108 protein-coding genes and 4 tRNA genes (1 of these 112 only partly in view) are annotated in these 115343 nt (G+C 61.0%); 41 read left to right on the top strand and 71 right to left on the bottom strand.

The window, feature by feature from the left end:
• The 5 genes in view from bcsR to FGKAn22_RS06310 are tightly spaced (at most 19 nt apart) and all read left to right on the top strand, a layout consistent with a single transcriptional unit that may run on beyond the window.
• Positions 1-109, top strand: partial view of a BcsR/BcsP family cellulose biosynthesis protein gene (gene bcsR, locus FGKAn22_RS12615; RefSeq protein WP_425513842.1) — the 3' portion only. Its footprint begins 86 nt before the window's first position; only the last 109 of its 195 coding nucleotides appear in the window; its start codon lies beyond the left edge, outside the window; it ends in the stop codon at positions 107-109.
• Positions 106-870 carry a cellulose biosynthesis protein BcsQ gene (gene bcsQ, locus FGKAn22_RS06325; RefSeq protein WP_212784790.1) on the top strand — a complete coding sequence of 255 codons (765 nt, stop codon included), beginning with the start codon at positions 106-108 and terminating at the stop codon, positions 868-870. The genes bcsR and bcsQ overlap by 4 nt, the downstream gene beginning before the upstream one ends.
• Positions 867-3437: a UDP-forming cellulose synthase catalytic subunit gene (bcsA, locus tag FGKAn22_RS06320; protein ID WP_212784789.1), complete on the top strand. Its 2571-nt coding sequence runs from the start codon at positions 867-869 to the stop codon at positions 3435-3437. The genes bcsQ and bcsA overlap by 4 nt, the downstream gene beginning before the upstream one ends.
• Positions 3434-5677 carry a cellulose biosynthesis cyclic di-GMP-binding regulatory protein BcsB gene (gene bcsB / locus FGKAn22_RS06315; RefSeq protein ID WP_212784788.1) on the top strand — a complete coding sequence of 748 codons (2244 nt, stop codon included), beginning with the start codon at positions 3434-3436 and terminating at the stop codon, positions 5675-5677. Before bcsA ends, bcsB begins: the two co-directional genes overlap by 4 nt.
• Before the next feature lie 19 nt (positions 5678-5696).
• The gene (locus FGKAn22_RS06310; protein ID WP_212784787.1) at positions 5697-10148 is read left to right on the top strand and encodes a cellulose synthase subunit BcsC-related outer membrane protein; all 4452 of its coding nucleotides are present in this window, start codon (positions 5697-5699) and stop codon (positions 10146-10148) included.
• A gap of 284 nt (positions 10149-10432) precedes the next feature.
• On the opposite strand, the gene FGKAn22_RS06305 is transcribed toward FGKAn22_RS06310, so the two are convergent.
• From FGKAn22_RS06305 to ppsA, 18 genes are all read right to left on the bottom strand, one after another.
• Positions 10433-10509 (bottom strand) — tRNA-Pro (locus FGKAn22_RS06305).
• 43 nt (positions 10510-10552) lie between these two features.
• Positions 10553-10915: a MerR family transcriptional regulator gene (locus FGKAn22_RS06300; protein ID WP_212784786.1), complete on the bottom strand. Its 363-nt coding sequence runs from the start codon at positions 10913-10915 to the stop codon at positions 10553-10555.
• Positions 10896-11213, bottom strand: a complete 318-nt coding sequence (locus tag FGKAn22_RS06295) for an integration host factor subunit alpha (RefSeq protein ID WP_212784785.1) — start codon at positions 11211-11213, stop codon at positions 10896-10898. Before FGKAn22_RS06295 ends, FGKAn22_RS06300 begins: the two co-directional genes overlap by 20 nt.
• A 9-nt stretch (positions 11214-11222) precedes the next feature.
• Entirely contained in the window at positions 11223-13580 is a 2358-nt protein-coding gene (gene pheT / locus FGKAn22_RS06290; protein WP_212784784.1) for a phenylalanine--tRNA ligase subunit beta, read from the bottom strand.
• A gap of 30 nt (positions 13581-13610) precedes the next feature.
• Positions 13611-14594, bottom strand: coding sequence for a phenylalanine--tRNA ligase subunit alpha (gene pheS / locus FGKAn22_RS06285; RefSeq protein WP_212784783.1), 984 nt, complete (start codon positions 14592-14594; stop codon positions 13611-13613).
• A 71-nt stretch (positions 14595-14665) separates the two neighbouring features.
• Positions 14666-15025: a 50S ribosomal protein L20 gene (rplT, locus tag FGKAn22_RS06280; RefSeq protein WP_212784782.1), complete on the bottom strand. Its 360-nt coding sequence runs from the start codon at positions 15023-15025 to the stop codon at positions 14666-14668.
• 10 nt (positions 15026-15035) lie between these two features.
• Positions 15036-15233: a 50S ribosomal protein L35 gene (rpmI, locus tag FGKAn22_RS06275; RefSeq protein ID WP_212784781.1), complete on the bottom strand. Its 198-nt coding sequence runs from the start codon at positions 15231-15233 to the stop codon at positions 15036-15038.
• A 131-nt stretch (positions 15234-15364) separates the two neighbouring features.
• A complete protein-coding gene (gene infC, locus FGKAn22_RS06270) occupies positions 15365-15889 on the bottom strand; it encodes a translation initiation factor IF-3 (RefSeq protein WP_212787170.1) in 525 nt (174 codons plus the stop codon).
• Between the two features lie 21 nt (positions 15890-15910).
• Entirely contained in the window at positions 15911-17824 is a 1914-nt protein-coding gene (gene thrS / locus FGKAn22_RS06265) for a threonine--tRNA ligase (protein ID WP_212784780.1), read from the bottom strand.
• A gap of 51 nt (positions 17825-17875) precedes the next feature.
• Positions 17876-17952 (bottom strand) — tRNA-Val (locus FGKAn22_RS06260).
• A gap of 74 nt (positions 17953-18026) precedes the next feature.
• Positions 18027-19670 carry a methyl-accepting chemotaxis protein gene (locus FGKAn22_RS06255; protein ID WP_212784779.1) on the bottom strand — a complete coding sequence of 548 codons (1644 nt, stop codon included), beginning with the start codon at positions 19668-19670 and terminating at the stop codon, positions 18027-18029.
• 201 nt (positions 19671-19871) lie between these two features.
• Positions 19872-21269: a replicative DNA helicase gene (gene dnaB / locus FGKAn22_RS06250; protein WP_212784778.1), complete on the bottom strand. Its 1398-nt coding sequence runs from the start codon at positions 21267-21269 to the stop codon at positions 19872-19874.
• A 125-nt stretch (positions 21270-21394) separates the two neighbouring features.
• A tRNA-Asp gene (locus FGKAn22_RS06245) sits at positions 21395-21471 on the bottom strand.
• Positions 21472-21528: 57 nt separating this feature from the next.
• Positions 21529-21975: a 50S ribosomal protein L9 gene (gene rplI / locus FGKAn22_RS06240; RefSeq protein WP_212784777.1), complete on the bottom strand. Its 447-nt coding sequence runs from the start codon at positions 21973-21975 to the stop codon at positions 21529-21531.
• 10 nt (positions 21976-21985) lie between these two features.
• Positions 21986-22258 carry a 30S ribosomal protein S18 gene (gene rpsR / locus FGKAn22_RS06235; protein WP_212784776.1) on the bottom strand — a complete coding sequence of 91 codons (273 nt, stop codon included), beginning with the start codon at positions 22256-22258 and terminating at the stop codon, positions 21986-21988.
• Positions 22259-22267: 9 nt separating this feature from the next.
• A complete protein-coding gene (gene priB / locus FGKAn22_RS06230) occupies positions 22268-22561 on the bottom strand; it encodes a primosomal replication protein N (protein ID WP_212784775.1) in 294 nt (97 codons plus the stop codon).
• A gap of 6 nt (positions 22562-22567) precedes the next feature.
• A complete protein-coding gene (rpsF, locus tag FGKAn22_RS06225; protein ID WP_212784774.1) occupies positions 22568-22945 on the bottom strand; it encodes a 30S ribosomal protein S6 in 378 nt (125 codons plus the stop codon).
• A 158-nt stretch (positions 22946-23103) separates the two neighbouring features.
• Entirely contained in the window at positions 23104-25488 is a 2385-nt protein-coding gene (gene ppsA, locus FGKAn22_RS06220) for a phosphoenolpyruvate synthase (protein WP_212787096.1), read from the bottom strand.
• A gap of 63 nt (positions 25489-25551) precedes the next feature.
• Between ppsA and ppsR the strand changes: the two genes are divergently transcribed.
• Positions 25552-26361, top strand: a complete 810-nt coding sequence (ppsR, locus tag FGKAn22_RS06215) for a posphoenolpyruvate synthetase regulatory kinase/phosphorylase PpsR (protein WP_212787095.1) — start codon at positions 25552-25554, stop codon at positions 26359-26361.
• Here the strand turns inward: ppsR and FGKAn22_RS06210 are convergent.
• The 9 genes from FGKAn22_RS06210 to FGKAn22_RS06170 are packed head-to-tail and all read right to left on the bottom strand — an operon-like array spanning position 26358 to position 32839.
• Complete coding sequence (locus FGKAn22_RS06210; RefSeq protein ID WP_212787094.1) at positions 26358-27128, bottom strand: TrmH family RNA methyltransferase; 771 nt, start codon at positions 27126-27128, stop codon at positions 26358-26360. The two genes, ppsR and FGKAn22_RS06210, sit on opposite strands and share 4 nt — an antisense overlap.
• A gap of 48 nt (positions 27129-27176) precedes the next feature.
• Positions 27177-27947, bottom strand: coding sequence for an SMC-Scp complex subunit ScpB (gene scpB / locus FGKAn22_RS06205; RefSeq protein WP_212787093.1), 771 nt, complete (start codon positions 27945-27947; stop codon positions 27177-27179).
• Positions 27913-28725 (bottom strand): segregation and condensation protein A, encoded by an 813-nt coding sequence (locus tag FGKAn22_RS06200; RefSeq protein WP_212787092.1) that lies wholly within the window; start codon positions 28723-28725, stop codon positions 27913-27915. Before FGKAn22_RS06200 ends, scpB begins: the two co-directional genes overlap by 35 nt.
• A gap of 4 nt (positions 28726-28729) precedes the next feature.
• Positions 28730-29932 carry a tryptophan--tRNA ligase gene (locus tag FGKAn22_RS06195; protein WP_212787091.1) on the bottom strand — a complete coding sequence of 401 codons (1203 nt, stop codon included), beginning with the start codon at positions 29930-29932 and terminating at the stop codon, positions 28730-28732.
• Between the two features lie 6 nt (positions 29933-29938).
• Entirely contained in the window at positions 29939-30583 is a 645-nt protein-coding gene (locus tag FGKAn22_RS06190; protein ID WP_212787090.1) for a site-2 protease family protein, read from the bottom strand.
• Positions 30584-31213 (bottom strand): L-threonylcarbamoyladenylate synthase, encoded by a 630-nt coding sequence (locus tag FGKAn22_RS06185; RefSeq protein WP_212787089.1) that lies wholly within the window; start codon positions 31211-31213, stop codon positions 30584-30586.
• Positions 31213-32085 (bottom strand): 3',5'-nucleoside bisphosphate phosphatase, encoded by an 873-nt coding sequence (locus FGKAn22_RS06180; protein WP_212787088.1) that lies wholly within the window; start codon positions 32083-32085, stop codon positions 31213-31215. Before FGKAn22_RS06180 ends, FGKAn22_RS06185 begins: the two co-directional genes overlap by 1 nt.
• Positions 32085-32405, bottom strand: a complete 321-nt coding sequence (locus FGKAn22_RS06175) for an RnfH family protein (protein ID WP_212787087.1) — start codon at positions 32403-32405, stop codon at positions 32085-32087. The genes FGKAn22_RS06180 and FGKAn22_RS06175 overlap by 1 nt, the downstream gene beginning before the upstream one ends.
• Positions 32402-32839, bottom strand: a complete 438-nt coding sequence (locus FGKAn22_RS06170) for a type II toxin-antitoxin system RatA family toxin (RefSeq protein WP_212787086.1) — start codon at positions 32837-32839, stop codon at positions 32402-32404. Before FGKAn22_RS06170 ends, FGKAn22_RS06175 begins: the two co-directional genes overlap by 4 nt.
• Before the next feature lie 68 nt (positions 32840-32907).
• Between FGKAn22_RS06170 and smpB the strand changes: the two genes are divergently transcribed.
• The 3 genes from smpB to msrA all read left to right on the top strand — a co-directional run bounded on the left by smpB (position 32908) and on the right by msrA (position 35015).
• Entirely contained in the window at positions 32908-33357 is a 450-nt protein-coding gene (gene smpB, locus FGKAn22_RS06165) for an SsrA-binding protein SmpB (protein ID WP_212787085.1), read from the top strand.
• Between the two features lie 219 nt (positions 33358-33576).
• Positions 33577-34362 carry a hypothetical protein gene (locus tag FGKAn22_RS06160; protein ID WP_212787084.1) on the top strand — a complete coding sequence of 262 codons (786 nt, stop codon included), beginning with the start codon at positions 33577-33579 and terminating at the stop codon, positions 34360-34362.
• A 140-nt stretch (positions 34363-34502) separates the two neighbouring features.
• Positions 34503-35015, top strand: coding sequence for a peptide-methionine (S)-S-oxide reductase MsrA (msrA, locus tag FGKAn22_RS06155; protein WP_212787083.1), 513 nt, complete (start codon positions 34503-34505; stop codon positions 35013-35015).
• Between the two features lie 96 nt (positions 35016-35111).
• Here msrA and FGKAn22_RS06150 read toward each other — a convergent pair whose 3' ends face one another.
• The 19 genes from FGKAn22_RS06150 to FGKAn22_RS06060 all read right to left on the bottom strand — a co-directional run bounded on the left by FGKAn22_RS06150 (position 35112) and on the right by FGKAn22_RS06060 (position 53479).
• The gene (locus FGKAn22_RS06150; protein WP_212787082.1) at positions 35112-35564 is read right to left on the bottom strand and encodes a CopD family protein; all 453 of its coding nucleotides are present in this window, start codon (positions 35562-35564) and stop codon (positions 35112-35114) included.
• Positions 35565-35571: 7 nt separating this feature from the next.
• Complete coding sequence (gene rnhB / locus FGKAn22_RS06145) at positions 35572-36165, bottom strand: ribonuclease HII (protein ID WP_212787081.1); 594 nt, start codon at positions 36163-36165, stop codon at positions 35572-35574.
• Entirely contained in the window at positions 36162-37313 is a 1152-nt protein-coding gene (gene lpxB, locus FGKAn22_RS06140) for a lipid-A-disaccharide synthase (RefSeq protein ID WP_212787080.1), read from the bottom strand. The genes rnhB and lpxB overlap by 4 nt, the downstream gene beginning before the upstream one ends.
• Before the next feature lie 22 nt (positions 37314-37335).
• A complete protein-coding gene (gene lpxA / locus FGKAn22_RS06135; RefSeq protein ID WP_212787169.1) occupies positions 37336-38106 on the bottom strand; it encodes an acyl-ACP--UDP-N-acetylglucosamine O-acyltransferase in 771 nt (256 codons plus the stop codon).
• The gene (fabZ, locus tag FGKAn22_RS06130; RefSeq protein ID WP_246487473.1) at positions 38106-38555 is read right to left on the bottom strand and encodes a 3-hydroxyacyl-ACP dehydratase FabZ; all 450 of its coding nucleotides are present in this window, start codon (positions 38553-38555) and stop codon (positions 38106-38108) included. Before fabZ ends, lpxA begins: the two co-directional genes overlap by 1 nt.
• Entirely contained in the window at positions 38552-39592 is a 1041-nt protein-coding gene (gene lpxD / locus FGKAn22_RS06125; protein WP_212787079.1) for a UDP-3-O-(3-hydroxymyristoyl)glucosamine N-acyltransferase, read from the bottom strand. Before lpxD ends, fabZ begins: the two co-directional genes overlap by 4 nt.
• A 12-nt stretch (positions 39593-39604) precedes the next feature.
• Complete coding sequence (locus tag FGKAn22_RS06120; RefSeq protein ID WP_425513853.1) at positions 39605-40120, bottom strand: OmpH/Skp family outer membrane protein; 516 nt, start codon at positions 40118-40120, stop codon at positions 39605-39607.
• A gap of 17 nt (positions 40121-40137) precedes the next feature.
• The gene (bamA, locus tag FGKAn22_RS06115) at positions 40138-42411 is read right to left on the bottom strand and encodes an outer membrane protein assembly factor BamA (protein ID WP_212787078.1); all 2274 of its coding nucleotides are present in this window, start codon (positions 42409-42411) and stop codon (positions 40138-40140) included.
• 3 nt (positions 42412-42414) lie between these two features.
• Positions 42415-43770, bottom strand: coding sequence for an RIP metalloprotease RseP (gene rseP, locus FGKAn22_RS06110; protein ID WP_212787077.1), 1356 nt, complete (start codon positions 43768-43770; stop codon positions 42415-42417).
• On the bottom strand, positions 43767-44945 hold the full coding sequence (ispC, locus tag FGKAn22_RS06105) for a 1-deoxy-D-xylulose-5-phosphate reductoisomerase (protein WP_212787076.1): 1179 nt from the start codon (positions 44943-44945) through the stop codon (positions 43767-43769). The genes rseP and ispC overlap by 4 nt, the downstream gene beginning before the upstream one ends.
• The gene (locus tag FGKAn22_RS06100; RefSeq protein WP_212787075.1) at positions 44945-45775 is read right to left on the bottom strand and encodes a phosphatidate cytidylyltransferase; all 831 of its coding nucleotides are present in this window, start codon (positions 45773-45775) and stop codon (positions 44945-44947) included. The genes ispC and FGKAn22_RS06100 overlap by 1 nt, the downstream gene beginning before the upstream one ends.
• Complete coding sequence (uppS, locus tag FGKAn22_RS06095) at positions 45768-46544, bottom strand: undecaprenyl pyrophosphate synthase (protein ID WP_212787074.1); 777 nt, start codon at positions 46542-46544, stop codon at positions 45768-45770. The genes FGKAn22_RS06100 and uppS overlap by 8 nt, the downstream gene beginning before the upstream one ends.
• Before the next feature lie 80 nt (positions 46545-46624).
• A complete protein-coding gene (frr, locus tag FGKAn22_RS06090) occupies positions 46625-47146 on the bottom strand; it encodes a ribosome recycling factor (protein ID WP_212787166.1) in 522 nt (173 codons plus the stop codon).
• A 50-nt stretch (positions 47147-47196) separates the two neighbouring features.
• Complete coding sequence (gene pyrH, locus FGKAn22_RS06085; RefSeq protein WP_212787073.1) at positions 47197-47913, bottom strand: UMP kinase; 717 nt, start codon at positions 47911-47913, stop codon at positions 47197-47199.
• A gap of 4 nt (positions 47914-47917) precedes the next feature.
• The gene (gene tsf / locus FGKAn22_RS06080; RefSeq protein WP_212787072.1) at positions 47918-48817 is read right to left on the bottom strand and encodes a translation elongation factor Ts; all 900 of its coding nucleotides are present in this window, start codon (positions 48815-48817) and stop codon (positions 47918-47920) included.
• Positions 48818-48892: 75 nt separating this feature from the next.
• Positions 48893-49615, bottom strand: a complete 723-nt coding sequence (gene rpsB / locus FGKAn22_RS06075; RefSeq protein WP_212787071.1) for a 30S ribosomal protein S2 — start codon at positions 49613-49615, stop codon at positions 48893-48895.
• 157 nt (positions 49616-49772) lie between these two features.
• Complete coding sequence (locus FGKAn22_RS06070; RefSeq protein WP_212787070.1) at positions 49773-52244, bottom strand: ABC transporter permease; 2472 nt, start codon at positions 52242-52244, stop codon at positions 49773-49775.
• Positions 52245-52250: 6 nt separating this feature from the next.
• Positions 52251-52766, bottom strand: coding sequence for a hypothetical protein (locus tag FGKAn22_RS06065; protein WP_212787069.1), 516 nt, complete (start codon positions 52764-52766; stop codon positions 52251-52253).
• A 47-nt stretch (positions 52767-52813) separates the two neighbouring features.
• Complete coding sequence (locus tag FGKAn22_RS06060) at positions 52814-53479, bottom strand: ABC transporter ATP-binding protein (RefSeq protein ID WP_212787068.1); 666 nt, start codon at positions 53477-53479, stop codon at positions 52814-52816.
• Here FGKAn22_RS06060 and FGKAn22_RS06055 point away from each other — a divergent pair.
• A complete protein-coding gene (locus FGKAn22_RS06055) occupies positions 53478-54089 on the top strand; it encodes an arylesterase (protein ID WP_212787067.1) in 612 nt (203 codons plus the stop codon). The genes FGKAn22_RS06060 and FGKAn22_RS06055 overlap by 2 nt on opposite strands.
• Positions 54090-54245: 156 nt before the next feature.
• A complete protein-coding gene (locus FGKAn22_RS06050; RefSeq protein WP_212787066.1) occupies positions 54246-56276 on the top strand; it encodes a thioredoxin domain-containing protein in 2031 nt (676 codons plus the stop codon).
• 64 nt (positions 56277-56340) lie between these two features.
• Here FGKAn22_RS06050 and FGKAn22_RS06045 read toward each other — a convergent pair whose 3' ends face one another.
• Both FGKAn22_RS06045 and FGKAn22_RS06040 read right to left on the bottom strand, forming a co-directional pair.
• A complete protein-coding gene (locus FGKAn22_RS06045) occupies positions 56341-57291 on the bottom strand; it encodes a S49 family peptidase (protein WP_212787065.1) in 951 nt (316 codons plus the stop codon).
• A gap of 22 nt (positions 57292-57313) precedes the next feature.
• A complete protein-coding gene (locus tag FGKAn22_RS06040) occupies positions 57314-57970 on the bottom strand; it encodes an HAD-IA family hydrolase (protein WP_212787064.1) in 657 nt (218 codons plus the stop codon).
• Between the two features lie 117 nt (positions 57971-58087).
• Between FGKAn22_RS06040 and FGKAn22_RS06035 the strand changes: the two genes are divergently transcribed.
• Both FGKAn22_RS06035 and rlmM read left to right on the top strand, forming a co-directional pair.
• Positions 58088-58699, top strand: a complete 612-nt coding sequence (locus tag FGKAn22_RS06035; RefSeq protein ID WP_212787063.1) for a trimeric intracellular cation channel family protein — start codon at positions 58088-58090, stop codon at positions 58697-58699.
• A 20-nt stretch (positions 58700-58719) separates the two neighbouring features.
• Positions 58720-59796 carry a 23S rRNA (cytidine(2498)-2'-O)-methyltransferase RlmM gene (rlmM, locus tag FGKAn22_RS06030; protein WP_212787062.1) on the top strand — a complete coding sequence of 359 codons (1077 nt, stop codon included), beginning with the start codon at positions 58720-58722 and terminating at the stop codon, positions 59794-59796.
• A gap of 19 nt (positions 59797-59815) precedes the next feature.
• On the opposite strand, the gene FGKAn22_RS06025 is transcribed toward rlmM, so the two are convergent.
• The 8 genes from FGKAn22_RS06025 to msrB form a co-directional block, all read right to left on the bottom strand.
• On the bottom strand, positions 59816-61099 hold the full coding sequence (locus tag FGKAn22_RS06025; protein ID WP_212787061.1) for a serine/threonine-protein kinase: 1284 nt from the start codon (positions 61097-61099) through the stop codon (positions 59816-59818).
• A 75-nt stretch (positions 61100-61174) separates the two neighbouring features.
• The gene (locus FGKAn22_RS06020; protein WP_212787060.1) at positions 61175-61534 is read right to left on the bottom strand and encodes a cupin domain-containing protein; all 360 of its coding nucleotides are present in this window, start codon (positions 61532-61534) and stop codon (positions 61175-61177) included.
• Between the two features lie 125 nt (positions 61535-61659).
• Entirely contained in the window at positions 61660-62313 is a 654-nt protein-coding gene (locus tag FGKAn22_RS06015) for an ABC-type transport auxiliary lipoprotein family protein (RefSeq protein WP_212787059.1), read from the bottom strand.
• A 23-nt stretch (positions 62314-62336) separates the two neighbouring features.
• On the bottom strand, positions 62337-63173 hold the full coding sequence (locus tag FGKAn22_RS06010; RefSeq protein WP_212787058.1) for an MlaD family protein: 837 nt from the start codon (positions 63171-63173) through the stop codon (positions 62337-62339).
• Positions 63158-63982, bottom strand: a complete 825-nt coding sequence (locus FGKAn22_RS06005; protein ID WP_212787057.1) for an ABC transporter ATP-binding protein — start codon at positions 63980-63982, stop codon at positions 63158-63160. Before FGKAn22_RS06005 ends, FGKAn22_RS06010 begins: the two co-directional genes overlap by 16 nt.
• Entirely contained in the window at positions 63979-65130 is a 1152-nt protein-coding gene (locus FGKAn22_RS06000; RefSeq protein WP_212787056.1) for an ABC transporter permease, read from the bottom strand. Before FGKAn22_RS06000 ends, FGKAn22_RS06005 begins: the two co-directional genes overlap by 4 nt.
• Positions 65131-65299: 169 nt before the next feature.
• Positions 65300-66946 carry a cytochrome c biogenesis protein DipZ gene (locus FGKAn22_RS05995; protein ID WP_212787055.1) on the bottom strand — a complete coding sequence of 549 codons (1647 nt, stop codon included), beginning with the start codon at positions 66944-66946 and terminating at the stop codon, positions 65300-65302.
• A gap of 7 nt (positions 66947-66953) precedes the next feature.
• On the bottom strand, positions 66954-67442 hold the full coding sequence (gene msrB, locus FGKAn22_RS05990) for a peptide-methionine (R)-S-oxide reductase MsrB (RefSeq protein ID WP_212787054.1): 489 nt from the start codon (positions 67440-67442) through the stop codon (positions 66954-66956).
• A gap of 295 nt (positions 67443-67737) precedes the next feature.
• On the opposite strand from msrB, the gene FGKAn22_RS05985 reads away from it, so the two are divergent.
• Positions 67738-68757 carry an ABC transporter substrate-binding protein gene (locus FGKAn22_RS05985; protein WP_212787053.1) on the top strand — a complete coding sequence of 340 codons (1020 nt, stop codon included), beginning with the start codon at positions 67738-67740 and terminating at the stop codon, positions 68755-68757.
• Positions 68758-68777: 20 nt separating this feature from the next.
• Complete coding sequence (locus FGKAn22_RS05980) at positions 68778-70529, top strand: diguanylate cyclase (RefSeq protein ID WP_212787052.1); 1752 nt, start codon at positions 68778-68780, stop codon at positions 70527-70529.
• Positions 70530-70533: 4 nt separating this feature from the next.
• Here FGKAn22_RS05980 and FGKAn22_RS05975 read toward each other — a convergent pair whose 3' ends face one another.
• Together FGKAn22_RS05975 and FGKAn22_RS05970 are read right to left on the bottom strand one after the other, a co-directional pair.
• Entirely contained in the window at positions 70534-70842 is a 309-nt protein-coding gene (locus FGKAn22_RS05975) for a hypothetical protein (RefSeq protein WP_212787051.1), read from the bottom strand.
• Positions 70843-70929: 87 nt separating this feature from the next.
• Positions 70930-71871, bottom strand: a complete 942-nt coding sequence (locus FGKAn22_RS05970; protein ID WP_212787050.1) for an RluA family pseudouridine synthase — start codon at positions 71869-71871, stop codon at positions 70930-70932.
• A 358-nt stretch (positions 71872-72229) separates the two neighbouring features.
• Here FGKAn22_RS05970 and FGKAn22_RS05965 point away from each other — a divergent pair, with 358 nt between their 5' ends.
• The gene (locus FGKAn22_RS05965) at positions 72230-74737 is read left to right on the top strand and encodes an Rne/Rng family ribonuclease (protein WP_212787049.1); all 2508 of its coding nucleotides are present in this window, start codon (positions 72230-72232) and stop codon (positions 74735-74737) included.
• A gap of 113 nt (positions 74738-74850) precedes the next feature.
• Here FGKAn22_RS05965 and FGKAn22_RS05960 read toward each other — a convergent pair whose 3' ends face one another.
• The 4 genes from FGKAn22_RS05960 to uvrB all read right to left on the bottom strand — a co-directional run bounded on the left by FGKAn22_RS05960 (position 74851) and on the right by uvrB (position 78248).
• Entirely contained in the window at positions 74851-75303 is a 453-nt protein-coding gene (locus FGKAn22_RS05960) for a VOC family protein (RefSeq protein ID WP_246487472.1), read from the bottom strand.
• Between the two features lie 99 nt (positions 75304-75402).
• Positions 75403-75726, bottom strand: a complete 324-nt coding sequence (locus FGKAn22_RS05955; RefSeq protein ID WP_212787048.1) for a YkgJ family cysteine cluster protein — start codon at positions 75724-75726, stop codon at positions 75403-75405.
• A gap of 6 nt (positions 75727-75732) precedes the next feature.
• Positions 75733-76215: a low molecular weight protein-tyrosine-phosphatase gene (locus tag FGKAn22_RS05950; RefSeq protein WP_212787047.1), complete on the bottom strand. Its 483-nt coding sequence runs from the start codon at positions 76213-76215 to the stop codon at positions 75733-75735.
• A gap of 8 nt (positions 76216-76223) precedes the next feature.
• Complete coding sequence (gene uvrB, locus FGKAn22_RS05945) at positions 76224-78248, bottom strand: excinuclease ABC subunit UvrB (RefSeq protein WP_212787046.1); 2025 nt, start codon at positions 78246-78248, stop codon at positions 76224-76226.
• A gap of 104 nt (positions 78249-78352) precedes the next feature.
• Between uvrB and FGKAn22_RS05940 the strand changes: the two genes are divergently transcribed.
• The 6 genes from FGKAn22_RS05940 to FGKAn22_RS05915 all read left to right on the top strand — a co-directional run bounded on the left by FGKAn22_RS05940 (position 78353) and on the right by FGKAn22_RS05915 (position 84177).
• Positions 78353-79690 carry a DEAD/DEAH box helicase gene (locus tag FGKAn22_RS05940; RefSeq protein ID WP_212787045.1) on the top strand — a complete coding sequence of 446 codons (1338 nt, stop codon included), beginning with the start codon at positions 78353-78355 and terminating at the stop codon, positions 79688-79690.
• Positions 79691-79757: 67 nt separating this feature from the next.
• Positions 79758-80663, top strand: coding sequence for an AraC family transcriptional regulator (locus FGKAn22_RS05935; protein ID WP_212787044.1), 906 nt, complete (start codon positions 79758-79760; stop codon positions 80661-80663).
• Positions 80664-80711: 48 nt separating this feature from the next.
• A complete protein-coding gene (locus tag FGKAn22_RS05930) occupies positions 80712-81356 on the top strand; it encodes a carboxymuconolactone decarboxylase family protein (protein WP_212787043.1) in 645 nt (214 codons plus the stop codon).
• Between the two features lie 75 nt (positions 81357-81431).
• On the top strand, positions 81432-82298 hold the full coding sequence (locus FGKAn22_RS05925; RefSeq protein WP_212787042.1) for a peroxiredoxin family protein: 867 nt from the start codon (positions 81432-81434) through the stop codon (positions 82296-82298).
• A gap of 131 nt (positions 82299-82429) precedes the next feature.
• Complete coding sequence (locus FGKAn22_RS05920; protein ID WP_212787041.1) at positions 82430-82897, top strand: DUF4149 domain-containing protein; 468 nt, start codon at positions 82430-82432, stop codon at positions 82895-82897.
• Positions 82898-82983: 86 nt separating this feature from the next.
• Positions 82984-84177, top strand: coding sequence for a pyridoxal phosphate-dependent aminotransferase (locus tag FGKAn22_RS05915; RefSeq protein ID WP_212787040.1), 1194 nt, complete (start codon positions 82984-82986; stop codon positions 84175-84177).
• 244 nt (positions 84178-84421) lie between these two features.
• On the opposite strand, the gene FGKAn22_RS05910 is transcribed toward FGKAn22_RS05915, so the two are convergent.
• Positions 84422-88120, bottom strand: a complete 3699-nt coding sequence (locus FGKAn22_RS05910) for an adenylate/guanylate cyclase domain-containing protein (RefSeq protein ID WP_212787039.1) — start codon at positions 88118-88120, stop codon at positions 84422-84424.
• 41 nt (positions 88121-88161) lie between these two features.
• A complete protein-coding gene (locus FGKAn22_RS05905; protein WP_212787038.1) occupies positions 88162-89934 on the bottom strand; it encodes an AsmA family protein in 1773 nt (590 codons plus the stop codon).
• An 8-nt stretch (positions 89935-89942) separates the two neighbouring features.
• Here FGKAn22_RS05905 and FGKAn22_RS05900 point away from each other — a divergent pair.
• The 3 genes from FGKAn22_RS05900 to FGKAn22_RS05890 all read left to right on the top strand — a co-directional run bounded on the left by FGKAn22_RS05900 (position 89943) and on the right by FGKAn22_RS05890 (position 90959).
• Positions 89943-90018 (top strand) — tRNA-Asn (locus tag FGKAn22_RS05900).
• 216 nt (positions 90019-90234) lie between these two features.
• Positions 90235-90426 (top strand): DUF1653 domain-containing protein, encoded by a 192-nt coding sequence (locus tag FGKAn22_RS05895; RefSeq protein ID WP_212787037.1) that lies wholly within the window; start codon positions 90235-90237, stop codon positions 90424-90426.
• A 32-nt stretch (positions 90427-90458) separates the two neighbouring features.
• Positions 90459-90959, top strand: coding sequence for a DUF192 domain-containing protein (locus FGKAn22_RS05890; RefSeq protein ID WP_212787036.1), 501 nt, complete (start codon positions 90459-90461; stop codon positions 90957-90959).
• An 84-nt stretch (positions 90960-91043) separates the two neighbouring features.
• Here FGKAn22_RS05890 and gstA read toward each other — a convergent pair whose 3' ends face one another.
• Positions 91044-91649 carry a glutathione transferase GstA gene (gene gstA, locus FGKAn22_RS05885; RefSeq protein ID WP_212787035.1) on the bottom strand — a complete coding sequence of 202 codons (606 nt, stop codon included), beginning with the start codon at positions 91647-91649 and terminating at the stop codon, positions 91044-91046.
• A gap of 221 nt (positions 91650-91870) precedes the next feature.
• Here gstA and FGKAn22_RS05880 point away from each other — a divergent pair, with 221 nt between their 5' ends.
• Positions 91871-92305: a sigma factor gene (locus FGKAn22_RS05880; protein WP_212787034.1), complete on the top strand. Its 435-nt coding sequence runs from the start codon at positions 91871-91873 to the stop codon at positions 92303-92305.
• A 16-nt stretch (positions 92306-92321) separates the two neighbouring features.
• A complete protein-coding gene (locus FGKAn22_RS05875) occupies positions 92322-92588 on the top strand; it encodes a hypothetical protein (protein WP_212787033.1) in 267 nt (88 codons plus the stop codon).
• Between the two features lie 9 nt (positions 92589-92597).
• Here FGKAn22_RS05875 and FGKAn22_RS05870 read toward each other — a convergent pair whose 3' ends face one another.
• Positions 92598-92828: a hypothetical protein gene (locus FGKAn22_RS05870; protein WP_212787032.1), complete on the bottom strand. Its 231-nt coding sequence runs from the start codon at positions 92826-92828 to the stop codon at positions 92598-92600.
• A 30-nt stretch (positions 92829-92858) separates the two neighbouring features.
• Complete coding sequence (locus FGKAn22_RS05865) at positions 92859-93857, bottom strand: catalase family peroxidase (protein WP_212787031.1); 999 nt, start codon at positions 93855-93857, stop codon at positions 92859-92861.
• Between the two features lie 186 nt (positions 93858-94043).
• Here FGKAn22_RS05865 and FGKAn22_RS05860 point away from each other — a divergent pair, with 186 nt between their 5' ends.
• The 10 genes from FGKAn22_RS05860 (at position 94044) to FGKAn22_RS05815 (ending at position 103653) form a co-directional block, all read left to right on the top strand.
• Complete coding sequence (locus FGKAn22_RS05860; protein WP_212787030.1) at positions 94044-94367, top strand: hypothetical protein; 324 nt, start codon at positions 94044-94046, stop codon at positions 94365-94367.
• Positions 94364-95410 carry a V-type ATPase subunit gene (locus tag FGKAn22_RS05855; protein WP_212787029.1) on the top strand — a complete coding sequence of 349 codons (1047 nt, stop codon included), beginning with the start codon at positions 94364-94366 and terminating at the stop codon, positions 95408-95410. The genes FGKAn22_RS05860 and FGKAn22_RS05855 overlap by 4 nt, the downstream gene beginning before the upstream one ends.
• Positions 95411-97321, top strand: a complete 1911-nt coding sequence (locus FGKAn22_RS05850; protein ID WP_212787028.1) for a V-type ATP synthase subunit I — start codon at positions 95411-95413, stop codon at positions 97319-97321.
• A gap of 31 nt (positions 97322-97352) precedes the next feature.
• The gene (locus FGKAn22_RS05845) at positions 97353-97799 is read left to right on the top strand and encodes an ATP synthase subunit C (protein ID WP_212787027.1); all 447 of its coding nucleotides are present in this window, start codon (positions 97353-97355) and stop codon (positions 97797-97799) included.
• Complete coding sequence (locus FGKAn22_RS05840) at positions 97796-98143, top strand: V-type ATP synthase subunit F (protein ID WP_212787026.1); 348 nt, start codon at positions 97796-97798, stop codon at positions 98141-98143. Before FGKAn22_RS05845 ends, FGKAn22_RS05840 begins: the two co-directional genes overlap by 4 nt.
• Positions 98140-98781 carry a V-type ATP synthase subunit E gene (locus FGKAn22_RS05835; protein ID WP_212787025.1) on the top strand — a complete coding sequence of 214 codons (642 nt, stop codon included), beginning with the start codon at positions 98140-98142 and terminating at the stop codon, positions 98779-98781. The genes FGKAn22_RS05840 and FGKAn22_RS05835 overlap by 4 nt, the downstream gene beginning before the upstream one ends.
• Positions 98774-100555, top strand: coding sequence for a V-type ATP synthase subunit A (locus FGKAn22_RS05830; RefSeq protein WP_212787024.1), 1782 nt, complete (start codon positions 98774-98776; stop codon positions 100553-100555). Before FGKAn22_RS05835 ends, FGKAn22_RS05830 begins: the two co-directional genes overlap by 8 nt.
• Entirely contained in the window at positions 100552-101949 is a 1398-nt protein-coding gene (locus FGKAn22_RS05825; protein ID WP_212787023.1) for a V-type ATP synthase subunit B, read from the top strand. The genes FGKAn22_RS05830 and FGKAn22_RS05825 overlap by 4 nt, the downstream gene beginning before the upstream one ends.
• Positions 101946-102593 carry a V-type ATP synthase subunit D gene (locus tag FGKAn22_RS05820; RefSeq protein ID WP_212787022.1) on the top strand — a complete coding sequence of 216 codons (648 nt, stop codon included), beginning with the start codon at positions 101946-101948 and terminating at the stop codon, positions 102591-102593. Before FGKAn22_RS05825 ends, FGKAn22_RS05820 begins: the two co-directional genes overlap by 4 nt.
• 70 nt (positions 102594-102663) lie before the next feature.
• Positions 102664-103653 (top strand): patatin-like phospholipase family protein, encoded by a 990-nt coding sequence (locus FGKAn22_RS05815; protein ID WP_212787021.1) that lies wholly within the window; start codon positions 102664-102666, stop codon positions 103651-103653.
• A gap of 69 nt (positions 103654-103722) precedes the next feature.
• On the opposite strand, the gene FGKAn22_RS05810 is transcribed toward FGKAn22_RS05815, so the two are convergent.
• From FGKAn22_RS05810 to FGKAn22_RS05800, 3 genes are all read right to left on the bottom strand, one after another.
• Entirely contained in the window at positions 103723-104610 is an 888-nt protein-coding gene (locus tag FGKAn22_RS05810; protein ID WP_212787020.1) for an HDOD domain-containing protein, read from the bottom strand.
• Positions 104607-105908 carry a putative bifunctional diguanylate cyclase/phosphodiesterase gene (locus FGKAn22_RS05805; RefSeq protein ID WP_246487471.1) on the bottom strand — a complete coding sequence of 434 codons (1302 nt, stop codon included), beginning with the start codon at positions 105906-105908 and terminating at the stop codon, positions 104607-104609. The genes FGKAn22_RS05810 and FGKAn22_RS05805 overlap by 4 nt, the downstream gene beginning before the upstream one ends.
• Before the next feature lie 386 nt (positions 105909-106294).
• Positions 106295-106597 (bottom strand): hypothetical protein, encoded by a 303-nt coding sequence (locus FGKAn22_RS05800; RefSeq protein WP_212787019.1) that lies wholly within the window; start codon positions 106595-106597, stop codon positions 106295-106297.
• Positions 106598-106781: 184 nt separating this feature from the next.
• Here FGKAn22_RS05800 and map point away from each other — a divergent pair, with 184 nt between their 5' ends.
• The 4 genes from map to FGKAn22_RS05780 all read left to right on the top strand — a co-directional run bounded on the left by map (position 106782) and on the right by FGKAn22_RS05780 (position 111267).
• The gene (gene map, locus FGKAn22_RS05795) at positions 106782-107576 is read left to right on the top strand and encodes a type I methionyl aminopeptidase (protein WP_212787018.1); all 795 of its coding nucleotides are present in this window, start codon (positions 106782-106784) and stop codon (positions 107574-107576) included.
• Positions 107548-110130 carry a [protein-PII] uridylyltransferase gene (locus FGKAn22_RS05790; RefSeq protein ID WP_212787017.1) on the top strand — a complete coding sequence of 861 codons (2583 nt, stop codon included), beginning with the start codon at positions 107548-107550 and terminating at the stop codon, positions 110128-110130. Before map ends, FGKAn22_RS05790 begins: the two co-directional genes overlap by 29 nt.
• Positions 110131-110366: 236 nt before the next feature.
• The gene (locus FGKAn22_RS05785; protein ID WP_212787016.1) at positions 110367-110711 is read left to right on the top strand and encodes a hypothetical protein; all 345 of its coding nucleotides are present in this window, start codon (positions 110367-110369) and stop codon (positions 110709-110711) included.
• Between the two features lie 79 nt (positions 110712-110790).
• Entirely contained in the window at positions 110791-111267 is a 477-nt protein-coding gene (locus tag FGKAn22_RS05780; RefSeq protein WP_212787015.1) for a VOC family protein, read from the top strand.
• A 663-nt stretch (positions 111268-111930) separates the two neighbouring features.
• Here FGKAn22_RS05780 and FGKAn22_RS05775 read toward each other — a convergent pair.
• Positions 111931-115236, bottom strand: a complete 3306-nt coding sequence (locus FGKAn22_RS05775; RefSeq protein WP_212787014.1) for a coiled-coil domain-containing protein — start codon at positions 115234-115236, stop codon at positions 111931-111933.
• Positions 115237-115343: the final 107 nt, after the last annotated feature.

Here is a 115343-nt window from a genome sequence, read left to right as displayed (position 1 = left end):
ACTGGAAGCAACCGGTTCACGGTGGGCCTTGCTGCAGGAGATACATTGTTCGATGCCGCTCGCGCGCTCGATGCCGACCGCGGAACATGAAAGGCCTCATCCGGAATGAAGGTTGTTTCGATCACCGGGATAAGCAGCGGTGTCGGTGCCACTACGGTGGCAGCCCAACTGTCCTCGATCCTGGCTACACGCAAATGGCATGTCATCGCTTTCGACTTCTCCCCGCAAAACGCGCTTCGTCTGCACTTCGGCATGAAGTGGGAAGACGGCAATGGCCTCATTCCCAATGTCTTGTCCGGTAAGCCCTGGAACGAGGCCGCCTATCGTTGCGAGAATGGCGTGGATTTCCTGCCTTTCGGCAAATGTGGTGAACAGGAGGTCGCGGGCTTTGAGCACTTGCTGCAACAAGAGCAGGATTGGCTGGAGTCCCGGCTGGGTGAGTTGGAAGCCGACGACAGTACCTGCATCCTGATCGACTGTTCGCACGCCGGACGTGCGTTCCGTTCGCAGGCGCATGCCTTGTCCGACCTGATTTTCGTGGTGCTGGAAGCGGACACCTTGTCCTATGCCGCGCTTGCGGAATCCCCCCCGGTCTTTGCTCCCGACCACGCAGGAAAGGTCATCTACCTCCTCAACGGTTTTGACCCGACGCGAGAACTGGATCGCGATATCGCCGAACTGCTGCGCGTCGACATCGGAGTGCGCATGTGCCCCGTGACGATCCACCGCGACGAATCCGTACGCGAGGCATTGGCCAGCAAGCTCAGTCTTGATGCCTATGCTCCTTACAGTCAGGCGTCAGACGACTTCGCCGCCTTGTCGACATGGCTGGTCGCCAGGCTCGCCCATGAAGAGAGACGCACACCATGATGTCCGCGCTGTTCCAGAGGCTGCACCGTTTCTCCAGTTGGTTCCTGCTGGCATGCGGCGTCGATCCCAACCACTCGCGCGGGCGGCAGCTGCTCTCGCTGCTGTTCGTCCTGCCTCCCCTCAAACCGGCTGGTTATTACGCAAGACTCTTTCCGCATGTCCGCTTCGACCGGCTGCGTCCGGGCGACATCATCCGCATTCCGTTGCAGCTGCTTTGGCTGGCCGTTATCCGCCTGACGTCAGAAGTGAAGTCGCCGCTGCGGCAAGGAGCCTCCTGGCTTGCCCCCTATCATCGCCTGCGCGCCGGAATCAGTAACCGGCTCGACCGGTTGGCGATGCGCCTGCACATCAAGACCGATGCGGACATCCGGCACTTTCAGGAAATCAGCGAGTCCTTCGCCAGACACCGCTACTGGGACCACCCGCTCGTCCGATACCTGGCCTACGGCATTTCGGCGCTGCTGTCCTTCCTGTGCATAACCACCCCGTTCAACACGACCTCGCAACTGGTCTTCGTTTCGCTGTTGCTGGTCACCGCATTGATCATCCGGCGCATTCCCGGCCAGGTGGTCACGCTGCTGCTGATAGTCTTGTCGGTTACCGCCTCGACGCGCTATCTCTGGTGGCGGATCACCTCGACACTGAACTGGGACAATACCTTCGATCTCACTTGGGGCATCCTGCTGCTGCTTGCCGAGATTTACACCTGGATCATCCTGGTGCTTAGCTACATCCAATCAAGTTGGCCTCTTAAACGCTCGCCGGTGCTGCTGCCCACCGACACCAGCCTATGGCCCTCCGTGGATGTGTTCATCCCCACCTACAACGAGCCGCTCAAGGTCGTCAAACCCACTATTTATGCCGCGCAGGGAATGGACTGGCCCGAGGGCAAGCTCAATGTCTACCTGCTCGACGATGGCCGCCGCGAAGAATTTCGCCGTTTTGCCGAACAGGCAGGCGTCAACTATATTGCCCGCCCCACCAACGAACACGCCAAGGCAGGCAACCTCAACCACGCGTTGACCAAGAGCAGCGGCGAATACATCGCCATCTTCGACTGCGACCACATCCCCACCCGTTCCTTCCTGCAATTGTGCATGGGCGGTTTTTTGCGCGATCCCAAACTGGCCCTGGTACAAACTCCGCACCACTTCTACTCGGCAGACCCGTTCGAACGCAATCTGGGCGTGTTCCGCAGCACGCCAAACGAAGGCGAACTATTCTACGGCGTGGTGCAAGACGGCAACGATTTGTGGAACGCCTCTTTCTTCTGCGGATCTTGCGCCATCTTGAAGCGCGCCCCGTTGGAAGAGATCGGCGGTGTTGCAGTGGAAACGGTGACCGAAGATGCCCATACCGCCCTGAAGATGCACCGGCTGGGATACAACTCGGCCTATATCAACATCCCCATGGCAGCCGGCCTCGCCACGGAAAGCCTGTCCGCCCACATCGGCCAGCGCATCCGCTGGGCGCGCGGCACGACGCAGATATTCCGGCTGGACAACGCCCTTCTGGGCAAGGGGCTGAAATGGGCACAGCGCCTCTGCTACTCTAATGCAGCGTTACACTTCTTTAACGGCATCCCGCGGCTCATCTTTCTCACCGCGCCGCTTGCAGTTCTACTATTTCACGCTTACATCATCTACGCCCCTGCCGTTTCGCTGCTGTTATACGTGTTGCCCCACATGGCGCATGCCACCATCGCCAATTCACGGACGCAGGGAAAACACCGCAACTCGTTCTGGGCAGAGGTTTATGAAACGGTACTTGCCTGGTATATCGCCCGCCCGACTTTTGTAGCTCTATTCGCCCCGCACAAGGGCAAATTCAACGTCACCGCAAAGGGGGGCGCAGTCGACAGCGAATACTTCGACTGGTCCATTTCACTGCCTTACCTGTTCCTGATCGGACTGAGCATCGTCGGAATTTTTGCTGGCCTCTGGCGCCTCCATTCAGGCCCGACCGACGAGATCGCCACCATCATAATCAACTTGTTTTGGGTCACCTACAACCTCATCATCTTAGGAGCGGCCGCCGCAACCGCCCTTGAAACAAAACAAGTCAGGATGTCACATCGCGTAGAGATGAAATTATCGGCAGTACTGCACCTCGCTAACGGCAAGCGCATCCGTTGCGAGACCGTGGATTTCTCGGAAGGCGGAATCGCCCTCGTGCCTGCGGCGATGCCCGAAGTCGGTCGTGACGAATCGGTCATGGTTTCGCTGTGGCGCGGCGAAGAAGAGTTGGCTTTTTCAGCGCGTGTCCTCTCCATAGCTCCGCCGCAACTTCGCCTGAGGTGGGAATTGCAGAACCAGGAACAGGAAGCCGCTCTGGTGCAGTGCACCTTCGGGCGGGCGGACGCCTGGATTGAATGGGCCAAAGACCGTCCAGCCGACAAACCGTTCGAGAGCTTGGGTAATGTGCTCTCCATAGGCCTGCTGGGATATCGCCGCATCGTCGAACACTTTTTGCCGCGCATGATTCCTACCATGCACCGCCTTGTCGAATTTCTTGCCTTCTTGGCTAGCTTCCTGCCACGTACCCCCAATTTGGAAAACCACCGATGAAAAAGCCAATCTTCCTCCTGCTTGTCTGCCTGCTGTCTGCCGCTCCTTTTTCTGAGGCCCGGACAACCGAGAAGCCGTCCACTTCCGCCACAAACGATGCTACGCCGCTGCTGACTAAACGCATCACGCTGAAGCAGATCAGTAACCGGGAAGCGCTGACTTTGCGCGGGATCGAGGGCAGCGATGCCTTCACCTTTGGTGGACAAAGCGATGAATTGATCACCCGCGCCGTATTGCATCTGCGTTACACCTATTCGCCCGCCCTGATCCCGGGCGAGTCGCACCTGAAGATCCTGGTCAACGACGAAGTCGTCCACGTATTGCCGGTGACCAAGGAGAACGTGGGACGCAACATCACTCAGGACCTGGAGATCGATCCCCGCCTGTTCACCAACCTCACCCGCATCAAGTTCCAGTTCATCGGGCATTACACCCACGATTGCGAAGAGCCATTCCACTCCAGCCTGTGGATGGAGATCAGCGGTTTCAGCCAATTCGAATTGACGGTGCGCCCGCTGGCACTCAACAACGACTTGGCCCTGCTGCCCGAGCCATTTTTCAATGCCCACGAATTCAGCAACAAGCTGACCGTTCCGTTCGTGTTTTCCTCCGCCCCCGGCAAGGACACGCTCAACGCTGCCGGCATCGTGTCGTCCTGGTTCGGCAAACTGGCGGCTTGGCGCGGCGCCCGTTTCCCGGCGAAACTGGATACGTTGGCTGCAGGGCATGCTGTCGTCTTCGCCAGCAACGAAGACCGTCCGGCCTTCCTCAAGGACTATCCGAAGATCACCGGACCAATGCTCGAGATGATGACCAACCCGGCCGACGGACGCTCGAAACTGCTGCTGATCCTCGGCCGCAACGGCGCGGACCAGAAGATCGCAGCGCAGGCACTGGTGCTGGGCAACGCCGCACTGGCAGGCAGCCGAGCGTCGATCCGGGACGTCAAGCAGGAGTCTCTCCGCAAGCCTTATGATGCTCCCGCCTGGGTGCGCATGGACAGGCCGATGAAGTTCGGCGAACTGGTTGCGTGGCCTCAAGAGCTTCAGGTCGCGGGCTACGCTCCGCAGCCCATCCGTATTCCGCTGCGCGTTCCGCCCGACCTGTTCACATGGCGCAGCCGCGGCGTGCCGATCGACCTGAAATACCGCTATACACCGCCGCTCCACCTCAGCGAATCGCGTTTGCGCATGGGCGTCAACGGTGAACTGGTCAAGTCGTTCACCCTGCTGCCGTCGGGAGAGGTCGAGAAGAACCGCATCCGCCTGCCGCTGATCGACGACATGGTGTTCGGCCAATCGCAGGAATTGATGCTGCCGTCGTTCAAGCTCGGCACTCGCAACGAGTTGCAATTCCAGTTCACCACCGCACCCCAGAAGGAAGGCTTATGCCGCGACTACATCAACGAGAACGTGCGCGACATGATCGACGCGGACTCGAAGATCGACTTCTCCGGCTTCCCGCACTATGCGGAAATGCCCAACCTGAACTACTTCGCCACGGCGGGTTTCCCCTTCACCAAGTATGCCGACCTCTCGCAGACCATCGTCGTTTTGCCCGAGCACCCGACTGCCTACGATATTGAGACCATGCTCACCCTGCTGGGACGCATGGGCGAGTCGACGGGCTATCCCGCCACACAGTTCGGAATCGCCCACGCGAGCGAGGGCAGCCGCCTGAAGGATGCCGACCTGCTGGTGATCGGTGCCGCCCTCAAGCAGGGCTTGCTGACCCAGTGGGGAGACAAGCTGCCAGTCGACATCCGCGATGGCATGTTACGTAACAGTCAGCCCAAGCGCAGCGTCAGCTTTCTGTTCGACTGGCTGAACTTCGATACCCAGCCCGACCCCGATATCCTGGCGCAGCAGCAACTCAGCGAGAACGGTTCGCTGGCGGCCATGCTGGGATTCGAGTCGCCGCTCTCTTCGCAACGCAGCGTCGTCGCCGTCGTGTCCACGCAGCCGGAGAGCCTGACCCAGACACTCGACGCGCTCGAGCGTTCGAGCAACGACATCCACGGCAGCGCGGCATTTATCCATCCCAACAAGGTGGAGAGCTTCCTGGTAGGCCAGACGTACACCATCGGTGAGCTTCCGTTCCTGACATCGATCTGGTACCCGTTCGCGAACCATCCCGTCCTGCTCGCCATCCTGGCAGCGCTCGCCGTGCTGGTGTTCGCGTTCGCGCTCTGGCGCACCCTCAGGGTGATTGCCGCCAAGCGTCTGCGCAACGAGGATTAATGCCTGACGATCTGCCTCGATGAAGATGCGCAAGAGACTCTCTCCCCTGGCGTTGGGCCTCATCCTGAATGCGGCCTGCCTGCCAGCTCACGCGCAAACGGGAGAGGCCCCGGCCGTCACCGCCAAGGCCTTCCGAATCTCGGGGTCGAGAGCGTTCACCGAAACCGAACTGCTGAAACTGGTCGAACATTCCGTCGGCCGGAAACTCAGCCGCAGCGAACTCATCGAACTTGCCGACGGCATCACCGCCTATTACCGCCGGCACGGTTTTCCGCGCGCACACGCCATCATCCCGCCACAAAACTTTAGCGACGGCGTCGTGCGCTTTCTGGTAACGACCGCACCTGCCTCGACCGCACCCGATTCGCTGCAGGCCCCGTCTCCCTTGATCAAGGCGACCGGCTTTCGCATCGTCGGCTCGCGTGCATTCACGGAAGCCCAATTGCTCACGCTCGTGACCGATGTCGTCGGCAAGGAGTTGACGCCCAGCGATCTCGACGCGCTCGCACAACGGATCACCGGCTTCTATCGCGAACGTGGCTTCCGGCGCGCGCGCGCCGTCGTGCGTCCCGGCATCTTCGAGAGAACGGCATCGCAGGTAGTTGAAGGCATTGTTCGCTTCCTGATCACGACCCTGCCGGTGGGCGAATCCGTTCATCCGGATCAGGCCGATGTTTCGTCGCAGCCTCAGGATCACTATGTCTATGTACCCAGCAGCGATGATCCGCTCCAGGAGCTACTGGAGCGCGCGAAATGGTGGGAAGCCAGAGATCGTATCGATCTCGCCCAGGAGTCCCTGGACAAACTCTTCAGCATCGCTCCCGGCCACCCTTCCGGGCTCGCGATGCAGGCGCAAATTGAGATCAGGCGCAACCAGCCGAAGGAGGCGCAAGGTTTCCTCGACAAGTTGCGGCGGTCGCAACCGGATCACCCGGCCATTCCGCGCATCGAAGCCTTGTTGCGCACCTTCGGCCAGGACAAGGCCGAATTGCGCCATGCGCGCTCGCTGGTCAAGGCGTCACGCTATCAAGAAGCCGCCGCCATCTTTCGCAAACTGTATCCAGATGGCCCGCCCAGCGACGACCTGACACTAGAGTACTGGCAGATGGTCGCGAACACGCCCAGAGGGTGGTACCCCGCCCGCGAGGGCATCGCCAAGCTGGTGAAGAACAACCCGTACAACCTGCACTACCGGCTGACATTGGCTGAGCACGAGACTTCGCGCCTGCCGCTCAAGCGCCAGGCACTGGCGGTCATCATCGACATGACCCGGGTACCCGCTTTCTCGCAACAGGCCCGCGACGCGTGGCGCAGCGCGATGCGAAGGCTGGGCGACAATCCATCCAGTCTCCCGCTGTTGCGCCAATACCTGGCGACCGAACCGAACGATTCCGCGATACGCGAAAAACAAACCCAGATCGTTGCGGCGCAGGAAAGGCAGCGCAGGCTGATGGCCGACCCCAACTACCGCGCAGGGGTCGAAGGCATCGCCTTCCTGGAAAAGGGGGAATTGGATACCGCCGAGCCGCTGCTGGAACAGGCATTGCGCGCCCGCCCCACGGACAGCGAACTGACCGGCGGCATGGGGACGTTGCGCCTGCGTCAAGGCCGTCACGCCGAAGCTCGACAATACTTCGCCCAAGCGGAACGTCTGACGCCCGGTGGCAGCAAGAGGTGGAACTCGATGGGCAAGGTCGCGCAATTCTGGCAACTCATGCGCGAGGCCCGCGAAGCGCGCAAGAATCGCGATTTCGCGCTGGCGGAGAACCGGCTGTATGCCGCGCTGCAGGTGGAACACAACGAACCCAACGCCGTCGCGGCGCTTGCGGACATCCTGGCCGACCGTGGCTTGTTTGAAGCCGCCGCAAACACCTACCGGCGCGCGCTGTCAGTCGAACCGTTAAACACCGGCGCGCTGGAAGGCTTGATCGCACTTTACCGCCGTCAGGGCCAGGAACGTGAGGTTCAACAAGTCATTGCGCAACTATCCCCTGCGCAACGCAAGGTGTTGAGCGCGACACTCAATCGGATGAATGCCGCTGTGTTGAAGGAGCAGGCCGACCGTTTGCTCGCGCATGGACAGGAAGATGAGTCAATCCAGCTCTTGGAACAGGCCGTACGGCTGGATGCCGATGACCCCTGGTCGCGTTTTGCGCTAGCCAGGCTCTATGCTCGCCATAACCACCCGGAACAAGGCCAGGCATTGTTCGACGACCTGCTCGCCAGACACCCGGACGATTCTGAAGCCTTGTATGCCTTGGGTGAATATCAGTCCAGCCAGGGGAGATCCGTTCAGGTGTTAACCACCTTGGCCCGTATCCCGGTTGCCAAGCGCTCCACGAAGACATCACACTTGAGAGACAGGAATCTGAGGCAGATCGCGAACACATACATGCAACCGAAACACCGTGACGAAGCTGCGCGCCTGCTGCGGGAGGCGGAGGTTCTCGCAGCGGATGACGAGGAAGCCGGGCTCGCTGTCGCGCTGGCATGGGGCAGGATCGGCGAGTACCCACAGGCCGACCGAGTGTTCGACGCGCTGCGTAGCGCACTGCCTTCTATCCGCTGGCGCCTGCGCCATGCCGAATATCTCGCCATGAAGAATGCCCCGGAGCTGGCTGCCGAGCTGGATTCCCTCGCTGCCCTGCAATTGAATCCCGATGAAAAGCAGGAGCTGTATGCATTGCAGGAATCATTCACCATCCGCACGGCGAATGGGTACCTCGCCTCGAACCAACCCGGCCTGGCGCACCAGACCCTCGCGCCGTTCCTGAAGAACGCTCCCGACCGCATCCCCCTGCTGCTCGCAGAAGCCCAAGCCTACTGGGCCGAGGAACAATGGCCATCGGCGCAATCCACCTTCGCCCATGTATTACGGCTGGAAGCGGACGAGCCCGCCGCAAGGCGGGGCCTGATCGAAACACAGCTCGCCGCCGGCGACCGCGCCGCTGCGCTTGCCCAACTGGCCGCATGGGCCGCCAGCAGCACGAGCCTGTCCAGCCGCCTGCAACTGGTCGACCTGTACCTTACACTAGACGAACCGGAACACGCCCGGGAACAGCTCGATACCTTGCTGGCCCAGTACCCGAACCACCCGGGCGTCCTCAACCAGGCATGGCAACTGGCTCAGCATGAAAGGCGCCTGGACGACGAGATCGTCTACCTGCAGAAATCGCTCGCCGCGGAATATGCCGAACGCACGCCGCCGCAGGCAGTCACTCGGGCCCAAGGGGCTCCCGTCGCATACGAACACATCGGCTTCGACGAACTTGGTGCGCCGGAAAAGATCCAGCGCGACTGGAAGGAAAAGAAACTGGCTGCACTTGTCGACCGCCGTACTGACTGGCTCTCCTCGGCTGTCGACATAAGCAGCCGCAGCGGGACACCCGGCCTGTCGCAATACCGTTCGATCGAAATCCCGATGGAATACAAAACGCCTTGGCATGCCGACGACGAAGTCTTTTTCCGGGCGGACTTGGTCAAGCTGGATGCGGGTAGCGTCGATCCGGCGAACACGAATTTCGGCAGCCAGTTGCTATGTCAGCCGCTTTGCACTTCGAGCTTGGCCGCGCAAACAACCCAAGGGATGGCCTTCGCGGCGGGATACCACAGCGATGAGCTGCGCGCGGATATCGGCATCACGCCGCTCAATTTTGCAGTATCGAACGTCGTCGGCGGGATACGTCATGACGGCGACATCGGACAGTTTTCGTACTCGATCGAGGCGTCGCGCCGTCCGCTGACCGGCAGCGTGCTGTCCTTTGCCGGGACACGCGATCCCAGGACTGGTTTGACCTGGGGAGGGACGGTGGCAACCGGCGGCCGCCTGGGACTCAGCCTCGACAAGGGAGAAGCCCTCGGCTTCTGGTCGTCGCTCGGCCTGTACAGTCTCACCGGGCGCAACGTATCGACCAACAACCGCCTCCAGCTCATGGCCGGCGAGCAATGGCGCATCGTCAACGAAGAGAACCGCCTGTTCTCGCTCGGGCTCACCGGCATGTACTGGCATCACACCCGGAATGCGGGCGAATACACCTTCGGCCACGGCGGCTATTACAGCCCGCAGAACTACCGCTCGCTGTCGTTGCCCGTCACCTACGGCGAACGCTATCCGCGATTCTCCTGGATGCTGCGCGCGGCAGCATCGGTCTCACAGTCGCAGACGCAAGCCGCGGACTACTACCCGACTGATCCGGCGATGCAGGCACAGGCCGTTGCGCTCGCCCCCACCACTTTCGTTACGCCGGTCTATACCGGCGGCCCGAGCAGCGGTAGAGGATATTCGCTGAGGGGCGCATGGGAATACCAGGTCGACCGGCAACTATTCGCCGGCGGTCTGCTCGCGATCGAACGCTCCCAGTATTACGCCCCGAACCGGGCAATGCTCTACCTGCGCTATTCGCTGGATCAGCCCGCAGCCCAGCCGGTATATTTCCCGCCGCTACCGGTCGAGCCAAGTTCGCAGTTCTAACCACGCGGCTTTCATAGGCTGCGCAATCTGCACCTCTATTGTTGCTCACCCAGCAAAGAGCGAAAAAGATGTCTGCAGCGAGACGCTGCGGCCAGGCAAAGGAGAAGTTCAGATGAGCTATGTTCGAAGGACTGAGGAAATCAAACCACTTCAAGCAGCCCGATGTGCCATATCCGAGATATGGTTTTAAAACTGCCAGAGTGAGAGTTTTGCGCGAGTACTAGCCAATATGGCTAATACCCGGCTGATTTGAAATTGCGCCAATCACGCAACTATTTGATGTCTGGTCGGGGCGAGAGGATTTGAACCTCCGACCACTTGCACCCCATGCAAGTACGCTACCAGGCTGCGCTACGCCCCGAGGGCGCGGATTATAGCAGAGCGTCGAGATTACGCGAGTGTTTTTACGCATTCAACAGCGTAATTATTTCGCGAATCTCGTTGCGCAACGCGGCGACATCCAGCGCAGACTTTGGCAGAACAACCGGTGCCGCCGTTTCGCCTGCGCTCAGGCGATTGCGCGCGCCGCTGATGGTGAAACCCTGCTCGTATAGCAATTCGCGTATGCGCCGAATCAACAGCACTTCATGGTGCTGGTAGTAGCGGCGGTTGCCGCTGCGCTTGACGGGTTTGAGTTGGGTGAATTCCTGCTCCCAATAACGCAGCACGTGCGCCTTGACCCCGCACAACTCGCTGACTTCACCGATGGTGAAGTAGCGTTTGGCGGGGATCGGCGGGAGTTCGGAACTAGGCTTGTGGGTTTCCATGATAGGACTTTTCCACCATGGTCTTCAGTTTCTGGCTCGGATGGAATGTCACCACGCGGCGAGCGGTGATGGGGATCTCTTCGCCGGTCTTGGGATTGCGCCCGGGACGCTGCGGCTTGTCGCGCAGCTGGAAATTGCCGAAGCCGGACAGTTTCACGCTCTCACCCTTTTCGAGTTGCGCGCGGATCTCTTCGAAGAATGCTTCCACCATGTCCTTGGCTTCGCGCTTGTTGAGTCCCACTTTTGCAAACAGCAAATCGGCCAGTTCGGCCTTGGTCAATGTAGTAATTGTTGTCATTTTCTCCCCTCACATACGCAGCTGAGCACCGTGCTGTTGCATCGCATTCACCAACAGCGCAATGCTTGGTTCTATTTCAGAATCCGTAAGCGTTTTCTGAGTATCTTGCAATAACACACGGAATGCAAGGCTTTTTTTGCCTTGCTCCACGCCCTTGCCACGGTACACATCGAACAGTGCGACCTCGGCAACGAAAGGTGCGGCTGCCTGTGTCATGGCATCCAGCAGGGACTGCGCCTCGACCTTTTCATCCACCAGCACAGCCAGGTCGCGGCGCACCGGCAGGAACTTGGGAACCTCGCTCATGCTCGGCACCTGCGCCTGGATCACGGTATCGAGTTCGACCTCGAACCAGATCGCGGCTTGCGGCATGTCGTATTGCTGCTGCCACTGCGGGTGCAGTTCGCCGATCCAGCCGATTGCCTTGCCACCGCAGAAGATCTGCGCGGAACGCCCCGGATGCAGCGCCGGATGAGGTGCCGCGACAAAGCGCAGTGCCTGCGGCGGGAACAGGGCTTCGACATCGCCCTTCACGTCGTAGAAATCGACTGCTTTGGAAGTCGCACCCCACTGTTCCGACGTACTGCTGCCGTAAGCGATGGCGGACAGGCGCTGGCTCTGGACATAGCTCTCGTCCTTTTTGCCGAAGCAGGCACCGGTCTCGAACAGACGCACGCGCGTCTGCTTGCGGTTCAGGTTGAAACGCAACGCGCCGACCAGCCCGCCGATCAGGCTGCTGCGCATCACCGCCAGGTTGCTGGCAATGGGGTTCTGCAACGCGACCGGCGCATCGTTGCCGCACAGTTCGCGTTCGACTTGAGCATCCAGGAAGGCGTAGCTGACGATTTCCTGGTAGTCGCGCGCCACCATGTCCTGCTGAACACGCGCCAATGGACGCAGCATTTCGCTGTACGGCAGCATTGTCAGTGCTGCTTGGGGCGCGAGCGCCGGGATGTTGTCGTAGCCGTGCAGGCGCGCCAGTTCTTCGATCAGGTCGGCCTCGATGGACAGGTCGAAACGGAAACTCGGTGGCGTCACGCGGTAATCGTCGCCGTTCGCGCTGAACTCGAATTCCAGGCGCTGGAACAGCGTAGCGATCTGGGCGTTGTCGAGTTCGATGCCGAGCACGCGTGTCACACGCGAGCGGCGCAACGCGATTGCGGGACGGGCCGGCAACTGGCCGCGCACTTCGCCGATCTCGCCGGCCTGGCCGCCGCAGATCTCCAGCAGCAACTGAGTCGCGCGCTCCAGCGCACGGCGGGTCGCCGCGAAATCCACACCGCGCTCGAAGCGGAACGAGGAGTCGGTCGCCAAGCCGAAGCGGCGAGCCCTGCCGGCGATCGCATCGGGATGGAAGAATGCGCTCTCCAGGAACACGTCCTGCGTGGTTGTTTCCACGCCGCTGCCCTGCCCGCCCATGATGCCGGCCAAGGCCAGCGTGCGCGCGTCGTCGGCAATCACCAGCACGTCCTCGTCCAGCGTCACGTTCTGTTCGTTAAGCAAGGTCAGCGTTTCACCCTTGCGTGCCTTGCGCACCGCGATGCTGCCAGTCAGCTTGGCCACATCGAAGGCGTGCATCGGCTGTCCCAATTCCATCATTACGTAGTTGGTGATATCCACTACTGCGTTGATGCCGCGCAGGCCGCTGCGCTCCAGGCGGCGCAGCATCCAGGCCGGCGTGGTTGCCGCGGCATTGACGCCGCGCACCATGCGGCCGCAATACAGCGGGCAGGCCTGTGCATCGGCCACATTGACCGGCAACTGCTCGGACAGGGTGACAGGTTGCGCCGGGATATCCAGCGGCTTGAGTTCGCTGCCGGTAAGCGCTGCCACTTCGCGCGCCACTCCGGCCATGCCGGAACAATCGCTGCGGTTCGGCGTGAGCTTCAACGTGAAAAGTTTATCGTCCAGTTCCAGATACTCGCGCAAGGTCTTGCCCACAGGCGCATCGGCAGGCAGCAGCCACAGGCCGTCGCTCGTTTCGGCCAAGCCCAATTCCACAGCGGAGCACAGCATGCCGAACGATTCGACGTTGCGCACCTTGGCTTGCTTGATCTTGAAGTCGCCCGGCAGCACCGCGCCGATGCGAGCGCACGGCACCTTCACGCCTACCGCCACGTTGGTTGCACCGCACACGATGGTCAGTGGGCTCGCTTCGCCGACATTGACCTGGCACACATTCAGGCGGTCCGCATTGGGATGCTTGACCACTTCCAGCACCTCGGCCACCACCACGTTGTTGAACGCGGGCGCGACGGCTTCCAGCCCTTCGACTTCCAGTCCGGCCATGGTCAGCACATGCCCCAGCTCATCGCTGGACAGTGCCGGATTGACCCAGGTTCGTAACCAATTTTCAGAGAATTTCATGCCTATGCACCTAAACCTAAATGAGCGCGTTCAGTTGAATTGCTTGAGGAAACGCAGATCGCTTTCGTAGAACTGGCGCAGGTCGTTCACGCCGTAGCGCAGCATCGCCAGGCGCTCCACGCCCAAGCCGAAGGCGAAACCGAGATATTTCTCGCTGTCGATGTTGACGTGCTTCAGCACGTTGGGATGCACCATGCCGCAGCCGCCGATCTCCAGCCAGCCGCCGTTCCAGCTCATATCCATTTCGGCGGAGGGTTCGGTGAACGGGAAGAATGAAGGACGGAAACGCACGCGCAAATCGTCGCGCTCGAAGAAGCGCTGCAGGAAATCCTGCACCACGCCCTTGAGGTTGGCGAAGCTGACTTCTTCATCGACCCACAGACCTTCGACCTGGTGGAACATCGGCGAATGGGTGGCATCGGAATCGACACGGTAGACGCGCCCGGCCGAAATGATCTTCAGCGGCGGCTGGTTGGCCTCCATGTAGCGCACCTGCACCGGCGAGGTATGGGTGCGCAGCACATGCTGCGGATCGATGTAGAACGTATCGTGCATCGCGCGCGCCGGATGGTTCTCCGGGATGTTCAGCGCGGTGAAGTTGTAGAAGTCGTGCTCGATCTCCGGGCCAGTGGTGGTGGCGAAACCCAGCGAGTGGAACAGCTGCTCGATGCGCTGCAATGTGCGCGTCACCGGATGCAGGCCGCCGGTGCCCATGCCGCGTCCCGGCAAAGTGACGTCCAGCGATTCGGCCGCCAGTTTCTGTGCCAACTTGTTTTGCTGCAACGTATCGCGACGCTGCTGCAGGGCGGCTTCGATACTTTGTTTGACCTGGTTGATGCGCGCGCCGGCTGCGGGGCGCTCTTCGGCGGATAATTTACCCAGCCCCTTGAGCAGCGCCGTGAGGCTGCCCTCCTTGCCCAGATAGCGCGCCTTGATCTGCTCAAGCTCTGCTTCGTCGCTGGTCGCGGCGAATTGCTGCAGAGCCTGATCGAGAATTTGTTGGAGTTGTTCCATCTATGACACCACTTTGGATACCACAAACAAAAAAGGAGGCGAATCGCCTCCTTTGTTGGCTAAGCTTTCGCTTAAACGCCGAGGCTGGCTTTCGCTTGCACCACGAATTGTGCAAACGCTGCCTTGTCGAACACGGCGATGTCGGCCAGCACCTTGCGATCGATATTGATCGCCGCCTTCTTCAGGCCGTTCATGAACACGCTGTAGCTCATGCCCTGCTCGCGAGCCGCCGCGTTGATACGGGCGATCCACAGGGTACGGAACTGACGCTTCTTCTGGCGACGGTCACGGTAGGCATACTGGCCTGCCTTCATCACCGCCTGCTTGGCGATGCGATATACGTTCTTGCGGCGACCGCGGTAACCCTTGGCCTGGGCGAGAACCTTCTTGTGACTTGCGCGCGCTACTACACCACGTTTAACTCTTGGCATGATCTACTCCTTATGCGTATGGCATCATGGCGCGCACGGACGCCGTGTTGGTTTCATGAACACCGGCAACACCGCGCAGCTGGCGCTTGTTCTTGGTGGTCTTCTTGGTCAGAATGTGGCGCTTGAACGCTTGACCGCGCTTGATGCTGCCACCGGCGCGAACGACAAAACGCTTCTTCGCCCCGCTCTTGGTTTTCATCTTAGGCATGACTGCTCCTTAAGTTATGGTGGGAGGTGTTTTCCGATGGAAAAGCTTGATGACCCATACACCACTTTTTATTCGGGGACTATTTGCTGCTTACCGCTCCGGCCATCCCCTGCTGCCGAAACGATCAAACCTTATTTCTTCTTGGCCTTCGGTGACAGCACCATCACCATCTGGCGGCCTTCCATCTTGGGAAACTGCTCGACTACGCCATGTTCTTCCAGATCCGCCTTGACGCGCTCGATCAGGCGCATGCCGATCTCCTGGTGGGCCATCTCGCGACCGCGGAAACGCAAGGTGATCTTGGTCTTGTCGCCCTCACTCAGGAACTTGATCAGGTTGCGCAACTTGATGTTGTAGTCGCCCTCATCCGTTCCCGGACGGAACTTGATCTCCTTGATCTGAACCTGCTTTTGCTTGAGTTTGGCCTCGTGCTGCTTCTTGCTTTCGGCATACTTGAACTTGCCGAAGTCCATGATGCGGCAGACCGGCGGCTCAGCCAGCGGCGATATCTCCACCAAGTCCAACTCTGCTTCATCCGCCAGACGCAAGGCTTCTGCGATAGGCACGATCCCGAGGGGTTCTTTTTCGGCTCCAATGAGGCGCACCTGCGGTGCGGTAATCATCTCATTCAAGCGCTGCGATTTGTCCTGTGCTATTGCTATCTCCGTTAGGCAAAATTAAACCGTGCTGCCCGATTTCATCTCAGGTTGCAGACGCTGAAGCAAAGCTTCCAATGTCATCTGTCCGAGATCCTCACCACTGCGGGTACGCACGGCCACCAATCCTCCAGCCACTTCCTTATCGCCAACGACGATCTGATAAGGCAGCTTCTGCAAGCTATGTTCGCGTATTTTATAGGTAATCTTTTCGTTGCGCAAATCCAATTGCACGCGCAACCCGGCATCGCGCAACGCCTGCGCGACTTGTGTCGCATATTCCTCCTGCGCCTGAGAGATATTCATCAGCACGACCTGCATCGGCGACAGCCACAGCGGGAACGCGCCGGCGTGGTGCTCGATCAGGATACCGATGAAGCGCTCCATCGAACCGAGGATGGCGCGATGCAGCATCACCGGGGGTTTGCGGCCGTTATCCTCGTCGACGAACTCCGCACCCAAACGTGTCGGCAGGTTGAAGTCCAGCTGGATGGTGCCGCACTGCCACAGACGCCCGAGGCTATCCTTCAGGGTGAATTCGACCTTGGGGCCATAGAACGCGCCCTCTCCCGGCTGAATCTCATACTCCAGCCCATTCTGCTTCAGTGCGGAAGCCAGCCCGGCCTCAGCCTTGTCCCACGTTTCGTCGGAACCAACGCGCTTTTCCGGACGGGTCGAGAGCTTGACCAGCACCTCGTTGAAGCCGAAATCGCGATACACCTCGTTCAGCATCACGATGAAACGCGACACTTCGGGTTGCACCTGATCCTCGGTACAGAAGATGTGCGCATCGTCCTGAGTGAAGCCGCGCACGCGCATCAGGCCGTGCAGCGAACCGGAGGTTTCGTTGCGGTGGCAGGAACCGAATTCTGCGAGGCGCAACGGCAGATCGCGATAACTATGCAGGCCGTGGTTGAAAATCTGCACATGGCCAGGACAGTTCATCGGCTTCACCGCGTAGTCGCGATTCTCCGAACAGGTCGTGAACATGTTGTCGTGATAGTTTTCCCAGTGACCGGATTTCTCCCACAGGGAGCGATCCATGATGGTCGGCGTGCGCACTTCCTGATAGTCGTGCTCGCGGAACTTGCGGCGCATGTACTGCTCGACTTCCTGCCACAGCGTCCAACCCTTGGGATGCCAGAACACCATGCCCGGGGACTCGTCCTGCATATGGAACAGATCCAGCTGCTTGGCGAGCTTGCGGTGGTCGCGCTTCTCGGCCTCTTCGAGCTGGTGCAGGTAGGCGTCCAGCTCCTCCTTCTTTGCCCACGCCGTGCCGTAGATACGCTGCAGCATCTCGTTCTTCGAATCGCCGCGCCAATAGGCCCCTGCCAGCTTCATCAGCTTGAACGCCTTCAGCTTGCCGGTGGAGGGAACATGCGGCCCGCGACAGAGATCGGTGAATTCGCCTTCGCTGTACAACGAAACATCCTGATCCGACGGGATCGACTCGATGATCTCGGCCTTGTATTGCTCGCCGATATGCTTGAAGAATGAAACCGCCTCATCGCGCGGCAACACGCGACGTGCCACCGGCAGATCCAGCTTGGCGATCTCGCCCATGCGCTTCTCGATCGCTGCCAGGTCTTCCGGCGTGAAGGGACGCTTGTAGGAGAAGTCGTAATAGAAGCCGTTCTCGATCACGGGGCCGATGGTCACCTGCGCATCGGGAAACAACTCCTTCACCGCATGGGCCAGCAAGTGCGCGGTGGAGTGGCGAATGATCTCCACACCGTCGGCATCCTTGTCGGTGATGATGGCCAGCGCAGCATCCTGCTCGATGAGATGAGAGGTATCCACCAGCCTGCCGTCCACCTTGCCAGCCAGGGCTGCTCGCGCCAACCCTGCCCCTATGCTCATCGCGACATCGGCGACGGTGACAGGTTGTGCGAAGCTGCGCTGCGAACCATCCGGCAGTGTGATGACTGGCATGTTTTTGTTTCCTGAAAATACAAAGTGCGGCAAAAGCCGCACTCGAGATGTTGGTAGGCACGATTGGACTCGAACCAACGACCCCTACCATGTCAAGGTAGTGCTCTAACCAACTGAGCTACGCGCCTAAGAGGGTGCGCATTATATCGAAAAGATCGCGCGCTTCAAACAATTTTCTTTCGTGCGGGCACAAATTGCACGTTTAAGCCGCCTCCACGAATTCCGGCGTCTTGTGGAAATACATGAAACTGTCGCGCAACTTGCGGGTTGCCTCATCCGACAGGTCATCAAAAGCGATGCCGCACTGCCACTTCCCGCCCTCCGATCGCTGCCATGTGACCCGCCCGCGTAGTTTGAGCGGACTCTGGTGCTCATACTGATCCAGTTCCTGTTGCGGCAGATAGACCGCCAGTTCCACCAATTGCCTTTCATCCAGTTTTTCCTGCAATGCCAGCCGCATTCCGGCCAAACTGAAATCGAGGCTGGAACATTCGATGGCAGCCTTACCTTGGGACGCCTGCACCAGCAACCGGTTCGTGATGCGCGGATAAGTGCGCTTCTCATGCTGTGCAGGCTCAATCACGTGGACGCTTTCGAAATGAAAGCCGGCCATCAGGCGATTCAGTGTGCCGGTCACATTGTGAAGGCTATCGCCAATGGCAGCCGTCGTTTCCACCTTGGCCGAGCTTTCGCTCAGGGTGGCAAACAATTCCGTCAGCGTGTCACGAAGCAGATTGACGTTCCGGATCTGCTCGCCGCTGGCGCTGGAAATGCCACTATTGGCCTTCGCCGTTTCTGCCACCTCGCCTGCCATGTGCTCGATCACGGCAGCCGTTTCGCCAGCCACCTTCTGATTGTCGTGGACCTTCCCTACGACAATGTTCATGGAAGCAGTGACCTCGTGAACCTTGCCGCCCAATTGGTCGATGATCCTTGACACCTCGCCTGCCGAATTCGACGAGCGCTCGGCCAGTTTGCGCACTTCGTCGGCCACCACCGCAAATCCGCGCCCCTGCTCGCCGGCACGCGCGGCCTCGATCGCCGCATTGAGCGCCAGCAGGTTGGTCTGTTCAGCGATCGCCTGGATCGTCGAAATAATGTTGTGAATCTGACTGGCGGATTGTTCCAGTTCGGAAATCTTCACGGCCGCCAGGTGCACTTCCTGCGTCGTTCCCTCCATTTCCTGGATGTTTTTCTGCACCATACGGATGCCTTCACGCGCCCGTTCCTCGGTCTGCTTGGCCCGATCGGTGGCCTCCGTTGCCTGCGCCTGGACGTTTCCGGAAATCTGCTGCAGTTGCTCCGTAACGCTATTCACCTCAGCGGAACGACTCTGTTCCTTGTGCCCCACTTCGGCGATCTCGTGAGAGATCTTGGCGATCTGGAAGGCCGACTGCTCCATTTCCCTGCCACTCTCGTCGACTTTGCGCATGATGTGGTTGAGCTTGGACAGAACGTCATTGAAGCTCTTTTCCAGCAAACCGATCTCGTCGCGCGAACGGTTCTCCACCCCTTTGGTCAGGTCGCCGTTTTCCACCGCCTTGAGCGCTTGGCACAACGCCTGGATAGGCCTGACGAACAGGCTTGCAACCAGACCGATGATGAAAAATTGAAGGAGGAACTCCAGGCCGGATTCCCAGAACGAGTTGAAGATATAGGCACTGTGGCTGGCTTCCAGCTGGCTGACGACTTGTGCGCTGACACCGTTGTTTTGCGCGATCTCGACCATCTTGCCCAGCTCATGCGAAGCGAGCATGCGGTTGTATACCGTGGTGATCATCGTCACCAGGAAAAAACCGAATTGCAGTTTCCAGCGTATGCTTAGCGATCGATACCAATTGCCCATCACAACTCCCCGTTTATTTATAGTTGATCAGCGCCAATATGTCTGGCGCTCGAACCCCATTCCGGATTGCTAGATTACAGACTGGACGATTATCTGAAACTGCGAATAGCGTGCGTATTCCCCCTGATTTTCCCTTTTTGCATCAGGGTCTACCTTGGGAAGCAGATGAGACGGGAAAGAAATGTGCGCAGCACAGGAGGATCAATAGGCATCGGGGACGTAGCCTTCTCCCATGGCAAGGTTTTCGAACCGCGTATATTCGCCGCGGAATGCTAACGCGACAGCGCCGATCGGACCGTTACGCTGCTTGCCGATGATGATCTCGGCCTTGCCCTTGTCGGGCGAATCGCTGTTGTAGACCTCGTCGCGGTAGATGAACAGGATCAGGTCGGCATCCTGCTCGATGGCGCCGGATTCGCGCAGATCGGACATCACCGGCCGTTTGTTGGGACGCTGCTCCAGGCTGCGGTTCAACTGCGAAAGTGCGATCACCGGCACGTGAAGCTCCTTGGCCAATGCCTTCAGCGCACGCGAGATTTCCGAGATCTCGGTGGCGCGGTTTTCACTCGCCTTGCCCGCATTCCCGCTCATCAACTGCAGATAGTCCACCACGATCAGACCCAGTGAGCCATGTTGCCGATGGAGGCGGCGCGAACGGGCACGAAGCTCCAGTGCGGACAGCCCCGGGGTTTCGTCGATGAAGATCGGTGCGTCATTGAGCTTGCCCAGCGCATGAGTCAGACGTCCCCAGTCGTCATCCTCCAGGCGCCCGGTGCGCAGGCTATGCTGGTTGAGCCTGCCGACCGAGCCCAGCATACGCATCACCAGCTGGGCCGCGCCCATTTCCATACTGTAGATCGCGACCGGTTTTCCATCCAGTGCCACGTTCTCGGCGATGTTGATCGAGAATGCGGTCTTGCCCATACTCGGGCGACCCGCCACGATGATCAGATCGCCGGGTTGCAAACCGGAAGTCATACGATCCAGGTCTGTATAACCGGTCGCGGTGCCGGTCACCTCGCTGTGATTCTCGCGGCTGTACAGGGTCTCGATGCGCTCGACCACCTCGGTCAGCAAGGGCGGCATCGAAAAGAAGCCCTGCTTGCCTTTCGACCCGGCCTCGGCGATCTCGAACACCTTGCTTTCCGCCTCGTCGAGCAACTGCGCGGCATCACGCCCCGTCGGATTGTAGGCGCTGCTGGCGATGTCGCTACCGACCTCTACCAGCTTGCGCATGATGGAACGCTCGCGCACGATCTCGCCATAGCGGCGGATGTTGGCGGCAGACGGCACGTTCTGTGCCAGACTGCCCAGATAAGGCAGGCCGCCCACCTTGTCCAGTTCCCCGAGGTTTTCCAGCGCCTCTGCCACAGTGATCACATCCACCGGCTTGGCCTGTTCGCTCAGGCGCACGATCTGGCGGTAAATCAGGCGGTGTTCCTGGCGATAGAAATCATCGGCGGTCATCAGGTCGGCGATCTTGTCCAGCGCGCCCGACTCGAGCAACAGCCCGCCCAGCACCGACTGCTCCGCCTCTACGGAATGGGGCGGCAGTTTGATCTGTTCGAGTTGCGTATCGACATTGGAGAAGGTGTTCATCTGGTGACTTGCGCCTGACGTGAGCGGGGGTGCATTTTACCCCGTCCGGAAAAAACTTATGACAACAAAAACGGGGGGCAACAGACGAAAAAAAAGAAGACGAACTTGCGTTCGTCTTCTTGATTTGGCGGAGTGGACGGGACTCGAACCCGCGACCCCCGGCGTGACAGGCCGGTATTCTAACCAACTGAACTACCACTCCAAAACTACAGGATAGTCGCCTATCCTTTTGTGCAGCCTGACGGCTGCGGCAAATTTATTATTCGCCGGCAACCGAAACGGTGACGTCCACGACCACATCGGTGTGCAGCGCGATGCTGACCGGATGGTCGCCGATTTGCTTCAGGTGGCCGTTAGGCAGGCGCACTTGCGCCTTTTCCACGGCGAAGCCTTGAGCGGTCAGAGCAGCAGCGATGTCGGCGTTGGTGACGGAACCGAACAGCTTGCCGTCCACACCGGCCTTTTGAGCGATCTGAACGGTCACGCCGGCCAGCTTCTCGCCGCGAGCCTGGGCATCGGCCAGCTTGGCCTTGTCGGCCGCTTCGATCTCGGCGCGGCGAGCTTCGAATTCAGCCATGTTGGCAGCAGTTGCACGCTTGGCCTTGCCTTGCGGGATCAGGAAGTTACGGGCATAGCCGTTCTTGACCTTGACCACATCGCCCAGTTGACCCACGTTGGTCACTTTTTCCATCAGAATGATTTGCATGTTCTGCTCCTTAATGCAGGTCGGTGTACGGCAGCAAAGCCAGGAAACGCGCGCGCTTCACGGCGGTGCTCAATTGACGCTGGTAGCGTGTCTTGGTGCCGGTGATGCGGGCCGGGATCAGCTTGCCGTTTTCGGTGATGAATTCCTTGAGGATGTTCACATCCTTGTAATCCACTTCCGCGATCTTCTCGACTGTGAAGCGGCAGAACTTGCGGCGCTTGAACAGGTTGTTGCGGGAAGAACGCTTGTTCTTGTCATCTTTCTTTTTGTCTGGACGGGCCATGATGTTTCCTTATTCCAAAATTATGTCGTTGATGTGCAAAACCAGTTGCCGGCTGCGCATGCTCCGCTGGGCGAGGAATCCTCTAACCTTTACGGACTGTCCTATCGCGAACCGGGTGACTTTCTCCGCCACCCCGGCAAATGCCAGCGCATCGACTTCGCACTGCACCTGCCGCACACCGTCCGCTTCGGACTGCTGGGAGCTGTGGCGCAACGTCAACGCCACTCTCGCCACCCCTGCCGGGGTATATCGCAAACCTTCCAGCGCGATCAACTCGCCGCTGATGACAACCTGGTTACGCACTAATCCTTAAGCTGCAGCGCCTTCAGCCGGAGCAGCGGCACCTTCGGTCGGCACGGAACGGGACTTCTCTTCCTTCATCATTGCGGACGGTTCGGTGACAGCAGCCTTGGTCTTGACGGTCAGATGACGCAGAACGGCGTCATTGAAGCGGAACGCGTGCTCCAGCTCGTCCAGAGTTTCCTGGTTGCTTTCGATATTCATCAGCACGTAATGTGCCTTGTGAATCTTTTGGATCGGGTAAGCCAACTGGCGGCGACCCCAGTCTTCCAGACGGTGGATTTGACCACCCTTGGATGTGACCAGTGTGCGGTAACGCTCGATCATCGCGGGCACTTGCTCGCTCTGATCGGGATGCACGATAAACACGATTTCGTAGTGTCGCATTACATCTCCTTACGGTTAAAGCCCCCCGCCATGCGGTGCGGTGGAGCAAGGTATGCAAGGCTGCCTATCAGCCTTACAGAGGGCGCGCATTATAGCGAAATCGGTTAGCACGTCAAGGAAAATGCCTGTCTCCCGATAAAAATATCGCCAAACCGGCTTTACCCCGCCTTTTTCGCCTGCTCGCTGAGATGCAACCAGGTCTGCACCACCGTGTCCGGATTCAGCGAGATCGCCTCGATGTCCTGCTCCATCAGCCACTGCGCCAGGTCGGGATGGTCGGACGGCCCCTGCCCGCAGATGCCGATGTACTTGCCGCGCCTGCGGCAGGCCTGGATCGCCATGCCGATCAGCGCCAGCACCGCGGGGTTGCGTTCGTCGAACGAGCCCGCCACGATGCCGGAATCGCGGTCTATGCCCAGCGTCAGTTGCGTCAGGTCGTTGGAGCCGATGGAGAAGCCGTCGAAGATATCGAGGAACTGATCCGCCAGCAGCGGGTTGGAAGGGATCTCGCACATCATGATCACGCGCAGCCCGTTCTCGCCGCGTTTCAAGCCGTTCTTCTCCAGCTCGGCGATCACGCCCCGCCCTTCTTCCAGCGTGCGTACGAAGGGGATCATCACCTCGAGGTTGGTCAGTCCCATCTCGTCGCGCACCTTGCGCACCGCGCGGCATTCCAGCGCGAAGCATGCACGGAAACTGTCAGCGATGTAGCGCGACGCGCCGCGGAAGCCGATCATCGGATTCTCCTCGGTCGGCTCGTACTGCGAACCACCAAGCAGGCTGGAATATTCGTTCGACTTGAAATCGGAGAAGCGCAGGATCACCGGTTTGGGCGCGAACGCCGCGGCCAGCGTGGCGATGCCCTCGGCCATCTTCTCTACGTAGAAATCCACCGGGCCGGCATAGCCCGCGCACTTGGCCTCGACCTGCACCTTCAGCTCCGCGGGCAGGTTCGGGTAATCGAGCACCGCCTTGGGATGCACGCCGATCATGCGCGCGATGATGAACTCCAGCCGCGCCAGGCCAACGCCCGCATTGGGCAATCGACTGAACTCGAACGCCAGTTCCGGGTTGGCCACATTGAGCGAGATCTTGAGCGGCGGTACGGGCATCTTGTCCAGCGCCAGGTCCTGCACCTCGATATCCAGCTTGCCCTGGTACACCTTGCCGATGTCGCCCTCGGCACAGCTGACGGTGACATCGTTGCCGTGCGTGAGCACGTCGGTCGCATCGTTGGTGCCGACCACCGCCGGGATGCCCAGTTCGCGCGCCACGATCGCCGCATGGCAGGTGCGCCCGCCGCGATTGGTGACGATGGCGGAGGCGCGCTTCATCACCGGCTCCCAGTCCGGGTCGGTCATGTCCGTCACCAGCACGTCGCCGGGCTGCACGCGCTCCATCTGGCTAGCGTCCGGCACCAGGCACACGCGGCCCGCGCCGATCTTCTGGCCGATGGCGCGACCGCTGACCAGCACATCGGACTTCTGCTTCAGGCTGTAGCGCCGCAGGCTATCCACCTTGCCGTGTACCTGCACCGTCTCCGGACGCGCCTGCACGATGTACAGCTTGCCGTCCGCGCCGTCCTTACCCCACTCGATATCCATGGCACGGCCGTAATGCTGCTCGATGGTCAGCGCATAACGTGCCAGCTCTTCCGCATCGGCATCGGTGATGGAAAAACGCTGGCGCTCCGCTTCGGGTACATCGACCGTGCGCACCGAACGCCCCGCTTCCTGTCCCTCGCCGAAGATCATGCGGATCGCCTTGCCGCCGAGGTTGCGTCTGATCACTGCCTTCCTTCCCAGCTTCAGCGCAGGCTTGTATACGTAGAACTCGTCCGGGTTCACCGCACCTTGCACCACCGTCTCGCCCAGACCGTAGGCCGAGGTAATGAACACCACCTGATCGAAGCCGGATTCGGTGTCCAGCGTGAACATCACGCCGGAAGCGCCGATGTCGCTGCGTACCATGCGCTGGATGCCCGCGGAGAGCGCCACATCGTGATGCGCAAATCCCTGGTGCACGCGGTAGGCGATGGCGCGGTCGTTGTACAGGGAGGCGAACACCAGACGGACGGCGGATAGCACGTTGCCCGCGCCGCTGATATTGAGGAAGGTTTCCTGCTGTCCGGCGAACGAGGCGTCGGGCAGGTCTTCCGCCGTGGCGGAGGATCGCACCGCCAGCAGGGGTTCGCCGCCGGCCTCTTGTACCATCCGCGCATGGGCCGCGCGGACGGCCTGTTCCAGCGGCGGCGGCAAGGGCGTATCCACGATCCACTGGCGGATCTGACTTCCTGCCTTGGCCAGTGCCACGGTATCGGCCACGTCGAGCTTGTCGAGCAGTACGCGGATGCGTTGGTCCAGCCCGCCCTGCGCGAGGAATTCGCGGAAGGCTTCGGCCGTCGTGGCAAAGCCACCGGGCACGCGCACTCCCAGGTGCGAGAGCTGGCCGATCATTTCCCCCAGAGAGGCGTTCTTGCCGCCCACCCTGCCCACGTCGCTCATGCGCAACGCATCGAACCACACGATATACTGCCGATCCATGATCGTCCCCACGCTGGTTGGTAACACCCGCATGATAGGCGAATTATTCAAGGGCTGGAAAGCATGACCCCTGTACGCAGCGTCTTCTTCGTTTCCGACCACACCGGCCTGACCACCGAGATGCTGGGGCGCAGCCTGCTCGCGCAATTCGAGGGTGTCGAGTTCAAGCGCATCACCCTCCCCTATGTCGACACGCCTGAAAAAGCTCGGGCAGCGGTGGAACGCATCCGCGCAGCGATCGGGACCGACGGCCAGCGCCCGTTGGTGTTCAGCACCCTGATCCTGCCCGAGGTGCGCGACATCATCGCCCGGAGCGGCGCGCTGTTCCTCGATCTGTTCGAGATGTTCATCGCCCCGATACAAACGGAATTGGGCGTCGCGCCATCGCATGCCATCGGCCGCTCGCACGCCCCCGGCAGCAACTACACAGCACGCATGGATGCGGTGAACTATGCGCTCGACCACGACGACGGCGGCATCACGCGCGAACTGCACCGCGCCGACATCGTGCTGATCGGCGTGTCGCGATGCGGCAAGACGCCGACCTCGCTCTACCTAGCCCTGCAGTTCGGCATCTATGCGGCCAACTATCCGCTGGTGCCGGAGGACTTCGGGGCGGACGAACTGCCGGCAGCGCTCAAGCCGCTGCACAACAAGCTGCACGGCCTGACCATACGCCCCGAACGGTTGCAGCAGATCCGCACCGAGCGCGCGCCGAACAGCAGCTATGCCTCATTGGAGAATTGCCGTCTTGAAGTGAAGCAGGCGGAGAACCTGATGCGCCGTTTCGACATCCCGTTCCTGGATGTCACCAGCATGTCGGTGGAAGAGATCGCCACTACGCTGGTGCAACAGAAATCGTTACATCGCTAGCGGCGCTGGCGCACCGCCTCGAACAAGCAGACTGCAGCAGCCGCAGCCGCATTCAGCGACTCGACTTTTCCGGGCATGGGGATCGTGAAACGCCGCGAGGCCGCAGCTTGCAAGGCCTGAGACAGCCCCGCTCCCTCGTTGCCTATCGCGAAGGCGATATCGCCTTCGAGGTCGCAGTCGTACAGACCGGCATCGCCGTTCAGCGAAGCCGCAAAGACGGTTCCCGGCAGCGTTGCCGCGACCGAAATCAAGTCTGCCGACTCGTAAATGGACAGCGCAAAATGCCCGCCCATCGCCGCGCGCAACACCCGTGGCGACCATGCGTCGGCGCAGCCCTTGGACAGGTACACCGCATCGCAGCCCGCCGCCGCCGCCGAGCGCAGCATCGAACCGAGGTTGCCCGGGTCCTGGATGTCTTCCAGCAACAGCGCAAAACGACTGTCGGCGGGTAGCGGCTGCGGAATCTCGACCAGCGCGAGCAGGCCGGTCGGCGTCTTCAGCTCGGTGAGTTCGGCGAACAGCTTGTCGTCGAGTTGGGTCATCGGCACGCCAACGGCACGCTTGAGCAAGGCCTCGACCTCGTCATCTTTCAGCGCCACGCTGTTCAGCAGGATGTGCAACGGCTGTTTGCCGGCATCCAGATAAGCCGAGAGCAGATGCGTACCATCGAGCAGCGTCTGCCCCGCCTTGGCACGCTGCCGCGCCGAACCGGCGAGCTTGACGATGTCTTTGAAAAACGGGTTGTCGCGGGACTGGATCAGTTTCATTTCTCGATATTTTTCTGTGTAGGGTTGCGATGAATCGCGCCCTACGAATTACGCCCCGGCATCAGCCGCATCACTGGGCGCAAACGGCCACCCCTCAGGAGCGCCATCAGATCGGGACGGTTTGGATTCTGGCGGTGGCGCCAGCTTGGGCGCAGGCGCTGGCGCAGACATGGTTTCCGCCGCCGTTTCCTGTTCCAGCAGCGCGCCGATCTCCTGCAGGGACGGCAGATCACTCAGCGTGCGCAGGTTGAGGTCGTCGAGCATCTGCCTAGTGGTGGCGAACAGTTCCGGCTTACCCGGCGCATCGCGCGTGCCGACTACCTCCACCCAGCCGCGCGCCTCCAGCGTCTTCAGAATCTGGGATGACACGGCCACGCCGCGGATCTCCTCGATGTCGCCGCGCGTAACGGGCTGGTGATAGGCGACGATGGCAAGTGTCTCCAGCACGGCGCGCGAGTAGCGCGGCGGCTTCTGCGGGTTCAGCCGGTCGAGGTATTGCTGCATCTCCGGTCTTGCGCGGAAACGCCAGCCGCTCGCCACTCGAGTCAGCTCCACGCCGCGGCCCTGCCAGTCCTGCGCGAGTTCCTCGAGCAGCGCTTCCATCTGTTTGTTATCCAGCGACACCTCGCTGAGCTTCTTCAATTCCGAGACCGGCAGCGGCTCCGTGCTGGTCAGCAGCGCCGTTTCGAGGATGCGCTTGAACTGTTCCTTGTCCATCCTTCCGCCGAACAGATCAACACGGATATCCCCGGCATCGGCGACGGCCTCCACGGAGGAGGCGGTTTCACTCTTCGGTAACGGCTCGGCTTGTCCGGACATAGATGCTCCCAAATGTTTCGCTTTGCTGGATCTCGACCAGGTATTCCTTCGCCAGTTCGAGGATGGCAATGAAGGTGACGACCAGTTTCGGTATGCCGCCTTCGAAATCGAAAAGCTGATCGAACGGAACGTACTCTCCGCCCTGCAGGCAACGCAGCACATGCGTCATCTGCTCGCGCACAGAGAGTTGTTCGCGGCGCACCTTGTGGTGCTTGTTGAGTTTGGCGCGCGCCAGCATCGTCAGCCATGCCTGGCGCAGATCTTCCACGCCGACTTGCGGCAAGCGTTCCTGAACGGTGCGCTCGATCAGTACCTGCACGATCTCGAAGTCGCGCCCGACCTGCGGCAGCTCGTTGAGCTTCTGCGCGGCCAGTTTCATCTGTTCGTATTCGAGCAGGCGGCGCATCAGTTCTGCGCGCGGGTCTTCGCCGCCCTCTTCCTCGCCGATCTTCGGCGGGCGAGGCAGCAGCATGCGCGACTTGATCTCGATCAGCACCGCAGCCATCAACAGGTATTCGGCGGCCAGCTCCAGTCGGTGCTGTTGCATCATCTCGATGTAGCCCATGTACTGCCGGGTCAGTTCCGCCATCGGGATGTCCAGCACGTCGAGGTTGTGCCTGCGGATCAGGTACAGCAGCAGATCGAGCGGCCCCTGAAAGCTTTCCAGCACCAGCTCCAGAGCATCCGGCGGGATGTACAGATCCTGCGGCAGCTCCAGCAGTGGCTCGCCGTGGATGCGTGCGACGGGATGCAAAGGGAGCTGTTCGCCGGCCATCATTTTTTTAACTGTAGCTCAGTCCCATCGCCTCGCGCACGTCGCGCATGGTCTCGCCAGCCAGCTTGCGCGCCTTCTCGCAGCCGTCGGCGATGATGTTCTTCACCAGCGCCGGATCGTCCAGATACAGCTGCGCGCGTTCGCGCATCGGGCGCTGTTCCGCCAGCACGCCTTCGATCACCGGCTGCTTGCACTCGATGCAACCGATACCCGCGCTGGTGCAGCCCTTCTGCACCCATTGCTTGGTGTCCTCGCTGGAATACACCTGATGCAGCGACCACACCGGGCACTTTTCCGGCGTGCCGGGATCGGTGCGGCGGATGCGTGCCGGATCGGTGGGCATGGTGCGGATCTTCTTGGTCACGCTGGCTTCGTCCTCGCGCAACGTGATGGTGTTGTTGTAGGACTTGGACATCTTCTGCCCGTCCAGCCCCGGCATGCGCGAGGCGGCGGTGAGTATCGCCTGCGGCTCGGACAGGATCATCTTGCCGCCGCCCTCGAGGTAACCGAACAGCCGTTCGCGATCCCCCAGGCTCAGGCTTTGCTGCTCGTCCAGCAGCGCCTTGGCGGACAGCAGCGCCTCATCGTCGCCCTGTTCCTGGAAGCGCACGCGCAGCTCGGCATAGAGCTTGGCCTTCTTGCTGCCGAGCTTCTTGACCGCGGCCTCCGCCTTCTCCTCGAAGCCGGGCTCGCGCCCGTACATGTGGTTGAAACGCCGCGCCAGTTCCCGGGTGAATTCGAGATGGGGGATCTGGTCCTCGCCGACCGGCACATGGGTGGCGCGGTAGATCAGGATATCGGAGCTCATCAGCAGCGGATAGCCGAGGAAGCCGTATGTGGAAAGGTCCTTCTCGGTGAGCTTTTCCTGCTGGTCCTTGTAGGTCGGCACGCGCTCCAGCCAGCCCAGCGGCGTGATCATAGACAGAAGCAGGTGCAGCTCGGCATGCTCGGGCACCTTGCTCTGGATGAACAGCGTGGCGTGCGCGGGATCGACACCCGCCGCGAGCCAGTCGACCACCATGTCCCACACGCTCTGCTCGATGATCTGGGGGTTGTCGTAATGCGTGGTCAGCGCGTGCCAATCGGCCACGAAGAACAGGCATTCGTATTCGTGCTGCATCTGCACCCAATTCTTCAACACCCCGTGGTAATGCCCCAGATGCAAACTTCCGGTGGGACGCATACCCGATAACACACGATCAGCAAACATAGTTCCTCAAAGTCCAAACAACAACGAAATCAACTTGTACATCAACTGCACCAGCGGCATCAATATCATGCTCAGCACCGGCGTGATCGCCAGGAAGATCAGGATGAACATGCCGTAGGGCTCGATCTTCGCCAGCTGGAAAGCCTGGCGGTGCGGCAGCAGGCTGACCGCGACACGCCCGCCGTCCAGCGGCGGCAGCGGCAGCATGTTCAGCACCATCAGCACGACGTTGATCTTGATCCCCCACTCGGCCATCCCCATCAACGGCTCGGCGAAATAATTGTCGGGGAATGTCCACGCCAGCTTGTAGAGCAGCGCCCAGCCCAGTGCCATCACCAGATTGGACGCAGGCCCGGCGATCGCCACCCAAAGCATGTCCTTCTTGGGATGGCGCAGCGCGGCGAAATTCACCGGCACCGGCTTGGCCCAGCCGAACAGGAAGCCCCCCGGCAGCAACAATGTGATCAGCGGCACCAGCACCGTGCCGATAGGGTCGATGTGGCGCATCGGGTTCAGGCTGATGCGTCCCTGCTGGTACGCGGTCATGTCGCCGAAATGTCGCGCCACATAGCCGTGCGCCGCCTCGTGCAACGTGATGGCGAACAGCACCGGGATCGCCGCAAGACTGATGGTCAGGATGATCTGGTCCATTTATTCCTCGATTCCGAATGGCGCGACGTCGCCCTTGCCGCGGCGCACCAGCACCGGCGCGTCTCCGGTCAGGTCGATGACCGTGGTCGATTCCAGCCCGACCGCACCGCCCTCGATGATCAGGTCTACGCGCCGCTCGAGCAGTTCGCGTATCTCATCCACGTCGGTCAGCGGATGGTGTTCGTCCGGCAGGATCAGCGTGGAACTCAGCAAGGGCTCGTCCAGCTCTTCCAGCAGCGCCAGCGCCACCGGATGATCCGGGATGCGGATGCCTATGGTGCTTCGCTTGGGATGCTGCAAACGGCGCGGCACTTCCTTGGTCGCCTCCAGGATGAAAGTATAGCTGCCCGGCGTGTTGCCTTTAAGCATCTTGAACTTGCTGTTGTCCACCCGCGCATAGCGCGATATCTCCGAGAGGTCGCGGCACACCAGCGTCATGTGGTGCTTGTCGTCCACCCCGCGTATCTCGCGGATGCGGGCCACGGCGTCCTTGTCGTCGAGATGGCAGCCCAGCGCATAGCCGGAGTCGGTGGGATAGACGATCACCGCACCTTCGCGCAGCATCGCCGCCGCCTGGCGGATCAGGCGCGCGTTGGGATTGTCCGGATGTATGGTGAAGAACTGCGACATCAGGCCACCTTCAGGGCGGAAGCATGCTCCCAGCGTTCCCACACCGGCCGGCAGCCCAGCGGCAGGTCCGGCAGCCGCCCCATGTCGCGCCAGCTCTCGCCCGGCCCGTGGAAATCCGATCCGCATGAACACAGCAGCTTGAACTCTTCGGCATAACGCGCGAACTCGGCGTATTGCTCCGGCGTGTGGCTGCCGGTCACCACCTCGAGCGCCTGCCCGCCGCACTCGACGAACTCGTTCAGCAACTCGCGCATGGTCTTCTTGCCCATGCTGTTGCGCCCGACCATGTATCGGCCAGGATGCGCCAACACCGCGATGCCGCCGCTGCCGCGTATCCAGCTCACCGCATCCGCCAGGTTCGCCCACTGGTGCGGCACATAGCCGGGCTTGCCCTTCACCAGGTAGCGATTGAACACGCTCTTCACGTCCTTGCAATGCCCGGCCTCGACCAGGTAGCGCGCAAAATGGGTGCGGCCGATGATGTTGGGATTGGCCGCATAACGGTAGGCACCCTGCAGCGTGCCGCCGATGCCGGCCTTGGCCAGCGAGTCAGCCATCTGTTGCGCTCGTTCGCCGCGCCCGCTGCGAACGCTGGCGAGTCCCGCCGCCAGCGGCGGATACGCGGGATCGATGTCCAGGCCGACGATGTGCAAGGTATGGCTGCGCCACGACACGGAGATCTCCACGCCGTTGATGAAGCCCATGCCGCGCTGAGCGGCGGCGGCGCGCGCCTCGTCCAGCCCGTCCGTGTCGTCGTGATCGGTCAATGCAAGCACCTTCACGCCGCGTTCGGCGGCGCGTTCCACCACTTGGGCCGGAGTCAGCGTGCCGTCGGAAATGCTGGAATGGCAGTGCAGGTCGTAATCCAGCATCACGCCTCGGCGGCGTCGCCGCCACCCTTCTTCATGACCTTCCCCTCTTCCGCGCGCTTGCGGCGCACTTCCTTGGGATCGGCAATCAGAGGGCGGTAGATTTCGATGCGGTCCTTCTCGCGCAACACGGTGTCGGCCTTGGTCAGCTTGCCGAAGATGCCCAGCTTGCTGGTAGCCAGGTCGATCTCGGGATACTTCTGCAACAGGCCGCTGGCCAGGATCGCCTCTTTTACTGTCGTACCCGGCAGAACCTGCTGCCGGAGCAGCGCCTGCTCGTGCGGCAGGGCATACACCACTTCGATATTGATCTTTTCGCTCATAAGTCCGTATAAATCTTCTCTGCACGGTGGATGAAAGCATCCACGAAACTGTTGGCTATGAAATGGAACACCGGCCCCACCAGCTTTTCCAGCAGCTTGCTGGAGAATTCGTAGTGCAACCGGAACTCTATTTTACAGGCTTCGTCGCTCAATGGGATGAACTGCCAGCTGCCGTCCAGATGCTGGAACGGCCCATCCAGCAGGGTCATCTCGATCCGGTACGGCGGCGTGCGCACGTTTTCGGTGGTGAAATGCTGCTTGAGATGGTGGTAATCGATGTGCACCGTGGCATGCACCGTCGTCCCATCCTGCTCGACGACGCTCGCCCCTCCACACCAGGGCAGGAACTGCGGGTATTCCTCCACACGATCCACCAGGTTGAACATCTGCTCCGCGCTGTGCGCGACCAGTACCGTTTTCTCAACTAAAGCCATTGCTTGTTAAAGCCGCAAATCCAAAGGCTGGTAGAATAGCCGAACACACTATAAAACTCATCTGTTTCATGAGCATCATCCAGAACAAGAAGGCCTTCCACGATTTCTTCATCGAGGACAAATACGAAGCCGGCCTCATGCTCGAAGGCTGGGAGGTCAAAGCCATCCGCGCCGGGCGCGTGCAAGTGAAGGAAGCCTACGTCGTCGTCAAGGACGGCGAACTCTGGCTGATCGGCTCGCACATCAGCCCCTTGCAGAACGCCTCCACCCACATCCACCCCGACCCCACCCGCAGCCGCAAGCTGCTGCTGCACGCCCACGAGATCGACAAGATCATCGGCAAGGTGCAGCGCGCCGGCTACACCCTGATGCCGCTGGACATGCACTACAAGGGCGGCCGCGTCAAACTCGAGATCGGCCTGGCCAAGGGCAAGAAGCAGCATGATAAAAGGGCCACTGAACGTGATCGGGATGCGAAACGTGAAGCTGCTCAGGCCATGAAAAAGGAACGCCGCTAAGCGGTGGCCCTTTTACGGCGCAGGCTAACCTGTGCCTGCACAGGTTAAGCTCGCAACGCGAGCGGCCGGAGCCACAAGCTTCTATGCGCGCCGCAAAGCCGCTTTCGTGGGCAGCCTGTGCCATGTTATGTTTTGCCCGGTCAAAGCAATTAACGGGACGCAAATCATGAAGCAGTTTATACGTACAGTGGTTTCCCTAATTTACGTTAGCCATCTGACATGACGCCTCCAACCGCCCTAAATATCCGCGAAACGCTCCTTAGAGCCATTGAGGAACAGAGTCCACGTAGTCCCATTGATAGCAGCTTGCAGTCTGGCTCAATTTTGCAGGCGGCGGCTCGCGCACTTGGTGCCGCATTCAATACAGAGTTGGAGCAAGCCCTTCTTACCCAGTGGCACGAGTTGTTCCGTACAGGGTATCTTGCTTGGGGCTTCAATATAGCGAACCCCAATCCGCCTTTCTGCCATGTAACAGATCGTGGCCGCGCCGCACTTGAACGGCTCAGTCACGACCCAGCCAATCCAAGCGGATACCTTAGGCACCTGAATTCAGCGGCACACCTAAATCCAGTAGCAACCTCCTACATCTCTGAAGCGCTTGATTGTTACGTATCTTCGTCCCACAAAGCAGCTGCTGTGATGGTTGGAGCAGCGGCTGAAAGCCTTGTGATTGAATTGCGCGATTTACTTCTTGAACGCCTACGTTCGGCGGACCAAACACTTCCGCGGAATCTCGATGATTGGCGGGTAAAGACCATCCTAAACTCCTTGCGTTCCTACTTTGATAGCGTGCAACGGCAATTTCCCGAAAAGCTGCGAGAAGAATACGAGTCCTACTGGTCTGCGTTTACCCAGCAGATTCGAGCTACACGTAACGAGGCGGGTCATCCGACGAGTGTTCAACCGATTGAGCCGGAAGCAGTTCATGCGTCATTGCTTATTTTCCCCGAGCTTGCCAAGCTGGCTAACAAGCTTCGTGACTGGGTTGCCACAAATGTTCGCTAGATGGCTAATCCGGCATTTTCAGGGAGGGCTCCACCTACCGCGGCTCGCCCTGAACTAGGACGCTAATACCAATGCCCCTCCGCCTCCTCCCTCTCCTCATCCTGCTATTCTCAACCGCCGCACTAGCGAAAGGAGTCCCCATGACCAACGAATCAAACCAAACCGCCTACCTCTCCGGCGGCTGCTTCTGGGGGATGGAGGAACTTGTGCGCCAGATACCCGGCGTGCTGGAGACCGAAGTCGGCTACACCGGCGGCGAGATTCCGAATGCGACCTATGACATCGTGAAGACCGGGCGCACGGGCCATGCCGAATCGCTGAAGATCGTGTTCGATCCCAGGCAGCTGACCTACCGCCACCTGCTGTTCGAATTCTTCCGCATGCACAACCCGACGACGCGCAACCAGCAAGGCAACGATACGGGCACACAATACCGATCGGCGATCTTCTACGTGAGCGAAGAACAGAGGCGCACGGCGGAGGAAGTCATCAGGACCGTGGATGACTCAGGCGACTGGAAGGCAAAGGTGGTGACCGAGGTCGTGCCGTTCAAAAAGTTCTACCGCGCCGAGGAATACCACCAGAAATATCTGGTCAAGCATCCCTTGGGCTACACCTGCCATTACATCAGGCGGATGGAGTTAGGAGAATAGAGCCGTTCGCCCTGAGCTTGTCGAAGGGTGAGTTTCCGAAATCCTCCGTTCATGGTTCGACAAGCTCACCACGAACGGAGGATTTATCAGTATTTTCTAACCCCAGACCCCGTACACCGCGACGCCCGTCGTTATCACTCCCAGCGTCAGGTTCACCGCGACCAGCTTGCGTATCTTGCCCAGTATCTCGCCCGCCTCCTTCCAGCGCTGTTTGGAGACATGCAGGCTGAGTGGCACATAGCAGGCGAAGAACACATAGCCGTAGATCCCCATCATCACCAGTCCCAGCGCCAGCATGGGATGCACGTGGCGAGGTGCATGGGCAATGCCGCCATACTGGTAGATCATGTACAGGCCGCTGACGAGGATGACACCGATAGCGCCCCATACCCAGTTGAAGAAGCGGCGGAACACGCAATCCCACAGGCGCAGGCGTTCCGGCGGCTGGAGTGTCTCGACGGCGGCAGGACGCAACACCATGTAGGCGAAAAACATGCCGCCGACCCAGACCAGCACGGCGATCAGATGGATGAGCTTGAAGAATGCCATGGTCGCCTCAGAAGATATTTTGCTGGGAGTGCTGCAACAGCTCGCGTACCGGTTTGAAGCTCCTGCGGTGCACGTCGCTGACACCGTGCTCGCGCAACGCGGCCAGGTGTACTGCGGTCGGGTAGCCCTTGTGCACGGCGAAGCCGTAGTGCGGATACTGATCGTGCAGTTGCAGCATCAGTTCGTCGCGCGCGGTCTTCGCGAGGATAGAGGCAGCCGAGATGGCCGCGACCTTACTGTCGCCCTTGACGATGGCCTCACTGGGAATGCCGGTCTTTGGGCAATACAGGCCGTCCACCAGCACCTGATGCGGCTGCACGGGCAAAGCCAGCACGGCGCGCTTCATCGCCAGCAGCGTGGCTTGCAGGATGTTGAGGCTGTCGATCTCGCCGACCTCGGCATAGGCCACCGCCCAGGCCAGCGCGCGTTCGCGGATGACGGGGGCGAGCAGGTCGCGCTGTTTTTCCGATAGCTTCTTGGAATCGGCCAGCCCTTCGATGGGATTCGCCTCGTCGAGGATCACCGCCGCCGCGCTCACCGGCCCGGCCAGCGGGCCCCTGCCCGCTTCGTCCACGCCGCAGATGAGGATGGTCCCCGTCATGCGGGAAGGTAAGGCAGGATGGCCGCCGCCGCTTTCTGCGCGGTGTTCTGGCGCAGCGTGCGGTGCAATTCGTGGAAGGTTTCTTCGAGTTGGGCCACGGCTTCCTTGTCGTTGACAAGGTTAAGCAAGGCCTGCGTCAGGTTTTCCGGCGTGGCGTCCTCCTGCATCAACTCGGGCACGATGAAACGCTCACACAGGATGTTGGGCAGACCGTAGTAAGGCTGGTAGCTCTTGCGCTTCATCAGCCACCAGGAGAGCGCGGGCATGCGATAGGTGATGACCATCGGGCGCTTGAGCAAGGCGCATTCCAGCGTGGCCGTGCCCGACGCGACCAGCACGCCGTCGGCGGCGACCATCGCGTCCTGCGCGTGGCCGAACAACAGCGTGATCGGCAATTGTTCGGCATCGCAATCGTAGAGGGCTTGCTCGAAGATGCCTCGCGTCTCGCGGCTGACCAGCGGCACGAGGAAACGCGCATCGGGTATCTGCTGCAGCACCAGCTTCGCGGTCTCGATATAGGTATGCGCGAGTTGCTTCACCTCGCTCTGGCGGCTGCCCGGCAGGAAGGCGAATACCTTTGCCGACAGCGGGATACGCATGGTCTCGCGCATCTCGGCACGCTTGGGATAGTCCGGCAGCATGTCGGCGAGCGGATGGCCGACGTAATCCACCGGCACGCCGGCCTCCCGGTACAGCTTGGGTTCGTGCGGGAACAACGCCAGCATGTGCGTCACGGCGCGCTTGATCTTGTTGATGCGCTCGCCGCGCCACGCCCATATCGACGGGCTGACATAGTGGACGGTGGGAATGCCGCGCTGCTTGAGCGCGAGCTCGAGATCGAGGTTGAAGTCCGGCGCATCCACTCCGATGAACAGGTCCGGGCGGTTGTCCAGAAAGTACGTGCGCAGTTTGCGGCGGATGCCGACGATCTCGCGGTAATGGCGCAGCACTTCGACGTAGCCGCGGACGGCGAGCTTCTCCATCGGGAACAGCACATTCATCCCCGCGGATTGCATCCTGGGGCCGCCGATGCCGACGAAGTGGATATCCGGCCGCGCATCCTTCAGCGCCTCGATCAGGTGACTGCCGAGCAGGTCGCCGGACGCTTCGCCCGCGACGATGCCGATTACGATTTTTTTCTGCTGCATGGAAAAATCCTGAAACGATCCGTTAACGGACTATGCCCCGTTCCGATGTGGCGAGGAACTCTGCCAGCGGCTGCAGCTCGGCATGTTCCGCGACCTGCGATTCGATCTCGGCCCTTGCCTCTTCGAGGCTGAGGCCCGACTTGTACAGCGTCTTGTAGGCGCGCTTGATCGCCATGATCGCCTCGCTGGAGAAGCCGCGCCGCTTCAAGCCCTCGGAGTTGATGCCGTGCGGCGCGCTGGGGTTGCCGGAAGCCAGCACGTAGGTCGGCACATCCTTGAACAGGATGGTGCCCATACCGGTGATGATGTGCGCGCCTATCCTGACGAACTGGTGCACCACAGTGAAACCGCCGAGGATCGCGTAGTCATCGACATGGACGTGCCCGGCCAGCTGCGCATTGTTGGCGAAGATGGTGTGGTTGCCGACCTGGCAATCGTGCGCCAGATGCACGTAGGCCATGATCCAGTTGTGGTTTCCGACACGCGTAACGCCGACATCCTGCGCCGTACCGAGGTTGAAGGTGCAGAACTCGCGGATGGTATTGTGGTCGCCGATTTCCAGCCGCGTCGGTTCATTGGCGTACTTCTTGTCCTGCGGAATCTCGCCCAGCGAGCAGAACTGGAAGATGCGGTTGTGCTTGCCGATACGGGTGTGGCCGTTGATCACCACATGCGGACCGACGACCGTACCTGCGCCGATCTCGACATGCTCGCCGATGATCGAATACGCGCCCACCTCGACATCGTCGGCAAGTTTGGCGTTCGGATGGACGATAGCGGTCGGATGGATCATCACGCCACCGATTTGACCGTGCACATCAGTTCAGCCTCGGCGGCCAGTTGCCCGTCCACTTCGGCAGTGGCGGCGAACTTGAACACGCCGCGCATGCTGCGAGTCAGCGAGACCTTGAAGATCAACTGGTCGCCGGGGCTGACCGGGCGCTTGAAGCGCGCGTTGTCGATGCCCGCGAAGTAATAAACCGATTTCTCGTCCGGCTTGCTGTCCATGGACTTGAACGACAGCAGCGCCGCGACCTGCGCCATCGCCTCGATGATCAGCACGCCGGGCATCACCGGATGATGAGGGTAATGGCCGGGGAAGAACGGTTCGTTGATGGTGACGTTCTTCAGCGCAACGATCTCCTTGCCCGGTTCGACCGACAGCACTCGATCCACCAGCAGGAAGGGGTAACGGTGCGGCAGGCTCTCGAGAATGGCGTGGATGTCCATGGTGGTGCTCATGCGTTCTTTCCTTTCAATGATTCGATTTCTTTTTCAAGCTTCTTAAGGCGTTTCGCCATGTCGTCCAGATGGCGCATGTGCACGGCGTTCTTGCGCCACTCGTCGTTCCTGCTGAAGGGCATGATCCCGGCATAACTGCCCGGCTCTGGAATGGACTTTCCTATCAGGGTGAACGAGGCGATCTCGACGTGGTCCGCGATCTGCAGATGCCCCAGGATGCCGGCGCTGCCGCCGATGCGGCAATACTTGCCGATGGTGGCGCTGCCGGCGATGCCGACGCAGCCGGCGATGGCGGTATGCGCGCCGATGCGCACGTTATGCGCGACCTGGATCTGGTTGTCCAGCTTCACGCCGTCCTCGATCACGGTGTCGTCCAGCGCACCGCGGTCGATGGTGGTGTTCGCGCCGATCTCGACGTCGTTGCCGATCACCACACGTCCGATCTGCTGGATCTTGATCCAGCGTCCCTCTTCCATCGCAAAGCCGAAACCGTCCGAACCGATCACCGCGCCGGAATGCGCGATCAGGTCGTCACCGATCACGCAATCGCGATAGATCGTCACGCGTGGGTACAGGCGCGCACGGTGACCGATCACCACATTCGCGCCGATGCAGCAACCTTCGCCGATCACCGAATTTGCACCGATCACCGCGCCTTCGCCGATCACCGCGGTCGCAGCGATACTTGCCGTCGGGTCGATAAGCGCACCTTCGCCGATCACCGCTGCCGGATGCACGCCCGGCTTGCTTTGCGGCAACGGATTGAGCAGGGCCGAGACCTTGGCGAAATAGGCATAGGGATTGTTCGAAACGATACGCGGCAACTCGGTCGCATCGGCATCCGCCTCGCCGACGATGACAGCGCCCGCTTTCGTCGTGGCGAGTTGCGAGCGGTACTTGCTGTTGGTCAGGAAGCTGATGTGCTGAGATTGCGCGTTATCCAGCGTCGCGACCTGGGCGACGCGCAGCTCGCCGTCGCCCAGCACGCGCCCGCCAAGTTGCGCCGCGATGTCAGCCAACCGATAGGAAACTTTCATCCTGCTGGCTGCTTACTTGGCGTCGGTCTTTTCGACGGCGAGATGCTTGATCACCTTGTCGGTGATGTCGATCTTGGGATTGCGGTACACCGCTTCCTGCAGGATAAGGTCGTATTTTTCCGCTTCTGCGATGGACTGGATCGCCTTGTTGGCCAGTTCCAGCACGACAGCCAGCTCCTCGTTCTTGCGCAGGTTCAGGTCTTCACGGAACTCGCGCTGCATGCGCTGCAGGTTCACGTTCATGGCAGTCAGCTCGCGCTCCTTGTTGCGATGATCGGCGTCCGACAGCGTGCCGCTTTCCTTCTCCAACAGGGCTTGCGTCTCCTTCGCTTGCTTCATCAGCTTCTTGATTTCCTGGTCGCGCCCGGAAAATTCCTTCTCGATCTTCTTTTCCGCCTTCATCGCTGGTGCAGACTCACGCAACACGCGCTCTGTGTCCACCACCCCCACCTTGAAGTCCGCGGCCTGTGCTGCCATTCCCATGCCCAGCAGGATGGACAAAAGCCCTGCATTGATCACTGTTTTCATCATTAACTCCTTAAACATCAGAATATCTGCCCCAGACTAAACTGGAACTTTTGCAGTCTATCCACTTGCTGCTGGTTGAGCGGCACGGCATAACTGAACTTGATCGGCCCTACCGGCGAAATCCAGGTAACAGCTGCACCCGCGGAATAGCGCAAACCCGCACTGCCGGGCAGATCGCCCGGACCATATACTGCACCACCGTCGACGAACCCGCTCAGGCGTACGGACTTTTCCTTGATTCCGGGGAACGGAATCAGCAGTTCCGCATTACCGACCACGCGACGCGTACCTCCCAGCACGGCATTAGTCGCATCGCGCGGCCCCAGCGAATTGGAATCATAGCCGCGCACCGAACCGATACCGCCTCCGTAGAAGTTCTTGAAGAACGGCAGCGGTTTGCCGCCATAACCGCCCGCGATGCCGGCCTCGCCGTTCAGCATCAGGGTAACATCGGTGCTCACCGGATAGAACCACTGGTGTTGGTAGTTCAATTTGTAATAACGCATATCCAGCACCGGCAGGGCAACCTCGGCGAATGCGCGCTGCACCGTCCCGTCGGTCGTATAGATCGCGCTGTCGCGGCTGTCACGGCCCCAGCCTATCGTACCCAGGAGATTGCTGTTAGTTGCGCCGAAGGTATTGACGTATTGGGTCAGGCGCGCCGGAGCGTTTTGCTGCAAGCCCAGTTGCGTCCGTTCGAACGACAGGCCGTAACTAATCGTCTCTTCGTCGGCAATCGGCACGCCAAAGCGCACACCGCCACCCAAGGTATGAGAGGAATACTGACTCACTGCCGTGCTGGTCGAATCGGTGTTGCGTTTATAAAGATCAAAGCCACGGCTCACGCCGTCGTCGGTGAAATAAGGATTGGTATAGGAAAACGAATAGACCTGGTTGACCTTGCCGGTATTGAGCTGCACCGCAGCATGGTTGCCGCTACCGAACAGATTGGCCTGGCTGATCCCGGCGTTCAGCGACAACCCCTCGCCCTGAGCAAAACCCGCCCCCACCGAAAGATTGCCGGTGTTTTTTTCCTTGATCGAGACATTCACATCCATCTGATCGCTCGCACCCTGCACCGGCGGCGTTTCCACGTTCACCTCGGAAAAGAAGTCCAGCTTGTCCACGCGCTGCTTGGATTTCTTGATCTTCTCCATGTCAAACCACGCGCCCTCGACCTGGCGGAACTCTCGGCGGATCACCTCGTCGCGCGTCTTATCGTTGCCGGCGATGTTGATGCGGCGGATATACACCCGCTGCCCCGGATCGACCACGAAGTTGAATGCCACCTCATGCTTTTCCTTGTCCATTTCGGGAACCGCATTCACATTGGCGAAGGCATAACCCTCCTGTCCCAGACGTTCTCCGACCTTCTTGCTGGTCTCGGTCAGCGCCTTGCGCGAGAATGTGTCTCCCGCCTTCACCTGGATCAGGCTCTCGATCTCTTCTTTGGGAACGATGGTGTTGCCCGACACGCCGACTTTCGAAACGGTATATTTCGGCCCCTCGGTAAGATTGATGGTGATGTAGATATCTTTCTTGTCGGGCGTGATCGAAACTTGCGTGGAATCGATGTTGAATTCCAGATATCCGCTGTCCATGTAGAACGAGCGCATCGCCTCCATGTCGGCCGACAGCTTCTGCTTGGAATACTGGTCGTTTTTGCTGAACCAGCTCATCCAGTCGGACGTATTGAGCTTCATCAAATCGAGCAGTTCTTTTTCCGTATATGCCTGGTTGCCGACGAGGTTGATCTGCTTGATCTTGGAGACCTCGCCTTCCACCACGTTGAACGCGATGGCCACGCGATTGCGCTCCAGTTCGGTGACGGTGGTGTTCACGCTTACGCCGTACTTGCCGCGCGCCACATACTGGCGCTTCAGTTCCTGGACCGCCTTATCGAGTGCTCCCTTGTCGAAGATGCGTGCCTCGGCCAGCCCCACGTACTTCATGTTGTCCTTGAGCTGGTCCTTGGGGAAATCCTTGATGCCGTTGAGTTCGATACTGGCGATCGACGGACGCTCGCGCACCAGCACGATCAGCACGCCCTGCTCGACCTCCAGGCGCACATCCTTGAAGAATCCGGTGGCATACAGGGCGCGGATCGCCGCCGCCGCCTGCTGGTCGTCCATGGTGTCGCCGACCTTGACCGGCAGATAGCTGAACACCGTACCGGCCTCGGTACGCTGGATGCCTTCGACGCGGATGTCTGTGACAGTGAATGGTTCGATTGCCCAAGCAGGAGACATGCAAAGCAGGGAGATCAATCCCGCCAGTTTTTTCAATTTCATTTTCTACCCTGAAATAAGGCGATTTATATCGTTATATATGGCAAAAACCATCAGCGTGCCGAGCAACGCAATGCCGATCCTCTGACCGATCTCCCAAGCCTGCTCGGAGACCGGACTCCCCTTTACCAACTCGGCGACATAATACAGCAAGTGACCGCCGTCCAATAAGGGGATGGGCAACAGATTCAGCACGCCCAGGCTGATGCTGATCAGTGCCAGGAAGCCAAGGTAAGCCACGATGCCCATTCCGGCCGACTGCCCCGCATAGTCGGCAATGGTGATCGGCCCGCTCAGGTTCTTCATCGACACTTCGCCCAGCACCATCTTGCCCAGCATCTTCAGGCTGATGACGGAAGTCTCCCAGGTCTTGCGCAGAGCTTGCCCGGCGGCATCAAGCGGGCCATAGCTCACCTCGGTCAGCATCGCCTTCCACGCCGCCTTGTCGACCTGCGGGGCCGCGCCGATCTTGCCGATCCGCTTGCCCCCCTCCTCCACAGCCTGCGGCACGAGTGCTACGCTCAAGGTCGCTTCGCCGCGCCGGATGTCGAACTGTACCGCCTGTTCCGGATGGGCGCGTACCACTGCGACCACATCGTTCCAGCGCTGCACCGCAGCGCCGTTGGCCCGAAAAATTTCATCGCCCTGCCGCAGCCCGGCGCGCTGCGCCACGCTGTCTTCGGCGACCTGGCCGATCACGGGCGGGATGACCGGCTGGTACAAGTGCAGCCCCAGCTTGTCGAGGAACTCGCCGTCGAGGTCCTTGGCCTCCAGTCCGTGCATATCGAGCACATGGGATAGGCGTTCGCCCTGCGCGCCGCGCCCCTCGATCTGCACCTCAGACTGTTGCAAAGCAAGGTCCAGCAGCAGCCAGCGTGCATCCTGCCAGCTTGGGACTGCTTCGCCATTGATGTGCGTGATGGTTTCACCCGCCTGCATCTGCGCGCTGGCCGCCGGAGTGCCCTGCGGAACCTCGCCAAGCACGGGCTTCACGCCGGGCACGCCGTGCACGAACAACGCCCAGTACAGCACGATGGCGAGCAGGAAGTTCGCCAGCGGCCCGGACACCACGATGGCCATGCGCTGCAGCACCGGCTTTCTGTTGAAGGTGCGGTGCAGCTCACCGGGGGAGACGGCGCCTTCGCGCTCGTCCAGCATCTTGACGTAGCCGCCCAGCGGGATCGCCGAGATCGCCCACTCGGTCTCGCTGTCGGCAAAACGCTTGCGATAGATGACCTTGCCGAAGCCGATGGAAAAGCGCAGCACTTTCACGTCGCAAAGGCGCGCCACCAGGTAGTGACCCAATTCGTGGAACACCACCAGCAGCGCGATCGCGCCGACAAAGGCCAGCAGCGTCGTCATGTCACCTGCCGGATCTGCAGTTCCGCAACGCGGCGAGCCTCGGCATCGGCGCCGAGCACGTCATCCAAGCTATGCACCGGATAGACCGGCAAGGCATCGAGCACCGCCGCGATGACGCGAGGGATGTAGAGGAAGGGGATCTGCCGGTCGAGGAATGCGGCCACGGCCACTTCGTTCGCGGCGTTGAGCATGGCCGGTGCCGTACCCGCGGCGCGCAGCGCCTGATAGGCCAGCGCCAGGCAGGGGAAACGCTCGAAATCGGGTGCTTCGAAATTCATCGTCGCCACCTTGAACAGGTCCAGCGGCGCCACACCCGCATCGATGCGCTCCGGCCAGGAAAGGCCGTACGCGATGGGCGTGCGCATGTCGGGATTGCCCAGTTGCGCCAGCACCGAACCGTCGATGTACTGCACCAGCGAATGGATCATGCTCTGCGGATGCACCACGACCTGGATGTCGTCCGCACCCGCATTGAAAAGCCAGCGCGCCTCGATGACCTCCAGCCCCTTGTTCATCATGGTGGCGGAGTCCACCGAGATCTTGCGGCCCATGCTCCAGTTCGGGTGTGCGCAGGCCTGCTCCGGCGTGACGTTCTGCAAGTCGGCAAGCGGGGTCTTGCGGAACGGCCCGCCCGACGCGGTCAACAGTATCTTGCTCACCCCGCTGCGTTGCATGTCGCCGCGATAGTTGTGCGGCAGGGACTGGAAGATCGCATTGTGTTCGCTGTCGATGGGCAGCAGCGCCGAACCGCTGGCATGCACCGCGTCCATGAACACGTTGCCCGCCATCACCAGTGTTTCCTTGTTCGCCAGCAGGATCTTCTTGCCCGCTTTTGCCGCCGCCAGCGTGGGCCGCAGCCCCGCGGCACCGACGATGGCCGCCATCACGGCATCCACCTCGGGCAGCACCGACACCTGCTCCAGCGCCTCGACGCCGCACAGCACCTCGGTGTCCACGCCGGCCTCGCGCAGCGACTGGCGCAACTGCGAGGCGGAGTCCTCATCCAGCAGCACGGCATAACGCGGCTTGAATTGCACGCACTGGCGGAACAACAGGCCGACCTGGCTGTTCCCCGTCAGGGCGATGACCTGGAAACGGTCGGGATGGCGCGCCACCACGTCCAGCGTGCTGGTGCCGATGCTGCCGGTGGAACCCAATACGGTCAGTCTCTGCATTAACTAATCCTCTGGAGCAACATCGCCAGCGCGGCCAGTGGCAGGGTCGAGGTCAGCGCGTCGATACGGTCCAGCAGGCCGCCGTGTCCCGGCAGCAGCGCGCCGCTGTCCTTCACGCCCGCTTGGCGCTTGACCGCCGACTCGAACAGGTCGCCGATCACCGCCAGCGCCACCCACCACCATGAGGCCAGCAGCAACGGCGGCAATATCTCGCGGGTGGAAAAATACGGGCTGAAGCTCCATACCAGCACCACATAGGCCGATACGCCGAACACCGCGCCCGCCACACCTTCCCAAGTCTTGCCCGGGCTGATGTCGGGCGCGAGCTTGTTCTTGCCGAAGCGACGGCCGGCGAAATAGGCTGAGATATCCGCGACCCACACCAGGCACATGACGAACAGCAGCATCCACGGACTGGGATCGGCCTCGCGCAAGTCCAGCATCGCCAGACCGGTCGGCAACAGCACCGCCCAGCCGGTCAGCGCCATCAGCAGCGGTCGCCTGACTTTCCAGCCGGCCATCAGCCAGCTCGGCACGATGACCAGCCACAGCAAGGCGGACACCAGATACACCCCGAGATGGGTATAGTCCTGCTGCGCCGGCGTCGTGTAGGAATCCAGTACCAACATGCCTCCCATCAGCGCCAGCGTCAACGCCCAGTAGACGTTCGCCTTCCTGCCGCTCAGGCCGGACAGGCGCGCCCACTCGACAGCCCCCTGCATCACCATTACCAGAACCAGCAGTGCCCAAGCTGCCGCCGGCAACAGGAACAGTGCCGCCAGAAACAGCACCAGCAGCACCACGGCGGTGATCACGCGCGATTTAAGCATCGAAGCCCCCTTTCGGCTGCTCGCTCGCCAACTGTTCGCTGGTCCGCCCGAAACGGCGCTCCCGCTTCTGGTAGGAGGCAATCGCCGCTTCCAGCTCCTCGCGGCCGAACGCCGGCCACAGCACATCGGTGAAATAAAGCTCGGTATAGGCCAGCTGCCACAGCATGAAGTTGCTGATGCGCTGCTCGCCGCCGGTGCGGATGAACAAGTCCGGCTCTGGCGCCTCGCTCAGGCAAAGATAGGGGGACAGGTCTTCTTCCTTGAAGCCCTGAGCGAATTCCGGATGCTCCTTGAGCATCGTCTGCACAGCGTTCATCACGTCCCAGCGTCCGCCGTAGTTGGCGGCGATGGTCAGGGTCAGGCCGACGTTATTCGCGGTCAGTGTTTCGGCATCCTGCATGGCCTGATTGAGCTTATCGTCGAAACGGCTGCGGTCGCCGATGATCTTCACTCGGATGTTTTTCTCGTGCAGCCTGACGACCTCACGTTCCAGCATCTTCATGAACAGCGACATCAGGAAGGAAACTTCGTCGGCAGGACGCCGCCAGTTCTCGCTGCTGAAGGCGAATACCGTCAGGTATTCCACGCCCAGGTCGCGACAGGCTTTGACCACCTCGCGCAGTGCCTCCACTCCGCGCTGGTGCCCTGCCACGCGCGGCATGAAGCGCTGCTTGGCCCAGCGCCCGTTGCCGTCCATGATGACGGCGATATGGCGCGGGACGGGAGGGGCGTCGGGAATGTTGCGGGTAGAACTTTTGAAGAGAGCCATATCAGGATCCAGGATACGGGATTCAGGATTCAGTCGAGGCGGCCGGTAGCCGTATCCTGCATCCCGAATCCTGTCTCCTTTTAGACTGCCATCAGATCGGCTTCTTTGGCAACCAGCGTCTTGTCGATCTCGGCGACGTAGCGGTCAGTCAGCTTCTGGATATCGTCCTGGGTGCGGCGCTCTTCGTCTTCGGCGATCTCTTTTTTCTTGAGCGCGTCTTTCAGGTGATTATTGGCGTCGCGGCGGATGTTGCGCACCGCGATCTTGGCGTTCTCGCCCTCGGCCTTGACCACCTTGATCAGGTCGCGGCGACGCTCCTCGGTCAACATGGGCATCGGCACGCGGATCAGTTCGCCCTGGCTTGCCGGGTTCAGCCCAAGATCGGAATCGCGGATAGCCTTTTCCACCGGGCCGACCATGTTCCGTTCGTAAGGCTGGACGCCGATGGTGCGCGCGTCGACCAGGGTGATGTTCGCCACCTGGTTCACATGGGTCGGGCTACCGTAGTAATCCACCATCACGTGATCCAGCAGGCCGGTGTGGGCACGTCCGGTACGCACCTTGCCCAGGTCCGTCTTCAGCGCCTCCAGCGACTTCTGCATCTTCTGTTCGGTTGTTTTTCTCAGATCAGCAATCACAGTTCCCTCCTGAATCAATCGATACGCACCAGCGTGCCTTCGCCTTCGCCGAATACCACACGCTTCAGCGCACCTATCTTGAAAATACTGAACACGATGATGGGCAGCTTCTGGTCGCGGCACAGCGTCAGCGCGGTCGCATCCATCACCTTGAGATTCTTGCTGATGGCCTCGTCGAAGCTCAGGCTCTGGTAGCGGATCGCGTTGGGATCCTTCTTCGGATCGGCGGTGTAGATACCGTCCACCTTAGTGGCCTTGATCACCACGTCGGCGGACATCTCCACGCCGCGCAGCGCGGCGGCGGTGTCGGTGGTGAAGAACGGGCTGCCGATGCCGGCCGCGAAGATCACCACCTTGCCGTCTTCCAGATAGCGCAGCGCCTTGCCGCGAATGAACGGCTCGGCCACCTGCTCCAGGCTCAGCGCGGACTGCACGCGGCAATCCACCCCGGTGCGCTTCATCGCGTCCTGCAGGGCCATCGAGTTCATCACCGTGGCCAGCATGCCCATGTAATCGGCGGTGGCGCGATCCATCCCCGCCGCGGCCGGAGCCACGCCGCGGAAGATGTTGCCGCCGCCGATCACGATCGCCACCTCCACACCCAGATCGACCACTTCCTTGATCTCGGCGACGATGCGCTCGATCACCTCGCGGTTGATGCCGTAGCTGTCGTCGCCCATCAGGGCTTCGCCGGACAGCTTGAGCAGGATGCGTTTGTAGGCCGGCTTCATGACCTTAACCCTGGGCAGCAGCAGCAGCGGCAGCGACTTCAGCCGCGTAGTCTTCCACCTTCTTCTCGATGCCTTCGCCCACCACGAACATCTGGAACGCGGTCACGGTAGCGCCCTTGGCCTTCAGCAGTTGCTCGATGGTCTGCTTGCCGTCTTCCGCCTTAACGAACACCTGGCCCAGCAGGGTGACTTCCTTGAGGAACTTCTGCACGGTACCTTCGGCGATCTTCTCCAGGATCGCTTCTGGCTTGCCGGATTCCTTGGCCTTCTCGATGGCGATGCGGCGCTCGGTCTCGATGTCTTCCGGCTTCACGCCGGATGCATCGAGCGACTTCGGCTTGCTCGCTGCGATGTGCATCGCGATGTCGCGACCCAGCACGTCGTCGCCGCCGGTGTAGCTCACCAGCACACCGATCTTGCTACCGTGCAGATAGGTTGCCAGTTTGCCGGTGGAGGTCTCGTAGCGCGCGATGCGGCGGATCGTGAGGTTCTCGCCGATCTTCATCACCAGAGCCTTGCGCACTTCGTCGACGGTGCCGGAGCCGTTGGCCAGCGCCATGCCGGACAATGCCTCGACATCGGCCGGATTGTTCTTCGCCACGGTTTCGGCGACATTCTTCGCGAACGCGATGAAGTCGTCATTCTTCGCAACGAAGTCGGTCTCGCAGTTCACTTCCACCACGGCGGCAGCCTTGCCGTCGGCGGCGATGAACGCGCTGACGATACCTTCCGCGGTCACGCGGGATGCAGCCTTGCTGGCCTTCGCGCCGCTCTTGATGCGCAGCTGCTCTTCAGCCACCTTGAAATCGCCGTTGGATTCGACCAACGCCTTCTTGCATTCCATCATGCCGAGACCGGTGGCCTCACGCAGTTCCTTGACCATTGCTGCGGTAATTTCTGCCATTTTCAAACTCCATCGAAACTTAAAAAAACTTACAAAAAAAGGGGCTGACGCCCCTTCTCACGTCGGCGCTAAACCTTAAGCGGCTTGTTCCGAAACTTGCTCGACCAACTCGTTCAGTGCCTGAGCACGGCCTTCGAGGATCGCGTCGGCGATGCCGCGGGCGTACAGACGGATAGCCTGAGTCGAGTCGTCGTTGCCGGGAACCACATAGTCCACGCCCAGCGGGGAGTTGTTGGTATCGACGATGCCGATGACGGGGATGCCCAGCTTCTGAGCTTCGACGATGGTGCCCTTCTGATAACCGACGTCGATCACGAAGATCGCGGCCGGCAGACCTTGCATGTCCTTGATGCCGCCCAGGCTGCGGTTCAGTTTTTCCAGCTCGCGCTTCATCATCAGCGCTTCCTTCTTGGAAACCTTCTCGGATGCGCCTTCGGCGGTCAGCTCTTCCAGCTCGCGCAAGCGCTTGATCGACAGCTGCACGGTCTTGTGGTTGGTCAGCATGCCGCCCAGCCAACGGTAGTTAACGAACGGGGAATCCGCGCGCACGGCTTCTTCCTGGATGATGTCGCGAGCCTGGCGCTTGGTCGCCACGAACAGGACGGTGCCCTTCTTAGCTGCCAGCTTGCGCACGAAAGCTTCCGCTTCGGCGAACTTCGCGACGGTCTTTTCCAGGTTGATGATGTGAATCTTGTTGCGGTGACCGAAGATGTACGGTGCCATCTTGGGATTCCAGAAACGGGTCTGGTGACCGAAATGAACACCAGCCTCCAGCATTTGACGCATAGTTACAGCCATGATTGCTCCTAACGTAAGGGTTATCAACTACCACTCGCCAGCCTGACCCACGGCACTTTCCGTGAGCACCCCAACTTGCGCGAGCGGGAAATTTGCTCCGGCCTATTCCGGAGCGGCGCGCATTCTACCACCAATGCCGCGGTTCGCTCAACCCGCGCTATTCGCGCAGGATCACCAGCGGCGGCAATGAAGTCAGCCTCCGCGTGCCCAGCCAGCCCGCCAGCGCCACCGCGACCGCGCCTCCCGTCACGCCGATCAGCCAGATGGCGGGACTGGCCTGATAAGGGATATCCAGGACGAAGCGCGCCAGCACCCAGCCCAGCAGCACGGCCCCCGCCGCCGCGAACAGCCCGCTCAGGCCACCCAGCACGGCGAATTCGGACAGATGCAGCCGCCGCAGGTAGCGCCCGTCCGCCCCCAATGTGCGCAGCACCGCCGCCTCGAAGGTGCGCTCATCTTGCGTCGCGAGCAGCGCGGCATACAGCACGGCAAAACCGGACAGCAGCGTGAACAGGAACACCGCGCCCATCACCTGCGTGATCTGGTCCATGATGTGGCGCACCTGCCCGATGATCGCGCCGGTATCGATCACCAGCACATTGGGGAATTCGCGCGCCAGCAGGTCGCCCGCGCGTGCCCTGTCAGGCGGCAGATAGAAACTGGTGAGGTAGCTCGCCGGAAAGTCGCGGAGCAGCTCGGGCGTGGCGATGACGAAGAAATTCACCCGCATCGAGTCCCACTGCACCTTGCGCAGACTGGTCACGCGCGCGCTGAAGCGACTGCCCGCCACGTCGTAGGTCAGCGTATCACCGAGCCGGATGCCCAGCGTCTGGGCGATGCCCTCTTCGACCGACAACTGGCCATTTGCTCCCGGTAGCCACCACTTCCCCTGCACCAGCCCGTTCCACTCCGGCATGCGCTCCATGTAGGACAGGTTGAACTCGCGCTCCACCAAGCCGCGCGCGTGCGGGTCCGGGTAGCTATCGCCGTTGATGGGACGGTCGTTGATCGCGACCAGCCTGCCGCGCACCATCGGCTGCAATTGGGGCGGCGGCAACTTCTGGCGCGCGAAGAAATCCAGCACCGCCTGCTGCTGGTACGGCTGGATGTTCACGACGAAGCGGTTCGGCGTCTCCGGCGGCAGCTTGTCCTGCCAGCCCTGCAGCAGGTCGGCGCGCACCAGCGTCAGCAGCAACAACGCCATGCCACCCAGCGCCAGCGCGACCACCTGAAGCGCGTTGCTGCGCCCGTGCCGCACCAAGTTGTTCACCGCGTGCCGCCAGTGATTACCGAGGTAGGGGAAATAGCGCGCCAGCCCATGCAACATCAGCCAGGCCAACCCGCCGAACACCACCAGCCCGGTGATCAAGCCACCCAGCATCGCCAACCCCAGCTTGGCCGAGCCGGAATGCCACAGGAACAATCCCGCGAGCACCACCACCGCCAGGCCATAGACCAGCACGGTGTTCGGCTGCGGCGCGCCCAGCTCGCGGCGCAGCACGCGCAGCGGCGACACCCTGCGCAGCTGCAGCAGTGGCAGGAAGGCGAAGCCCAGCAGCAGCGCGAAACCACTGGCGGCGGCCTTGACCGCGGGCAGCAAGGAAGGCTGCGGCAGCGCCGCCTGGCGCATGGCCTCGACGAACGAGATCAGTACGGCCTGCGTGGCATAGCCCAACAGGCAGCCCAGCAGCACCGCGACGATACCCAGCAGCATGAACTGGTAGAGGAACAGGCGCAGCACCTGTCCCTGCTGCGCGCCGAGGCAGCGCATCACCGCGCAGCCGTCGAGATGGCGCAGCACGAAGCGCCGCGCCGCCAGCGCCATCGCCGCGCCAGCGAGGATGGCAGCAGTCAATGCTGCAAGCCCGAGGAAGTGCTCGGCGCGCTCCAGCGCGCTGCGTATCTCCGGCCGCGCATCGCGCACGTCCTCCAGCCTCTCGTTGCCGGTCAATTTCGCCTTCAGTTCGCCGCGCAGCGCGGCCGTCTGCTTCGCTTCTCCTGCAACCATCAGGCGGTAGGTGATGCGGCTGCCTTCCTGTTGAAGGCCCGTCGCCTCAAGGTCCTGCGCATTCATCAGCACGCGCGGCGCGAAACTGGAAAAGCCGATGGACTGATCGATGTCCTTCACGATGCGCGCCGAAACCCTGAAGCGCATCGCGCCTATGCCCACCTCGTCGCCCATGCGCAGATCGAGACGCCGCAACAGCCGCTCGTCCGCCCACACCGTGCCGCGCACGGGTATGCCCTGCGCGACATGCTCGCTGCCGTCCTCGATGGTGATTTTCCCTCGCAACGGATAGCCATCCTCCACCGCCTGTATCTCGGAGAGCAGCGCCTGCTCGCGGAAAGAAACCATGCTCGGGAAACTGCGGCTCTCGACGGCGCGCAGGCCGCGCGCCTCGGCGCTCTTGCGATAGGCGGACGGCAGCGGTCGCGTCGAGGTAATGCGCAAGTCCGCCCCGATCAGGCTGGTCGCCTCCTGCTGCAACGCCTGCCGCACGCGGTCGGCGAACATGCCGACCGTCGCCAGGCTACCCACCGCCAGCACCAGCGCCAACAGCAGCACGCGCCACTCCCCGGCCCGCCAGTCGCGGCGAAGAAGGTTAAGGGAGAGGCGGAGGAGATTCATTTGTACCTAAAGTTTCTTAAAGTGATCAGGGGCTTTTTCAAAGTCACTCATGATTCTTTCTGAGTTCAGATTCAATTTCGTCCATGTAAGAAACGTCTTCATGGCTTCGGTATGCTCGCCAGTTAGCGTCTCATAGTCCACTATAGCCTTTAGGATTGCAGCCAATGCGCACTCCTCCGCATCAAATTCGACATGGGCCTCAGTTTTCTTGTCATGATGTTTTAACGCATTCACAAACAGAAGGTTATGAATGTGCGAGATAACGGAGGAACGCTTAGGGGTATCCCCGGGTTTTCGAAAATCGTTAACTTTAATGACATAGTCTACGAACGGTTCCTTCCCTGCATTTAGTACCAGCCCGTGAAGTATTTCGCCAGCTGCTGCCGCAAGAGTAATTGCTGAGAACATATTGCAACCATCTACAAGAAACAGTCGAATGGCTGTCTCCAACTGACCTCGTGCAATATCGACTTTGTGATATCTGTGATTGCCGGAAAACATTCGCTGCGTCTTTGGCTTCATGAAATCACTCACTCAATCTTGAAGTGTTGGCATAGTTCATCATCACGCTACACCACCCTCCCCGCCTCCAGCCGCAACTGTCGACCGCAACGCCTCGCCAGCGCCTCGTCGTGGGTGACCAGGATCAGCGTCGTGCCCTGCGCGCGATTGAGGTCGAGCATGAGTTCGATGACCTGGCTGCCGGTGGCGGCGTCGAGGTTGCCGGTGGGTTCGTCGGCGAACAGGATCTTGGGGCGGGTGACGAAGGCGCGGGCGAGCGCGACGCGCTGCTGTTCGCCGCCGGAGAGGTGTTTGGGCAGGTGGTGCATGCGTTCTCCCAAGCCGACCTTGCGCAACGAGTCGGCGGCGCGTTCGCGCGCGTCGGATGCGCCTTGCAGTTCCAGCGGCAGCATCACGTTCTCCAGCGCGTTCAGCGCGGGCAGCAGCTGGAACGACTGGAACACGAAACCTGCCGCAGCACCGCGCAGCCTTGCGCGCCCGTCTTCATCCAGAGCGAACAGGTCCGCGCCGTCGAGATACACGCTGCCGCTGCTGGGCACGTCCAGCCCGGCCAGCAGGCCAAGCAAGGTGGACTTGCCGGAACCGGAGGCGCCGAGGATGGCTAAGCTCTCTCCCGCATTGACCGCGAAGCTTACTTCGCGCAGGATGGTCAGCATCTGGTCGCCGCTCGGCACCTGCTTTGTCAGACCAATCGCTTGCACTATCGAAACCATGAGAATTCTGTCCCTGAAATTTATCCTGCTGATCGCCGCACTGTGGCTTCCGTTCGACGCCCACGCCGCGAAGAACATCCTCGTATTCGGCGACAGTCTATCAGCCGGCTACGGCCTCGCCGCGGAAGAAAGCTGGCCCAGTCTGCTGCAAAAGGAGCTGAAACGCAAAGGCTCGGCCTACCGTGTAGTGAACGCGAGCATCAGCGGTGAGACCACGCTGGGCGGCCGCCAGCGCATCGACAAGGCACTGCAGCAACATCGCCCGGCAGTGGTGATCCTGGAACTGGGCGCGAACGACGGGCTGCGCGGCTTCGGTACGGCGGATATCGAGGCCAATCTGGATGAACTCATCAAGGACATCAAGCAAGCCCGCGCCAGGGTGCTGCTGATGGGAATGCGCCTGCCGCCGAATTACGGCGAGCCTTACGTCACTCAATTCCAGAACATCTATCCACGATTGGCGGAGAAGCGCCGCGTGCGGCTGATGCCGTTCCTGCTCGAAGGCATCCCTCCCGAACAGTTCCAGGCAGACAACCTGCACCCCACCGCCGAGGCGCAACCTCTGCTGATGAAAAATGTCTTAGAGGAACTGAAACCGCTGTTGCGTTAGCCTCACCAACCCGCAAATTCGTCAGAAATTCGTTTTGCGGGATGAAGCGCAAGGAGCCGCACAGCGAACGACGAGACATATCGAACGGATAAACGAGGAGCGAGCAAGCACGCGACACCGCGATTCGCCCGCAAAACGAATTTATGGGGGCAACCGATGGCTAATGAATTGGCAAAGGAAACAAGTCCCTACCTCCAGCAGCATGCCAATAACCCCGTGGACTGGCATGCATGGAACCCCGAGTCGCTGCGGCTCGCGCGCGAGCAGGACAAGCCCATCCTGCTGTCCGTCGGCTATTCGGCCTGCCACTGGTGCCACGTCATGGCGCACGAGTCGTTCGAGGACGAGGATACCGCGGCGCTGATGAACCAACACTTCATCAACATCAAGGTGGATCGCGAGGAGCGTCCCGATCTCGACCAGGTCTACCAGAACGCACACTACCTGCTGACGCAGCGCAGCGGCGGCTGGCCGCTGAACATGTTCCTCAGCCCGGATGGCACGCCGTTCTTCGGCGGAACCTATTTTCCGAAACAGGCGCGTTACAACCTTCCCTCCTTCACCGACGTGCTGCAACGCGTTGCTCAGGTATATGCAGAGAACCGCGCCGATCTAGCCGCTCAGGGCAGGCAACTGGCGGCCGCACTCGCCGATATCCAGCCGCCCCGCGGCAAGGAGACACCGCTGAACCGCGAACCGATCGAGCAGGCGCTGAGCCGGCTCGGCGACCAGTTCGACAAGGTCAACGGCGGTTTCGGCGATGCACCCAAGTTCCTGCACCCGGCGGAACTCGACCTGCTGCTGCGCAACGGCCACAAGACCGGCGACGAGTTCGTGCTGCACATGGTGCGCTACAGTCTGCAGCACATGGCGCACGGCGGGCTATACGACCAGCTCGGCGGCGGCTTCTGCCGCTACAGCGTCGATGCCGAGTGGAACATCCCGCACTTCGAAAAGATGCTCTACGACAACGGCCTGATGCTGTCCCTGTACAGCGCCGCTTGGCAAGAGTTCGGTGAGCCGCTGTTCGCGCGTGTGGTGGAACAGACCGCGAACTGGGTGCTGCGCGAGATGCAATCCCCCGAGGGCGGCTACTACTCCTCACTGGACGCGGACTCGGAGCATGAGGAAGGCAAGTTCTACCTGTGGCAGATAGTCGAGGTGCGCCAGCTGCTGACCGAGCAGGAATATGAAGTCGCCAAGACCTATTACGGCATCGAATGGCCGCCCAATTTCGAGGAGCGCGCCTGGAACCCGCGCGTCCGTGCAACGCCTGACTTCGTCGCCCGGCACCTGCAGGTTACGCACGAGCAAACCGAGGCGCTGATCGCCAGCGTAAGGGGAAAACTTTTCGCCGCACGCGAGAAGCGCGTGCACCCCGGCCGCGACGAGAAGATCCTCGGCGGATGGAACGGCCTGATGATCGCGGGCATGGCGCGCGCCGCGCGCGCGTTCGGACGCGAAGACTGGCTGCGTTCCGCGCAGCGCGCAATGGATTTCGTGCGCACCGCCCTGTGGCGCGACGGCAAGCTGCTCGCGACCTGCAAGGACGGCAAGGCGCACCTCAACGCCTATCTGGACGACCATGCTTTCCTGCTGAATGCCGCGCTGGAACTGATGCAAACCGAATTCAGGAAGGCCGACCTGGACTTCGCCGTGCAACTCGCGGACGCGCTGCTGGAGCGTTTCGAGGACAAACAAAATGGCGGCTTTTTCTTCACCAGCCACGACCATGAAGCGCTGATCCAGCGCAACAAGACCGCGCAAGACGATGCCACGCCATCGGGCAACGGCATCGCGGCGCAGGCCCTGCTGCGCCTGGCTTTACTGACCGGAGACGAGAGATATCGTGCGGCGGCGGAACGCTGCCTGAAGTTGTTCTTCCCCGCCCTGCAACAGGCCGCAAGCTACCACTGCAGCCTGTGCACCGCACTTGCGGAACTGCTGCAGCCATCCGGCCTGCTGGTGCTGCGCGGCAAAGAGGCCTCCAAGTGGCAGGCCGCATTGCAGCGGCGCCACCTGCCGGACGTGATTACCGTAGTGCTGAGTGACAGGATAGAAGGTTTGCCGGAAACACTCGACAAACCATCAGGTGAGCAAACCACCGCATGGCTGTGCCGCGGCACGCAATGCCTGCCGCCGGTCACCGATATCGACGAGTTATTGAGGATGCTGCAGGTCGGGTAACCCGACGATAATCGAAAATGTCGCGTTACGCCCTTGGCTAACCCGACCTACGGAACTAAAGCTGTTAGCGTAGCGATACGCCGCCCTGTGCCGAATAGCCCAACGCGCTCGCCACACCCGCGCCGAAACGCTTCGCCAGACGTTCGCCGAAGCTTTCCTTCATGGTGAAGTTCACGATCTTCTCGGCCTTGATCACGTCGCGCGCCACCGACTCCACGCTGCCGTAACCGTCCGCCAGCCCCATCTCCACGCCGCGCTGGCCGTTCCACACCAGGCCGCTGAAAGTGTCAGGCGTTTCCTTCAGGCGCTTGCCGCGCCCCTGCTTAACCACGTCGATGAACTGCTGGTGGATCTCTGCGAGCATCTGCTTGGCGTATGCCTGCTGTTTCGGATCGGCAGGCGAGAAAGGATCGAGGAAACCTTTGTTCTCGCCCGCGGTGAGCAGGCGGCGCTCCACGCCCATCTTCTCCATCGTACCGGTGAAGCCGAAACCGTCCATCAGCACCCCGATGGAGCCGATCAGACTGGCCTTGTCCACAAAGATCTTGTCGGCCGCGACTGCCACGTAGTAACCGCCGGAAGCGCAAATGTCCTCGACCACCACATGCAGCGGGATCTGCGGGTACTTCGCGCGCAGGCGGCGGATCTCGTCGTTGATCTGCCCCGCCTGAACCGGGCTGCCGCCGGGGCTGTTGATGCGCAGGATCACACCCTGAGTGCCCTTATCCTCGAAGGCATCCTGCAGGCTCGGGATCAGGAAATCGGCGCTCGCCGCGGAATCCGGTGCGATCACGCCCTGCATGTCGATCAGCGCGGTGTGCTTGCCGGTACTCAATGCGGGCTCCTTCTCGCCGAACCAGCCCATGATGATGAACAGCACCAGGAACAGGTAGCCGAAGGTCAGCGCCTTGAAGAAGATGCCCCAATGGCGAGCACGGCGCTGTTCCTGAACGGCGGACATCGCCAGTTTCTCCAGCACACCGCGTTCCCAATTGTTGTTGTTCTGATCCGACATCGCAATTCCTTTTATCTAAACGTTAAGCATTGTTTCTCAGCCACTCGCGCAGTTCGGCGAAATCCCCAACCAGCGCGAGCGGCGCCAGCTCCTGCAACTGCTCGGGCGGATGCGCGCCGTATGCCACCGCCACCACGTCCACCCCGGCATTCTGCGCCAGCTGGACATCGTGTGTGGTATCGCCGATCATCAGCGTGCGGTCTGCGTCGACCGCCAGTTCGTCCATCAGTTCCAGCAGCATCGCCGGATGCGGCTTGGAAAAGGTCTGGTCCGCCGTGCGCGTGGCGTGAAAATACGACCGCAATCCGCTGGCATCCAGCACGCGCTCCAGCCCCGCGCGACTCTTGCCCGTGGCCACGCCCAGCCAGTATCCAGCGCCGTGCAGTTCCTCTATGGTTTCGCGTGCTCCCTCGAACAACGGGATGGTCTGGTCCTGCGCGAGGAAGTGATGGCGGTAACGTTCCGCCAGCGGTTCGTACATGGATTCCGGCGCCGTCGGCACGGCATGGCGCAGCGCCTGCCCCAGCCCGAGGCCGATCACGTGGCGCGCATCCTCGTCGCTCGGCACAGGCAGATCCAGGTCGCGGCACGCGGCCTGGATCGAGCCCGCGATCACCGCGGTCGAATCCATCACCGTCCCGTCCCAGTCGAACACTATCAAATCGTAACGCTTGCCCATCGCCCTGCCGCCTAAAAATAGGCGCCGATATTACCATGCCACGCGCTCCCGGCCGAATGCGCACGCGGATACCGCCACGCCCCGTATAATGCGCGCCTTCATTCCCGATACCTTCCCATGAATCTGATCTACCTCCTTGACCTTTGTGCCGTCGCCGTCTGCGCCATCACCGCCACGCTGGAAGCGCGCCGCCGCGAACTGGACCTGTTCGGGGTGGTGGTAATCGCGGTGATTTCCGGCATCGGCGGCGGCACGGTCCGCGACCTCCTGCTGGGCCGTCTGCCGGTGTACTGGGTGCACGACCCGATCTACGTCGTGGTGGGCATGGTGGCCGGCACGCTCACGTTTTTCCTGAGCCGCCGCATCAGGCTGCCCAAGAATTTCTTCCTCGTGCCCGATGCGATAGGCTTGGCGCTGTTCACCGTGATCGGCACCAGCGTCGCGCTCCAGCTCGGTGTTCCCTGGCTGATCGCCGCCCTGATGGGCGTGATCACCGGCGTGTTCGGCGGCGTGATCCGCGACATCCTGTGCAACGAAGTCCCGCTGATCTTCCGCACCGACATCTATGCCACCGCCTCGCTGGCGGGCGCCCTGCTGCTGATCGCCCTCGACGACTATGGCATGGGGCACAACCTGGCCATCCTGTTCGCCATGATCTGTACGGTGGCGATACGCCTCGCCGCGATCCGCTGGCACATCCACCTGCCGCGTCTGCGCTCGGACGTTTAAAACCCATATAGAGGCCGCACATGCAAGAACCTTCCACCACCCATTGGCTGCTGTACTGCCGTCCCGGCTTCGAACAGGACTGCGCACAGGAGGCCCTGCGCCAGGCGCGCCAGCAGAAACCGGTGATCGCCGAACAACCGCCGATCCAGGCCGACAGCGGCTATGTCGTGGTCGTGCTCAACGATCAACAGCTGTCCTACCGCGAACTGGTGTTCGCGCGCCAGCTGATCCGGCTGCATTACATCATCGAAGAGCTGTCTGATCGCGACCGCCTCACGCCGCTGGTCGAGGCCATTGCGGAGCTGCCCGAGACCTTCGGCACGCTGTGGCTGGAAGTGCCTGACACCAACGACGGCAAGACGCTGTCCGCGTTCACCCGCCGCTTCCAGCCGCTGCTGGAAGAGCCGCTGCGCTCGCAGGGAAAATTGCCTGAAGACACCCAAGACGCAAACAGAAAACTGCCGCGCCTGCATGTGTTCTTCCCGGACAAGTCCACTGCGCTGATCGGCAGCAGCGATCCATACAACAGCGCGCCCTGGCACATGGGCATCCTGCGCCAGCACATGCCATCGGAAGCACCGAGCCGTTCCACGCTGAAACTGGCCGAGGCCATCGAAGTGTTCATGGACAAAAGCGAACAGACCCGCCTGCTGCGTCAGGGCATGACCGCCGTCGATCTCGGCGCGGCCCCCGGCGGCTGGACCTGGCAACTGGTCAAGCGCGGCATCCGCGTCACCGCGGTCGACAACGGCCCGATGAAGGGCGTGCTGGCGAACCACCCGCTGGTGCAGCACCTGCGTCAGGACGGCTTCAAGTACGCGCCGCGCAAGGCGGTGGACTGGCTGGTGTGCGACATGGTCGAGAAGCCAGCGAAGGTCGGCGCGCTGATCGGCAACTGGTTCGCTGCCGGATACGCAAGACACGCTATCTTCAACCTCAAGCTGCCGATGAAGCAGCGCCTCGCCGCAGTGGACGGCGCACTGAACGGCATCCGCGCGCAACTGGACGAAGAAGGCATCAACTACCGGATGAGCGCCAAGCAGCTCTACCATGACCGCGAAGAAGTGACGGTGTTTCTGGTGCGCACCAAGGGCTAAGCGTATTGGGGGATATCCCTCACGAGAGGGACGACAAGAGATGGGAAATGCGCGTATTCGCGTCATCGAGGCGTTTTACCAATAATCGCAGAAAAGCGCCGTCGATCTTGAAACGGCACTCTGTCGTAGCCCTCTTCAGCATATCCGGATTGATTTCGATCAGGGTGACATTGGAATCTGCGACCACATCCGTGGAGCGGGTAAAGGCCCGCTCGGACAGGTGCGCCATTTCACCGAAGCAATCCCCTTTGTTCAAGACGCTCAACACAAGCCCGTCCTTGAGCACTTTGACCGATCCCTGCCCCAGAATATAGAACTCTCGCCCCCGTTCTCCTTCACGCAAAATGATTTCACCGCTGTTCACCTTGCGCCATTCGCTGATGCGCAGCACCTCCCACAATTCGACATCACTGAAATTCTTGAAGAAAAGCAGTTCGCGCAAGATATCGAATTTCTCCATGTCGAAGATTTCCGTCTGCGTCACCACGTTATTGCTGAAGAAACTCATCAGATCATGTGCAAACTCATCCCATGTCTGGTAGCGCCGGGACCGGTCTTTCTCCATGGCATGCAGCACAATGGCATCCAGTTCCGGAGGGACTTCGGGGCGTAATTTGCTCGGAGCCTGCGGTTCGACATTCATGATCTGGTAAATCATGCTGAACTGGTTGCCTGACTCAAAGGGCAACTTGCCGGTGAGCAATTGAAACATGGTCACGCCGAGGGAATAGATATCGGTCTGGTGGGTCAACTCAAGCTCGCTGAACTGCTCCGGCGACATGTATGCGGGGGAGCCCACACCGGCCACCTGGGTGGTTTGATGGCTCACGATGATCGCCGAGCCGAAATCGGAGATCTTGATGTCGCCCTGAGCATTCAACAGGATGTTGTCCGGCTTGATGTCGCGGTGTATCACGCCTTGATGTTGTGCATATTCCAGCGCCTTGCAGCATTTGTACATGATCTCCGCAATGGTACTGAACGGCAGCAAACGTGATGGGTAGGTATAGTGCGCCAGCGATTTCCCCTCGACATACTCCATCACCATGTAATTGTTCGTGCCTTTCAAGACGGCATCGAAAACCTTCACGATATGCGGATGGGATAATTTTCCGACCAGGGAGGCTTCCGTCAGCAACAGCTTGCGCCGGGCTTTGGCGAGACTTGGATCGCGTAGCGTGTCCACCTGAAACAGCTTGATTGCGACTTGCCGGTTATTGAACGCATCCAGCGCAAGATATACGGTGCTGGTTCCGCCGCTACCTAGTTCCCTGATGATTTCATAATGGTCGATTGTGTCCATTTGGCTGTGGGGAGATTGTTGTCAGCGGTCATTTCGATAATTTCACACGCCACTGTATATGCCTCTATGGACCATCTAGCGGGATTTGGCATAGTCGATCATTCCCTGGAAATCGACAACGACTGCCGGCTCATCGCCCACGACCCAGGCGTCATGTCCTGAGGGAAGATTGGAAACGTCGCCCGGCTTAGCCAACAGCTCGGTCCCGTCATCCATGACGATCTTCAGGATGCCTGATACGTGGTACTGGAAATGTGGGGCCTCGCAGCTTTTTGTCTTGGCTATCGGCTGGAGAGACGTTGACCATCGCCACCCCGGCTCGAAGGTTGCGCGACCGACCGTTGCGCCACCGATCTTGACCAGCTCAAGCCGCCCCTTTGGAAATTCACGAACCTCATCCGCATTCGCAAAATTCTTGAGTTCTGCCTTTTTCATCTGGCACCTCCTGATTGATGAAGGAACATCAATCTAGCCTCTCAACGGACGGTTCTCCATAAGGTAATTGCCTTAATCTGCAGGCACCGGGACAGGCATATCCTGGATCAGGAAAAATGCGCGGGTCAGCGCGAATTTCCGGCACAGAAGGCCGCAAGTCTGGCCAGCAGACGTTCCAACGCCCGATTGGCGGCGAGCACGCCGCCATAGGCATCCTCGGTCTCGCATTTTTCGGTCTCGTCGAACTCCGCCGTGGCTATCACCCGCTGCGTACCGGTGTCGATCAACTGCGCGCCCAGCGTGAAGCGCACTTCACTCGGTTTTACGGTGAAATCCTGCTGCAAGCGGATGAGTTCGGTATCCAGACGCAACGCGACCGATACGCGTGAAGGAGACAGCACCACCGCGTGGAACGCTCCGGATCGCTCCAGCGCCTGAACGAGCTGCGGTGCAAGCATGCGTGCCGGCGTATCCGCCCAGCGGTTGCGCGAATAGACCTCGAGTCCGTGCGCCTGACGCACCCAGATCATCCGGGCGGTATCGAAACCGGCACGGGCACGCGGCATGCTGACCGCGAGCACAAGATCGCGCCTGGTCGCTGAAACAGGATGGACCGGGGCTGGTAGAGAAGTCGTCCTGGCTTCCAGCAGATAGATGTTGTCCGGTGGGGGCGAAGGCGGCAAAACCGAACAGCCACCGAGCACCACCAGCGCAAGGATAGCCACGGTCGGGAACATCGCCGTGAGTCGCGTATACCATATCGTATGGTTGGATTTCATATAGTCGCTTCCGTTATCAGGTGTCATTCGCCCGGTCCGGGTTTCACGTTCTCTCTGCCCTGCAGCAGCATGCCGGGGTTGCGCTCCAGCGCCTCGCTGAAGCGACGCAACGAGGAAGTCAGTTCGCGCAGTTCGGCGATCGCTTGGCGCGCTTCCGGCAAAGCCTCGGCACGCACGCTGTCGGCGGTGTCCGCGGTGCTGGCCCCGGCGCGCGCGGCTTCATTCGCCATCCGGTCGAAGGCATCGGCGCTGCGCTGGAGGCGCTGCAGCAATTGCGGCAATTCGGCGCCGGCAAGTGCGCCGGACAGCCGTTCCAGGTTGGCCAGAGTGTGGCGCAATGCGGTGCGATTTTCCTGATCCAGCAAGGCGTTGATGTTTTCGCTGCTGCGGTTGAGGTTGGTAAGCAACGCGGTAACCGCATTATCCAGGCGCAGCATCAGCGACGGCCCTGTGCGGATCACCGGATATTCCTCATCCGGCCACGGCTTCAGGGGCGGCGAATCGCGGCTACCTCCGGAAAGGTCGACATGGGCGATGCCGGTCAACCCCTGAACCTGCAGCACTGCTACCGTATCCTGCTTCACCGGCGTGCCACGTTCGATATCCAGCGTAAGTTTCACCAGCTCGACATTGTCCGGTGCGAGCGAGATGTGCCTCACCCTGCCGACCTGCACACCGCGATAACGTACCGGTGCGTCCTGGCTCAGGCCGGACACCGATTCGCTCATGTAGACCAGATAGGTGTCGTAGCTCTTGCCGTAGGACTTGCCGCCGGAAAGCCACAGCACGCCTCCGATCAGCAGCGCCCCGAGTATCAAAACGAAGAGTCCGACCACCGCGAATTTCACTTTCGATTCCATGCCTGCTCCAATGCCCCTCTTCCCCGCGGGCCGTGAAAATATTCCCGTATCACCGCATCTTCCGAACGCGCCAATTCCTGCATCGTGCCCACCCCCAGAATGCGCCCGTCCCCCAGCACCGCAACGCGATCCGCCACTCGCCACAACAGGTCAAGGTCGTGAGTGACCATCATGATGGTGAGGCCGAGCGCATCGCGCAGATGGCGCACCAGTTCGTCAATGCCGGTGGCGCTCAGGGGATCGAGGCCGGCAGTCGGCTCGTCCAGAAAAAGCAGTTCCGGATCGAGCGCCAGCGCCCGCGCCAGCGCCGCGCGCTTCCTCATGCCGCCGGAGAGTTCACTCGGGTACTTCTGGCCGGCGTCGGCCGGCAAGCCGGTGAGTGCGATCTTGAGGGTGGCGATCTCATCGGCCAGCGCCGGTTCGAGATCGGTGTGTTCCCTGATCACCATCGCGACATTCTCCATCACGGTTAGCGAACTGAACAGCGCGCCGCGCTCGAACATCACGCCCCAGCGGCGTCTGAACGGCAGCGCCTCTTCGTCGGACAGCCCTATCACCTCCCGGCCGAACACCCGGATCGAACCCGACACCGGCTGCTGCAGCATGATGATCTCGCGCAGCATGGTCGATTTTCCGCAGCCGCTGCCGCCGACCAGCGCGAATATCTCGCCGCGCCGCACCGAAAGGCTCACGTCGCGGTGCACGACCGCATCGCCGAAACGCGTATTCAGATCGCGTATCTCGACGACGGCGGCCTCCGAATCTGGATGCCTGGCGTCGGTCACGGCGGTGTCGACGGCGGCACTCATATATGCAGCCAACTGAACGCGATGGAGAACAGCGCATCTGTCAGGATCACCAGGAAGATGGACTGCACCACGCTTTTCGTGGTCTGTTGTCCTACGCTCTCGGCACTGCCGCTCACCTGGAATCCTTGATAGCAGCCCACCAGCGCGATGATCACCGCGAATACCGGCGCTTTGCCGATGCCGATCATGAACGAAGTCAGACTGACCGCATCTTCGAGACGGTCGATGAAAGTGGTGAATCCGACGTCGAGCTGGGCGCGCGCCATCACCATGCCGCCAAGGATGCCCATGATGTCGGTATAAACAGTCAGCAACGGCAGCGCGATCACCAGCGCGATCACCTTGGGCAGCACCAGGAGGTCGAGCGGCCCGATACCGATGGTACGCAGCGCGTCGACCTCCTCGGTTACCTTCATGGTGCCGATCTGTGCCGCATAAGCTGAACCGGAACGGCCGGCGATGATGATGGCGGTGATCAGCGGAGAGAGCTCGCGCACCATCGACAGACCGACCAGGTCGACGATGTAGATATTGGCGCCGAAGCGGCTCAGCTGCTCCGCCCCCTGATAGGCGATGACGATGCCGAGCAGAAAAGAGAGCAAGCCGGTGATCGGCAACGCCGCAACGCCGGTGGTCTGCAGGTTATACAGGATGGATTTCCAGCGGACGCGGCGCGGCTGCAACAGTTCGCGCATCAACGCTATCGCACTTGCCCCGAGAAAGGACAGCAGCCCGAACGCACCGAACAGATTCTCCAACGCTTTGCCGCCGATGCGGGCAAAAATGCCGGGAACGTGCAATGGCGCGCTGGCGGAAGTCCCTGTGCGCGTGGCGATCAGGCGCAGCAGGGCCTCGAATTCCGGCCGCAGGCCGATGAAACGCACGGCGTTCCCTGCGGCTTCGAGATCGCGCCGTGTGCGATGCAGCAGCCATGCTCCCGAGGTATCCAGCGCGGTGATGCCTTGCGCATCGATCAGCAACTCGCCCCCGGCCGGCAGCGTCGTCGCTTTGAGACAAGCACCGATGCGTTCCTCGATCTGAGCCGCCGAACGCAACAGCCACGCGCCCGTACAGCGCAGTTCGCCCGGTGTCGCACCGGGAGAGATATCCGCAGCCGACAGTGATGCAGATGCAGTGGAGCGTGACATGATCGGTGCGTTCAACATCCTGATGATGATATCGGATTGAGATACGGGATGGCACCACATGGTGAGCGGAGGGTATTCGTATCGCTCGCCATGTATCGTGGCGAATGCTATGTCGCACGGTTCCGAGTGTCAAATAGATGCGCCATTCACGCTCAGAAAGAAGAAACAATTAGCCGAAGGTGAACGCGTAGGCCTCGAGTCCAGGCGTGTCGGCCTGGATCTCGAGCAGGCCGTTCTTGGGCACCTTCTGGTCGATCAGTTCGTAAAGCGTGTTGCGCTGGACGGTGACCGCGCCCGCGGGCGCATCCTTGCCCGCATTGATCCCGACAGCCTCGCCGTTCAACTTCAGCGAGACATGCACCGGATTGCCGCTGGCGGTGCCGAGCACGAGAAAGACCTTTCGCGCCTTGAAGTTGAGGCGCAGCGCGGCGCCCGTTTCAGCACTGACGACCTTCTCGCGCTCTACCTTCCAGCGCCCGTTCAGCGCCCATTCGTCATCCGGCAGGAATGCAGGGAACCGGTAGCTGCCTGATACATCGGGCACAACACGTTCCCTGCCGCCAAAACTGTCCGCCCTCCCGTAGCCCAGGTAGGTCTCCGGCGTCTGTCCCAGCGCGAACGTCGGCCCTTCCACCTTGATGGTCTCGCCCTTCTCCTTCAGGCCGAGCAGGTAGCGGATATTGTTCTCCGTGACGTCGTATTTGCCTTCACCGAAATGCGTGTAGACCACCTGTCCCTGCCTGTCGATGAGGTAGTGCGCAGGCCAGTAGCGGTTGTCGAAATTCACCCATGTGGAAAGCAGGTTGTCCTGTGCAACGGGATAACGGATACCGTATTGCGCGATCGCGGCCTGGACATTGGCGGTCTTCTTCTCGAACTCGAATTCCGGCGAATGCACCCCGACGATCACCAGTCCCTTGTCGCGGTATTTCCTGTCCCAGTCGGTGAGGTAAGGCAGCGTGCGCACACAGTTGACACAGGAATAGGTCCAGAAATCGACCAGCACCACCTTGCCTCTCAGCGATTTCATGGTGAGCGGCGGCGAATTCAGCCAGGTCCCGACCTCAAGGAATTCCGGCGCGGCGTAAGACTGGCGCAATCCCTCCTGCAACACCAGTTCGCCGCGAGGCTGCGCGTCCTTGCTGCCGGAAAGGAACAATGATTCGATGTTCGCGCCGGAAGCGATGTAGACGACTGCCAGCAGGATCAGCACGCCGAACCCCTTGCGCACTGCCTCGGCGTGGTGGGCAAAGAAACTGAGTTTGTTCATCATCTTGCGCCCGGTCAGCGCGATGATGAGCATAGGCACGCCCGCACCGATGCCGAACGACAGTATGACGAGGTTGCCCGCGAGGTCACTCTGCTGGCGGATCACCTGCACCAGCACGGCGGCGAGGATCGGCCCCGCGCAGGGTGTCCATACCAGCCCGATCAGCGCGCCGATGACGATGCCGCTGAGCAGCCCTTCCCCTTTGGTCGAGGCGAGTTCATTGCCGAGGTTCGCCGCGCCTTGCGTCAGCGAGCTGAATCTTTCCGACAGCCGGGACGAAAGCAGCACCAGCCCGAACAGCGCGAGCAGCACCAGCGAGACGTCCTTGACGATGTCGAGGTCGATACCCAGCAACGCAACGAGCTTGCGCGCCACGACGGCGAACACGCTGAACGCGAGCACGAAGCCGATGATGATTCCGTAGGGCCGGCGCCTGCCGCCCCCCGCCGAAGTCGCCAGCACCAGCGGCAGTACCGGCAGGATGCAGGGCGAAACGATCAGTGCCAGGCCTTCGAGGAACGCAAGACCGATGTCGAGGGTGTTCATCGACGCCTCAGTCCGGCACGAATCTCAGCGCCACGCCGTTGTTGCAGTAGCGCAGCCCCGTAGATTTCGGGCCGTCGTTGAACACATGGCCCTGATGTCCGCCGCAGCGCGCGCAATGGTATTCGGTGCGCGGCAGGATGAGCTTGTAGTCGGTCCTGGTCTCGACATGGCCGGGCAGCACGTCGTAAAAGCTCGGCCATCCTGTGCCGCTGTCGAACTTGTACTTCGAGGGGAACAGCGTCAGGTCGCAGGCGACGCAGAGATACATCCCGCGTCGCTTCTCATGGTCGAGCGGACTGGCGTATGCACGCTCGGTGCCTTCTTGGCGGAGCACATAGTATTGCTCGGGGGTGAGCAGCTTCTTCCACTCCGCATCGGTCCTAATGGTCTTGACTATGCGCTCCGCAGCAAAGGCCTGCCCCAGCATGAGGAACTTCGACATCGCCAGCGCCCCTGCCCCGCCTGCCGCCAGCTTGATGAATGCGCGCCTGTCCATGCTCCACCTCCATCGAGTGCGAACCGGGAATCCCTTGCAGTCGGACTTCCCCTCCGGAGAAAGGTTCTTCCCTCGGCACTGCGATACACGATTCACCTGATTGAACGAACAAAATGCTTCTGCCATAGTCGGCCACAGGTCGGTCCGTGCAATTTTCCAGGTAGAACAAAACCATGCTCGCTGGACATCACCATAACCGGAAATTCCCGCCTTCCGAATCTCGTCGGCACGATCCGATTTTTACCGGGCAGTGTTACGCCAGGAAGAAACCTTCCTATCTATCCCAGGGTCGATCGTGGTGCGCCTGAACGCCCAACTGCTGGCTACAATTTTCGTTGCGGGCGCCACGCTGGCAACAGCCTGGTATTTCATCCGCACCCCGCCTCCCGCCCAGGCCGAGCCCAGAGATGCGGTGAGGATCGCCCTGCCGATGCACCCAACCAGCCTCATTGCCCATGTGGCATTGGAGCGGGGTTTCTTCGCCGCCAACGGCCTCGATGTATCGGTCAAGGAATATCCAAGCGGAAAAATAGCGCTGGATAAGGGACTGTTTGCCGGACAGGCGGATATCGCATGGAGCAATGAAACGCCGGTTGCGCTGGCAGGCTTCGAGCGAGCCGATTTCAGGATCGTTTCGACCACCCTTTCGGCCAATAACGTGAACATGATCATCGCGCGGCGGGACCGGGGCATCGAGCGGCCGGAGGATCTGCGCGGCAAGCGCATCGCCACCCAGAAGGGTTCGGCGGTGCACTTCTTCCTTCACCTTTTTCTTCTGGAGCATGAGATGACGGAAAAGGATGTCCGCATATCCTTCCTCAAAGCGGAAGAACTGCCGGCGGCCCTGGCATCGGGCGCCGTCGACGCCTTTTCCATGCGCGCCCCCTACATAAGCCAGGCACGTGCGCTTCTGGGCGAGGACCAATCGATCGTCTTCCGTGCACCGGAGATCTACGACCAGATGGACCTGATGTTGATACGTCTGGACCTTTTCGAAATGAACCCAAGGGTCGCCCGCAAAGCGGTGCGGGCAATGCTGGACGCGGAGAACTATATCGCTGCCCACCCGGAGGAAACAACAGTCTACCTTGCGCGGCAACTCAAGATCGATCCCGGAGAGGTCGAAGAGATACTTCACGATCTCAGACCGAATGTCTCCCTCTCCCAGTCGCTGCTGGTTCTGCTGGAAGCTGAAGCGCGCTGGGCGATAAGAACCGGCATGACGGATCGCAAGAAAGTGCCGGACTATTTGAATCTGATCGATGTGGACGACCTCAAAAGTCTGAAGCCTGAGGTCGTAACGATTATCCGCTGACCCCAAACACAGCATAGAACATGAAGATCAGATACAAGATCCATCTCGTGATGCTTCTGTCGGTGGCTTTGGGATTGCTGCTCGGGCTGCTCTTTTACCAGGCACAGCGGGACATCGATGCCGCCAACACCCTTGAACGCCAGGCTAGCGTGATCGCAATGGACATATTTCAGCTGACCCTGCTCGGCCAGGATCTCTCCCTCCATCCCGACGAGTATCGCGCCCGCAACCAATGGCTCAAACAACATCAGAAACTCGGCGAACTGCTGAGCGAAGTGCGCTTCGACACCTCGCAAGACAAGACAGTTATAGAAAGACTGCGTCATGCTCACAAGATTCAATTGCAGTTGTTCGAGGCATCGCAGCTCCTGCCCCGGCGGCTGCGGAAGAGCGGAACCGCGGCTATCGTTGCCGAACAGCAGGAAAGACTGGTTTACCGGATGAGTTTCGGCGTTCAGGCCATGCTGTCCGATGCCCTCTCACTGCAACGGCGCAAGCGGACGGAAATCACGCAATACCGGCGCAAGGTTTTCGGAATTTCCCTGGTACTGGCGGGAATCATGACCTCGACCATCGCGGTGCTCGCTTACCTGATCGGACGGAGCATCATCGGGCCGCTGCTTCGGTTGCGCCGGGAAACGGAAATCATCGGTTCCGGCGATCTCGGCCATCGGGTGGGTATGACGACCAACGACGAACTGGGCGACTTGTCGCGTGATTTCGACCGCATGCTGGAACGGTTGCAGCAGGTGACTGCCTCCCGGGAAGAGCTGCAGCACGAGATCGAGGTGCGAGTGCTCGCCGAGGAGGCGCTCAGGGAAAGCGAGCAAAGTCTGAAAAAGGCGCAGGGAATCGCGCATTTGGGAAGCTGGGAATGGGACATCCTGGGGGGCGATCTGGCTTGGTCCGATGAGATTTTCCGCATCTTCGGCAGGCAGCCGGGACTGTTCGATCCCACCTATGATGCCTTTATGGATGCCATCCACCCCGACGATCGTCCTTTGGTCGCCCAGAGCATAGAAAAGGTGCTGCACGGTCAGGGTTATGACATCGAGCATCGGATCATTCTGCCTAGCGGGGACAGCCGGGTCGTGCATCAGATCGGTGAGGCGGAATTCGACGACTCCGGCAAGCCTGTCAAAATGCGGGGAACCATACACGACATCACCGAACGCAAGCGTGCCGAGAATGAATTGCATGAGGCCAATGGCCGCCTCGGCGCGCAGTTGCAGGAAATCGAAAAACTGCAGGAGACGCTGCGCGAGCAGGCGATCCGCGACCCCCTTACCGGGCTGTTCAACCGTCGCTATATGGAGGAAACACTGGTTCGTGAGTTCGCCGGAGCGAAGCGGGAAAACTACCCCGTAAGCCTGATCATGATGGATATCGACCACTTCAAGAAAATCAACGACACCTATGGTCACCAAGCGGGCGATCTGGTGCTCCAGGCATTGGGCGAACTGTTAAGCGGACATATCCGCGGACGCGACATCGCCTGCCGCTTCGGCGGCGAGGAGTTCCTGGCGGTATTGCCCCACACTCCCATCGTAACGGCGACTCAACGTGCCGAACAATGGCGTGCCTCATTCGAAGCTTTGCGGATGACATATGAGGGAAAGGAAATTCGCGCCACCCTCTCGCTGGGTGTTGCGTCCTACACGATCCACGGCAATACCGGCCAGGAGGTCATGGCGTCGGCTGACAAGGGGCTATACATGGCGAAGGAGAGCGGGCGGAACCGGGTGGTGGTGGCCCCGCAAGCAGACGGATAGTCTGCTAGGCCTCTTCGTCGATATGCTCGACGATGTCGCCCTCGCGCCGGTTGTGACGGCGGCGGTCAACGCCGGAACGCAGCTCGACCAGCACCGGCTGATGGCTAACGCGTCGGGCGACCTTGCGCCGCTCCTCCCGGGGCATATCGTGCCGTTCATGCCGAGCCGCATCATGGTGATGCCGGTCTTGCTCAGCCGCCGAAGCCGGCCCGCGCGCCTGCACCGGCTTGACCGCATGGGCACTGCCCAGCCCGTTCACCGAGCGTTCGCCCATACTGGTATAAGTCGAAGTGACACTGGAAACATTGCGCATGGCACCCTCCTCGAGGGCATTCTGAACGCCCCATGACTTGAGTATCGGCTAACCGCGCGGAAAATTTAGGATTTTCCGCCCGGATGCTCAGGCCGCGGCGGCGTCCAGTTTATCCACGAAGGACTGCAGTTCCTTGGGCAACGGCGCAGTGATGCTCAGCGGTTCGCCCGTGAGCGGATGGTTGAACGAGATCGAATGCGCGTGCAGGAACATGCGCTTCAGGCCCCGCTTCGCCAGTTCCTTGTTGCGCGCGAAATCGCCGTATTTGTCGTCGCCCGCGATGGGGAAGCCCAGGTGCGACAGGTGGACGCGAATCTGGTGGGTGCGGCCCGTCTTGAGCTCGGCTTCGAGCAGGCTGAATTCCGGCCAGCTCTTTTGCAGACTGAAGATGGTGTGGGCGTGCTGGCCGTCCTCACGCACCATCACGCGCTTCTCGCCCTGCGGGGTGTCGAACTTGTGCAGCGGCAGCTTGACGTGCTGGCGCGCGTTCTTCCACTGCCCCAGCACCAGCGCGTAATAGCGCTTGTCGCTGTTGCCCTCGCGCATGATCTCGTGCAGCCCGGTCAGCGCGGAGCGCTTCTTCGCCACCAGCAGCACGCCGGAGGTCTCGCGGTCGAGCCGGTGCACCAGTTCCAGGAACTTGGCCTGCGGCCTCGCGCGGCGCAGCTGCTCGATGACGCCGAAGCTGACCCCGCTGCCGCCGTGCACCGCCGTCCCGGAGGGCTTGTTCACCGCCAGCAGTGCGTCATCCTCGTACAGGATGGGGAACTCCACCGCCGGCACGAACTCGGCCTCGGGCTTTTCCGCGACGCGAATAGGGGGAATGCGCAGCACATCCCCCATCTGCAGGCGGTAGGTCTGGTCCACCCGCTTCTTGTTCACCCTCACCTCCCCGCCGCGCAAAATGCGGTAGACATGGCTCTTCGGCACGCCTTTCAGGTGACGGAACAGGAAGTTATCGATGCGCTGCGTCTCCCCTGATTCGTCTATCTCAAGGAAGGTGACGGATTCTTTGCTTAAACCATTCATTTTGAATATACTTCGTCGCTCGCGTGTGCGCCTTTGTAAAAACGGGTCGAAATTCCCCGTCGAATATTGAGAGGCAGGCAGTCAAGCCGCCTACGAAGCAGCCGCCCGCCCGGTTAATGTCACTCACCGGAAATCAAGCAGTGATGGTAATTGAAATACGCGCTCAAAGCACCTGTGGATTTTCCGTGACGCGCCATTGCTGCGTCACCCAAAAAACTTTTAAGACCAGCTACCGACTGAGAACCGATTTGACCAACCGTACGCACAACCTAACACCGTTTGCACGATTGCTCCTCTCACACGCCTAGCCGCGTGTAGCTTGGTCTCGCCCGTGTCAGAGCGCGGGAGACAATAAAAAATGAAACGCATGTTATTCAATGCGACACAGCCGGAAGAACTCCGTGTCGCCATTGTCGACGGTCAGAAACTCATCGACCTCGACATTGAAACCGCCGGCAAAGAGCAACGCAAGAGCAATATCTACAAGGCAGTCATCACGCGCATCGAGCCCAGCCTCGAAGCCTGTTTCGTCGAATACGGCGGCAGCCGTCACGGTTTCCTCCCCTTCAAGGAAGTATCTCCCCAGTATTACCAGCCCGGTTGCGGCAACCGCCCCAGCATCAAGGAAGCATTGCGCGAAGGCCAGGAGCTGCTGGTTCAGGTGGAAAAAGACGAGCGCGGCAACAAGGGCGCTGCACTGACCACTTACATCAGCCTCGCCGGCCGCTACATCGTGCTGATGCCGAACAACCCGAACGGTGGCGGTGTCTCTCGCCGCATCGAGGGTGAAGAGCGCAACGAGCTGCGCGAAGTGCTGTCGCACGTCGAAGTGCCTGCAGGCATGAGCATCATCGCCCGCACCGCGGGTATCGGCCGCAACGAGGAAGAGCTGCAGTGGGACCTGAACTACCTCAAGCAGCTGTGGGACGCCATCGACGGCGCGGCCAAGTCCGAAAAGGCCCCGTCGCTGATCTACCTGGAAAGCAGCCTGGTGGTCCGCGCCATCCGCGACTATTTCAACCCCGAGATCGGCGAGATCCTGATCGACACCGAGGATATCTACGAGCAGGCGCTGGCGTTCATGAGCACGGTGATGCCCGACAACGTCAACCGCATCAAGCGCTACGTCGACGACGTGCCGCTGTTCTCGCGCTTCCAGATCGAGCACCAGATCGAATCCGCCCATGCGCGTGAAGTGCGCCTGCCCTCCGGCGGCGCCATCGTGATCGACCACACCGAAGCCCTGACCGCCATCGACATCAACTCGGCGCGCGCCACCAAGGGCTCGGACATCGAATCGACCGCGTTCAACACCAACCTCGAAGCGGCCGAAGAGATCGCCCGCCAGTTGCGCCTGCGCGACCTGGGCGGCCTGATCGTGATCGACTTCATCGACATGGAAAGCAGCAAGAACCAGCGTGCCGTCGAAGACCGCCTGCGCGATTCGCTGCGCTACGACCGCGCTCGCGTGCAGACCGCGAAGATTTCGCGCTTCGGCCTGCTCGAACTGTCGCGCCAGCGCCTGCAACCCAGCCTGGGCGAGAGCAACTACATCGCCTGCCCGCGCTGTAGCGGCATCGGCCACATCCGCGGCACCGAGTCCTCCGCCCTGCACATCCTGCGCATCATCCAGGAAGAGGCGATGAAGGAAAGCAGCGCCGCCATCCACGCACAAGTGCCGGTGGACGTCGCCACCTTCCTGCTCAACGAGAAGCGTGCCGACATCCATCGCATCGAATCGCGCCTGAAAGTGCCGGTCACGCTGATTCCCAATCCGCACCTGGAAACGCCGAACTACAGCATCACCCGCCTGCGTCACGACGACCTGACCAGCGAAGTGCTGCAAGCCAGCTACAAGCTGGTGGAAAAACCATCGGAAGAAAAGCCGCTGACCCCGGCACAGGAACAGCAAAAAGCCGTGCGCGCCACCGCCGTGGTACAAGGCATCACCCCGGCGCAACCCGCGCCGGTGAAGGCGGAAGAGCCCAAGGCCAAGGGCCCCTCGCTGCTCGGCAAGGTGTTCGGCTGGTTCAAGTCGATAACTGAAGAGGAAGAGAAGCCCAAGGCCAAGCCGACCGCAAGCAAATCGCGCAACCAGCCTCGCCGTGAACGTGGCGAACGAGGTGAGCGCGGCGAAGGCGGCAAGCGCCGCGAGCGTGGTGAACGTGGTGAACGTGGTGAACGTGGTGAACGTGGTGAACGCGGTGAACGCGGTGAACGCGGTGAACGCGGTGAAGGCCGCCGCGAACGCGGTGAACGTCCTGCACAAACCGAGGCCAAGCAAGAGCCGCGTCAGCAGCAAGGCGAACGCGAACCACGCCAGCCGAAGCAGCCGCGTCCTCCGCGCGTAGCCCCGGCACAGCAGGCCGAAGAAAAGCCGGTGCAGGAAAGCCAGGTGGCCGCCCCATCCGCCGAACAGGCGGAAGAAGGCGGCGCGCGTGAAGGCGGTCGCCGTCGCGGCCGCCGCGGTGGCCGTCGCGAACGAGAGCGCCGCGAGAACGCGCCTCAGAGCGTCGAGGCGACAGGCAGCATCGAAGCCGCGGCTCCGGCCAAGCCGAAGCCGACCGAGTACGTCGCCTATCCCGCAGGTTATGTGCCGCCGCTGAAGCCGACCGAGTACGTCGCCTATCCGGCAGGCTACGTGGCACCGGCTGCCGCACCCAAGCCCGTTGCAGCCGCACCCGCGGCAACGACCGGCGGCGAAGGACTGGTCCAGATCGAAACCGATCCGGGCAAGTTCAGCGCCGTGGTGAACGTACCCGCCGGCGGTTCCGAACCCGCCCCGCGCCGCCGTCAGCGCCCGCGCGAGGTGTATGTCGAGAACGAACCCTTGGTGCAGATCGAGACCCAGCACACGCAGGGTTGATTCCGGCCAGGTAGCAAAACAAAAGCCGCACGATGAAAGTCGTGCGGCTTTTTGTTTGGGTGAAACCGACTACCCGGCGTATGCCTGCCTCAGTTTCTCGATATCGAGCTTCTTCATCTGAAGCATCGCGGCCATCGCCCTTGAGACTTATCGTGATCGGGGCTGGCGAGCATCTCGACCAAGGCGATGGGCACGACCTGCCATGAGACGCCGTATCTATCCTTGAACCATCCGCATTGCTGCGCCTGTTCATCCCCGCCATCGGAGAGCCCGGCCCAATAGTAGTCCACCTCTTCCTGTGTCTTGCAGTTGACCTGGAACGAGACAGCCTCGTTGAACTTGAACACCGGACCGCCGTTGAGTGCGGTGAACCCCTGCCCATCGAGCTCGAAGGCGACCGACATCACCGTCCCCGCCGCCCGGCCGTGGACCTCGTATCCCGCTTCCCCGTAGCGGGAAATCTGCACGATCCTGGAGTTCCTGAAGATGGCGGTATAAAACATTGCCGCCTCCTCGGCCTGATCGTCGAACCACAGGCATGGTGTGATCTTTTGAATCGCTTGCATGAGGTCTGAACACATCTGCCCAGAATCTAGCAGCGCCCCTCTTTCGCCGCCATAAGCACAAATATTTATTTAGTTCTGACCGCGTTGGGCATCCCCCAGTCACAAGCTGAACGACTCTGCGCGCAGTGCTGCACAGCGCGGGTTGGGCGATCCGTCCGCTTCGAGCACGTCGAATTCGCGACAGGTGGAGGGACGCTGGGAATAGATGCTGCACGAGACCCGTTTGCCCACCTCGCCCTCGAGCGCGATACAGCGCACCGGCTTTGTGGCCGTGCCCTTCATGCAGCGCAGATGGGGCGAGACGGGTTCGGTGAGGCGTGCGGGAACGAGGCCGCCGAGCGCGTCGTCGGCCTCGGCCCAGTAGAACGACACGCGATAACTGGAGCAACATGCGCCGCAACTCTGGCACAGGCAGGCAGTCATGCGGGATCAGTCGCGCTGGAAATGCCTCTTGCGGATGTGTTGCAGCAGCCCTTCCGCCGCATCCTCCACCATGTCCAGCACGCGCTCGAAGCCTTCCGCGCCGCCGTAATAGGGGTCGGGCACTTCGCGCTCCTTGTGGTGTTTGGCATATTCGAGGAACAGATGCGGGTCACCGTCCCCGTGCTGCGCGAGACGCTGCAGGATAGCGAGGTTGGCGCGGTCCATCGCCAGCACGTAGTCGAAGCGCTCGAAGTCATCCGCACCGACCTGGCGCCCACGCAAGGCGCTCATGTCGTAGCCGCGCTGCTGAGCCGCACGCCGAGTGCGCGCGTCCGGCGGCTCACCGATATGGTAATCGTGGGTGCCCGCGGAGTCGATCAGGATATGTTCGGACATGCCCGCGTTCTCGACGTAATGGCGGAACACAGCCTCGGCGGTGGGCGATCGGCAGATGTTGCCCATGCAGACGAACAGGACTTTGACTTTCATGTTTGAATTCACAATGGTGAAACGAATATGGCTTCGCGCAATTTCTTGAGTTGGTCGCGCAGCTCGGCGGCTCGCTCGAATTCCAGATTCTTCGCGGCCTGCAGCATCTCCTTCTCCAGTCGCGCGATCTCCTTGGAGACTTCCTTCTCGCTCATCGCGAAATACTTGGCCTGGGTCTGCGCGGCCTTCAGCTGCGCGCGCTCGGAGTCCATGTCGTACTCGGTGTCGATGATGTCCTTGATGCGTTTGACCACGGACTGCGGCGTGATGCCATTGGCTTCGTTGTAGGCCACCTGCTTGTGGCGGCGGCGCTCGGTCTCGTCGATCGCCTTGCGCATCGAGTCCGTGATCCTGTCGGCATACAGCAGCGCGGTGCCGTGCAGGTGGCGCGCGGCACGGCCTATGGTCTGGATCAGGCTGCGCTCGGAGCGCAGGAACCCTTCCTTGTCCGCATCGAGGATGGCGACCAGCGACACCTCGGGAATGTCCAAGCCTTCGCGCAACAGGTTGATGCCGACCAGCACGTCGAATTCGCCAAGGCGCAGGTCGCGGATGATCTCGACGCGCTCCACGGTTTCGATATCGGAGTGCAGGTAGCGCACCTTGATGCCGTGTTCGGAGAAGTATTCGGTGAGCTGTTCCGACATGCGCTTGGTCAGCGTGGTGACCAGCACGCGCTCCCCTGCCTTGACGCGCAGCCGCACCTCGGACATCAGGTCGTCCACCTGGTGCGTGGCCGGACGCACCTCGATGACCGGGTCGATCAGGCCGGTCGGGCGAACCACCTGCTCCACCACCTGCCCGGCGTGCTCGGCCTCATAGGTCGCCGGCGTGGCGGAGACGAAGACGGCCTGGCGCATGATGCGTTCGAATTCGTCGAAGCGCAGCGGGCGATTGTCCAGCGCGGAAGGCAGACGGAAGCCGTAGTTGACGAGATTTTCTTTTCTCGCGCGGTCGCCCTTGTACATGCCGCCGATCTGCGGGATGGTGACGTGACTCTCGTCGAGGAACATCAGCGCGTTCGGCGGGAGGTAGTCCATCAGCGTCGGCGGCGCCTCGCCCGGCTTGCGCCCGGAAAGGTGTCGCGAGTAGTTCTCGATGCCCTTGCAGAAGCCGATCTCGGTGAGCATCTCCAGGTCGTGGCGGGTGCGCTGCTCGATGCGCTGCGCCTCCACCAGCTTGTTCTCGCGCTGGTAGAACGCGATGCGCTCGGCCAGCTCGACCTTGATGGTCTCGATGGCGCGCAGCACGGTGCTGCGCGGCGTGACGTAATGGCTCGAAGGATAGACCGTGTAGCGCGGCACCTTCTGCAGGATATGACCGGTGAGCGGATCGAACAGCGACAGCGACTCGACTTCGTCGTCGAACAGAGTCAGGCGCAGCGCGTTCTCGTTGTTTTCCGCCGGGAAGATGTCGATCACGTCGCCGCGAACGCGGAAGGTACCGCGCGTGAAGTCGACATCGTTGCGCTCGTACTGCATCTCGGTCAGGCGCTTGATCACGTCGCGCTGCGGCATGCGCTCGTTGTGGCGCAGGTGCAGGATCATGCCGTGGTAGTCCACCGGATCGCCGATACCGTAGATCGCCGACACCGTGGCGACGATCACCGCGTCCGGCCGCTCCAGCAGCGCCTTGGTGGCAGACAATCGCATCTGCTCGATCTGCTCGTTGACGCTGGAATCCTTCTCGATGAACACGTCGCGCGACGGCACGTAGGCCTCTGGCTGGTAGTAGTCGTAATAGGAGACGAAATACTCGACCGCGTTCTCGGGAAAGAACTCGCGCATCTCGGCATACAACTGCGCCGCGAGCGTCTTGTTCGGCGCCATGACGATGGCCGGCCGACCAGTGCGCGCGATGACGTTCGCCATGGTGTAGGTCTTGCCCGAGCCGGTCACGCCCAGCAGCGTCTGGAACGCTAGGCCGTCCTCGATGCCCTCCACCAGCTGCGCGATGGCCGTGGGCTGGTCGCCGGACGGCTCGAACGGCTGGTGCAAGCGGTAGGGACTGTCGGGAAAGGTCTGGATTTTCATGGTGATATTGTACGGGGAATGCCGGGATGATGCGCGGGTTCCCCGGAGGCGGACGCGGCGTATAATGAGCCTCACATCTCACTTGCGATAAAGAGCCTCCTACATTGAACACCGTCAGTTTTGCCGATCTGAACCTCGCGCCAGAAATCCTCAAGGCGCTCACCGAGTCAGGTTACGCCACCCCCACCCCCATCCAGGCGCAAGCCATTCCGCTGGTGCTGGAAGGGAATGACCTGATGGCCGGCGCCCAGACGGGCACCGGCAAGACGGCGGCATTCGCGCTGCCGATGCTGCAGAAGCTCTTGCCTCATGCCAGTTCCAGCACCTCGCCGGCGCGCCATCCGGTGCGCGCGCTAATCCTGGTTCCCACGCGCGAGCTGGCGATCCAGGTGGAAGAGAACATCAAAGCCTACGCGAAACATACCAAGCTGCGCTCGCTGGTGGTGTTCGGCGGCGTGGACATCAAGACGCAGACGCCGCACCTGAAGAACGGCGTGGAGATCCTGGTGGCGACGCCGGGACGATTGCTGGACCACATCGAGCAGAAGAGCGTGCAACTGGGCACGGTGCAGATGCTGGTGCTGGACGAGGCCGACCGCATGCTGGACATGGGCTTCATGCCCGCCCTGAAGCGCATCCTCGCACTGCTGCCGAGAACGCGGCAGAGCCTGATGTTCTCTGCAACCTTCTCTGATGAGATCAAGAAGCTGTCGGAAGACTTCCTGATCTACCCGACGCTGATCGAGGTCGCGCGCAGCAACGCCTCCAACGAGAACATCACCCAGAAGGTCTATCTGGTCGAGCACGAAGACAAGCACGCCCTGCTCACGCAACTATTGCGCGGCGACGATGCGAAGCAGGTGATCGTGTTCACCAAGACCAAGCTCACCGCCAGCCGCCTTGCGCGCCAGTTGCAGCGCGAAGGCGTCACCGCCGACGCCATCCACGGCGACAAGAGCCAGTCGGAACGTATCCAGGCGCTGGATGCCTTCAAGCAGGGCAAGGTCACCGTGCTGATCGCCACCGACGTCGCCGCGCGCGGCCTGGACATCGACAGCCTGCCGATGGTGATCAACTACGAGATCCCGCACGCCGCGGAGGATTACGTGCACCGCATCGGCCGTACCGGCCGCGCCGGCGCATCCGGCACCGCGATCTCGCTGGTCGCACCGGACGAGGAAAGATACCTGCAGGACATCGAAAAACTAATCAAGCAGCAGATCAAGCGGGAGCCCCTGCCCGTTCTGTCGAAATCGCGGCCACGCGGTGAACATCGCGAACGCGAGTACCACAGGCCCCCGCCGCAGAAGCCCAGCCACGACCCGTGGTTCGACAAACCCTACGTGCCGAACATCACTGCTTCCGCGCCGTTGGAAAAGAAGGAAGAGCCGGTGAGCAGACAGAAGGCGCAGATACCAGCGCTGTTCCGCAGGCCGGGTTGATGCACGGCAGATCTGGCCCGGGATGCCCAACGCGCGACAGGATATCCCCCGCAGGAACCCGTATCCATTGACCAAACCGACCATCCCACAGCCCTTCGACGATTTCCTGCGCCACCTTCATCTCGGCGCAGAGGTCTTTTACGTCGGCCAGTTGTGCGATGCCTGGCATATGCCCACGGCTGGCGGCGATGCCACGACTTTTCACCTGGTGTGTCATGGCAAGGCCTGGATACATCTGCCGAATCAACCTGAGCCGACGCTGATGCGTGCGGGAGACATTTCTTTTTTCCCGCACGATGCGGCGCATGCCATCAGTGGCCTGCGACATGTTTCACCCGGTCAGGAATTCAATTTGGGCAGACAAGTAGCTTTCGATGAACGCGCAGCCGGCACTGGCTTGCTGTGCGGCCACCTGAGATTCCCCGCGCATATCCGCCGCTTGTTGCTCGCCTCGCTCCCGGATTTCATGCTGATCCAACCCGATCGAAGCCCCGTCGGGAGGCAGATGCGCGGCCTGATTGAGCTGATGTCAGAGGAAGCCAAGCTGAATGATCTAGGTGCGACGACAGTGCTGGATCGATTATCAGACACGTTGTTCCTGTATGTCATACGGCACGTGCTGCATCTGGACCCCAAACTATCTCCGTTGTTCGCTGCGTTATCGGACGAGCATTTGCGTTTCGCCGTCTCAGCCTTCCTCGATGCACCAGCCGAGACCTGGACAGTCGAACGCATGGCCAAGCTCGCCTGCCAATCGCGCTCCACATTCACCGAACGATTCACACAGTTCATCAAGATGACGCCCATGGAGTTCGTTGCGACATGGCGCATGCAGTTGGCGATGGGCATGCTCGCCGAGAAAGACGCCAACATGCTTGATGTGGCATTGCGCTGTGGTTACGAGTCGGAGGCGGCATTCCGCAAGGCGTTCAAGCGCATCATCGGCATCCCGCCCGGCAAAGCCCGCAACTAGCCGCTCCGCACATCCGGACGATTGGACATAAATTCCAGCCGTCCTGTCATGGATGCTCCGTTCCGGTTTCTCGAAAATCCGTTCCAGCAGCGCATCACGTTGCCCGACCGTTTTAAGGTCATTCGAGAACAACCAATCACAAGGAGCAGCATCATGACCGATTTCACTTTCCACACGCTGGAAAACACCACTGGCCACACTAGGGAACTGCTGGAAGGCATCCGCAAAGGCTACGGATTCATCCCCAATCTGTTCGCCTATATGGCTGAGGCACCCACCACCGTGGAAGCCTACCTGGCGCTGAACGACCTGGTCTCCAGGGGTTCGCTGTCCGCGGCGCAACAGCAAGTCGCCCTGCTCGCAGTGAGCGTCGAAAACGAGTGCGAGTTTTGTTCGGTTGCCCATCGCGCCATCGGCAAAATGAAGGGCGCGAATGCGCAGACTTTGAACGCACTCGCCTCTCATTCGGAGATTGCCGATGCCAAAGACCGGGCCTTGGCAGATTTCACCCAGGCCGTCGTGAGGCAACGCGGGAGGCCGAGCGCGGCGGAGATTCAGGCATTTCTTGGCACTGGCTTTACCAGACAGCAAATTCTCGAGGTGATCCTGATCGTGTCCATCAAGACGCTGTCGAATTACATCAATCACCTGACGAAGCCGGAGCCGAACAAGGAACTCCTCGCGGCGATCTAGTCGTTGGTCGGCATGCCCGCCCATGCGGGCATGCCAAGCGATGATTGCAGATGTCATTCACACCTGGGGACAACAATGAACTTGCTCAAATCCATTTTCATCACCTTCTACCTGTTCGCGATCATCGGCATCGCAGGCTTCAGTGGTTGGATGCTCTATCGTGGCTCGGACACGCTGGCCTGGTTAGGCGTGATGCTGACGGCCGGCCCTATCCTGTCGGTCATCACTGTGTTGATGACGTTCAAGAACGTGGCACGCACCAGTGCGCACTTCCCGCTGATAAACATTCTCGGTATAGCGGGGGTCACACTGGCGGCATGGACGTGGCAACAGCAGGGAGCCAGCTTCATCGCTCCAGCGCTTGCCCTCGCGGCGTGGGTTGACTTCCTGCTCTACGCCTACTGGTTCTCGACCTTTGGCGATCGCCAGTCCAGCATGAAGCTGATTGTCGGCACCAAGCTGCCTCACTTCACTGTACTGGATACGCAGGGCAACACCGTCAGCTCGAAGCAATTGACGGACAGACCAGCCATCATCGTCTTCTACCGCGCCAACTGGTGCCCGCTGTGCATGGCCCAACTGAAAGAACTGGTGGCGCGCTACAAGGAACTGGAATCACTCGGCGTAAGAGTCGCGATGATCTCGCCGCAGCCGCATGAAAATACGATTGAACTCGCTAGGAAATACAACGTGAATTTCGATTTTCTGACTGACCGGGGCAACGCCGCTGCACGCGCTCTCGGCATCGAGAACAGTAATGGCACACCGATGGGCATGCAGGCATTCGGGTATGACAACGATACGGTACTGCCCACCGTGATCATCACCGGCCGCGACGGCAAGATCGTGTGGACGCATGAGACAGACAATTACCGCATCCGCCCCGAGCCGGACGTCTATCTTGAGGTTCTGAGCAGACACGGTGTAGTAGCAGGCGCCTAGCTGGCCGGGAGGCGGAAGCCGCAGCACCCTTTTCCGGCTTCTGTCGCCCAGGCCCAGGGACACAGGAGCCATTGCCACCACACGCCGCACAGGGGACAATTGCGCCTTCTTAGCGCTCCTGGAGCCGTCCCTTGAAAAACATTCCTCACCACCTCGCGGCATTGGCCACCACCCTGTGGGTCGGCGGCCTGTGGGCCATCGGCTACCTGGCCGCCCCTATTCTGTTCCACGGCCAGCCGGACAAGCAGCTCGCGGGCATGCTGGCAGGGCAGATGTTCGAGGTGATGGGATATACCGGGATGTTTTGCGGCACATATCTGCTGCTGCACCGCGCGCTCACGTCGGGCAAAGCGGCCTTGCGTGAGCCGTTGTTTGCTGTGATCGCGGCGATGCTCGTCATCACCCTGACCATTCAATTCGGCATCCAGCCGCTGATGGCAGAGTTGAAAACGCGGGCGCTACCGCTGGATGTGATGCAAAGCGCCTTCGCCGACCAGTTCAAGATGTGGCACGGAATATCCAGCATCCTCTATCTGACTGAGAGCCTACTAGGAGCCTGGCTGGCTGTGAAAACCTTCCGCGTCAGGTCCGACGCATAGTCGGAATAACAATGCCCCGCTGCTGGTTCACTCTTTCTGCGGTGCGGGTATAATTCGCCCCAACGTTCAATCAGCAAGGAATAATCGTGTCTCTCTCCTCTCGCGTACTCGCCATCAAGCCCTCCCCCACCCTTGCCGTCGCCGCCCGCGCAGCGAAGCTGAAGGCGGAAGGCAAGGACATCATCGGACTGGCAACGGGCGAGCCGGATTTCGATACGCCGCAGCACATCAAGGATGCCGCGATCGGGGCGATCAACAAGGGTTTCACCAAGTACACCGCCGTGGGCGGCATCCCCTCACTGAAGCAGGCGATTATCGCCAAATTCAAGCGCGACAACGGGCTGGAATACACCGCGAAGCAGATCCTGGTCTCCTGCGGCGGCAAACAGAGCTTCTTCAACCTCGTGCTGTCTACCATCAACCCCGGCGATGAGGTCATCATCACCGCGCCGTACTGGGTGTCCTATCCCGACATCGTGCTCATCGCCGAAGGCAAGCCGGTGATCGTACAGGCCGACATCGTGCAGGGTTTCAAGCTGACGCCCGCCCAGCTGGAAGCGGCGATCACCCCCAAAACCAAGATGATCGTCATCAACAGCCCGAGCAACCCGTCCGGCGCGGTTTACACGCTGGAAGACCTGAAGGCGTTGGGCGACGTGCTGCGCAAGTACCCCAACATCATCATCGCGACCGACGACATGTACGAGCACATCGCGCTGACCGACGAGAAGTTCTGCAATATCCTGAATGCCTGCCCCGATCTGTATCCGCGCACCATGGTGCTCAACGGCGTGTCGAAGGCTTATGCGATGACCGGCTGGCGCATCGGCTATGCAGCTGGGCCGGAGCACATCATCACCGCGATGGAGAACGTACAGTCGCAGAGCACCTCGAACCCGACCTCCATTTCGCAGGTGGCTGCCGAGGTGGCGCTGAACGGCGACCAGAATTGCCTCGAGCCGATGATCAAGGCATTCCGCGAACGCCACGCCTTCGTGGTGAACGAGCTGAACAAGATCCCGGGATTGAAGTGCCTGATGGCGGGTGGCGCGTTCTACGCCTTCCCCGATGCGCGGGAGGCGATCACCACGCTGCACCAGAAAGGCCTGATCAAGGAAACCACCGACATCGCGCTGGCCGAATACCTGCTGGCGGAAGCAAACGTAGCGGTGGTGCCGGGCTCGGCCTTCGGCAGCGAAGGCTACTTCCGCATCTCCTTCGCCACTTCGATGGAAAACCTCAAGGCGGCGCTGGAGCGCATCGCGAAAGCGCTGTCTTGAGGTTTCGGTGAAGGCTAACCTTCAGGTTATGCCGTAGCCAAAATCTCGCAGCACTGGAGCGTATAGCGAAAGCGCTTTCCTGAGATTTCGGTGAAGGCTGACCTTCAGGTTAGCCGAAGCCAAAATCTCGATGCGCTGGAGCAAATAGCGAAAACACTTTCCTGAAGTTTTCGGCAGGAACTCAACAAAGCAAGAGGGGCACATTCCGTGCCCCTTTCTTTTTTCCGCCGAACTGCAACCTTTCCTATCGTGCCCGCAACGTCAGACTCTCGGTGGTTCCACCAACCTGCAGCGGAACCGTCCCTATCGCCGTGCGCATCGACAGATCGGCCGAAATATTGCCGGACACTTCCTGTCTGACGACATCCACGCCGCCTGTCGCCGCCAATACCCCAGCCTGCATTTTCAGCTTGCGGAAGTGATAGGCGCCATTGGCAAAATTCAGATCGCCAGTCAGCTCATCGAAGTGTGTCCGCCCGCCAGGCAGGTTGCTGCGGCTGCGCAGGCGTGCCATCTCGACGATGTCCATGCCATTGACGATGCCCTTCTTGACGACGAAGTCGCCGTCAAGAATTGCCGTTTCGGTCAGCCCGGAGAGATTCGCCGATTGCATCCGGAAACGCGCCTTGCCGTCCATGTCGCCTTCAAGCAGCTTGCTCAGGTTCTGCAAGGTGATGGTCTTCGCCACCAGATTACCCTGCGCCTTCCAGCCCGAGCGCCAGTCGATGTTCGCATCGCCGAGCAGTATCCCGCCCTTGATACGGCCGTCCATCTCGGTGATCTGCAAGCCGTCGCCGGTCAATTCGCCCTTTGCGTTCAGCTCATCGAAGACCCAGTTCGGCAGCAAGGGCAATGCGGCGGCACGAACGTTGATCGCAACCTGCAATTTGTCGCCGGCCGCATTCAGATCCAGAGCATATTTATTGTCTTCTGCATGCAATTTCGCCTGAGCGAGCTTACCTGCCTGGTCGAAACTCAGTTCGCCCCCCACGCTGGAAATGGTGAAGCCTTCGGCTTCAAGCTTGCCTTGGCTCAACACGATGCGCGCGACCGGATGCTGCTGATCGGCCACCGCCTGCTGCAGCCATCCGGAAACTTGCTGCAACACGGCACCGTTGACCAGCAGCCCATCCAGCTCGACGCTGTTTATCGGCTTGACCGAGGTGAACAAAGCCGAGAGCGCGAAATTCACGCGTGCCTGCTGCGCCTGGATCTGTTTCATTTCGCCGAACGACACATCGCTCATTTCCAGACGCGGGGTGGGCAGTATCCTCCCCGCAAGCTTGCCGATATGAACCGGCTGACGCAAGTTTGCGGAAAGCTGTTGTTCGATCCTCGCAGAATAATCCTTCATCGGCAGCAGATAGGGCACGACGAACAATGCGGCCAGTGCCGCCACGAATATTCCCCCGCCCACCTTACCCCAGGGTATCGGTTTGCGGCGGACTCGCTCAGCTGCCTTCTTCGATACTTCTACTGGAGGCTCGGGGGGGCGCTCGGCCTTGGCCCTGGCAGTTTCGAGGGCGCGCTGCTCGGCCACCGCCCAGGCTTTGGCCTGGGTTTCCGCCAGCTTTCTCACATCCTCTTCGCTGGGCATGCGCACTTCCGCAACGGGTTTGGCCGGAGCCGCCTCGACCTTTGCAGCGGGGGCAGCTTGAGGCAGCGTCTCTTCCGGAGGTCGTTCCGAAGTAACCGGCTTCTCTTCGGTATGGTTGAGCTTGCCGACATCGCTGATCAGATTGACATCCTCATGATGCTGCTGGGGCTCTTCATACAGCGGCTCGGATGGCGTGCCGGTCACCGGTTCGGACATCGAAAGACTGAAGGGTTCCAGCTTGATCTCCGCTGCTGGTTCACTCACGGGAACGACTTCGACGGCGGGAGCTACAGCACCATCCACCAGTTCATAGACCGGATGCTCGCGACCGTGCTTGTCCTGTTGCGAGCCTCGATAGACGAACAGGTCGGCGTATTCGTCGCTCAGGCGCGATACAAAATCGTAATAGGGACGCGAGACATAGATCTGGTCGCTGCCGGCAAAGCTCATCACGCGTTGCGCATCGTTGATGCCGTCGCCGACCATGTTGCTCTGGCCGTTCATGTCCTTGACGACATTGATGGGGCCGAGATGGATGCCGATGCGCACGTTGAGATCCGGATAGTCCTTGTGCTGATTGGCCGTCACCGTCTTGCGGAATTGCATGGCCGCTTCCAGCGCATCTTCCGGGTGTTGCAGAAACCCCACTGCCGCGCCGTCACCGGTATCGAGAATGATGCGCTCGCCTTCCCCTACGGCCGCCAGGCAATCGGAAAGCAGTTGGTTGAATTGTTTCTTGACTTGGATCTGCTTGTTGACGGGTTGCTTGGTGTAGCCGACCACGTCGAGGAACAGCACCGTGGCACTGGTGGAACGTGAAGATGTGGCGCCCGCTGACTTCGGTCTGGCGGCTTCTGCAGGTGCGGCTACAGTGTCCCGCGCCGATTGAAGCAGCATCGCTTCGGCCTGCTGCTGCGCAACCAGGCTGGCTGCCTGCTCCCTGGCCAGCCGCTCTTCCTCCGCTCGAAGTTGGCGCTCCGCCTCCTCGCGCGCCTTGGTTTCCGCCTCTGCACGTGCCGTTTCCAGTTCCGCACGCATCCGCACCGCTTCCTGCTCGACCTTCATTCGCGCCGCTTCCGCTTCTTCTCTGGCACGGCGCTCGGCCTCTTCACGCGCCTTGGCTTCGGCTGCGGCCTGCTGCTTAGCCAGTTCCGCTTCTTCTCGCGCCTTGGCAGCCTCCTGCTCGGCCTTGTGCCGCGCAGCTTCCGCATCCTGCTGTGCCTTCAATTTCGCCGCTTCGATTTCCTGCTTCGCCTTGGCGGTCTCCTCTTCGGCTTTGCGGCGGGCAGCCTCGGCTTCTTGCTGCGCTTTCACTCTGGCGGTCTCTGCTTCTGCTTGCGCGCGGCGCTCCGCCTCTTCCCTGGCCTTAGCTTCCGCCTCAGCCTTTGCTCTTGCTGCTTCCAGTTCGGCACGAACCAGCGCCGCCTCCTGCTCGGCTTTCACGCGCGCAGCTTCCGCTTCTTCCCTGGCGCGGCGCTCGGTTTCTTCACGCGCCTTGGCTTCCGCTGCAGCCTGCTGTTTGGCGCGTTCCGCTTCTTCGCGCGCCTTGGCGGCCTCCTGTTCGGCCATGCGCCTTGCGGCTTCCGCCTCCTGTTGGGCCGCCAGCTTTGCCGCTTCGGCTTCCCGCCGTGCCTTGGCGGCGTCCTCCTCGGCCTTGCGTCGCGCGGCCTCGATCTCCTGCCTGGCTTTTGCCTCGGCCTCGGCTCGGGCTTTGGCTTCAGCTTCGGCCTTGCCGCGCGCAACCTCGGCTTCCTGTTTCGCCTTGGCTTCAGCAAGCTCTCGCGCTTTGGCCGCGGCCTCCGTTTTGGCCGCTTCAAGTTCCGACCGAACTCGCGCAGCTTCTTGTTCAGCCTTATGCCGAGCGGCTTCCGCTTCTTGATGCGCCTTCAACTTCGCCGCTTCTGCTTCCTGCCGGGCATGAGCCTCAGCCTTTTCTGCCGCAATCTTGGCACCCTCGGCAGCCAGCACCTCCGGAGAGGGGGCGCGGAAAGCAGCGGTGAAATCCAGTTCGCCGACACTTTCCTCGGGTGGTCTCTTGACCGGTGTCGCCATCTTGACCGGCATCGCCATCTTGGGGGGCATCGCCATCTTGGGAGGGGCGGCCATTTTGGAAATACTGTCCATTTTGGTCTTGTCCTGGACGAACCCGCCCTTCTCCAGCTCCAGGAACAGATCGCCGAGCATGCTGCGCAGGCTGGGAGCCGTACGCTTGCTGATCTCGCCGAATGTAGACGTGCCGTCGACCATCAGCAAAGCGCGTTTGATGTCCCCGGAAAGATGCGCAGTCTTGCTGCGAATCTCGTCCTCGCCTTTGCTGGTCCTGACATAGATGGTTTTATTTTCCATGATCCATTCTAACTGATGCCGAATTTATATTCAGATTGAAATCATTTTTTTGCGGGAGCATCGGGTGCCGCATTTATCTCGCTGTTTTTGTCGTCATTCTTGCCGAATAATTTAGTCAGGAAGCCCCCCACCTTGATCCCCACCGCCGTTCCCAGCCCCGGCCCGAGGAATGCGGTGCCCACTGCCGCCCCGGCCAATGCGGTGCCGCTGGGCCTTACGAGCGGATTGCTCAGCGTTCCCGAAACGATCATCGGCATGCTTACCACCCCCCCCGTTCCCTTGACGTCGGCCTCCAGCGTGCCGCTCAATTGCAAGGAAGGCCCGATATCCGCCTTGCCCTCTGCATTCAGGGAACCGGATGAGATTTTCACCCGCCGGAAATGATAACCAGCCTCATCCACCTTGAACAGACCGGTCAGGTCGTCGAACCGGGTTACTCCGCCCTTGGATGAAATCGTGGCGGGATTGCTCGCAACCTGCAACAGGTCCACCTTGGTCAGGGTTCCATTGCGTAAATGGAAGTTTCCCGTCAGCAGAAGGTTTGCCGGAAACTCATCGCCACCACCCAGTCGCATGGAAAACTTTGCCGCGCTATCCATGCTGCCGGTGAACAATACATCGTTGGTAAGAGCTTCCACCAAGTGGTTCAGGGCAATTCCGCTCGCGGAGATATCCGCTTTCAGCAGGGCGTCTTTTCTATCGATGCTCGCCTCTCCGGAAAGCTTGCCGCCATATAGCTTGGCCTGCAGCGCACTCAACAACAGATAATCCGGCTCGGCAACGACACGCGCCCTGATCTCGTCAAAGACAAGGGGTTGCCGAAAACCCGCTGCAATGCGCGCCGACACATGGCTGGCACGAACCTCGCCATCGAACTGAAAATTATCCTTAAGTTCGCCCAAGGAGTTCGCCTTGGCACTAAGCATCCCCTTCGCCGACAGCGCGCCGGTTAATTCAGTCTGATTTCCCAACAACGCCATCACCCGTTCCAACGGTGCATCGGCCTGGGCCAGCTTCGCCTTGATCCGCCAGCCGTCCGAAAACTCGGCCTTGCCGGAGCCTGCCAGGGAGATACCGCGCGTAACAACCGCGAATTTCTGCGCGCTGAAATTCCCCTGACCCAGCACACCTTCCACCTGAAGACTATCAAAGGGCCACTGCGACAATCGAGGGGCGGCCCAGTCGCGCGCCCGCATCTGCACGACAAAATTACGACCAGAAAGCGGCTGGAAAACTGCCGTCATCTTCTGCTCATCCATGGCAAACCATGCGCGCTGCAATTTACCGCCTTGGGCAAATTCCAGCTTGCCCTCGATGGGCCCCAAGGTCAGCCCTGGAGTCACCAGGCTCATGCCGAACAGCTGCAACTCCCTTACTGCAATTCCCTGCGTCGCGACGGATGGAGTGGCGAACAATTCCACCAACTTGCGCAGTGGCGTCAGATGCGCCGTCCCATCGCGCACTGCGATTTGTCGCACCACCACCTGCCCTGCAAGCAAGCTGAGCAAATCCAGATCGACATCGACCGAGCGGGCGACAATTCCCTCCTGTTCCCCCAGACGCACCCCCTGCAACTTAAGATGCGGCAAGGGCAACGCTGCAAAATCTATTTGCTGAATACTTACCGGCTCATGCAACTGACCTGACAGGGTTTGTTCGACCTTCGGCACATAGGCATCCAGCGGTGTCAGATAGATTGCCAACATCGCCAGCATCACCAAAGCAAGCAGACTGACGAACAGTACTTTTAAAAATCTCATAAAAAATTCAAATTTGTTGTTGACCAAGCTGGGCAAAATCACTATGATGCGCACCTCTCAATTCCCTGATAGCTCAGTCGGTAGAGCGACGGACTGTTAATCCGCAGGTCCCTGGTTCGAGTCCAGGTCGGGGAGCCAGATAAATAAAGCCTTGCAGCGATGCGAGGCTTTTTTATTTCCACCACAAAACTCAATACCGAACAAGTAATCTTGAAGGGAAAATGCAAAGCTGAGGCGTTCATTTCGAAGTTAACTTTCGGCTGACCTATATGAGCTCGGCATTGTAATGCGTGGGCCACTTCCACCACCACAGATTCAATTCACTCAGCGCTCAACTGACAGGTAAACAGCGAAATGAAATATCGGCACTACAAGGGCGGCATCTACGAAATCATTTGCGAAGCTCGGCTCGAGTCCGATCCCAATGTCATGATGATCGTTTACAAGTCCGAAGATGGTTTAATCTGGACGCGCCCCAGTGGCATATTCTTTGAGCTTGTGCAACACGAAGGGAAAGACGTGCAGCGGTTCGCCCCAATTGGCTGAGTAAATATTGTGAAGGCCGTTCAATTGGTTACTTGGGGGAAGCGCTGGATGAGAACGGCATTTTGTTGCGTCACCAGTCGGTTTACTATCACTCGACAATCATGAGATGGGGTTACGCTTTCCTGCTTAATGGCCTGTTGGCTCTTCAGCCCGCTTGGGGTGACGACGTCGACTTGCGTGTCGGTCCGCATATCATCAAGGCAGAAATCGCCGCCACGACGGAAAGCCGCATGCGCGGGCTGATGCTGCGCAACCACCTGTGTGCGGAGTGCGGCATGCTGTTTGCATTCCCGACAGCAGACCGATATGGCTTCTGGATGAAGGACACTCCGCTGCCGCTTTCCATCGCCTTCATCGCTCCGGACGGCAGCATCATCAATATCGATGAGATGCAGCCCCATACCACTGAAGTGCATTACGCAAAGAATAAAGCGCTGTATGCACTGGAAATGAATCGTGGCTGGTTTACCCGGAAGGGCATCAAGGCGGGTGACAGGGTACTGGGCGTAAAAAACGTGGTCGCCGCACATTAATATCTCCGCCCCTGCCGCATGAACAGGTCGTGACTCCACTTGAGCGGGGAACCGGCGGCCCGCTGCCGCATGGCCGCGCCTTGGCTAGGGTAGCCCTTCCGCTTTTAAGGTGGCGATCACGGCGGGACGCGCCGCCACACGATCAAAGTACGCACCTAGCGCAGGCCAGGGCGACAGGTCTATCCCGTAAAAGCGCGTCCACCTGAGCATGATGAACAAATAGGCATCGGCGACCGTGAAGGTATCACCCAGCAGATAGTCCCTGCCTTCGAGCGCATTTCCGGCAAAGCCGAACCGTTTGGCGAGCCGCGACCTTGTCGCACTCTTCATTTCCTCCGAGGCCAGCGGATTAAAGAACGACCCGAAGCCCTTGTGTATCTCGCTTGAGATGTAGTTGAGCCACTCCTGCAACCGGTAGCGCTCCAGTGTTCCTGCCGGCGGCGCCAGCTTCTTTTCCGGGACCAGGTCGGCGATGTACTGCACGATGGCCGGCCCCTCCGTCAGCAGTTCGCCGTTGTTCATCACCAATGCAGGAACGTAGCTCTTGGGATTGATCGTGTTGTAGTCGATGCCCGATGCCGTCTTCTTGGCCTTGAGATCCACCCTTTCGCTCTCGAAAGGAAGCCCAGACTCGTGTAGCACAACATGGGGAGAAAAAGAGCAGGCGCCGGGGCTGTAATAGAGTTTCATCGTCAGGTCTCCTTGATCGCATGACTGCATCGGCAACTTAACAACAATCCTGTCATGGCTCAATAAACTAAACCACGTAGGAAAATTGCCATCGGGCAACGGCCATCGACAGCCACCCCGATAAGTAACCGCACCTATATTTCAAATCCGACCTTGTCGTCAAAATGCATCCCCTCAAAAGCAGCAACCGGCACACCAAACCACTGACAACGAGGAGCAACATGACGGCATTTGCTTATCCGGAAACAAGCGCTTTATACGAAACAATTTCCCATTCCGCCGTGCAACTGTTCCGCCATGGCAGTCAAGCCATGCCGTTGGACGATGCCCATGACCTGGCCTTGATGCAGCGCATCAAACAAGGCGATTTCGATGCAAGACAAAAGCTGATCACCGGCAACCTGCGCCAAGTGCTCCACAGCAACAAGCGCTACACCCGAAGCGGAACGGGGATTTTCGATTTGCTCAAGGCGGGCAACCGGGGACTCGTTCATGCTCTGGAGAATTTCGAACCGGAAAGCGATGGCCGTTTTTCGGCATATGCCGCCTTGTGCATACGCCAGCATATCGAGCGCACTCTGATCCCGGGTCATCAAACGGCATCTCCAGCCCCTCACGCAGGCTGCCGGGCTGGAATCCAGCCGCAAAGCGTTTGACCGGATAACCGGACAGATGCCCAAACTGAGCGATTACGTCCAGGCCGCCGCGACCGAATATCTGCAGGATACGGGAAGCACCGAACTGGATGTGCACTGGGCAGCTGAATTCTTCCAGGATAGCGGCGTGCTGAATGAATATCCCAACCAGAATATGGTCGCGTTCTACAACATGGTACAAAAGGAACTGACCAAGCGAGCCGATCGTGCGGAGAAAGAGGCTCGTATGAAGCTGGAAAAGATCAACTGGTTTCCCAAGCCTCCGCGCAAACCGCCAGGTTGACCGCCCCGTTCATTTGCCCTGCTTGGGCGGCTTGTACTCATCCTCGTAATCGCTGAGGTCTACCCCCATCTCGTCCGCCAACTCCGCCCAGTATGGCTCGGCCTCGCACGCACAGACATCGACCCATACACCGATCCCCTCATGCATGTTTGCGCGTTTTTTTCTGCCTGCCTGATGCGCTGGCTGAGGCTCGGATATATCCTGCAGTTGCCCTGTCTCGGGAGTTTCTGGATTGTCCATGATTCGAGCTCCTTTCGGGATATGGTTCGGTCACAGCCCTCCTATCCGCTTGACGAACGAGACCGCATAGGCCGACGAGCGGAACATCAGGATGGGGTCGTTCGACGGTTCGATGCCCTCGGCCATGACCAGCGGATCGAAATTGACCTGTTCGCATGCCGCACCGTGCTGCGGCATGGCTGATGAGATCGTCAGTGTTCCCGCCCTCACCTCTTTGCGTCCTTCGGGCCAGCTCACCGTAGGATTGTCCTCCGGGTCGCCGGGTTCCCCTATCGTCACGATCATGTCCCAATGGACCTTGCCGTGCCTGGTGCGTTCGATCAGTCTCCGTTCGAGGAAATCCGGCGGCGAGCTCTTGAGTTCTGCGTCGGAAAGGCGTTTTTCGCCGTCCCGCGGAACGAAGCGCCAGCGCACCGGCGTGACCTTCCCATCCCGGCCAACGAACTTGAAGGTATGGATGCCGAAATAGGTGCTGTTGGCATAACTCGACGGAGGATTGTGGCTGGCGAGAAACTCGGCCTGCGGGCGGCTGTCGGGATGACTATCGATGAACGCCCGGATCTTCGCGGGATCGGGCTTGCCCGTCGCCGGGTCCGGTTTCATCGCGATCATCTGCGCGAGAAAGGTCGAAGGCTGCGCCGCACCGAACATCGGCGTGTTCAGCATCGTGATGTGCTGCAGTCCGCCATCGGGAAGCGTAAATTCCAGAGCCATACCGCGCGGGGTCTTTGCCGTGTCGGGTGCCTTGGGATTGCCCCCGGCGAGCGAGAAGCGCGCAACCACCGGCAACCGCTTCCCGGAGAACAAAGGCGAGCGCGAATAGGCAGAGACCTCAGTCATGCCAACGAATTCGCCCTGCGCGCAGGTGCCCTTGGTGTGGTTGCGCCGCTGTCCCTGCGTGACGCCGAATACATCCTCGATGGCACCGACCACCTGGTCGGCCGTCACCTCCTCCGCCGCCATCACAGGCGACATACCCACCGCCAGCGCAGCGGCAAACAACCATTCCCGCGAGCTCCTGTTGCACATATGAATCCCTCCACAATTGTCCGGAATTTCCTGCGCAAACTAACGCCGACGGGGGCGATGCGGAATACCATTGGGACAGTATTTCCCTCATTGCGAAATCTTATCTATGCAACTCGGCCTGACAAAAATCGCAATCTGATTTATCGTAACCGCCAGTTGCTCGACCTAACAATAACAGGGGGATGCATGGCGGATGAAACGCTGAAGCGTTTGCTGGATGCAGAGGCCAGGGCCGAACAGGTCATTGCTCGCGCGGACGAGGAACGCCAGACCATCGTCGAGCAGGCCCGCCAGGAAGCAAACGCAGCGGAACAGCATCACGCCAAACGCGTCGCGGAGATCCACGCCGCCTTCCAGGCCCAGGCGGAACAACGGGCGCAGCAGACCATCGCCGAACTGCAACGGCGCTATGCCGAACACACCCTCGCCCTGCGCGCTTCGGCAGAACAACGGGAAGTGCAGGCGATCGACGAAGCCCTCGCCTTGCTCTCCGGCTCCGGAAAATCATGAACGCCGCGCAATACGCCTACCTGCATACCCGCGTCAGTCTCTACGCAGGACAATTGCTCGACTTCGACCGGCTCAATGCCATGATCGACCGTCCGCTCGACGAGAGCAATCAGGCGCCTGATGCCCTCTCGTCGGATATTTCCGCGAGTCAATATGCCGGCGACCTGGACCAGAACAACGTGACGATATTGCTCAAGGAACTGGCCGTGCTGATCCGCCCGCTGTCGGGTGCGCCGCGCGACCTGCTCGGCTATTGGGCACACCGCTTCGAACTCAGCAACCTCAAGACCATCATCCGCGGCAAGATGGCCAACCAGTCGCAACAGGCGATAGAAGAACAACTGATGGACATGGGTGCCTTCACCAGCCTGCCCATCGCCGAACTGCTGCAAAGCGACACGACGGCGGAATTGCTGCGCCGGCTGGAACAGACACCCTATGCCGAGATCGCGCGCCAGGCCCGCCACCTGCTGGAACACGGCGAGGTGCTGTTCGCCCTCGATGCCGCACTGGACCGGCGTTACTTCGCCGGATTGGCGCATCTCGGCAACGAGATCGGCAGCGCTTCCGGCCAACTGCTGCGCGCGATCATCGGCAGCGTCATCGACCGCGTGAACCTGGTCTGGCTGCTGCGCTACCGCTACGCCTACAACCTGCCGCCCTCCCAGGCCTACTACCTGCTCATTCCCGCCAGCCAACGCCTGACGGCTCAGCAACTGCAGCAACTGGCGCAGTGCGCGACTTTCGAGGAAGTCATCTCCAGCCTTCCCCCTCCGTTCGACAAGCTGCTGGCAGGGTCTCGCAACACCACCGAAGTGACGCTGAAACTGGAACGGGAGACTTGGCGCATCGCCGGCAACGCACTGAACCATAGCTCGTTCAACGTCGCGCGCGCCCTTGCCTACATGGTGCTGCGCGAGCGTGACCTGCGGCGCCTGCGCGCCATCGTCCGGGGACGCAGCATGCGCATGGATGCAACCATGATCCGCGAGGCGCTGGGTCTTGCCGATACCGATGGCAAACAAACGGCGGAGTTGCACTGAATGTTCAATCCCCTGCCCATGCAACGCATCGAGTTGAGTATGCTCAAGGAGGACGCGCCGCAGGCTGCCCTGCTGCTCGCCAACTACGGCAGCTTCGATCCGGAATTCAGCGAAGCGTCGCCCGAACTGCTTCCCGAACTGCCGGGCGAAGCCTACCGCCAGTCCTATGCAGAGACCCGTGCGCGCCTCGACAAAGTACTGGCCCACTATGGAATCGCATCGCCGGAATCCGTGGCCGCACCGATGCAACCGGTCGCTCCGCAACAACTGGCCGAGGTCGTGACTTGGCTGAAGATGGTGTGGGACAAGTGTTCGGAAGACGAGGAGCGCGTCCGCAAACTGGGCGAGGAACATCGCCGCATCGCGCAGCTGCTCAAGGGACTCAGCCAGTTCATGAATATCAGTGTCGACCTGACGCTGCTGCAGAAGAAGAGCGCGTTGCTCGACGTCCGCGTCGGCACGCTGCCGCGAGTGAACCTCCAGCGTTTCGAGGAGGCACTCGGCTTGGCCGGCTACGCGGCCATCCATTTCCTCTCCAACCCGGAACAGGTGCACCTGATCATCGCGGGAGCTGCCGGACAGGCCCGGGAGATCGAGCGAGTGCTGCAGGCAGCAGGCTGGCGCACCACGGAAGTTCCCGCCGAGTTTCGCGGGCATCCGGCCGACGTGCGCCGGGAACTGGCCGAGCGCATGTCGCGCCTCATCGGCCAGCGCAGACAGGAAGAAGAGCAGCGCCACGCCGAGCTGTCGCAAGACAATCTGCGCGGACGCCTGCTCGACGCCGCGCACACCCTGGCGCGAGCCGCGCCCTACGCCGAACTGGCCGACCTGATGCGCGGGCGCGGCAGCCTGGCCACGGTGAGCGGCTGGGTACCCGAAATCCGATTGCCTCACCTGCGTCGAATGCTGGCAGAAAACTTCGGCAACCGCTTCGTGCTGCGTGCGCGTGCACCCCGTGCCGACGAGCGCCTGCTGGTGCCCTCGGTCATCGTCCACCACCGCTGGCTGCGCCCCTTCGCCAGCCTGGTACTGAACTACGGGGTGCCGCGCTATGGCGAGATCGATCCCACCGTGCCGTTCGCCGTTTCCTTCGTACTGATGTTCGGCATGATGTTCGGCGACGCCGGCCAGGGCGCCTGCCTCGCCCTTGCCGGCATCCTGCTGCGACGCCGCCTCGGCCAGTATGCGCCGCTCGCTGTCGCTGCGGGCCTCAGCTCGACAGTGTTCGGCCTGCTCTACGGCAGCGTGTTCGGTTTCGAACACCTCCTGCCCGCCCTGTGGATGGCGCCGCTGTCCGACCCGTTGCGCATGCTGGGCGTGGCACTGGCCTGGGGCGTGGGTTTCATCCTGATGGCCACCGTGCTGACCATACGCAACCGCATCGCCGACGGCTGCCTGCGCGAAGCTCTTATGGACAGCCACGGCGCGGCGGGACTGCTGCTCTACCTGGGGCTGCTGTCGGCCGCCTGGCACTACGCCACCGAAGGGGCTCTGGATATCGCTACCGTACTGATGCTGTGCGCCGCCCTCGCCGCGATACTGATCCATGTGTGGCAGAAGAACCCCGGCATCGCCACCGGAGAACGGATGCTGATCTCGCTGATGGAAGGCTTCGAGTCTGTCATGGCCTACATCTCGAACACGCTGTCGTTCCTGCGCCTGGCGGCTTTCAGCCTCAACCATGTGGCGCTTTCCATCGCCATCTTCACCGTGGGCAGCATGATGCACACGGCGGGATACTGGCTGACCGTGGTGCTGGGCAACGTCTTCATCCTGGCCCTGGAAGGCGCCATCGTGGCGATCCAGACATTGCGTCTCGAATACTACGAAGGCTTCTCGCGCTTCTTCGGCGGCGACGGCCGACCGTTCCGGCCGCTGACCCTGGGCAACCGACAAAAACTTGCATTTTGATTTGATGATTCGTTCATAGAAAGGGAAACATATGTCCTGGCTTATCGCATTAATCTGCCTGAATCTCCTGCTCACGCTGGGCTTGGGCGTCTACCTGGAATTCCGTCCCATGACGGATGGCAAACGAGCCCAACGTTGGTGGAGAGGGACGCTGGCAACCAACCTGGTGGTATTCGTCGGCGCGAGCTTGGGCGCGCTGCTGCTGGGCATGCAGGACGCGCTCGCGCAGCAGGCCGCCGCACCCCACGGAGAGATCTCAGTCGGCCTGGGACTGGCGCTGCTCGGCGCTGGCATCCCTACGGGACTGGCCGCTTTCGGCGCAGGCCTTGCAGTGGGTCCGGTCGGGGCGGCCTCGCTCGCGATCATCTCCGAGAAGCCCGAGATGTTCGGCCGCACGCTGATCTACCTGGGCCTTGCCGAGGGGATCGCCATCTACGGTCTGGTGGTGACCATCCTGCTGCTGGGCCGGATCGCATGAGTACAGGAGCTACCAGCGCCCCGGCGCGCATGATCGCACTGGGCAGCAGCGCGCTGATGGAAGGATTCGCGCTGATCGGCTTCGAGACCCATGCCGATCCCGAGCCCGAGGCCGTCGAAAATCTGCTGCAGGAGTTGATACGCAACCAGCAGGCTGCGCTGGTCGTCATCGAACAGCGCCTGACCCGCAACCCGGGCCGACACCTGATGCACGCGCAGAACGAGGGCGGGCGCATCGTGATCACCGAAATACCCGGGATAGGAATGTCGGACGCCTATCACTCGCGCGCGGAAAACCTGGTGCAGAACATCCTCGGCCCCGCCGCCCTCGAGGTACAGGAATGAGCGCAACAGACGATATCTCCGGACTCGAAACCGCGCTGGAAGAACGCGCACGCAAGCTCGCCGAAGAGCATCTGGCCAACGGCCATCAGGCACGCGAACGGATACTCGCGGAAACGCGGCAGCGGCTGCACATCGATGAGGAGCGCGAAGTGCTGGCTGCCAAGGCACAGGCTGAGCACGCATACCAGCAACGGGTGCAGGCGGCAGAACTCGAACTGCGCGCCGGACTCGACCGTGTGCGCTGGGAACTGGTCCATGCCGTGCTCGCCAAGCTGCCCGCCAGTCTGGAAGAACAGGTGGCCGACCAATCACACTACCTTCCCCTGCTGCTGGCTTACCTGAGCGAAAGTGCACTGGCAATCGAACGCGACGAGCTTATCGCGCAGCTCAACCGGCGCGACTGGCAACGCTTCCATCAGAACTGGGAAACGCTTGCGCGGCAAACCGCGCCCGGCAAGCGCCTCACGCTCTCGCCAGAAACTCTGGACAGCATAGGCGGCGTGCTGGTCGCCAGCGCGGACGGAAACATCCGCTTCGACAACACCTTCGAGGGCCGCATGGAAAGACTGGATGAAACGCTGCGGGGCGCGATCGCCGAACGACTGGAACCGCGTGCCATGGAGACTCCGCATGGGTAAGGTGATCGAAGTCAACGGGCCGCTGGTCACCGTCGAACTGGCGGATGTGCGCATCGGCGAACAGGTCAGAATAGGCCGCATGGAGCTGATGGGCGAGGTCATCGCCCGACACGATGAGCGAGCGCTGGTGCAGATGTACGAGCCTACCGAATCGCTGCGCCCCGGCGAGCCGGTGGAGGCGCTCGGACAGCCGCTGTCGGTGGAACTGGGACCGGGATTGCTGGGCGGCATCTTCGATGGCGTGCAGCGCCCCTTGCTGGAGCATGCGAAGCAGCATGGCGATTTCATCCCGCGCGGCGTGCACATTCCGCCGCTGGACCGCGGCAGACTGTGGCGTTTCGAACCAAGCCCCGGACTCAAGCCCGGAGCGCGCATCGAATCCGGCGCGGTGCTGGGAACCGTGCAGGAAACGCCGACCATCGTCCACCGCATCCTGGTACCGCCGGGCATGGGCGGCGAGTTGATCGAGCTCGTTGCCGCGAGCGACGTCACCGTGGAAGGCGTGGTGGCACGCGTCAAACAACAGAACGGCGAAATCAGCGAACTCAAACTGTTCCACCGCTGGCCGGTGCGCAGTCCCCGCCCTTACCTCCGGCGCGACGATGCCGTGGCGCCGCTGCTCACCGGGCAGCGCATCCTCGACACCTTCTTCCCGCTGGTGAAGGGCGGACGTGCCGCCGTGCCCGGTCCGTTCGGCGCGGGCAAGACCATCGTGCAGCAGCAGATCGCGCGCTGGTCAGATGCCGACATCGTGATCTACGTCGGTTGCGGCGAGCGCGGCAACGAACTGGTGGACATCCTCGAGAGCTTCCCCAAGCTCACCGACCCCAACACCGGCCGCTCGCTGATGGAACGCACGCTGCTGGTGGCGAACACCTCGAACATGCCCGTAGTGGCGCGCGAGGCGTCGATCTACGTGGGCGTCACGCTGGCCGAGTATTACCGCGACCAGGGCTACGACGTGGTGATGGTCGCCGACTCCACCAGCCGCTGGGCCGAGGCATTGAGAGAAGTCGCGGGTCGCCTGGGGCAGATGCCCGTGGAGGAAGGCTATCCCGCCTATCTCGCCTCTCGCCTCTCCGCCTTCTACGAACGCGCTGGACGCGTGGACACGCTGGCCGGCGGCAAGGGATCGATCACGCTGATCGGCGCGGTGTCGCCGCCCGGCGGCGACTTCTCCGAGCCGGTCACCGGCCACACCAAGGAGATCGTGCAGACCTTCTGGGCGCTGTCCAAGGAACTTGCCGATGCGCGCCACTATCCCGCGGTGGACTGGGTGGAGAGCTTCTCCGGTTACGTCGCAAGCTGCAGCGGCTGGTGGGCCGAGCATGTCGATCCGCGCTGGGCAGACCACCGCGCCGCGGCCCTGGGCCTGCTGTCGCGTGCCGAAGAACTGGCTCGCATCGTCAACCTGGTCGGCCCTGAAGCGCTGTCACCTCAGCAACGCTGGGCGCTGCAAGGCGTGGCGCTGTTCCGCGAAGGCGTGCTGCAGCAGAGCGCGCTGGATCCGGTAGACAGCTATTGTTCGCCGCAGAAGCAATTCGCCCTGCTCGACCAGATGCTGAGCATCTACCGGCAGGGACTCAAGCTGCTGGAACTGGGCGTGCCGGTGCAGGAACTGCTGCGCCTGCCCCTCCTCTCCAATGCGCAGCGTCTGAAAGGCCGCTATGCGAACGGTCAGCTGGATGAACTGCGCAACTTCGCCGCGCAGGTCGATGGCGAATTCGAGCGGTTGCGCACCGAATACGCCCAACACGGAAAGGTGGCGACATGAGCGACAAGGAATACCGGCTGGCCTCGGCGGCACGCGGCGGGCTGCTGTACATGCGCGGCGTGCCCGGCGTGGCGCTGGGCGACCGCGTGGTGGTGCGCGACCACAGCGGGCGGCGGCGCAACGGCCAGGTGATCCGCACTTCCAACGAACTGGTGTTGATCCAGGTGCTGGAAGGCACCGACAATCTCGACCTAGAGCGCACCTGGACACGCTTCCTCGACCAGCCGTTCGAAGTCGCGCTGAGTCCGGACCTGCTGGGCCGCGTGTTCAACGGCATCGGTCAGCCGCGCGACGGCCGCCCTCCCCTGTACTCCAAACTGAAGCGCAACGTCAACGGTGCGCCGGTGAATCCCGCCGCGCGCGCCTATCCGCGCGAGTTCATCCAGACGGGGCTGTCTTCGGTGGACGGACTCAACTCGCTGGTGCGCGGCCAGAAACTGCCGATCTTCTCCGGCTCGGGCCTGCCGCACAACCGCCTCGCCGCCCAGATCGTGCGACAGGCACGGCTGCCAGAGGAGGAGTCGCACTTCGCGGTGGTGTTCGCCGCGATGGGCGTGTCCTATGCCGATGCGCAATTCTTCCGCGAGACCTTCACCGCCAGCGGCGTGTTGCGCAACGTGACGATGTTCCTCAACCTCGCCGACGAACCGACCATCGAGCGCCTGATCCTGCCGCGCGCCGCGCTGACCGCGGCAGAGTACCTCGCGTTCGATCTCGACCTGCATGTGCTGGTGGTGATGACCGACATGACCCACTACGCCGAAGCGCTGCGCGAAGTCGCCACGGCCAAGGGCGACGTGCCCGCGCGCAAGGGCTATCCAGGCTATCTGTATTCCGACCTGGCGGAGATCTATGAGCGCGCCGGACGCATCAAGGGGAAGAAAGGCTCCATCACCATGATGCCGGTGGTATCGATGCCTTCGGACGACATCACCCACCCCATCCCCGACCTCACCGGTTACATCACCGAGGGACAGCTGGTGCTGAGCCGCACCCTCAACAACCTCGGCATCTATCCGCCGGTGGATATCCCGCCTTCGCTGTCGCGCCTGATGAAGGACGGCATCGGCAAGGGGCACACGCGCGAGGACCATGCGCGGGTCGCCGGCCAACTCTACGCTTCCTACGCGCGCGCGCTCGAAGTGCGCAACCTCGCCTCCATCATCGGCGCGGACGACCTTTCCGAAACCGACCGGAACTACCTCGCCTTCGCCGAGGCCTTCGAACGGCGCTTCGTCGGACAGCGCGAGGATGAAGACCGCAGCATCGTCGAGTCCCTGAACCTCGCTTGGGACCTGCTCTCCCTGCTACCGCCGGAGGCGCTGACCCGAGTCGGCGAAGCGGACCTTACCCAATACCACCATTGGCAAGGCGCGCCCGCGGAGGAGAAATGAAAAGCCGCCTCAGGGTACGCCCCACCAAGAGCACGCTGCTGTCGCTGCGCCGCCAGGTCGTGGCCCTGCAGCACGGCCACGACCTGCTCGAACGCAAGCGCGAACTGCTCACGCGGCTGGTACACCAGCGCCTGCAGAGCTACCGGGAACTGCGGCTGAGGGTGAAAACGGCATTCCAGGGCGCCTACCACTGGTTGACCATCGCCCACATGCGCATGGGCAGCACCCAGTTGCGCCAAGCCGTGCTGGGGCTCGCTCCCGCCGTATCCGTTCACATCCTGCCGCGCAGCAGCATAGGCGTCGAATATCCCACCGTCTCGGTCGAGAGTACTCCCCTGCAGCCAGTCGGTCTGATGTGGACCGATGCCAGCTTCGACGAGGCGCGCCAGCGCATGACCGACCTCGCCGTGCTGCTCGCGCAACTGGGCGAAGCCGAAACGGCGCTGTGGCGCCTGCTGACCGAACAGCGCAAGACCCAGAAGCGCGTCAACGCGCTCAAATACAACGTCATCCCGCGCTACCAGGCCACCATTCGCCACATCGAGTCTGTGCTCTCCGAGGAAGAGCGCGACACCTTGTTCCAGTTGAAGGTCATGCGCGGCCAGCTGGAAGCGGTCGAGGGGTATCAGGATATCGCAGGCTAGGTCTCTTGCAGTCGACAACTGGCCATGTGACTGCCTAAGGCCAATCGCGGACACCAAGTGAAAGGCAGGAATGGATAATAAAAACGTAATCGGCAGCCGTCCAAAGGTCGGCCTGGCGCTGGGTAGCGGCTCGGCGCGCGGACTCGCACACCTTGGCGTGATCCGGGCCATCAAGGACGCAGGCATCGAGGTGGACTTTATCGCGGGCACCAGCATGGGAGCGCTCATCGGGGCGATCTATGCCGCCGGCAAGCTGGATGAGCTGGAAGCTTCCTTTCGAACATTTGACTGGAAAACGACAGCTTCCTTCTTCGACGTCGTGCTGCCCAAGTCCGGGTTGCTCGACGGCACCAGGATCAGCGAACTGGTGCGTGCACATATCCATGCCGATACCATCGAAATGCTGCCTAAGCTCTTTGCCGCCGTGGCGACGGACATAATCAGCGGGGAGGAGGTCGTCATCCGTAGCGGCGACGTGATCGAGGCGGTGCGAGCCAGCATCTCGGTTCCCGGCATCTTCACGCCGGTACGCAGCAACGGGCACATCCTGGTGGACGGCGGCCTCAGTAACCCGGTGCCGGTGAGCGTGGTCCGCGCCATGGGCGCCGATATCGTGATCGCGGTCGATCTCAATCACGAGATCATTGCCGGCAAGAACATGAAACCGCTGCTGCCTGCATCAAAGGACAACAGCGCAGAAGACAGCGCATCCGGCATGTTCTCGCGCTGGGTGGGCGACTATCGCCTGTCGATGAAAGACATCAAACAGAAACTGCTCACCGGCGATAATGCAGCCTCGGCGCAATTCCGGAAATGGATATCGCCGGACCCGCTGCCCAGCATCTTCGAGGTACTGCTGGCCTCGATCAACATCATGGAGACCCGCATCACCCAAACCCGTTTGTCTCTGGATCGCCCGGATGTGATCGTCCAGCCCCCGCTGGGGCATATCCGTTTCATGGAGTTCGACCGCGCCGAGGAAATCATTGCTCTCGGCTATGAACACACGCAGCGACAACTGGCTTCGCTACCTTCAACCCTGTTCGAATACAGACCGTAACCGCAAAGACAAAAGGCACGTCACCGTGCCTTTTATTCTCCCGCCATCGAGCCGCCTTCAGTACCGCTACTATTCGCTCGCGGAGGCAACCGGTTCCGCTTCGGTGTAGAGACGCTCAAGATCGCTCTCTCCCACATCGAGCAGTTCCAGGCAGGCCTCGCCGAGTTTCGGCCATTCCTGGGTGATACTCAAACTGAGCTGGCGCTGCACGATATGTTCCGCAAACTGTGCTGTCGCGACAAGCCTGCGGCTCAACAACGGCAGATGGGACTCCGCGGATTTAAGCACCGCCAGATCGTGGTGATTGCGAATGGCGAGACAGATCTCCTCCGGCAGCCACCAGCTTTGCGCAAGCAGGCAGCCCACCATCGCGTGGTTGGTAGGGAATGCGGCCTCCTCTATGGCGGTGAAGCTCTGCAGTTGCTCGCCATTGGCTGCAGTAAGGGTTTCCTCATAGCCGGAAAAACGCTTGAGCAGGACTGGAATGCCACAGTCGCGAAACAGGCCGAAAGTGTAGGCATCCTCCGCGCGCAAGCCACGCAATTCGAGATGCTGCGCCAGCCAGCCGGAAAGGCGTGCGATGCGTGCCGAAGCATCCCAGAAGCGTTCCAGGTTAGGCACATTCGGAAAAGAGTTGCGCAGGACGATGCCGGCGATGGCACGACTGGATACGTTCAGGCCGAGAACCGTGAGCGCCTCGCTCACCGAACGCACCCGTTGCCGCATCCCGAAATACGGGGCATTGGCGGTCTTGATCAGGCTGGCGGATATGCCGACATCGGCGCTGATGATGCTTTCCAGCCGCTTGAAGTCCGGCTCGTCCTTGCCGGCCTCGACCATAAAACGGTTCAAAATGACGGGGCACGGGGGAATCCCCACATCCAGCAGGGAGCGTTCAAACAGCATGTCCACATCGGATGGAGCAGACTCCTGCGGGGCGGTAACGGTGTTGCTCATAGTGTGTTCCTTTGTTGCAACCAGGGAAGCAGCTGCTCCTCCGGCATTGGTTTTGCGTAATAGAATCCCTGAATGGCGTCGACGCCGGCATCCAGCAACGCATCGATCTGCTCCCGTCTTTCGCAACCCTCCGCCACGACGGTCATGCCCAGGTCGTGCCCGAGCTGAGTCACGGCTTTGACCACCGACAAGGCGCGGCGGTCTTCCGGAAGGACGGTGACGAAGGCACGGTCCAGCTTGAGCTTGCCGGCCGGAATGTCCTTCAGGTTCGCCAGGCAGGAATAGCCGGTGCCGAAGTCGTCGATGGCCAGCCTCACGCCCGCGCCGATGACGTTCTTCAGGTTTTTCTGGACGGTATCCGAAATATCCATGAACAGGGATTCGGTGAGCTCCAGCTCGATCAACTCGGGGCTCACGTTGGAGCAGATCAGCGCCGCATGCAGGGCGTGAGTGAATTTCGGGGAAACGAGTTGCGCGCGGGACACATTGATGGCGACCTTGGTATGGTGGCCGGCGTCCTGCAACTGGCGCGCATACGTCGCCCCTTGCAGGAGACTCCATTCGCCGAGGCGGATCACCAGTCCGGTCTTTTCCGCGACGGGGATGAATCTTCCGGGCGAGATATTCTCGCCGTCCACGTTACAACGCATCAGCGCTTCGACCGCCTCTATCTGACCGTTTGCGTGAATGATGGGCTGGTAGTGCAGCCGGAATCCGCCGGTCTCCAGGGCAGTGTGCAGACTGTCCTCGATCGAGAGTTCTTCGCGCGCGAGCGTGATACCGAGGCGGCCGGGGATAGGCTCTTCCCCGGAGAACACGACGCACTTCCCACCCTTGGCCTTGGAGGCGAACATGGCCCGATCGGCACGTTCCAGCAGCACCAGTGGATCTTCACCCTGCTCGAGTATCGCAATACCGACACTCACGGTCGGACGCAACACCAGACTTCCGATGGTGAGAGGTTCTTCTACCGTGCTGACCAGTTCGTTGGCGAACTGCTGGGCTTGCGCCCGATCGCAATTGGGAAGAAGACAAACAAACTCGTCGCCCCCCATGCGCGAGAGTTCTGCGCGACCGCTCGCGCGTGCACGGAACCGGATAGCGATGTCGGCGATCACCTCGTCGCCGCCGAGATGGCCGAAAGACTCATTGATCTGTTTGAAGCGGTCGAGATCGAACCAAAGGACCGCGAGGGCACGCCCGTTACTCGTCGAATCAACGGCCAGCTTCGTAGCCGCCTGCAGGCAGCCATTACGATCCAGGAATCCCGTTAACGGGTCACGTCCGTTTATGCGCATATGGTCGCGGCGGAACTATGTCTGCCAGTAAGAAAATGGAAAACAAGTGGAGCTATCCTCGTCGTCATTGTCGCGGTCATGCCCTTTCTTGTGTCGTTCGCAAATATCTGCCTTGTGCGCCAACCGGCCCCGTCATAGTCCATGCAGAGCCGACGTGCCTACCCTCGATCCGGCTGCTCCAACTTGACAAAGCAAGAGGGCATGTTGCGGCAAACATACATGCCCTTTTCAAAACAGTGCCATTATATATTCCACAATGGGGAAAAACCCTAATTTGGAGTCAAAAAGCAATTTAGACATCCAAATGTTGCCAGCGCAACAAACCGCAAAAATAAAAGGCACGTCACCGTGCCTTCTATTTTTGCGTCGTCGAAGCTCAGGCAAGCCTAGTCTTCGTGACCATGGTGGTGCTTGTGCTTGTTACGATGCTCTTCTTCATCGCCATTTTCACGTTGTTGAACCGGAACCGGTTGTGCGACCGCTTGCGGGGCGGGACGGCTGCCAATCGCCGCGCCGGCGCCGCCGCCGATGGCTGCACCGAGAATCGCGCCGTTCTGTCCGCCCATGCTTTGGCCCACCGCAGCGCCCGCTGCGCCGCCGAGCGCGCCGCCGAGCACCGCACCGCCGTCGACGGCATAAGCATTAAAACTGGCTGCAAGGAACAGGACGGTTGCTAACGATTTTTTCATGTTGTCTCCGTAATGAGGTTATCGAAATTTGCTGCGCCCCTTAGGTGGCACACCGCCAGTTTAGTTCCTAACCGCAATTGTCGGCAATCGGAGGCACGTGCTATTCTCGCCACATTCTGAACAAGCTAACCCTGGGATTCTGGCGGACTGTCCGGCTGAAACTTCCAGAGATTCCCGAGAGAACATGTCCGTTACCATCAAGACCCCGCAAGAGATCGAAAAGATGCGCGTCGCCGGCCGCCTGACCAGCGAAGTGCTCGACTACATCACCCCCTTCGTCAAGGCGGGCGTGACCACCAACGAGCTGGACCGTCTGTGTCACGACTACATCGTGAACGTGCAGCACGGCATCCCCGCGCCGCTCAACTACGCGCCGCACGGCCATACGCCCTACCCGAAATCGATCTGCACCTCGATCAACCACCAGATCTGCCACGGCGTGCCGAGCGAGAAGGCGCTGAAGAACGGCGACATCGTCAACATCGACGTGACGGTGATCAAGGACGGCTATCACGGCGACAGCAGCCGCATGTACTTGGTCGGCGAACCGTCGATCCAGGCGCGGCGCCTGTGCGAGACCACCTGGCTGGCGCTGTGGCGCGGCATCCGCGTCGTCAAACCGGGCGCCTACCTCGGCGACATCGGTCACGCCATCCAGAGCTTCGTCGAACCGCTGGGCTACAGCGTGGTGCGCGAGTTCTGCGGCCACGGCATCGGCGCCCGTTTCCACGAAGAACCGCAAGTGCTGCACTACGGCCGCCCCAAGACCGGCATCCGGCTCGAGCCCGGCATGACCTTCACGATCGAGCCGATGGTCAACGCCGGCAAGGCCGCGATCAAGCAGCTCGGCGACGGCTGGACCGTGGTCACCAAGGACCACAGCCTGTCCGCGCAGTACGAGCACACCATCCTCGTCACCGAAACCGGCTTCGAAGTGCTGACCGTTTCCGATGGCTGCCCTCCCCCTCCGCCCCTCTGACGAAATCGCAACGCTGCGCGCATCGCTGCGCAGCGACCGCGCTTCACTCGAACAGGATTTCCTGAAACACGGCAAGGCGGCGCGCCTGCTGGGCGCGCACAGCAGGCTGATCGACGACTACCTGCGCCGGGTGTGGCAGATGCTAGGCATGCCCGGCAACATCGCACTCGTCGCGGTGGGCGGCTACGGGCGCGGCGAGCTCTACCCGAAGTCCGACATCGACCTGCTGATCCTGCTCGATGCCGAATCCGAAAAACTCATGGCCGGGCACCCGCCGGATGAGGCGCTGCAGCACAAGCTGCACGAACTGGTGCAGACGCTATGGGACATCGGACTCGAAGTCGGCCACAGCATCCGCACCGTCGAGCATTGCCTGCAGGAATCCGCCGACATCACGGTGCAGACCAACCTGCTCGAATCGCGCCTGCTCGCCGGCGACGCATCGCTGTTCGAATCGCTGCGCGCCGCAGTGCAACAGCACCTCGATCCGTACCGTTTCTTCCTCGCCAAACAGCATGAGCAGCAACAGCGCCACGCGCGCTTCGCCGAGGCAGACTACAACCTGGAGCCCAACCTGAAGGAAAGCCCCGGCGGACTGCGCGACCTGCAGACCGTCACCTGGATCGCACTCGCCGCGGGCCTGGGCACGCGCTGGTCCGAACTTGCGAAGGCCGGCCTGATCACGGCGACCGAGGCGCGCCAGATCGCGCGCCACGACGAGTTGCTGCAAACCCTGCGCGTCCGCCTGCACTACCTCGCGAAGCGGCGCGAAGACCGCTTGCTGTTCGATTTCCAGACCATGCTCGCCGAACAGATGGGCATCGAGGCCTCGGCCAACCGCCGCGCCAGCGAACACCTGATGCAGCGCTACTACCGCACGCGGCTCGCGGTGCGCCAGTTCAACACCATCCTGCTGCAGAACCTGCACGACCGCCTGGTGCGCGAAACACCGCCGCAACACGCACTGAACGAGCGCTTCCGCGTCATCGGCACGCTGCTGGACATCCGCGACGAGCAACTGTTTGAGCACACGCCCGCGGCGATCTTCGAGCTGTTCCTGCTGATGGAACAGCTCGCCGAGCTGACCGACCTCAGCGCGAAGACGCTGCGCGCACTGTGGCGCGCGCAGCACAAGGTCGATGCCGCGTTCCGCCGCGATCCGCTCAACCGGCAGCGCTTCATGGAGATCCTGCGCCAGCCCACCGGCGTCATCCACGCGCTGCGGCGCATGAACCAGTACGGCATCCTCGGCCGCTACATCCCTGCCTTCGGCCGCATCGTCGGCCAGATGCAGCACGACCTGTTCCACGTCTACACCGTGGACGAACACATCCTGATGGTGGTGCGCAACCTGCGCCGCTTCGCGCTGGAAAAACATGCACACGAAGTCCCGCTGTGCAGCAAGCTGATGGCTGAATTCGCACGCCCCGAAGTGCTGTACATCGCCGGCCTGTTCCACGACATCGCCAAGGGACGAGGCGGCGACCATTCGCAGCTGGGCATGAAGGATGCGCGCGCCTTCTGCAAGCAACACGGGCTTGGCAACGACGACAGCGACCTGGTGGTGTGGCTGGTCGGACAGCACCTGGCATTGTCCGCCACGGCACAGAAGCAGGATCTTTCCGACCCCGAGGTCATCGCGAGCTTCTCCCGAACGATCAGGAACGACCGCTACCTCGTCGCGCTCTACCTGCTGACCGTCGCCGACATCCGCGGCACCAGCCCCAAGGTGTGGAACGCCTGGAAAGCCAAGCTGATGGAGGACCTGTTCCTCGCGACGAGGCGCTACCTCGCCGGCGGCCAAGCCGCCGACCATCTCGACGAGATCCGCCGCGAGGCCGCCAACACGCTCAACCTCTACGCCCTGACGCCGGACACCTACCGCATGCTGTGGGCGCAGCTCGACGACAGCTACTTCCTCGACCACGAGGCGCAGGAGATCGCCTGGCACACGCGCCAGTTGGCGTTCAAGGCGAACGCCGACGCGCCCATCGTGAAGGCGCGCCTGAGCCGCGCGGGGGAAGGCTTGCAGGTGATGGTGTACTGCCGCGACCAGCGCGGCCTGTTCGCGCGCATTTGCGACTTTTTCGCGCGCATGAACTACACCATCGCCGAGGCCAAGATCCACACCACGCGCCACGGCTACGCGCTGAACAGCTTCCAGATCATGGAAGCGGCGCGCAGCGAGACCGCCTACCGCGACATCATGACCTACATCGAGTTCGAACTGGCGCAGCAGATCGCGCAGGCCCGCCCGGTCAGCCCGGCCGCGGGTGGGCGCGTCAGCCGCCAGCTCAAGCACTTCCCCATCCCCACCGAAGTCGAGATCGCCCTGGACAACAAGGGCATGCACGTGCTCTCGCTGGTCGCCGGCGACCGCCCCGGCCTGCTCGCGCGCATCGCGCTCATCCTCGACCGCCACGACGTGCGCCTGCACCGCGCCAAGATCAACACGCTGGGCAGCCGCGCCGAGGACGTGTTCTGGGTCAGTTCGTCTAGCCTCGCGGACGAGGCAAAGGTCGCGGCTTTGAAGAACGAGTTGCTGAAGGTCTAGCCCAAAAAATATATAGGCCTTCGGATTCGTTGACGCATTCTGGCCGGACCGTTAGGGTAGGTGCCACAATACAGTTTGGGAATAAATAGAAGATGTCGTTTTTTCTGACAGGGATGGGGCGTTTATGAAACAGGCTCTTATTAGAATCAACAAGATATCCAGTCTAATGCCAGATTATCAGACAGGCGGCGCCAGATTAGGCGACATTTTTGGTGTCTAGTTTACGTTAGCCCGCCATGGCCCAGCTCTTGTTCTGGATCGTTATTGCAGTCTCTGTCGCGTTGCTCGTCGCTGCTTTTGTGCGGCTCAAACGTGAGCGCCAAATGACCGGCTATGACTTTCTAACGGTTCTTTTGCCATTTGTCCTGTGGTGGACTCTCGCAATCACTGGATGGAAAACCAAATCCCTTTCAAATCTTATCGAGCCGCTTTCCTTAGTTGTGCTGGTTCCCCTGCTGTTTTCAGCTCGTGCATTTGCCGTGTCATACAGCACTAACCATGCGCGTTCTGTTGGGGCCTTTGCTTTATCGCTATTGCTTGCTGGTGGTCTATATGTCTTTGTGCCTGTTCTGCCCGAGTAGGGCTAACCCTGCGCTAAAGTTTGCTCCCTCAGGTCGCTGGGACGCGCCTTAGCTCCACGTTAGACGCCAAGGAGACATCATGACAGTCATGCGTATGGACAACGTCGGCATCGTAGTGGAAGACATCGATGCCGCCATTGAGTTCTTCACCGAACTTGGTCTCGATCTCGAGGGGCGTGCTCCAGTTGAAGGAGACTGGGCAGATGCCGTCACCGGATTGCGCGGCATGCGCGTCGAGATTGCCATGATGCGTACGCCGGACGGTCACAGCCGGCTCGAGTTGTCCCGCTTCCTCGCGCCGCCCGTGGTCGCCGATCACCGCATCGCCCCAGTGAACGCTCTCGGTTACCTACGCGTCATGTTCACCGTGGAAGACATCGACGATACGCTCGTCCGGCTCCGCAAACGTGGCGCGAAGCTCGTCGGCAAAGTGGTCCAGTATGAAAACATGTATCGGCTCTGCTACATCCGGGGTCCCGAAGGAATTCTCATCGGGCTCGCCCAACAGCTCGGGCAGCAGACTTCCCGAGAGAATCCCATAGAACGTAACCGTTGAGAACCGAAGTGGCGTCTAACCCTGCGCTCAAGTTCGCTCCCTCCGGTCGCTGGGACGCGCCTGCGGCGCGCCCCTTAGCTCCACGTTAGGTCTCTCAACATGCGCCATTACGCTGTCATCCTAATTACCGCCGCCATCGCTTTTCCCGCGAAGGCGGAACCTACTCTCTACTCGGTAAGTTCAAAGGCACAAGGTGCACCTTTCGAGCTTGTCGTAACTGAAATTAGACGAGAGCCGAATAAGTCCTACCTTTCAGTGCCTGGATTTCACAATCGCACAGCTCCCGGTGCTCGTTGGCTTATGTGCGCCTATACCGATCTGGCCGTCAAACGGGGTTTCTCGCATTGGTTTGTTTCCTACCCACCGGCAAATTCTGAAGTTCTTGTTGTTGGCCTAACCAATTCTCCCAGCGCATCTGCTAGAGAAGTGCTTGGGAAAGATTACAGTGCCGAATACACACTAGGTAACGAGCCTATGCCAGTCGAGAAACTATTTCCCATGTGCGGTATGCGCCGCTAAACATGAAGCTTAGACCTAACTTCTCGGTCAACGGGACCGATCGCAAGCTGCCCTTGCGTTAGAAAAAGAACGCTCCAAAACCAGAATCCGTTCGCATCCCGGCAATCGGGACACGAACGGATTCGCGAGTGATGCACTGCGTAGTCAGTTCTTCTGGCCGAGCTGGCCGGACATCTTGAGGTCCCCCAGCACCAGATAGGTTTCCGCAGCCAGGTCATGCTTCGCCTCGACTGCCTTGGTCTCGGCCGGGGCAGCATGGGCAGACTCGCTCGCCGTCGTGACGGGTTGTGCATTCACGGTGCTGTCCTGGCCGTAGAACAGCGGCAGCGACAGGCCGACGAAGGCCATCACCGAAACCAGGCCCACAGCCTTCGCGAACTTGCCGATGCGGCTGCTGTTGCGCAGGCGCGCCATCAGTTCGTAGGTGGCGGATTCTGCGCGAACCTCTTCGATCTGCTCGCGCTGGCACTCGTTCTCGCGCTGCTTCAGCCCGGCCAACTCCTCCGCGGCAAGTCTCGCTTCGTGTGCAAGGATGGCCTGCTGCTTCGCTTCTTCGCGGGCCATCTGCTCGGCGATCTCGCGTGCCTCGGCTGCTGAAGTGGCCTGCACTTCAGCCGACACGCGCTGACCGATCTCGACCAGGACGCGCTGCTCGGTTTCCAGCCGCACTTGTTGCTGCGCCAGCAGCATCTGTTCTTCCTCGATGCGGCGCGCCACCACTTGCACGGTCTGCTCGGTGAGTGCGGCACGCTGGCGCGCAGCTTCCGTTGCTTGCTGTTCAAGGCGCGCATGATCCTGCTCGATCTTCAGGGCGCGCTGCTCTTCGGCGATGCGCTGCTGGGTGGCTTCCTCGATGAACTGGATCGCGTTCTCACGCTGTTGTTTCGCCGCATCGATGAGCTGCTTGGCTTGCTGCAGCGCCTCTTCCTCGGCTGCCATCATTTCCTTGTCGGCCTCTATCGCCAGACGTTCGGCATCGACACGCTCCTGGACCTTGGCCTCGGCTTCATGCTCGACGGCATGGCGCAGGGTCGCTTGCGCCAGCAGTTCGCGTTCCTTTGCGTAGCGACGCTGCTCCAGCTCTGCCGCTTCCAGATCGAGCTGCTCGCGCTGCTCCGCAGCCTGCTTCGCCGCCTTGGCGAGCTCGGCGCGCTTGCGTGCCGCGACCGTTTCACGCGCCTCGGCGCGCAGTTTCTCCTCCGCTGCCATAACGGCCTTGCCTGCCTCTTCGATGCGCAGCGTGGCCATGTTTCCGGCACGGGTCATCGCTTCGTCGCGTGCCAACTCGGCGGTTTCGATCTGCTTGCGGAACGCCACCGCGGCCTTGGCCTCGGCGCGGATCTTCTCTTCCTCGACTTGCAGTGCGCGGGCTTCTGCCTCGGCGCGCACCTTGGCCATATTCAGCGCACGCACCGCGACCTGTTCCTGATCGCGCGCCGCCTGAAGCGCTGCCTCGTTCAGACGCAGGGTTTCCTCGACCGCTTCCCTTGCGCGCGCTTCCAGTTCGATCTTCTCGTTATTGGCTTCGATGGCGCGTTGTTCAGTAGCCATGCGCGCTTCGGTCTCGGCGATGGCGCGTTTTTGGGATTCGGCCAACTCCATCTCGGTCTGGGCCTGTGCCTCGGCAGCGCGGCGTGCCTCTTCTTCCAGTTCTGCTCGCTGCATGGCGGCATTGGCCGCCTCTTCCAGCGCGGCGGCTTTTTGTTGCGTTGCGATCGCAGCAGCCTGTTCTGCTGCGGTCTGCTGTTCGATGGCGGCGCGCTCGCGGTTCTCGGCTTCCGACCTCGACTGGGCGATCTGCAGGGCCTCGTTCTGTGCGCGCAGCTTTTCCAGCAACGCCTGCTCGGCTTGCTGCTCGGCCTCGATGCGGGCCTGTTCGGTCTGCATCAGCTCCTGCTCGCGCTGCGTATTCTCCTGGGCGATGCGGTAGGCATCGCACGCCACGGTGGCGCGCTCGTTGGCCAGGGCGATGGCCTGCGTTTCGGCCTGCAACTGCAGTTCGACTTCGCGGGCGGCCTGCATCTCCGCTTCGGCGCGCTGCTGCGCCAGCACCGTCAGGTCGCTCTCGGCCTGCAGCTTGTGTTCCGCAGCCTGCTTCTCCATCAGTTCGACATTCAGGCGCTGGTTCGCCTCCTGCTCAGCCTGGCGCAGCAGTGCATTGTTCTCATCCTGCTGGGCGATGACTTTGCGGTCTGCCTCGATCTGTGCTTGCAGCAGCGCCTTCGTTTCCTGCTCGATCTTCAGCTTGCGTTCCGCCTCGATGCGCGCGATCGCCTCGGCCTCGGCGCGCTGACGCGCCATCTCGTGAGCCTGGCGCTCGTTGCGCTCGCGCATCTCGGCATCGGCCCTGGCCTGATCCTCGGCGAGCTTGCGCTGGGCGGCGAGTTCCGCGGCGGCGCGTTCGGCATTGGCACGCACCTGCGCCGATTGCTCGGCTTCGCGGTCCGCGGCCAGACGAGCCTCGATCTCGGATGCCGCCAGCGCTTCGGCACGGACGCGGGCCTCGGCGGCCTCGGATGCGGCACGCTCGGTGCTCAATCTGGATGCCAGCAAGGCGCTCGCTTCCTGTTCCTTGCGCAGTTTCTCCTGCACGGCAGCGGCGATCGCCTCGTCGGTCGCCGTTTTCTGGTGGGCATAGTTCGCGGCTTCCTGTTCGAGGCGGGCGCGGTTCTCGGCAGCCTGGACTGCACGCTGCTCGGCCTCGACGCGCTTGCCGACCTGCGACAGCTCACGCTGTTCGGATGCGACGCGTTCCGCCACGAGGCGGGCCTCTTCGGCCTCGCATTCGGCGCGCTGCACCGCGATGTCGCGCAAGCGGGCTTCCAGCTTCAGCTTTTCCTCGATCTGGCCGCGCTGGGCCTGTTCGGCAGCCATGCGTTCTGCGACGGTCTTTTCGATGCGCGCCTCGATCTCGGCGATGTTGGCCTGGATGGCGCGCGCTTCGGTTTCGGCACGCTGCTGCGCAGCCTGTTCGGCCTGGCGCTGCTGCTCGATCAATGCGGCCAGCTCGCGCTCGGCCTTGGCCTTGCTCTCGGCTGCGGCACGTGCCATCTCCTCGTTCTGCAGGCGCTGGTTCAGTTCGTCCTGCACCTGCTGCTCTGCGCGCAACCTCGCCTGAGTCTCCTCATGCAGGCGCTGTTCGGTCTGCAATTGAACCTGCAATTCGTTCGCCAGCTGCTTCTCGGTTTCGAGCTTGGCGCGAATCACCTCGGCCAGCCTCATCTCCTCCTGGCTCTTCGCCTCGATCTGGGCGGTCAGCTCGACTTCATGGCGCAGCCTGGCCTGGGCCATGGCACGGGAATGCGCTTCGGCGCGGGCGCGCGCCTGGGCGGAGAGTTCGGCCTGGGTCTCGGCTTCCAGGCGCGCACGCGCTTCCTGGATGGCTTGCGACTCGGCGATGTACTCCTCGCTGTCGTTGTCGATGACTCGAATCTTGGCTGCTGTTGACATGGTCTTGCCCCTTTTCTGTTGTTGATGCGGTATCGCATCGACGCCTAACCAATTTCTATGGCGCCAAGATAGCAGTTCGGGTGGCAAGCAAAGGGGGGAATAAAACG

It is taken from the genome of Ferrigenium kumadai, from assembly GCF_018324385.1.
Lineage (GTDB): Bacteria > Pseudomonadota > Gammaproteobacteria > Burkholderiales > Gallionellaceae > Gallionella > Gallionella kumadai.
Note: the sequence above shows the minus strand (reverse complement) of the source record. Positions and strands in the feature narration are given on the sequence as shown.

Coding starts and splice junctions, on each gene's coding strand:
- bcsQ (WP_212784790.1), top strand. CDS start 106: ATGAAGGTTGTTTCGATCACCGGGATAAGCAGCGGTGTCGGTGCCACT.
- bcsA (WP_212784789.1), top strand. CDS start 867: ATGATGTCCGCGCTGTTCCAGAGGCTGCACCGTTTCTCCAGTTGGTTC.
- bcsB (WP_212784788.1), top strand. CDS start 3,434: ATGAAAAAGCCAATCTTCCTCCTGCTTGTCTGCCTGCTGTCTGCCGCT.
- FGKAn22_RS06310 (WP_212784787.1), top strand. CDS start 5,697: ATGAAGATGCGCAAGAGACTCTCTCCCCTGGCGTTGGGCCTCATCCTG.
- FGKAn22_RS06300 (WP_212784786.1), bottom strand. CDS start 10,915: ATGGAAACCCACAAGCCTAGTTCCGAACTCCCGCCGATCCCCGCCAAA.
- FGKAn22_RS06295 (WP_212784785.1), bottom strand. CDS start 11,213: ATGACAACAATTACTACATTGACCAAGGCCGAACTGGCCGATTTGCTG.
- pheT (WP_212784784.1), bottom strand. CDS start 13,580: ATGAAATTCTCTGAAAATTGGTTACGAACCTGGGTCAATCCGGCACTG.
- pheS (WP_212784783.1), bottom strand. CDS start 14,594: ATGGAACAACTCCAACAAATTCTCGATCAGGCTCTGCAGCAATTCGCC.
- rplT (WP_212784782.1), bottom strand. CDS start 15,025: ATGCCAAGAGTTAAACGTGGTGTAGTAGCGCGCGCAAGTCACAAGAAG.
- rpmI (WP_212784781.1), bottom strand. CDS start 15,233: ATGCCTAAGATGAAAACCAAGAGCGGGGCGAAGAAGCGTTTTGTCGTT.
- thrS (WP_212784780.1), bottom strand. CDS start 17,824: ATGCCAGTCATCACACTGCCGGATGGTTCGCAGCGCAGCTTCGCACAA.
- FGKAn22_RS06255 (WP_212784779.1), bottom strand. CDS start 19,670: ATGGGCAATTGGTATCGATCGCTAAGCATACGCTGGAAACTGCAATTC.
- dnaB (WP_212784778.1), bottom strand. CDS start 21,269: ATGAACACCTTCTCCAATGTCGATACGCAACTCGAACAGATCAAACTG.
- rplI (WP_212784777.1), bottom strand. CDS start 21,975: ATGCAAATCATTCTGATGGAAAAAGTGACCAACGTGGGTCAACTGGGC.
- rpsR (WP_212784776.1), bottom strand. CDS start 22,258: ATGGCCCGTCCAGACAAAAAGAAAGATGACAAGAACAAGCGTTCTTCC.
- rpsF (WP_212784774.1), bottom strand. CDS start 22,945: ATGCGACACTACGAAATCGTGTTTATCGTGCATCCCGATCAGAGCGAG.
- ppsA (WP_212787096.1), bottom strand. CDS start 25,488: ATGGATCGGCAGTATATCGTGTGGTTCGATGCGTTGCGCATGAGCGAC.
- ppsR (WP_212787095.1), top strand. CDS start 25,552: ATGACCCCTGTACGCAGCGTCTTCTTCGTTTCCGACCACACCGGCCTG.
- FGKAn22_RS06210 (WP_212787094.1), bottom strand. CDS start 27,128: ATGAAACTGATCCAGTCCCGCGACAACCCGTTTTTCAAAGACATCGTC.
- scpB (WP_212787093.1), bottom strand. CDS start 27,947: ATGTCCGGACAAGCCGAGCCGTTACCGAAGAGTGAAACCGCCTCCTCC.
- FGKAn22_RS06200 (WP_212787092.1), bottom strand. CDS start 28,725: ATGATGGCCGGCGAACAGCTCCCTTTGCATCCCGTCGCACGCATCCAC.
- FGKAn22_RS06195 (WP_212787091.1), bottom strand. CDS start 29,932: ATGTTTGCTGATCGTGTGTTATCGGGTATGCGTCCCACCGGAAGTTTG.
- FGKAn22_RS06190 (WP_212787090.1), bottom strand. CDS start 30,583: ATGGACCAGATCATCCTGACCATCAGTCTTGCGGCGATCCCGGTGCTG.
- FGKAn22_RS06185 (WP_212787089.1), bottom strand. CDS start 31,213: ATGTCGCAGTTCTTCACCATACATCCGGACAATCCCAACGCGCGCCTG.
- FGKAn22_RS06180 (WP_212787088.1), bottom strand. CDS start 32,085: ATGCTGGATTACGACCTGCACTGCCATTCCAGCATTTCCGACGGCACG.
- FGKAn22_RS06175 (WP_212787087.1), bottom strand. CDS start 32,405: ATGAGCGAAAAGATCAATATCGAAGTGGTGTATGCCCTGCCGCACGAG.
- FGKAn22_RS06170 (WP_212787086.1), bottom strand. CDS start 32,839: ATGGCTTTAGTTGAGAAAACGGTACTGGTCGCGCACAGCGCGGAGCAG.
- smpB (WP_212787085.1), top strand. CDS start 32,908: ATGAGCATCATCCAGAACAAGAAGGCCTTCCACGATTTCTTCATCGAG.
- FGKAn22_RS06160 (WP_212787084.1), top strand. CDS start 33,577: ATGACGCCTCCAACCGCCCTAAATATCCGCGAAACGCTCCTTAGAGCC.
- msrA (WP_212787083.1), top strand. CDS start 34,503: ATGACCAACGAATCAAACCAAACCGCCTACCTCTCCGGCGGCTGCTTC.
- FGKAn22_RS06150 (WP_212787082.1), bottom strand. CDS start 35,564: ATGGCATTCTTCAAGCTCATCCATCTGATCGCCGTGCTGGTCTGGGTC.
- rnhB (WP_212787081.1), bottom strand. CDS start 36,165: ATGACGGGGACCATCCTCATCTGCGGCGTGGACGAAGCGGGCAGGGGC.
- lpxB (WP_212787080.1), bottom strand. CDS start 37,313: ATGCAGCAGAAAAAAATCGTAATCGGCATCGTCGCGGGCGAAGCGTCC.
- lpxA (WP_212787169.1), bottom strand. CDS start 38,106: ATGATCCATCCGACCGCTATCGTCCATCCGAACGCCAAACTTGCCGAC.
- fabZ (WP_246487473.1), bottom strand. CDS start 38,555: ATGAGCACCACCATGGACATCCACGCCATTCTCGAGAGCCTGCCGCAC.
- lpxD (WP_212787079.1), bottom strand. CDS start 39,592: ATGAAAGTTTCCTATCGGTTGGCTGACATCGCGGCGCAACTTGGCGGG.
- FGKAn22_RS06120 (WP_425513853.1), bottom strand. CDS start 40,120: ATGAAAACAGTGATCAATGCAGGGCTTTTGTCCATCCTGCTGGGCATG.
- bamA (WP_212787078.1), bottom strand. CDS start 42,411: ATGAAATTGAAAAAACTGGCGGGATTGATCTCCCTGCTTTGCATGTCT.
- rseP (WP_212787077.1), bottom strand. CDS start 43,770: ATGACGACGCTGCTGGCCTTTGTCGGCGCGATCGCGCTGCTGGTGGTG.
- ispC (WP_212787076.1), bottom strand. CDS start 44,945: ATGCAGAGACTGACCGTATTGGGTTCCACCGGCAGCATCGGCACCAGC.
- FGKAn22_RS06100 (WP_212787075.1), bottom strand. CDS start 45,775: ATGCTTAAATCGCGCGTGATCACCGCCGTGGTGCTGCTGGTGCTGTTT.
- uppS (WP_212787074.1), bottom strand. CDS start 46,544: ATGGCTCTCTTCAAAAGTTCTACCCGCAACATTCCCGACGCCCCTCCC.
- frr (WP_212787166.1), bottom strand. CDS start 47,146: ATGCAGAAGTCGCTGGAGGCGCTGAAGACGGACCTGGGCAAGGTGCGT.
- pyrH (WP_212787073.1), bottom strand. CDS start 47,913: ATGAAGCCGGCCTACAAACGCATCCTGCTCAAGCTGTCCGGCGAAGCC.
- tsf (WP_212787072.1), bottom strand. CDS start 48,817: ATGGCAGAAATTACCGCAGCAATGGTCAAGGAACTGCGTGAGGCCACC.
- rpsB (WP_212787071.1), bottom strand. CDS start 49,615: ATGGCTGTAACTATGCGTCAAATGCTGGAGGCTGGTGTTCATTTCGGT.
- FGKAn22_RS06070 (WP_212787070.1), bottom strand. CDS start 52,244: ATGAATCTCCTCCGCCTCTCCCTTAACCTTCTTCGCCGCGACTGGCGG.
- FGKAn22_RS06065 (WP_212787069.1), bottom strand. CDS start 52,766: ATGAAGCCAAAGACGCAGCGAATGTTTTCCGGCAATCACAGATATCAC.
- FGKAn22_RS06055 (WP_212787067.1), top strand. CDS start 53,478: ATGAGAATTCTGTCCCTGAAATTTATCCTGCTGATCGCCGCACTGTGG.
- FGKAn22_RS06060 (WP_212787068.1), bottom strand. CDS start 53,479: ATGGTTTCGATAGTGCAAGCGATTGGTCTGACAAAGCAGGTGCCGAGC.
- FGKAn22_RS06050 (WP_212787066.1), top strand. CDS start 54,246: ATGGCTAATGAATTGGCAAAGGAAACAAGTCCCTACCTCCAGCAGCAT.
- FGKAn22_RS06045 (WP_212787065.1), bottom strand. CDS start 57,291: ATGTCGGATCAGAACAACAACAATTGGGAACGCGGTGTGCTGGAGAAA.
- FGKAn22_RS06040 (WP_212787064.1), bottom strand. CDS start 57,970: ATGGGCAAGCGTTACGATTTGATAGTGTTCGACTGGGACGGGACGGTG.
- FGKAn22_RS06035 (WP_212787063.1), top strand. CDS start 58,088: ATGAATCTGATCTACCTCCTTGACCTTTGTGCCGTCGCCGTCTGCGCC.
- rlmM (WP_212787062.1), top strand. CDS start 58,720: ATGCAAGAACCTTCCACCACCCATTGGCTGCTGTACTGCCGTCCCGGC.
- FGKAn22_RS06025 (WP_212787061.1), bottom strand. CDS start 61,099: ATGGACACAATCGACCATTATGAAATCATCAGGGAACTAGGTAGCGGC.
- FGKAn22_RS06020 (WP_212787060.1), bottom strand. CDS start 61,534: ATGAAAAAGGCAGAACTCAAGAATTTTGCGAATGCGGATGAGGTTCGT.
- FGKAn22_RS06015 (WP_212787059.1), bottom strand. CDS start 62,313: ATGAAATCCAACCATACGATATGGTATACGCGACTCACGGCGATGTTC.
- FGKAn22_RS06010 (WP_212787058.1), bottom strand. CDS start 63,173: ATGGAATCGAAAGTGAAATTCGCGGTGGTCGGACTCTTCGTTTTGATA.
- FGKAn22_RS06005 (WP_212787057.1), bottom strand. CDS start 63,982: ATGAGTGCCGCCGTCGACACCGCCGTGACCGACGCCAGGCATCCAGAT.
- FGKAn22_RS06000 (WP_212787056.1), bottom strand. CDS start 65,130: ATGTCACGCTCCACTGCATCTGCATCACTGTCGGCTGCGGATATCTCT.
- FGKAn22_RS05995 (WP_212787055.1), bottom strand. CDS start 66,946: ATGAACACCCTCGACATCGGTCTTGCGTTCCTCGAAGGCCTGGCACTG.
- msrB (WP_212787054.1), bottom strand. CDS start 67,442: ATGGACAGGCGCGCATTCATCAAGCTGGCGGCAGGCGGGGCAGGGGCG.
- FGKAn22_RS05980 (WP_212787052.1), top strand. CDS start 68,778: ATGAAGATCAGATACAAGATCCATCTCGTGATGCTTCTGTCGGTGGCT.
- FGKAn22_RS05975 (WP_212787051.1), bottom strand. CDS start 70,842: ATGCGCAATGTTTCCAGTGTCACTTCGACTTATACCAGTATGGGCGAA.
- FGKAn22_RS05970 (WP_212787050.1), bottom strand. CDS start 71,871: ATGAATGGTTTAAGCAAAGAATCCGTCACCTTCCTTGAGATAGACGAA.
- FGKAn22_RS05965 (WP_212787049.1), top strand. CDS start 72,230: ATGAAACGCATGTTATTCAATGCGACACAGCCGGAAGAACTCCGTGTC.
- FGKAn22_RS05960 (WP_246487472.1), bottom strand. CDS start 75,303: ATGCAAGCGATTCAAAAGATCACACCATGCCTGTGGTTCGACGATCAG.
- FGKAn22_RS05955 (WP_212787048.1), bottom strand. CDS start 75,726: ATGACTGCCTGCCTGTGCCAGAGTTGCGGCGCATGTTGCTCCAGTTAT.
- FGKAn22_RS05950 (WP_212787047.1), bottom strand. CDS start 76,215: ATGAAAGTCAAAGTCCTGTTCGTCTGCATGGGCAACATCTGCCGATCG.
- uvrB (WP_212787046.1), bottom strand. CDS start 78,248: ATGAAAATCCAGACCTTTCCCGACAGTCCCTACCGCTTGCACCAGCCG.
- FGKAn22_RS05930 (WP_212787043.1), top strand. CDS start 80,712: ATGGATGCTCCGTTCCGGTTTCTCGAAAATCCGTTCCAGCAGCGCATC.
- FGKAn22_RS05925 (WP_212787042.1), top strand. CDS start 81,432: ATGAACTTGCTCAAATCCATTTTCATCACCTTCTACCTGTTCGCGATC.
- FGKAn22_RS05910 (WP_212787039.1), bottom strand. CDS start 88,120: ATGGAAAATAAAACCATCTATGTCAGGACCAGCAAAGGCGAGGACGAG.
- FGKAn22_RS05895 (WP_212787037.1), top strand. CDS start 90,235: ATGAAATATCGGCACTACAAGGGCGGCATCTACGAAATCATTTGCGAA.
- gstA (WP_212787035.1), bottom strand. CDS start 91,649: ATGAAACTCTATTACAGCCCCGGCGCCTGCTCTTTTTCTCCCCATGTT.
- FGKAn22_RS05880 (WP_212787034.1), top strand. CDS start 91,871: ATGACGGCATTTGCTTATCCGGAAACAAGCGCTTTATACGAAACAATT.
- FGKAn22_RS05875 (WP_212787033.1), top strand. CDS start 92,322: ATGCCCAAACTGAGCGATTACGTCCAGGCCGCCGCGACCGAATATCTG.
- FGKAn22_RS05870 (WP_212787032.1), bottom strand. CDS start 92,828: ATGGACAATCCAGAAACTCCCGAGACAGGGCAACTGCAGGATATATCC.
- FGKAn22_RS05865 (WP_212787031.1), bottom strand. CDS start 93,857: ATGTGCAACAGGAGCTCGCGGGAATGGTTGTTTGCCGCTGCGCTGGCG.
- FGKAn22_RS05860 (WP_212787030.1), top strand. CDS start 94,044: ATGGCGGATGAAACGCTGAAGCGTTTGCTGGATGCAGAGGCCAGGGCC.
- FGKAn22_RS05855 (WP_212787029.1), top strand. CDS start 94,364: ATGAACGCCGCGCAATACGCCTACCTGCATACCCGCGTCAGTCTCTAC.
- FGKAn22_RS05850 (WP_212787028.1), top strand. CDS start 95,411: ATGTTCAATCCCCTGCCCATGCAACGCATCGAGTTGAGTATGCTCAAG.
- FGKAn22_RS05845 (WP_212787027.1), top strand. CDS start 97,353: ATGTCCTGGCTTATCGCATTAATCTGCCTGAATCTCCTGCTCACGCTG.
- FGKAn22_RS05840 (WP_212787026.1), top strand. CDS start 97,796: ATGAGTACAGGAGCTACCAGCGCCCCGGCGCGCATGATCGCACTGGGC.
- FGKAn22_RS05835 (WP_212787025.1), top strand. CDS start 98,140: ATGAGCGCAACAGACGATATCTCCGGACTCGAAACCGCGCTGGAAGAA.
- FGKAn22_RS05830 (WP_212787024.1), top strand. CDS start 98,774: ATGGGTAAGGTGATCGAAGTCAACGGGCCGCTGGTCACCGTCGAACTG.
- FGKAn22_RS05825 (WP_212787023.1), top strand. CDS start 100,552: ATGAGCGACAAGGAATACCGGCTGGCCTCGGCGGCACGCGGCGGGCTG.
- FGKAn22_RS05820 (WP_212787022.1), top strand. CDS start 101,946: ATGAAAAGCCGCCTCAGGGTACGCCCCACCAAGAGCACGCTGCTGTCG.
- FGKAn22_RS05815 (WP_212787021.1), top strand. CDS start 102,664: ATGGATAATAAAAACGTAATCGGCAGCCGTCCAAAGGTCGGCCTGGCG.
- FGKAn22_RS05810 (WP_212787020.1), bottom strand. CDS start 104,610: ATGAGCAACACCGTTACCGCCCCGCAGGAGTCTGCTCCATCCGATGTG.
- FGKAn22_RS05805 (WP_246487471.1), bottom strand. CDS start 105,908: ATGCGCATAAACGGACGTGACCCGTTAACGGGATTCCTGGATCGTAAT.
- FGKAn22_RS05800 (WP_212787019.1), bottom strand. CDS start 106,597: ATGAAAAAATCGTTAGCAACCGTCCTGTTCCTTGCAGCCAGTTTTAAT.
- map (WP_212787018.1), top strand. CDS start 106,782: ATGTCCGTTACCATCAAGACCCCGCAAGAGATCGAAAAGATGCGCGTC.
- FGKAn22_RS05790 (WP_212787017.1), top strand. CDS start 107,548: ATGGCTGCCCTCCCCCTCCGCCCCTCTGACGAAATCGCAACGCTGCGC.
- FGKAn22_RS05785 (WP_212787016.1), top strand. CDS start 110,367: ATGGCCCAGCTCTTGTTCTGGATCGTTATTGCAGTCTCTGTCGCGTTG.
- FGKAn22_RS05780 (WP_212787015.1), top strand. CDS start 110,791: ATGACAGTCATGCGTATGGACAACGTCGGCATCGTAGTGGAAGACATC.
- FGKAn22_RS05775 (WP_212787014.1), bottom strand. CDS start 115,236: ATGTCAACAGCAGCCAAGATTCGAGTCATCGACAACGACAGCGAGGAG.